Consider the following 114,543-nt stretch of genomic DNA (forward strand, 5'->3'; position numbering starts at 1 on the left):
AGCCGGTCTCCGCGCCGGTGAGCGACGTGCCGGTGTTCAACGATCCCCCGATACGTATGCGCCGCTTCGCATCCCGATCACCAGCGGACGTCAACGTCGCGACGGCATCGACCGCGGACGCGAAGCCCAGAGCCGCGAGCGTGTCGATCGGGCCTTGAGTGCGCTTATCCGCCTCCCCCGCGAGAGCGATACGGGCGGCGTCCACGAGGCGACCCAAGTGCTCCACGTCACGCAGCATCGTGATGAATTCCGACGCGGACAACCGTGCGGGGGCGAGCATGGCGACGGGCTCGGTGAGGAGCTCGATCGCGTCCCCGATCCGCTCCTGGAGAACCTCGCCCTGTGTGCTCATACGTCAAGTGAACACGTCACCACCGACATTCGGACGGTATCCGGAAAAGGAGTCAGTTTCTCCGCCGAAACCCGCCTGTGGACGACAAGTGGAGAGCACTGACACCGTTCTCGAGGGCGGCAGATGTGCCACGAGGGCGCCACCTCAAAGTGGCGCCCTCGCTCGGGAGTGGCCCCCTCGATCGAGACGGGTCCGGGTGAGGAGTTGCTAGGGAGCCTCGGGGTCGTCGCGGACGGCAGAGATCAGGTTCGTGAGGAAACGCGCGACGACGTCGATCTCGTCCTGGGTCATGTCGTCGGCCACACGCGCGATGCTCGCCTGGCCTCGGCCGAGGGCCTCGCGAACCTCCCGATCGCTGCGCACGGTCGGTACGATCACGGTGGACCGCCGGTCCGTCTCGTGCGGACGCCGCTCCACGAAGTCCGCGCTCGATAGCCGGTCGATGAGGGCGGTCGTCGACGCGGTCGAGATCCCGAGGGCCGTGGCGATCGCGCCGGGCGTGAGGAGTCGGCCGTCCGCCTTCGCGTCGACGAGGAGTCGCATCGCGAGCAGATCGGTCTCGCCCATCGCGGTCTCGCGACGCGCCTCGCGCCGGGATGTGGTCTCGGCCGCGCGGTACTCGCGCAGGAGAGTGAGGATGTCCCCGCTCGAGGCCCGGTCGGCGGCCTCCGCGCGATCCGGGTCCACGACGGGGTCGACGTCGGCGGCGAGCGCCTCCTCGCGCGTCATGGCCGGCCGGGATCCATCGGGCCGTGCACGGATGGAGGTCACCGTCGCAGAGATCGACGTGGAGCGGTGACGGGTCTCGCCCACCTGCATGTCTGATTCGTCCTCGACGTGACGCACGTAACGGACCGAGCGGTCTCCCGACGAGGCCGTGCCGTCCGCCTCCGTCATCGGGTAATCCCGGACGGAGAGTTCCGAATCGTGGCCTTCCACAGTCGTTCCACCTCACTTTTGCTAGTCCACCTAACGGCTTCCCTAGAACGTCTAGCGATCCTATCCCCAAGACGCACGAGAAATCACTGCTTTCCTTTTCGACCCAACTGTGAGTATGGTCGCCTAAGTAGCTAGACGAACTACATATTCATCGGGCGAGCAGAACTCGGTGACGACTCCGACCGCCCCACCATCCGACTATGGAGAACATCATGGCAACGCTGACCTACGGCCCCGACGCGACGACGATCACCATCGACGACCGGGCCCTCGCCCACCTGCAGTACGTGATCTTCCAGCGGTACCGCCGCCACGAGCCGTTCGTGATGACACTCGTCACGGGCACAGATGGCGACCGCCAGCGTCGCTCCACCTGGATGACGCCGGGCGCCCCCGTGTCCTTCTCGTACGACAACGAGGCCACCCCCCAGCTCGACCGCGTCTGGCTCGAGGACCTCATGAAGCAGTCGTACAGCGGAACCGGACTCGTCTACGCGGAGCCGCTCGAGGGAGAGCACGCTCTGGACGAGGCCGCCGCCTCCGAGGTCGTCGAGGCCGCCGGGGCCATCACCGGGGCCGCGGCCTCCGCACCCCGCGTCGGCCGCGCGCGCGCCGCGGTCCGCTCCGCCGCCTGACCGTCAGCAGGCCGAGCACCAGCACCAGCACCAGCACCACGAAGCCCCCCGGACTCCGATCCGAGGGGCTTCGTCGTTCGCGGACCAGCCGCGCCGGGCCGCGACCCGGGAAGACGAACGCCGTCAGCGCGCCGTGCCGTGCACCGCGAACTCGTCGATGCGCGCCAGCTCGTCCGCAGTGAGCGCCGGAGCCTCGAGGGCCGCGACGTTCTGTTCCAGCTGCGCGACGCTCGACGCTCCGATGAGGGCCGACGTCACCGTGTCGCGGCGCAAGACCCACGTGAGTGCCAGTTGCGCGAGCGTCTGACCGCGCTCCGCCGCGATGGCCGCGAGGCCCCGGGCGCGCTCGAGGTACGTGTCCGAGATCCGCTCCTCCGAGAGGAAGCGGCTCGTCGCCGCGCGGGAATCGCTCGGCACGTCTCCGCCGAGATAGCGGTCGGTGAGCAGCCCCTGCGACAGCGGCGAGAACACGATGCTCCCGATGCCGGTCTCGTCGATCGCGTCGAGCAGGCCCTCCTCGACCGTCCGGTTGAACATCGAGTACGACGGCTGGTGGATGAGGAGGGGGACGCCGAGCCCGTCGAGCACCTCGGCCGCGCGACGCGTCTGCGCGGGGTCGTAGTTGGAGACGCCCACGTACAGCGCCTTGCCCTGCCGCACCGCGGTCGCGAGCGCGCCCATCGTCTCCTCGAGCGGCGTCGAGGGATCGGGACGGTGGTGGTAGAAGATGTCGACGTAGTCGAGACCCATCCGGCCGAGGCTCTGGTCGAGGGACGAGAGCAGGTACTTCCTCGACCCCCCGTCGCCGTACGGGCCCGGCCACATGTCGTAGCCCGCCTTCGTCGAGACGACGAGCTCGTCGCGGAACGGAGCGAGATCCGAGGCGACGAGTCGCCCGAAGGTCTCCTCCGCCGCGCCGTACGGCGGGCCGTAGTTGTTGGCGAGGTCGATGTGAGTGATGCCGAGGTCGAACGCCCGGCGCACGATCGCGCGCTGCGAGTCGAGGCTGCGGCTCGAGCCGAAGTTGTGCCAGAGACCCAGCGAGAGAGCGGGGAGATCGAGGCCGGAACGCCCGGCCCTCCGGTAGCTCATCGTGTCGTAGCGGTGCGGATCGGGGCTGAACGTCGACGCGATGTCCACGGTTCTCCTGTCTCGTCGTCGGGGGGAGTGACTCCATCCTGTCGGCTCCGTCGATCCCGGGCCACCTCGATGCGCGGGCAGCCGTGCGGGGTCCGACAGACTGAGGGGATGCCGTGCCGCCAGACCCTCACCGTCCGTCCATGACCGCGCGTCGGCCACCCCGCGCGCGTTGGCGTGGGCGCTCCGTCCTCATCCGGCTCATCCGGCTCCACCGGACGCGACACCCGCAGACCTTCACCGAGAAGGTGCGGTACAAGATGCTGCGCGATCACCGCGCGCTCGTCGTGACCTTCGCGGACAAGGCCGCGGTGCGTGACCACGTCTCGGCGCACGGCTTCGCCCACCTCCTCCCCCGCGCGTTCGCGGTCCTCGACGACGCCGACGGCCTCCTCGGCCTCGAGCTGCCGTCGTCCTACGTCGTCAAACCCACGCACGGGAGCGGCGCGGCCATCGTCGTGTCGCCCGCGGCGGCTCCGGAGGCGACGCTCCCTCGCCCGGAGTGGGGCTGGGTCTACGCGCACGTTCGTCCCGCCGCCGCCGCCGATCGCCGAGAACTCCGCGACATCGCTGCCGGCTGGATGGGCAAGCTGTACGGCCGCGGCCCCAACGAGGAGTGGGCGTACAGCCGTATCCCCCCGCGCATCATCATCGAGGAAGCCCTCGCAGCCCCCGGGGGCGGCATCCCCGACGACTACAAGTTTTTCGTCTTCCACGGCACGTGCCGCTACATCCAGGTGGACTCCGGCCGCTTCGGCACACGCACCCAGGACTTCTTCGAACCGGACTGGACCCACCTGCCGTTGAGCGGAGGCCCGGCATGGGCGGATCCTCCCCACCCCGCTCCCGAGCGACTGGCCGAGATGGTCGGCATCGTCGAACGCCTGGCCGAGGGGACCGACTTCGTGCGCGTCGACCTGTATCTGCTGCCCGACCGCATCGTGTTCGGCGAGCTCACGAGCTACCCGGCCGGCGGTCACAGCCCCTTCCACCCGGACCGGTTCGATGCGGAGTTCGGGAGTCACTGGACGGTTCCGCGCCGCTACCGCCAGGACCGTCCGGCCGCGGCGTCCCTCCGTGCTCCCCGCCGTGCTCCCAGCGACCGCGATTAGGCTGATCGACGATGACGACACGCACCGCCCGGTCCCCCCGGAAGCTGATCGCCGCGGTGACCCTCGCGGCCGCCGCCGCCTCCCTGCTGAGCGGGTGTGCGACCGCCGTCTCGCTCGATCCCGGCGCCGCGGCGAACGACGCCGATTGCGCGTACATCACCGTCGCGCTCCCCCAGACGGTCGCCGGCCTGCCGAAGCGCGACACCGACGCCCAGGCCACCGGCGCATGGGGTTCGCCCGCCTCCATCCTCTTGCGGTGCGGCGTCGAGGTCCCCGGACCGACGACGCTCGAGTGCACGAACGTGAACGGTGTCGACTGGATCATCGACGACACCGACGCCCCCAACTACACCTTCACGACCTACGGGCGGGATCCAGCGGTGCAGGTCGTCGTCGACTCGGACGTGACCCTCGGCTCCACGGCGCTCGTCGACCTGGAGCCGGCCATCTCGAACGCGCCGGACGCACCGTTCACCGCGTGCGTCGGGGTGGACGAGGTCGAGATCCCCGACACGACCGAGTGACCCGGGCCCTGCCCGCGCCCCGGTGAAGCAGCGTCCGCCGCGTACCGTTGTGGCATGACCCTGCCGACCACCGACACGACCGTCCTCTACCCCGCCGGCGCACTCGGCTCGACGGGCGTGGTGCTGCATCGCGAGGAGCTCCCGGACGGACGAGCCGCGATCCTCCTCGACGTGACGGCCGCGCACCCCGTCGATGCCGCCTGGCCCGACCAGCCCGCAGACCGCGGCACGCTCACCTCCGGCGACGCACCCGATTCGCCGGTGGCGCTCCTCGACGCCGTCGTGGCGGCCTCCGACGGCTCCGCCCTCTTCCTCGGATCGGACTCGCCCGTGAAGAAGGGGACGGAGGGGTGGGCGTTCCTCGTCGCGCACGTCGTCGACGGGCAGTCCTCCCTCCGCGAGGGCGACACCGTGACGGTCGCGATCGACCCCGAGTACCGTCGCGCCCTGTCGGCCGGGCACACCGCCTGCCACCTCGCGTCTCTTGCGCTCAACCGCACGCTGGCGGACGCCTGGCGGAAGGAGGTGACGACGGACGCCGCCGGTGCACCGAACTTCGACGCGCTCGCGATCGAGTCCTCCACGATCATCCCCGACGGGTCGATCGACGTGTACCGGATCGGGAAGTCGCTGCGGAAGCGTGGATTCGACCCCGCATCCCTCGACGACCTCGAAGCGATCGCGGCGCGCGTCGACGGTACCCTCGAGGCGTGGGTCGCGACCGATGCCGCCGCGTCCGTCGAGTCGCCGCATCCGGTGCTGACCGGGCGTCGAGCGTGGGTCTGCGATCTTCCGGACGGGCGCGTGTCGATCCCGTGCGGAGGCACGCACATCGGCGCTCTCGACGCGTTCGACGCGATATCCGTGTCGTTCGAACGCGACGACGCGGACGGCGCGATCACCGTCACGATGCGGACCACATCCACTCCACGGTGACCCCCGCCACGACCCCGCTCGACGCTCACGGCGACCCTCCCGAACACGCCGGTAATCGAGTATCACTCACGTCTTCTTTTGTCAACTCGAGGGTTGACACCCCGCCCGGTCGAGCGTAACTTTCCGGTTACGACGGCTCTCGAGGGGAGAGCCGCGAGGGGACCGCTCGAGGGGAGAGTGGCGATGGAACGCATCGTTTCGCACGACGCCCTCCGTCTCGTGCGCCTCGTCCTCCTCGGCATCGCCACCGCCGCCGGACTCCTCGTCCTGTCGGCCATCCTCGCCACGAGTTCCGCCTCCGCCTCGTCCGGAGCCGAACGGTCCGGCTTGCTCGACGGCGTCGAGGACGCCGTGAGCGGGGCCGTCGACACCGCCGGTTCCACCGTGTCGGGCACCACGTCGGCCGTGGAGAAGACGGTCGAGAAAGTCGTCGCCCCGGTGACGCCGGTCGTGCAGGAGACCGTGGAGAAGACGGTCGAGAAAGTCGTCGAGACCACCGCCCCCGTCGTGCCGACGCCCGTCCAGCCGGTCGTCGAGGCCGTCACCCCCGTGATCACGGATACCACCGAGGCTGTCGCCGGGGCCGTGGGCGACACGACCGACGAGACGGTCGGTCTCGTCGAAGAGACCGTCGCCGACGCGGCGGAGGCCGCTCCCACGCCCGTCACCTCGATCGCGACCCCCGTCACCGAGACCACCGACGACCTCGTCGCCGCCCTCCCGGTCGTGGGCGATCTCGTCGATCGTGTGGTCGGCCCCGCTCCCGTCACGAACGTGACCGACGGCATCGTCGGTTCGGTCGACGACCTCGTCGTCGGGGGCCTGGGCGACGTGATCGGCACCATCGGGGTGATCGGCGATTCCGTCGTCGGCGTGGTCGTCGAAACGCCCGAATTCGTCATCCCCCTCCTGCCGTCGACCCCGGGCATCGATCTGCCGGGCGGCATCGTGATCCCCGGCGGCCTGCTCGAATCCCCCGCCCCGCTCGCGATGATCGCCGGCGCGGCGGTCGGCGGCGGGATGCTCGCCGGTGGCCAACGCTTCGCGACGGCGCTCGAACGCGCCGGCCTGCGCGCACCGATCGCCGTCGGTGCGGCCGGTTCCACCACCACCTCATCCACCGGCTCGACGGCGCCCACGAGCGGCTTCGACTCATTCCCGTCGCACCCGGCCGGTCCGCTCACCTCCGCGCCGTCCGACTCATCAACCACCGGTTCCGGCTCATCCGCCGGCGTCGCCGCGGGGGACACCGCTGCTCGGGTCGTCGCACCCGCGGCCTCCGTCCGGCTCTCCGCGCTTCCCTCCGACGAGGTCATCCCCTCGTCGCTCTCCGCCCGCACTCTTCCCTCCCCCGACTGATCGGGTTCGCACCGTCCTCGTCGACGGCACGGACCATCGCGCACTCTGCGCACCAACGATCGATCTCTTGGAGAAGGAAAAGTGAACATCACCGTGAAGCGGTGCCTCTACGGGGCACTCATGGCCGGCGGCCTCTGGTTCGCCGGAACGACAGCGGCGACCGCCGCCGAGACATCGGGGGACGACGCCGTGGCGTCGGGAACCCAGGCCGTCCTCGACATCGAGGTTCCCGTCACGATCGGCGGCAACGCCGTCTCCGTGCTGGGCGACTCGTCGTCCGACGACGCGACCACGACACCGGCACCGGCTCCTGCACCGGCTCCCGCACCCGCGCCGGCTCCCGCACCGGCTCCCGCACCCGCGCCGGCTCCCGCACCGGCACCTGAACCCGCTCCCGTCACGAGCGGCGATGACGGCATCGGCTCCGGCACGCAGGCACCCGTGACGATCTCGGTCCCGGTCACGATCGGCGGCAACGCCGTCTCGGTCGCCGGTGACTCCGAATCGACCGACGCGACGACCGAGGCTCCGGCCCCGGCCGCTCCGGCGACCGAGGAGCCCGCGACGAGCGGAGACGACGGTATCGGCTCCGGCACCCAGCTGCCGGTGGACGTGTCCGTTCCCGTGACGGTCGGCGGCAACGCCATCTCCGTCCTCGGCGACTCCTCGTCGACCGACTCGGACAACACGACGAGCGGATCGGAGGGGACCACCTCGACCGACGGCTCGACGACCTCGGGCGACAACGGCATCCTCGGCGGAACTCAGATCATCCCGGGGGTCGACATCCCCGTGACGGTCGGCGGCAACGCCGTGAGCGTCATCGGCGACTCGGAGTCGACCGACTCCGCGACGACCAGCGGAGGCACCACGGGTTCCGACGCGGGAACGGGTTCGGGCTCTTCCACCTCCGGTGACGACGGCATCGCCGGCGGCACCCAGATCGTGCCCGACATCACCCTCCCGATCACGATCGGCGGCAACGCCGTCTCCGTCATCGGAGACTCCGAGACCACGGGCTCCGACGTCACCGGCGGCACGAGGGACGGGTCCACGGATTCCGGCTCCTCCACCTCCGGTGACGACGGCATCGCCGGCGGCACCCAGATCGTGCCGGACATCACCCTCCCGATCACGATCGGTGGCAACGCCGTCTCCGTCATCGGAGACTCCGAGTCGACCGATCGCACCGTGGTCGTTCCGACGGACCCCACCACCCCTGTGGATCCGACCGACCCGGTCGACCCCACGGACCCGATCACCCCGGTCGACCCCACGGACCCGACGGACCCGACCAACCCGGTCGACCCGACGGACCCGACCACTCCGGTCGACCCCACGGACCCGACGACCCCCGGTGACGCCACCGACGGTTCGGACGGAACCGACGAGACCGTCGCCCTCGCGACGCCGTCGGGCGCCACGCAGACGGCCGGCGCCGACACCGAGGCTCTCGCCGTGACCGGTCCGTCCGGTCTGGCGATGCTGTTCGGCCTCATGAGCCTCCTGCTCGCCGCCGGTATCGCACTCCTCGCGCGGGGACGCCGCTCGCTCGTCATCGAGTAACGGTGTGAGGAATGTACCCCGGGGCCGATCGACCAGCGTCGACCGGCCCCGGGGCTCCTCCCTGCCCGAAGGGGTTACTCCCGAGCGAGGGCTACACATCCATCTGCCGCCCTCGGCACCGAACTGCGACCCTCGCTTCTCCCTGGGGCCGCCGAGAGCGCTGCTCTTAGACGAGGGCTCCATCCACGCGCCGAGGGCGCCCGGTAGAGGTGGCGCCCTCGTGCCGCACTAGCGCCCTCCCTGCGAGCGCAGTACCCATTCCACCTCGTCCGCGAGGAGAGCCCGACCGGTGCCCGCTGGCTCGTAGCCGGCGGCGATCGCCCTCGTCATATCGAGGACGATCGGGTTGCGGGAACGCCACGGATGGTGGCCGCGTTCCTCGTCGCCGTCGTCGACGATCGGACGCAACTCTCCGGTCCAACCGGCCACGTCGGCGATCGTCTCGAAGATCTCGAGCGCGGTCAGCGGATCGGGGTCGGCGCCGTTCACGACCCCGGGGAGCCCGCCCGCGGCGGCCGTCTCGACGAGCGCCGCCGCGTTCGCGGCCGCCGTAAGGTGGTCGATTGATCGGCCACCGTCCGCGATATCGATCACCGCTGCGCCGGAGGTCATCCGCTCGACGACCGATCGCGTGCGAGCGTTCCGCGCGAACGGGCCGTGGACCTTCGACGGGCGGATGATCGTGACCTCGAGTCCACTGGCGAGCGCTTCCCGCTCCACGGCGACCTTCCCAGGGGCATAGCCCTCACGAGTAAACGGGTCGATGTCGTCAGCGGCCGGATCGAGCGTCGGGTTGTCCTCCGGGATCGGCACTGGGAAGACGGGCGCCTCGTCGCTGTTGATGTGCCGGCCGAACGGGTCGGTGTAGACGGCCCGGCCCGACATCAGAACGGTGCGACCGACCGCGCCCATGACCGGGAGGAGGGCGCGCACATCCGGTCCGCTGAACGCGAGAAGGTCCACGAGCAGGTCGGTGTCGTCGGCGGCGAGCCCGCCGACGGCGCTCGCGTCGCTCCGATCGATGGGATGGAAGCGGCCTCCGACATTGACCAGCTCGGGCGGCATCGCGCTCGGATCGCGACCCGTCACGTCGACGGACCAGCCCGCGCCCAGAAGCCGCAGGGCGGTCGCGGCTCCGATGGCACCGGTACCTCCCAGGATCACAGCCTTCATCGTGCCCCCTCTGCTCACCTGCATCGGGTCCGCTCCGACACCGGCTGACGAGCCTAGCCGAGGGTCCGCCCGTGGGGAGCTCTCACACTCGTGGTCGCCCGTCGACCTTCCGGTGTCGGGCGGTCGAGCGACCGTAGCGGCGGGCCGAGGGCTACACATCGGCGCCGAGGGCGCCCGGTAGAGGTGGCGCCCTCGATCGGGAGTAGCCCTTTGGGGAGGGGCGGGGATCAGTGGACGTATTCGAGGAGGTCGGAGCCGATCACGCGCATCACCTCGATCACCGCGAGGCGGGTCTGCAGGTCGGTGTCCGTGTAGGACGCCGCGACCGCGTAGGCGACCCCGGCGCGCGGTCCGCGGAGGACGCCGGCCTCCGCTCGCAGGCCCGTGTCGGCGCCGGTCTTGTTGAAGAGGGTGAGGCCGTGGTCGGTCTCACGATGGGCGAGGGGGTCGAGGCCGAAGGCGGACGCGACGAGGGACAGGTCGGTGTTGAGGGACAACCACCCCACCACGCGTCGGCTCGTCTCCGCGTCCACGACCTCACCGCGCGCGAGCTCGGAGAAGAGCCACGTCAGCTCCTTCATCGAACCGACCGAGAGACCGGGCGCGTCGTCCGGTCCCCGGTGGTCGCGCACGAGATCGAGTAGCCCCGACCGCGAGAGCCCGAGCTCCTCGGCCCGCGCGCGCACCGCGTCGAGGCCCACCGAGTGGAGCAGCACGTTCGTGGCGAGGTTATCGCTCGTCGACCCGATGAGCGCCGCGATGTCGGAGATCGGGAGGGTGGGTACCTGCAGGTGCTGCCACGTCCCCGAATCACCGACCGGACCGGTGACCTCGCGCTCGAGCAGCGCGAGCGCCGACATCTCGGGGCCCCGCAACCTCGCCGCCACCTCGACCAGCAGGAGGACCTTCCCGATCGAGGCCGTCGGCATGACGACGTAGTCATCCACCGAGAAGAGCTCGCGCCCCGTCGCCAGATCGGCGGCCCGCGCCGACACCTGCACGCCGTTCCGCGCGAGGTAACCGAGGGCCTGGAAGCCGCGGGAGAACGACTCGCCCGGCTCGGACGCGCGGTGACGGGCCCGGCGCCGCGTGCGGTGTCGCACGCCGCCGTCCGAGTGCGGGGAGGAAGGGACCACGGGCGTCACTCCAGGTGCGAAGGGAACGGATACACTCGACGTCCACGCCGGCACCGGTGGACACGGCCTGATCGCCCGTGTTGCCTGGCCGCTCGGAACCGAGCGGCTCCGTACCGACGCGTCGTCGCGTGAGGTGTGGAGAGTCCGACGAGTCCGCTACCAGATGGTGACGCGCTCGCTCGGGTCGAGCCAGAGGGCATCCGTCTCGACCACGTCAAAAGTACCGTAGAAGACGTCGAGGTTCCTGACGATCTGGTTGCAGCGGAACTCGTTGGGCGAGTGCGGGTCGATCGAGAGGAGACGGATCACCTCGGCGTCGCGTCCCTTCTGCTGCCACGCCTGCGCCCACGACAGGAAGAACCGCTCGGCGCCGCTCAGCCCGTCCACGACCGGGGGCTCCTCGCCACCGAGCGACAGGAGATACGCCTTCCACGCGATCGAGAGGCCGCCGAGATCGCCGATGTTCTCGCCGATCGTGAGGGCACCATTCACGTGGTGATCCGGGACCTGCGCGGGAGAGAGCGCCTCGTACTGCGCGATGAGGGCACCCGTGCGCTCCTCGAACGCCGCCTTGTCCTCGGCCGTCCACCAGTCCGTGAGGCGCCCGTCACCGTCGAACTGCGAACCCTGGTCGTCGAAGCCGTGACCGATCTCGTGGCCGATGACGGCGCCGATCGCGCCGTAGTTGGCGGCCGCGTCGCGCGTCGGGTCGAAGAAGGGGAACTGCAGGATGGCCGCGGGGAAGACGATCTCGTTGAAGCCCGGGTTGTAGTAGGCGTTGATCGTCTGCGGGGTCATGAACCACTCGCCGCGGTCGAGCGGCTTGCCGATCTTGCCGAGTTCGCGCTGGAACTCGAACTCGTTCGTGGCGACGACGTTTCCGATGAGGTCGTCCGCCGAGAGGGGCAGCGACGAGTAGTCGCGCCAGGTCTCGGGGTAGCCGATCTTGGGGGTGAACTTGTCGAGCTTCTCGAGAGCGCGCACCTTGGTCTCCTCGCCCATCCAGTCGAGACCCTGGATCGACTGGCGGTAGGCCTCCACGAGATAGCCGACGAGCTCGTCCATCTGCGTCTTCGACTCGGCGGGGAAGTGACGCTCAACATAGACGCGACCGACGGCCTCGCCGAGGGCGCCCTCCACGAAGGAGACGCCGCGCTTCCAACGCTCCCGGATCTCGGGCGTCCCCGTGATCGTCGTGCCGTAGAACGCGAAGTTGGTGTTCACGACCTCCTCCGGGAGGTACGGGGCGAAGCTCCGCAGTACCTGGAACCGCATCCATGCGCGCCACGAGTCGAGCAGGTCGGACTCGAGGAGGGCGGCGACACCCGAGACGAAGCTCGGTTCGCGGACGACGATCTCCGCGAGGGCGCCGTCCGGTGCACCGAGAGCCTCGGCCCAGCCGGCGAGGTCGGCTCCGGCGGCGAGCTCGCGCGCCTCGTCCCACGTCATCGGGTTGTAGGTGGCGTTGCTGTCGCGCGTGCGCACGTTGTCCCAGTGCTGCGCGGCGATCGCGGTCTCGAGGTCGAGGATGCGGCGAGCGCTTTCGGCCGGATCGGAGGCACCGGCGATCGTGACCATCTTCTCGATGAACGCGGCGTAGGCCGCGCGGATCTCGGCGAATTTGTCCTCGCGGTAGTAGGACTCGTCGGGCAGTCCGATCCCGCCCTGCTCGAGGAACACGAGGTAGCGCTCGGGGTTGCCCGGGTCGTTGTCCACGAAGAGCTGGAAGAGGCCGCGCACGCCGAGCCGTTCGAGGCGAGCGAGGGTGGGCAGCACGTCGTCGATGGAGGAGATCGCGTCGACCTCGGCGAACAGCGGCGTGAGCGGCTCGAGTCCGAGGGCCTCGATGCGCTCGGTGTCCATGAAGCTCGCGTACACGTCGCCGATCTTGCGTGTCTCGGTGCCGGGCTCCGCGTCCTGCGACTCGATGATGATCTCGCGCACGGCGTTCTCGGCCTCCTCGGCGAGGACGTGGAACGATCCCCACCGCGCCTTGTCCGAGGGGATCTCCGTGCGGTCGATCCAGCGACCGTTGACGTGTCGGAAGAGGTCGTCCTGGGGACGGACGGTGGGGTCGAGTTCGTTCAGGTCGATGCCGGATGCGCTCATCCTCCCAGCCTATTCCGTGCCCCCGACGGGAACGCTGCGAGCGCGTGAACCTCCGCGATGTGCGGACTTTCGTCCCCTCGAACGCGATTCAGACGGCGTAAGTCCGCACTTCGCGGGAGAAGAAGGCGAAAGTCCGCACTTCGCCGCGAGAAGAAGGGGAAGGAGGGAAGGGGCGTCGGAGGTTCCCGCTAGCGTTGTCGGGTGGACGGATCGAGCGAGCGGGAGTCGCGTCGCGTCGCGCGCCGGGCCGTCGATCGCGACATCATGCGGCTCGCGGTGCCCGCGCTCGGCGCCCTCATCGCCGAGCCCCTCTTCCTCCTCACCGACTCGGCGCTCGTCGGACACCTCGGTCTCGCGCCGCTCGCGGGCCTCGGCATCGCGAGCGTCGTGCTGCAGACGATCATCGGCCTCATGGTGTTCCTCGCCTATGCCACGACCCCGGCGGTCGCGCGGCGCCTCGGGGCCGGTGACGAACGCGGGGGCGTCTCGGTGGGGATCGACGGGATGTGGCTCGCCCTCGGTCTCGGTGTCGTGCTCGCCGCCGCGGGGGCTGTGCTCACGCCGGCGCTCGTCTCGCTGTTCGGAGCCGAGCCGGCCGTCGTCGAACAGGCCACGACCTATCTCTCGATCTCGATGCTCGGGCTCCCGGCGATGCTCATCGTCTTCGCCGCAACGGGCGTGCTGCGCGGGCTGCAGGACACGCGCACCCCGCTCGTCGTCGCCGTCGGCGGCTTCGGCGCGAACGCCGCCCTCAACGCGGTACTCATCTACGGCGCCGGTTGGGGCATCGCCGGCGCCGCCTGGGGCACGGTCATCGCGCAGTGGGGCATGGTCGCCGCGTACGTCGCAGTGGTCCTGCATCACGCCCGGCGCACGGGCGCCACGATCCGTCCGCAGCGCGACGGCATCCGCGGGTCGGCGCTGTCCGGTGGGTGGCTGCTGCTGCGCACCGCGTCGCTGCGAGCGGCCCTCCTGATCGCGACCGTCGTCGCCACGGGGATCGGGACGGCGGAGCTCGCGGGCTTCCACGTCGTGCTGACGATCTTCTCCACGCTCGCCTTCGCCCTCGACGCCCTCGCGATCGCCGCTCAAGCGCTCGTCGGGAAGGGTCTCGGTGCCGCGGACGTCGACTTCGTGCGCGCGGTCCTCCGGCGGTGCCTCGTGTGGGGCGTCGGTGGGGGCGTCGCGCTCGGCGCCCTGCTCGCGGCGGCGAGTCCCGTCGCCGGGCTCGTCTTCACGGGATCGCCCGACGCGGCCGCCCTCATCGCTCCGAGCCTCGTCGTCCTCGCCGTCGGAACCCCCCTCGCCGGTTACGTCTTCGTGCTGGACGGCGTGCTCATCGGTGCCGGCGATGCGCGCTATCTCGCCCTGACCGGCCTCGTGAACCTCGCGGTGTTCGTGCCCCTCGCCCTCGCCACGGCCACCTGGGCCGGAGGGGGCGTCGCCGGGCTCGCATGGCTCACGGCGGCCTTCGCGATCGGCTACATGGCCGCGCGCGCCACCACCCTCGGCCTCCGCGCGCGCGGGAGCGCGTGGCAGCGCACCGGCGCCGCCTGACCCGCTCTCGCACCAGACGTCGCTCTCACCGGCTCCCTTCCGGGACGGGCGTGCGACGCTGGCTAGAATGTCAGCGGCGCTCAGCGCCTGACTTGCCCAGCGACCGAACCGTCGGTCATCACGGAAGCGGATCCGCGTGAAACTCGTTATGACGTTGATGGTGCGGGACGAAGCCGACATCATCGCGCCGATGCTCGAACACAGTCTGGCCCAGGGGATCGACCTGATCCTCGTCACGGACAACGGCTCCGTCGACGGCACGCGGGAGATCATCGAGAGCTACGTCGCCACCGGCCGGGTGCTCCTCACCGAGGACCCCCGCCACGAGAAGCAGCAGAGCTCTGTCGTGACCGCGATGGCCCGCACCGCCTACGAGACGCACGGCGCCGACTGGGTCATCAACGCGGACGCCGACGAGTTCTGGGTGGCCGTGGACCGCCGTCAGACCGTGAAGCAGGCATTCGAGGGGATCCCGAAGAGCGTCGTCACGTTCTTCGCCCCGGTCACCGACATGACGGGCCCGCCCGCGCGCACCGGCAGCGGTGTCCGCCGACTGCTCTGGCGCGATCACCGCAATCACCGCAACCTGTGGGAGCGCACCGGCCTGCACGCCCACGCGAGCCCGGACGCCGTTCACATCGGGTCGTCCACGGTGGAGGTCACGCAGGGCAACCACGCCGTCAACCTCGAGCCGGGCGGCGAGGTGCCCGTCGGTTCGTTCGTCGAGGTGCTCCACCTGCCGTGGCGCTCGTGGGAGCAGTACGGCGGGAAGGTCGAGCGCTCGGGCGCCGCCTACGCCGCGAACCCGATGCTGCGCCCCAGCCCGCGCCACCACGGCATGCGCGACTACCGTCGCTTCCGCGCCGACATGCTCGAGCACTTCTACGTGTTCCGCCACCCCATCGTCGACGACGAGATCGTGGAGGGGAACGACGACGAACTCGGCCGGGACGACGCGATCGTCACCTCGCTCGAGTCCCTCCTCGCTTCGGGCTCTGCCGTGCGCCCCGATCTCCTCGAGAAGGCCCTCGACGACGGTGCGGACGAGCCGTACCACCGCCCGGACTGGGACGCCGCCGCCGAAGTCGCCCGCATGGTGATCCCGCTCGAGAGCGCCTACACCGAGTCGCTCCAGTCCTTCCGGGTGGCGCTGCAGCAGGCCGCGCGCGATCTGCGCCGCGCCCGTGCGGCCAGTCGCGCACCGGCACCGGCCCCGACGTTCTACCGCCGCGCCCGCTCGTTCGCCGGCCGCGTCCTCCGCCGTCTGGGACTCCGGAAGTGACCAGGGCGAGCAAGGTGTCCTGGGCCGTCCCGGCCTTCCCGGCGGCCGACATCGATCCCGACGGGCCGTCGGAGGACGTCGTCCTCTCTCACCCCGTCGTGACACCCCACGCCATCGGGTTCGTCCAGACCCCCTCGCCGGCACCGAAGCGATTCGTCACCGGCGCGGTCTACACGGCCTCCGGCGAGCTCGTCACGGCCTCGCAACGGATCGGTGGGTTCTCGGGGGACCAGTACGTGGCGGCCGACGTCCCCCGGATCGCGCCCCGCCGCCGGCAGAGCTCCCTCGAGCGCTTCGGCCGCGGATCCGAGCGATCGGGCTCCACCCATCTCGACGGCCTCTGGGCATACGGCGGGCACTGGATGGACCACTTCGGACACTTCATCACCGAGACCCTCACGTCGCACCCGGTCGTCCGCGACGACCAGCCGTGGGAGGGCCTCATCGTCCACCCTTCGATGTTCCGCGGCGACACCGGCGAGTGGCGCGAGCGCCTCGCGGAACTCGCCGGGCTCCCGGAGCGGCGTCACGTCGTCGAGGGCGGGGACTGCTTCCCCGAGCGGCTCGTCGTCGCCCGCCGTCGACTCTCCCTGAACGCCTTCGCCCGTCCGGGCGCGACGTCGAGCTGGGATCGCATCAGGGACGCGATCGTCCCCGATCCGGAGCCCACAGAGCTCGTCTACTTCTCGCGCGCCCGCTTCGAGACGGAGCTCGCCTCGCGGCAGAAGGGCGCCGTCAACAATCGCGAATCGCTCGCGTGGGACGTCGCAGCCCTCGAGGGCTCGTTCGAGCGAGCCGGTTTCCGCGTCGTGCACCCGGAGACGATGAGTATCGATGAGCAGATCCGCACCGTCGCGGGCGCGCGGGTCATCGCCGGATCGAGCGGATCGGCCCTCCACCTCGCGGCCTTCGCAACGTCCGGCACCCGCGTCATCGAGTTGGGCGATCTCCGTAGCGGGGTCACGGCTCTTCCGAACCAACGTGTCGTCTGCGCCGCCCGTCAGCAGGAGATGGCCTATATCCCCGTGTCGCGCGACGACGGCGAGACCCAGGACGCCCGACTCGAGCGCATCCTCGGCTCGCTCGTCTGAGCTTCCACCGGAGGCTCAGACGGCGCCGTCGCCCCGAGCTCAGTGCCGGACGAGCAGCGCCTTGAGCCGATGCGGGACCTCGCGGGCGTCGAGCACCGCGGAGAGCAGCTGCACGGCACGCGTTCGGAACGAGTGCTCGTCCGCGATGACCTGCGCCAGGCGCCGCCGCTCCTCGGGGTCCGGCCACGCATCGTCGCCCTCGACGAGGATCTTCCGAAGCTGGTCCGCGCGCTTGTACGTCCGCGCCAGCCCGCCGAAGGTCTCTACGAGACCGCCGACGTGGTCGCTCAGGATCAGCGCGCCCGTCGCGGCCGCGTCGAAGAGGCGGTTCGAGAGGAAGCCGAGGGCCGCCATGTCGTCCCAGTGGTCGTTCAACACGATGCGCGCGCCTGCGTACATCGCGGGGAGTTCGCTGTTGTCGAGGTGCTCGGCGCGCACGTAGGACGGATCGATGAACTCCTCCCACCCGTCCCCGTAGATCTCCACGTCGGCACCCACCGCGAGTGCGTCACGCACGATCGGGCGGAAGATGCGCCTCGTACGTCCGACGAAGACGATTCCGTGCTTCTCCGCACCGTTCGCGACGTCCGGGTGGAACCGGTCGGAATTGGTCGCCTGGAGGAGCGGTTTCACCTCGCGGCCGATCCGCATCGTCGTGGCCTTCGCCCACGGTGCGCTCGCGGCGTAGACGACGTCGTACGGCGCGAGGAGCTCCTCGTCGGTCACGTCCTCCGGGTGGCTGATGATCCAGAGGAGGTTCGTGGCCCCGGGTTGCGGCGCCACGGGCATCTGTCCGCGCAGGTTGAGGACGACGTCGTCGATGTGATCGGATCCCGGTCGAGCATGGGCCCCGGAGCGGTCGATCACGACCTCTTGACCGAGGACGCGCAGGGCGGCGGCCAGATCATCCGCGAAGAACGTGTCGCCCCACAGGTCGCCCCGGGTGGTTCCGGTGGACGCGATCTTGATCGCCCACCGCAACGAGGGGAGCCCCGCTGCCGGTCCCGAGTCGACGAGCCGCGCGGGCCGACGCACGATGGGTCGGATCGGACGGATCAGGCCGCCCTTCTCCGGCGAGATGTTCTCGTGCCCGCTCATCTCGAAGCCCGCCCGCACATACGGCTCCTCGTCGGCCCCACGGATCTCCTCAGCCCAGCGGTCGAGGAAGATCTTCCGGTTGGCCCACGACCCGGTGAAGCGTCCGGGGCTCTGGCTCTCGTAGTGGTAGACCACGGACGAGGTGGCGACGCGGAAGGAACCCCCGAGATCGCGGGCGGCGCGCAGACACAGGTCGACGTCCTCCATCCCGTTCACATAGACCGGGTCGAATCCGCGGAGCGTCTGGACATCGTCGGCGCGCATGGCGATGCACGCCGCGGTGATGGCGCGGAACTCGACGCCCTCGGATGCGACGGCATCCTGCCGCGGGAACCCGGCGAGTACGTGGTACGGGAGGGTGTGCAGCCCGGAGAAGGCGGTGCCGGCCGCCTGGATGGCACCGCTCGGGTAGAGCAGGAGTGGCTGGACGCCGAGCACTCCGGGCTGCCGGAGCCGTGCGAGGAGCGGTTCGAGCCAGCCGGCCGTGGCTTCCGTGTCGTTGTTGAGGAACAGCGTCGTCGCCCCGGTCGAGAGCGCGAAACCGATGTTGCTCCCGTTCGCGAAGTTCGCGTTCGTGGGAACCCGGTAGAGGACGACCCGATCCTCGTCGTGGAACATCGCGGTCAGCAGGGAGGAGACGACGCGGTGGGATCCGTTGTCGACGACGATGATCTCGATGTCGTGGTCCGGCGTGAATGCGATGATCGATCGGATCGCGCGCGCCGTCATCGCCCAGTCCTCGTACGTCGGGATCACGATCGACACTCGGTCGTCGACGCGGGAGCGGCCCGCGATGGCATCCCAGTCGACGGACCAGGCCGGCGATTCGATGTCGTCGAGGAAGTCGACGTGGGACTGTTCGCCGCGGGCGCGGGCGATCAGCCGGTCGCGGAGCGATCCGAGAGTGGTCGGCTCGACCCCCTCGACCGGCACCGTCAGCGTGTCCGCGTCCGCCGTCGAGAGGTAGTGGACGAGGGGACCAGCCGGGTGGGTCATCGCCTCGGGGTGGGCCTCGACCCACACGACCGGGTCGAAGTGAGGACCAGGCGAGTGCAGCTTGTGCTTCACCCGGACGAGGTTCTCGAGTCCGCGCGGCTGGTGACCCTTGAGTCGGGCCTTCCGGATGAACCAGTCGGATTCGAAGAGCGGATGGGGCGACGGGGCCTCGTCGGCCGGCGTGATCATGTAGTGCCACAACGCCGCCTCGCGCGAGAGGAACACGCCGGGCAGAGAGGCCGCGTAGAACTCGAGGTCGAACAGACCGGCCGCGTCCAGTCGTTCGGCCCGGATCGCCGCCTCGTCGTAGAAGGCGGAGGGACGCTCCGAACCGGGCTCCTCGGTCCAGTCGGCGGTCCTGGCCTCGACGGCGGCACGTGCGCGGGCACTCGCCTCGCGGTCGGTCGCGACCTCGAGGTGGTCGACCGCGGGGTGCGGGGAGTAGCCGAGCTCCCACCCGGTGGCGAGGTAGTGCTTGAGCGCCGCGCGATCGGAGGATCGGGCGAGCCGCGCCTGCGGTCGGTAGTAGGCGGCGTCGAAGCCGCGATGTCCCGTCGAGGTGGTCACCCACACAATCTATCGGCTCCCATCCGCGCCGGAGCCCGGCCCCCTCGGCTTCCCCCTCGTGGTTCCGTCGGGCAGACTCGACCCGTGATCCGTTTCATCGCCAGAGGCGAACCCGGCGCCTACCCCGGCTCCGCCTTCGTCCGCACCGTCGCGCGCGCCGAGGCGTCGCGCTCCCTGCTCGGCGAGGAGGTCGTCTTCACGACTGTGGAGGACTGGCTGGCCGATCCCTCCGGCACCGAGGCCCTCCTCGTCGAGCGCGATGCCGTTCCGGCCGACCTCGTCGACGCCGTCGTCGAGGCCTGCACCCGCGACGGTGTCCGACTCGTCGTCGACCTCGACGACGATCTGCTCTCGCCCTCGTCGCGCCAGCGCCTCGTCGAGGGCGGGTACCTCGAGAGCGACCTCGACGGACTCGAGCGGATCGTCGCCGCTGCGGACGCGGTCGTCGTGAGCACGGACGAACTCGCGTCGCGGATCGGGGCGCTCGCCCGGTCCGTGCACGTCGTGCCCAATCGCCTCAGCCCGCTCGTCTGGACGGAACCGGTCGACACGGTCCCGACGCGCCGCCCCACGGGGAGCGTCCGCGTCCTCTACATGGGTTCGGCGACGCACGCCGATGACATCGCGATCGTGCGCGAGGCGTTCGATGGCCGGCAGACGCCGTTCGGCTCCCGCCTCGAGCTCGACGTCGTGGGCGTGCTCGACGACGACGAGACGTGGTTCACCCGGCTCGACGTTCCGCGCAACGCCCGCGCGTACGATCGCTTCAGCCACTGGCTCCGCAGCCACCGCCGCCGGTGGGACATCGGCATCGCGCCGCTCGCCGACACGGAGTTCAACCACGCGAAGAGCGACCTGAAATTCCTCGAGTACACGTCCCTCGGACTTCCGACCGTCGCGTCGGCCATCGGTCCGTACGCCGGAACGGACCGCCACGGGGCCGTGCTCGTCGACAACGACCCGGACGCCTGGTTCGCGGCGCTCGGCGAGCTCGCGGACTACCCCGATCGTCGTCGCTCCGCCGTCGACGAATCGCGCGGCTACGTCGCAGAAGAGAGGACCCTGGACACCGAGGCCTCCCTCGCGGACTGGTGGGCGGTGCTCCGACCCACCGGCTGAGACCGCCGGGTGCCGCTGGGCCTGCGAGGTCGGTGGCACGCGGGAGGATGGGGGGATGCATCTCGTCGCGCGTGATCTCCGCACCGGCGGGGTCGCCGTCACGCGCATCGACGACGGCGACCCCGCCGCGGCCACCGACGAACGCGTCATCGAGCGCGGCGACTGGCCGGCATTCGTTCGCGAGGTCGAGCGCACGGAGCCCGGCGTGCGCTGGGTGTGGGACGACACCACGGCCTGGTACCCGCCGCTCCTCGCCGCCGGGATCCGGGTGGCGCGATGCGTCGATCTCCGCCTCTGCCACGCGATCCTGCGATCGTCCGTCGACACCGCCGGCTCGGCGCTCGCGGCGGCGCCGCCCGGGGCATGGGACGCACCGATCGTCGTGCCCAGGGAGGCCGATGCGGGCGCGGCCCTCTTCGACCTCGACGCCGACGACACCGGCGACGCGGAACGCGACCCCGTGGTGGAGTTCGCGCGCCAGCGAGCCGCCACGTCCGAGGCGACCGCAGAGGCCCGCTCGCGCCTGTCACTGCTGCTCGCCGCCGAGTCCGTCGGGGCCCTCATCGCTGTGGAGATGACGTTCGCGGGCCTGCCGTGGGACGCGCGTCGCCACGACGAGCTACTCACCGAGCTGCTCGGGCCGCGACCGGCACCCGGGGTGCGGCCATCCCTCCTCCAAGCCGTCCTCGACGAGGTCTCGGCGGCCCTCGACGTGGGAGCGTTCTCCCCCGAGTCCCCGGGCGAGCTGCTCCGCGCACTGCAGAGCGCGGGTATCCCCGCCACCTCCACACGCTCGTGGGAGCTGAAGGAGTACGACCACCCCGCGATCGTGCCGCTGCTGCGCTACAAGAAGCTCGCGCGCCTGCACACGGCCAACGGCTGGAACTGGCTGGATCAGTGGATCCAGGACGGACGCTTCCGGCCCACCTACGTGCCCGGCGGCGTCGTCACCGGCCGGTGGGCATCCGACGGCGGTGGCGCACTGCAACTCCCTCACCAGGTTCGCAGCGCCGTCGTCGCCGACCCCGGGTGGCGCTTCGTGGTCGCGGACGCGGCGCAGCTCGAGCCGCGGATCCTCTCCGCGATCTCGGGAGACGCCGCGATGGCGACGGCCGCGCGCGGGGTGGATCTCTACGACGGAATGGTGCGCACGGGAGCCATCGACACCCGCGCTCATGCGAAGGTCGCGATGCTCGGTGCGATGTACGGTGCGACCACCGGTGAGAGCGGGCGTCTCCTCCCCCGGCTCGCGCGTGCCTATCCGCAGGCGATCGGCTTCGTCGAGGCCGCCGCGCGGGCGGGGGAACGCCGCGAGCGCGTCTCCACCCGGCTCGGGCGCAGCTCGCCCGTGCCCGGCCGTGCGTGGCGCGAGCTGCAGGACCAGGCCTCCGGCGACGCGTCGAGCGAGGCGATCGGCCGTCGGGCCCGCACGGAGGCGCGCAACTGGGGCCGCTTCACCCGCAATTTCGTGGTGCAGGGAACCGCCGCCGAGTGGGCGCTGTGCTGGATGGCCTCGCTCCGCACCCGGCTCACCGACCTCGCGAACGGTGCATCGCTCACGGGCTCCGCGCACCTCGTCTTCTTCCTGCACGACGAGATCGTCGTGCACTGCCGGGCGGAGCAGGCCGAGCGGGTCGTCGGACTCGTCCGCGACAGCGCGGCGGAGGCCGGCCGTCTCATCTTCGGTCGCGCTCCCGTCGACTTCCCCGTCACGACCGCCGTCGTCGAGAGCTACGACCAGGCCAAGTGAGCACGACCTCTCTCTTCGCCGAGCCCTCTATAAGCTGACGGCATGCGCATGCTCGTGGCCCATGGCTACCTCGCCGATCCCTCCCGCCACTGGTTCCCGTGGCTCGTCGAGCACTACGGCGTGGACACGGTCTCGATGATCGGACTCCCGAATCCGGAGCGGCCCGACCTCGAGACGTGGGTGCACGCCGCGAGCGCCGCGATCGGCGAGGTGGACGAGGAGACGATCCTCCTCGGGCACTCCCTCGGCTGCGTCACGCTGCTGCACGCACTCAACCGGCTCAGCGGCCCGTGGCGCCTCGGCGGCCTCGTGCTCGTCGCGGGATTCGTCGACCCGCTCCCGAACCTTCCGGCCCTCGACCCGTTCACGGCCGAGCCCCTCGACCTCGAGCGCATCCGTCGCCACACCGCGGTGCGGCACGTGCTCCGCTCGGATGACGACGACGTCGTGTCCTCCGACCTCACCGAGCGGATGGCGGGGCTCCTCGAGGCGCCCGTCAGCGTCGTGCCGGGTGCCGGCCACTTCGTCGATCGCCAGGGCGTGCGCGAGTTGCCGGCCCTCGAGCCGATCCTCGACCCGCTACTCGGTCGCTGAGCCGATCGCTGAGCCTGTCTCCGCTGAGCCTGTACCCATTGAGCCTGTCGACGTGTCGAAGCGCCTCCGGCCGACCACCGGACGCCACCCGACGCCGGGCTCAGGAGGCCGGCGGGCCCGTCGTCGCACCCGCCTGAAAGGTCACCGGGAAGCAGCGGCTCTCGGGGTGACCGCCGTCGAGCAGCTCGGTGACGGCGCGACCCGCTGCCGCCCCCTTGTCCTGCGCCGACTGGGCCACGGTCGTGAGCCGCATCGGTAGCTCGTCCACGCGGATGCCGTCGAAGCCGACGACGCTGAGGTCGTCGGGCACCGCGAGCCCGAGGTCGTGGGCGGCGAAGATGACACCGGCGGCGAGGAGGTCGCTCTGGGCGATGATCGCGGTGGGGCGATCGGACTCCGGCACGTCGAGGAGCAGTCGACCGGCGGCGCGTCCGTCGGCGATGGTGCTCCCGCTCGCGGATATCCCGGCGGCCCCCGGGAAGACGTCGCGCGCCCCGGCGATGCGCCGCACGGCGATCGTGGCGGTCGCCGAGGCGATCTCGTCCTCGGAGAGCGGACCGAGCCGGTCCTCGGTCGTGAGCGGCAGGGTCACGAGGGCGACGTCGCGGTGCCCGAGGTCGCGCAGGTGCTCCGCGAGCACGCGCGTGCCCCGGCGGTTGTCCACGTCGATGTTCGCGACCCCGGCACCCTCGTCGCCCTCGATCGTGACCACCGGGATACCGCGGCGCCGGAGCACGTCGAGCGCCGGCAGGGACGCGGTGCCGCACCCGAGGAGGACGAGGGCGTCGATCGGGGCGGCCTCGAGTGACAACCGGTCGGTCTCGCGCTCCCGCTCGGACAGCAGGAGCAGGCCGCTTCCCGAGCCGCCGAGTTCCTCGGCGAGTCCGTCGAGGGTCTGGATCACGACGGGGTCGCGGAACGAGGTGCCGATACGCCGCGGGATGAGCGCGCCGACGATACCGCTGCGACCCGTCCGGAGCGATCGCGCGAGCGGATCCGGACCGGTGTAGCCGAGCTCCACCGCGGCGGCGAGCACGCGCGCCTTGGTCGAATCGGACACGGGGCCCTGGCCGCTGAAGGCGATCGACGCGGTCGACGGGGAGACACCGGCGCGAGCGGCGACGTCGGACAGGGTGGCGCGCGCCTCACCGGCGTCGTGCTCACGCTGTCGGCCCATCGTCTTCCTCACGTCCGTCGCGGCGGGGCGTACTTGACCGGTTCCGTCCGCTCGGGATAGCTTAGGCGGATTCACCGATCGAATCGATTCGATCAGTGAAGTCGCCCCACTCCCGTCGGGCCCCGCCGCACCCTCACCGGAATCCCTCATGACCTCCTCCCTCCCCCAGGCCCGCTCGCTCGACCGACGCGAGATCGTCGCCTGGCGCAACGCCGTCTTCGTGATGTTCGCCCTGTCCGGCCTCAGCATCGCGACCTGGGTGGCCCGCCTGCCGGCCATCCGTGACGGCCTCGGCCTCACCACCGGCAACGTCGGCATCCTGATCTTCGGAATGTCCGCCGGCTCGATCATCGGCCTCGTGCTGTCCGCGTGGACGCTCAACCGGCTGGGCCCGCGGCGCGGCATGGCGATGTCGGTCGTGCTGATCGCCATCGGACTCGTCGTCATCGGGCTGGGCGCCGGCGTCTTCGTCTCCGCGCCCATCGTGTTCATCGGCCTCGCGATCTTCGGCTACGGCAACGGCAGCGTCGACGTGATGATGAACGTGGAGGGCGCGGCGGTCGAGAAGGAGCTCGGCAAGACCGTCCTCCCCCTCATGCACGCGCTCTTCAGCGGCGGAACCGTCGTCGGCGCCGGGATCGGCGCGGCGGCTTCCGCCCTGAAGATCTCGGTCACGGCGCACGCCATCGGCATGGCGGTGCTCATCGCGGTCGCCGTGATCGTCACCGTGCGGTTCATCCCCAGCCGGCCCGACCTCCACGTCGTCCCGGACGCCGAACAGCCCCCGCTGCGGGAGCGGCTCCGCGAGAGGATCAGCGTCTTCGCCGACCCGCGCCTCATCTTCATCGGCCTCATCATGCTCGGCATGGCCTTCGCCGAAGGTAGCGCGAACGACTGGCTGCCCATCGCCGTGGTCGACGGGCACGATCAGAGCAACACGGCCGGCGCGATCGTCTTCGGCGTGTTCGTCGGGGCGATGACCGTCGGTCGCGTCGCCGGCGGCCCCCTCATCGACCGCTTCGACCGGGTCTCCGTGCTGCGGATTTCCGCCGCGACGGGCATCGTCGGGCTCGCGCTCTTCATCTTCTCGCCCGTCTTCCCCGTCGCGATCGTGGGCGCGGTCCTGTGGGGTCTCGGCTGCTCCCTCGGCTTCCCCGTGGGCATGTCGGCCGCCGCCGACGACCCGCGTCACGCCGCCGCCCGAGTGAGCGCCGTCGCGATGATCGGCTACTGCGCCTTCCTCGTGGGCCCGCCGCTGATCGGCATCGTGGGCGACCACGTGGGCATCCTCAACGCACTCCTCATCGTCTTCGTGCTCATGATCGTCGCCGGTCTCAGCTCGGGGGCCGCGCGCGAGCGGACCGAGGCCGACCGCGCGGACGGCTAAACTCGCTCCGTGCGCCTCGTGATCGCGACCTGCTCGGTCGACTATGCCGGACGACTCACCGCCCATCTCCCCCTGGCGAAACGACTCCTCGTCGTGAAGGGGGACGGCAGTCTGCTCGTCCACTCCGACGGCGGCAGCTACAAGCCGCTCAACTGGATGAGCCCGCCGTGCACGCTCAGCATCATCGAGCCCGACGAGGACCAGCGTGCCGCGGGGGTGACCGAGGTGTGGAAGGTCACGCACACGAAGACCGCCGACATGCTCATCGTGTCGATCCGCGAGATCGAGCTCGACTCCACACACGACCTCGGCATCGACCCGGGCCTCCAGAAGGACGGCGTCGAGGCGCACCTGCAGAAGCTGCTCGCCGAGCAGATCCACCTCCTCGGTGACGGCCACACCCTCGTGCGCCGCGAGTACATGACGGCGATCGGCCCGGTCGACATCCTCGCGCGCGATGCGTCCGGTGCCTCTGTCGCGGTGGAACTCAAGCGCCGCGGCGACATCGACGGCGTCGAGCAGCTCACCCGCTACCTCGAGCTCATGAACCGCGACCCGCTCCTCGCCCCCGTCACGGGCGTGTTCGCGGCGCAGGAGATCAAGCCGCAGGCGCGCACGCTCGCCGAGGACCGCGGCATCCGCTGCCTCGTGCTCGACTACGACGCGATGCGTGGGATCGACGACGGCAAGGCCCGCCTCTTCTAGCGCCCGCCCGGAGTCCACCTCCGGGAGTCCCTCCCCCTCCCGGGTGGACGCAAACGGTCGCCTCAGCGCCCTCCACACGACAAGTCGCGTCCACCCGGGGGAAGCCTCTACCCCGATTTGACGCACATTGTCGCTTCGCGACCCACTCACCGACATTTCCCGTCCACCCGGGCGAGCCCGTGCGAGGAGAGCATCCGGGCCTCGGCCGGCGCGACACCGCGGTGGGCTACGATTCCGTGCGGGAACGACGATGGTGTCGCCCGATCCTGTATCCCACCCGAATGGACCTTCCCGTGACCATCCCCGACACCCTCGACGGCACCGACGCGCGCGGCCCCCTGGCCGGCACCTGGTCGTGCATCCTCTTCGACCTCGACGGCACGATCACCGACTCGGGCCCCGGCATCACCCACCGCCTCGCGCTCACCCTCGCCGAGATGGGGGCACCGGTGCCCTCGCAGAGCGACCTCATGCGCTGGGTCGGCCCGCCCATTCTCGACTCCTTCCGCGACTTCGCGGGCTTCACACCGGAACAGTCCCTCGACGCTCTCGTGATCTACCGGCGCCTCGTCGCCGAGGTGGGCGCCTACAGCGGATCGGCCGTCTACCCCGGCATGGCCGGTCTCATCTCCCGCCTGCACGCACGGGGCGTCCCCCTCGCCGTGTCGAGCAGCAAGCCCGAGTCCCAGGTGATCCCGATCCTCGAACACTTCGGTCTCGCGTCCGCCTTCACCGTGATCTGCGGAGCGAGCGACGACGAGTCGCGCAGCGCCAAGGCCGACGTCGTGGCCGAGGCGCTGCGCCGCCTCGGGGAGCTCGGCGTCGACACGAGCAGGACCGTACTCGTGGGCGACCGCATCCACGACGTCGAGGGGGCCGCTGCCCACGGCATCCCCGCGATCATCGTCGAGTGGGGATACGGCTCCCCGGCCGAGGCCGTCGACGCGATGGCCGTCGTGCACTCCACGGACCAGCTCGCGGTGCTCCTCGCCGGCTGACGCTCCCAGCCCGTCGAAAGCTTCCGCCCGCTGCCCGGCCGATAGACTGCGCGAGGATTTCCGCCTCTCGATCGAAAGCCACGGTCCCGCGACATGACGAACCTGAACCGCGAACTCGCGTCGATGACGAAGAAGGAACGCAAGGAGTTCCAGCGCGAGATCGCGAGGATCGAGCGCGAGCAGGAGCGGAAGCGCCGCAAGCAGCGCAAGATCACGACGATCATCCTCACGATCGTCGCGATCCTCGCCGTGCTCGCCCTCGTGGGCTGGGCCATCCTCACGGCCCTCCAGAACGCGAACCGCGGCCCCGCGAACATGCTGAGCGACGGGATCGTGCTCACGGGCGACGGCACCGCGATCACCGCCACCCCCACCGAGGCGCTCGAGTGGGGCGCCGAGCCCGTGCCGACCTCCGAGGGCATGGCCGAGAACCAGGTGAACCTCCGCCTCTACGTGGACTACTCCGACCCCGATGCCGCCGTCTTCACCGCGGCCAACCTCGAGCAGGTGCAGCAGTGGGTCACGGCCGGCTACGCGTCGCTCGAGGTGCACCCCGTCGCGCCCTCCGGTGACGGCTTCGCCCTGCGGGCCGCCAACGCCGCCGCCTGCGTCGCCTCCTACGCCCCCGACAGCTTCCTCACGGCGCACACCGCGCTGCTCGCCGAGCAGGAGAACGCGACCGCGGACAGCCCGAGCAACGAGGAGCTCGCGACCGTCGTCTCGACGGCCGGCGTGACGATCGAGGGCGTCGACGAGTGCATCACCGACGGTTCGTACGACGGCTGGGTCGAGGGCGCGACCGCCCGGGCCACCGCGGGAACGCTGCCCGGCTCCGACGCGACCCTCGCGGCCGGCTCGGTCCTGCTCGTCAACGGCGAGGAGTACACCGGAGCGCTCGACGACCCCGCGTCGGTCATCGCCTTCATCACGGAGGTCCTCGGGGAATCGAGCACCGAGAGCGAGGGGACAGAGGGAACCGAGGGTGAGGGAACCGAGACCCCGGCCCCGACCGAGTCGTCCACCCCCGCCCCCACGCCCACCCCGTGAGCGCACCGCGCGACGTCCGGACGGACGTGCCGGTCGCCCCTCCGCGGGGCGTCGCGCGCGTCGTCTTCGCCGTCGTCCGGCTCGTCGTGGCCGTCGCGATCGTCGCCGCGATCACCGGGCAGCTCACGCGGAGCCTCGGCTACTGGGACGCCCGAGGCGACGACGACATTCCCGGCGACCTCGTCAACTTCTTCAGCTACTTCACGATGCAGTCGAGCGCTGTGGCCGCGGTCACCCTCGGGATCGGCACCATCCTCCTCCTCCGCCGACGAGGTGCGGACCCCCGGTGGTTCGCGGTGCTGCACCTGCTCGTCGCCACCTACATGGTCACGACGGGGATCGTCTACAACCTGCTCCTGCGGTCGATGCCGCTCGACCCGGGACTCGCGCAGCCGTGGTCGAACGAGATCCTGCACCTCATCGTGCCGATCTACCTGCTCCTCGACCGCCTGTTCGCGCCGGGCAACCGCCGGTTGTCGTTCGCGACCGTCGGTGTCGTCGTGATCTACCCGATCGTCTGGGCGACCTACACGCTCGGGCGCGCGCCGTTCATCGTCGATCAGTCCACCGACGCCCTGGGCTGGTACCCGTACCCCTTCCTCGACCCCCGGCTCGCCGACGGCGGGTACCAGTCGGTCATGACCTGGGTCGTCGTGCTCCTCTCCATGATCGCGGTGATCGGCTTCGTGCTCCTCGTGGTCGCACGCGTGCGCAGCCGGATCGAGCAGCGGTCGGCAACCGTCCCCGTCTGAGGACACGGCTGCGCCGTTCGCGTGACGGACGTGCCGTTCGCTCCCGGGACGCGGACGGAGCCGAACCCCGCCCTATACTGACTGCGCGATTCGCGGTCGCGCTCGAGCCATCGCGAAGCCGCACCCCTCCCGCACCCCCTCGCAGAGGAAGGCGCCCTCGTGCCCATCCCGCAGTCACCCGAACCGATCGAGGCGACCGGTCCGCTGAGCGACGAGATCTACCGGCGGCTCGGCGAGGCCATCACCTCGGAGGTCCTCGCGCCCGGCGAGCGGATCCGCGACACCGAGGTGGCGAGCTGGCTCGGGGTGTCGCGCACGCCCGTGCGCGAGGCGCTCTGGCGGCTGCAGCAGATCGGTCTGGTCGAGACGTCGCCGAGTCGGTATACCCGGGTGACCGAGGTCGGCGACGACATCCAGGAGCAGACTCTCGAGTTCACCGCGTACCAGGCGGGTATCGCCATGCACATGGCCGTCCGCCGCATGGACGCGCACCAGCTGGCCTCCGCTCTCCAACTGGTCGACGACATGATCGAGGCATCGGAGGCGCGGGAGGACGAAGGCCTGGCCGCGGCGACGCGCGCCCTGTACGCGTACGTGGGTGCGTCCACCGGCAATCGCATCTACGAGCTCATGATGCGGGAGGCCGAGCTGGGCGTCGAGCGCAACCTCCGCGGCGTGCGTGCCGTGTTCGTGGCGGCGACGGACCGCCGCGCTCTGCTCGACGATCTGCGTGCCGCGATCCGGGATCGCGAGGCGACGCGCGCCGAGCTCCTCGTCCGTCGCCTGCACGACTTGCCCTGACCCGGACCTGCGGCCGCGCTGTCCCCGGAGCGAAATGTCCCGGTCGGGGGGTGTGCCGACCGGCTAGGCTCTGTCACACTCGCTTGTGTATTCCGGAATACATCCTGGAGGGGACAAGCGGGATCGTCGACGGTGACGCGTGTGGAAGCGCGGAACCGGGTCGGACGCTCCCGCGCATCGGTGCGGTGAGCTCCCTCCTTCCGCCGCCCGTCGAACCCGAAACGACCTCATGACGACTCTGCTTGCACTCCCTGTCCCGAGCCTGACGTCGGAGCCGCTCGAGCGCGGGCTCAGCCTGGACATGCTCGCCCAGTCCGGGGCCGACAACCTCCTGCCGCTCGTCGCGTTCGGGATCGCGACGGTGCTCCTCGGCGGCCTCGCCGTCCTCATCGCGGCGCGGCATCGACGCGGCCGCTGACCGCGCAGCGGCGGGCAGCGCGGAGGCCGATCGTGGCGCCTTCCCCGGCGGCTGCGATCAGGACTCCGCCCGGGCGCCGGCCGATCGGTGACGTCAGGCGCGATGCTCGGAGACGAGGACCGCGGCCGTTCCCGGCTCGATCGCCTCGAACACGTGCGGGACGTCGCCGGGATACGCGACGTAGTCGCCGGCAGTGACCTCGACCGGATCACTCGTCGGACCGACGAGCGCTCGACCGGCGCTCAGCACCACGTGCTCGACCGTGCCGGGCAGGTGCGGATCCGATCGACGCGGCTCGCCGGGCTGCGCGGAGATCGCGTAGATGTCCCGACGCGTCGCCGCGGGTGACGCCGAGAGGAGCGTCGCGACGTAGTCGGCGCTCTCGCTCGACAGAGCAGGGCCGTCGCCCGCTCGGATCACCTGGACGACAGGTCGAGGCGGGTCGACGAGGAGGGAGAACGGCACCTCGAGGGCGGAGCTGAGGGCCCAGAGCGTCTCGAGGCTCGGATTACCGGTCCCGGCCTCGAGCCCGGACAGGGTGGATTTCGCGATGCCGGCGCGTCGCGCGACCTCCGCGAGGGAGAGCCCGATCCGGCGGCGCTCCTGTTGCAGCGCGGCGGCGATGGCGGCGATCGGCGGGCCGCTGGGCTCGGTCATGGGCTGATCCTTGCGTTCGGGGCGGTCTCGGGCCCCCAGAGGGAGACCCGCATTCGGTCGAGCGCCCACGTTCGGTGAAGAAGCTCGATCGTTCGACTTGACGAACACTCTACCGCGCGACACGATTGCGTCATGCGTTCACTCTGGAGAACGATCGATCGATCTACCGTCCGGTCGGTCCTCGTCGTGTGCCTCGCCGACGGCCTCGTCGGGCTGGCCTTCGGTGCCATCGCCGTGGGCGCCGGGCTCCCCCTCTGGCTGCCGGTGCTCCTGTCTGTCGTGGTCTTCGCAGGCTCGGCGCAGTTCCTCCTCGTGGGAGTCCTCGCGGCCGGCGGATCCGTGGTGGCAGCCGTCGCCGCCGGGCTGCTCGTGAACGCGCGCCTCCTGCCGCTCGGACTCGCCGTCGGCGACGCGATCGGCGGAGGGCGCCGGCGCACGGTGCTCGGCAGCCACCTCCTCACGGACGAGAGCGCGGCCTTCGCGCTGCTCCACCCGAGCGGCGAGCGACGACGGGCCGTCTTCTGGCTGTGCGGAGTCGCGCTCTTCGTGTGCTGGAACCTCGGTGTCGCCGTGGGCGCCGTCGTCGGCACTCTCATCCCCGACACCGAGTCGCTCGGGCTCGACGCAGCCTTCCCCGCGATCCTCCTCGCGCTCGCCCTCCCCGCCCTGCGCTCGGCGGATGCGAGGCGCGCATCCGCGGTCGGCGTCGTCGTCGCTCTCGCGTCCGCACCGTTCTTGCCCGCCGGACTCCCCGTGCTCCTGGCCCTCGCCGGCGTCCTCGTCGCCCTCCCCCGCCGCGCCGCGCCGATCACGGCGCACTCCCCTTCTGCGTCCGCTTCCGCCTCCGCTCCTGCCCTCTCGCCCCCGCCGACGTGCGGACTCTCGTCCCCTGATTCGGCGATCGGACAACGAAAGTCCGCACGTCGCGGGGATGGGGAGGGGACGTCGTGAGCGGCGCGACCCTCGGACTCCTGGCCGCGGCCGCCGTGCTGGCCGTGGGTACGCTCGCCCTCCGCCTCGCGGGCGTCCTTCTGCGCGCCCGACTGACGCCATCCGAACGCGTGCAGGAGATCCTCGACACGGGCGTCACGGTGCTGTTCTGCGCGCTCGTCGCGACGGCGGCGCTCGTCGAGGCGCAGGAGTTCGCGGGCTGGGCACGGCCGATCGGCGTCGCCGTCGGTGGAGTGCTCGCCTGGCGACGCGCCCCCTTCGTCCTGGTCGTCGTCGCCGCAGCCGCCGCCGCCGCCCTCCTCCGCCTCCTCGGCCTCCCCTGACTCACCCACATCACCCAGAAGTCGCTCACCGCGACCCTGCGCCGGCTCGAACGGAACGGCATCGTCGAACGCGTCGTCCTGAGTTCGCGGCCCGTCGCGATCGAATACCGAATCACACCGCTCGGGAAGACCTTCCGCGAGCCGGTCGACGTGATCCTCCGCTGGGCCGCGACGAACCTGCCGGCGATCGAGCGCGCCCGGGCCGCCTTCGACGACCACCCCGAAGACCCGTGAGGTGTCGCATTCCGTCGCCTCACGGCGTGGAATGACAACAGAAAGCGACAACTCACGGGAGGTGGGGTGAGGTCAGGCGCTCAGGATCGGAAGAGGCCACTGTAGGCGTTGAGCGCGAGCTGACCGCCGAGGTGCGCGTAGAGAACCGTGCTCGTCGCCGGGATGTCGCGCGACTGCACGAGGTCGATGAGGCCGGCGAGCGACTTCCCCTCGTAGACCGGGTCCGTGATCATGGCCTCGAGCTCGCCGCCGAGACGGATCGCGTCGAGTGTCGACTGCACCGGGATGCCGTAGAGGTCACCTGCCCAGCCCTCGAGCACGGTGATCTCGTCCTCGCGCAACTCGCGGCCGAGTCCGATGAGCTCCGCCGTGTTCCGGGCGATGCGCTCCACCTGCGCGTGGGTCTTCTCGAGCGTCGCCGACGCATCGATGCCGATCACCCGGCGCGGACGCTCCTGCCCGGCGAAGCCCGCGATCATGCCGGCGTGCGTGGAGCCGGTCACGGTGCAGACGACGATCGTGTCGAAGAACACGCCGAGCTCCCGCTCCTGCTGCTCCACCTCCATCGCCCAGTTCGCGAAGCCGAGTCCGCCGAGGCGGTGGTCGGAGGCACCCGCCGGGATCGCGTACGGCTTGCCGCCCTCGGCGACGACCTCGTCGATGGCCTGCTGCCAGCTCGACCGGATGCCGATGTCGAACCCGGCCGAGTCGAGCGTGACCTTCGCACCCATGATGCGGGAGAGCTGGATGTTGCCCACGCGGTCGCTCAGCGGGTCGGGCCACTCCACCCAGTTCTCCTGCACGAGGCGCGCCTTGAGTCCGAGCTTCGCCGCGACCGCCGCCACCTGGCGCGTGTGGTTCGACTGGTAACCGCCGATCGAGACGAGCGTGTCCGCCCCCTCGGCGAGCGCCTCGGGCACGAGGTATTCGAGCTTGCGGGTCTTGTTGCCACCGAACGCGAGGCCCGAGTTCACGTCCTCGCGCTTCGCCCACACCTGCGCTCCCCCGAGGTGCTGGCTGAGCCGCGGCAGGTGGTGCACGGGGCTCGGCCCGAAGGTGAGCGGGTACCGGGGGAAGTCGGAGAGCGGCATGGTGGTCCTTCACAGTCAGAGGGCTCGAGTGGTCGTCCGTTCAGTATGCAATATATTGGACGACCGCAACCAGGCACGACCGGATCCGGTCCCCTCGCCCCGGCGTCCCGACATGAGCGCCGGCCCGAGTAGCTGCGCGACACCCGGAGCCCTCAGAAGACGGAGGCCGGAAACGACGAAGGCACCGATCGGATCCGATCGGTGCCTTGTTCGTTCTCTGAGTTCCTGATGAACTCTGTGCGCGAGGGGGGACTTGAACCCCCACGCCCTTGCGGGCACTGGCACCTGAAGCCAGCGCGTCTGCCAATTCCGCCACTCGCGCGAGTACGTGACGCGCCAGGCGCATCACCGCAGTGAGATTAGCACGGAGCGGCCTGGCAGGGCGATTCCCGTCCCCTCTTCCTCTGTCCTCGTCTCAGACGTCCTCCTCACGCGGGTCCCGCGAAGTCGTGCGTTTGTGCCGATCTGCGGCGCTCTACCGTGGCGAATCGGCGCAAACGCTCTACGAGGGAGGGTATGCGGAGCGGGACGCGGAGGAGGCGGAGCAGCGGACTCGCGGGGCGCTGTCCGCAACCGGGCGGGGGTCGGGTGGGGTTTCCAGGCCCTCCCACTAACATGTGGGTAGCCACCACACCACTTCGGGAGCATCGTGGGCATTCTGGACAACTTCGAAAAGGGCTTGGACCGCGCCGTCAACGGCGCGTTCGCCAAGGCCTTCCGTTCGGGGCTGCAACCGGTGGAGATCACGAGCGCGCTGAAGCGCGAGATCGACACGAAGGCCGCCGTCGTCAGCCGCGAACGCATCCTCGCTCCCAACTCGTTCCGCGTCCTCATGTCCATGACGGACCACCGACGCATGACGGCGATCGGACCGGCGCTCATCGACGAGCTCACCGCGCTCGTGCAGAAGCACGCGTCGTCGCAGGGCTACCAGTTCGCCGGCGGCATCAGCATCGTGCTCGAAGCCGAGCCCTCCCTGAGCGACGGCATGCTCCGCGTGGATTCCCAGAACACGAAGAGCCGGGTAGCGTGGACGCCCGTGCTCGACATCGGCGGCAAGAGATACCCCATCACGCAGGCCCGGACCGTGATCGGTCGCGGTCGCGACGCCGACATCACCGTCGAGGACACGGGCACGAGCCGCCGCCACGTCGAGATCCTGTGGGACGGACAGCGCGCCCAGGCCCGCGATCTCGGTTCCACGAACGGCTCCACGATGGCCGGCGAACGCTTCAGCCAGGTGGCGCTGCCGCCGGATTCCGCGATCCAGATCGGCCGCACGGCGATCGTCTTCCGCGTGCTGGCGCAGGCCGAGCCCACCGCGCCGCTCCGACGCATGGACGATGCCACCGCCCGCCACGACGCGTCGCGTTCCGACGGTTTCTGGGGGCCCACCGCGTGAGTGAACTCACCCTCCTCGTCCTCCGGTTCGGATTCCTGATCCTGCTGTGGCTGTTCGTCCTCGGCGTCGTCTACGCCCTCCGCGCAGACCTCTTCGGCCGAGGCAACCGCAAGCCGGCCCCCGCGAACGCCGCTGCGAGCGCGCCGGCACCCGCCGCCCCTGCTCCATCGCGACCCACCCCGGCCCGCCCCACCGCGAATCCCACGGCCGCGACCGTGACCGTGAACCGCTCGCGCACCGGAAACGCCACCGCGTCGAACGCGAATCGCCTCGTGATCGTCCAGGGCCCGCGCGAGGGCCAGGAGATCCCGCTCGGCACCGGCCCCCTCACCATCGGCCGCTCGGCCGACTCGAGCCTCGTCCTCCGCGACGACTACACCTCCACTCACCACGCCCGCCTCCTGCAGTGGAACGAGGAGTGGATGATCCAGGACCTCGGCTCCACGAACGGGACCTTCCTCGACGGCAAGCGCATCGGCTCCCCCACCCAGGTCCCCCTGCACACCCCGATCAAGGTCGGCCAGACGGTCTTCGAGCTGCGAGGCTGATCCCCATGGAGTACACGGCCGACAGTGCCGCGGTTTCCCACGTGGGGAAGGTGCGCTCGAACAACCAGGATTCCGGCTACATCGGGCGCCGCCTCTTCGTCGTCGCCGACGGCATGGGTGGGCACGCGGGCGGAGACGTCGCGAGCGCGATCGCCCTTCAGCGCATCCTGAAGGCCGACACCGACTACGACACGATCGAGGACGCGCAGGAAGCGCTCCGCAGCGCGATCGCCGCCGCGAACGGTGAGCTCGCCGAAACGGTCTTCGAGCACCCCGAGCTCACGGGGATGGGCACGACGGTCGACGCCGTGTGCATCGTGGGCGACCAGCTCGTCATCGCCCACATCGGCGACTCCCGCATCTACCTGTACCGCGACGGCGAGCTCAGCCAGATCACCACGGACCACACGTTCGTGCAGCGGCTCGTCGACTCCGGCCGCATCACGCCGGACGAGGCGCGCGTGCACCCGCGACGTTCCGTGCTCATGCGGGTCCTCGGTGATGTCGACTCGGCCCCCGAGGTCGACACGTTCGCGATGACCTCGAAGCCCGGCGACCGATGGCTGCTGTGCTCCGACGGCCTCTCGGACTTCGTCGACGACGAGGACATCGAGAAGATCCTCGCGGAGGGAGCGTCGGCGAAGGCCACGGGCGACCGCCTCGTGAAGATCACCCTCGACCACGGCGCCCCCGACAACGTCACGGCCGTCATCCTCGACATCGGTGACACGACGGAGCCCGACCGCAAGCCCGTCATCGTGGGTTCCGCGTCGAAGCCGTTGTCCTTCAGCGAGGTCGCGCCGAAGCAGCGCACGGGCCTCATCCCCGCGATGCTGCACTCGGTCCGTCCGTCGCCCGCGAACCCCTCCCACTTCGAGTCCGATGCCGAGGACTACTTCGAGGAGCTCATCGAGGAGGACGCCCGTCGCGCCCGTCGGCGCCGCCTCAGTTGGGCCGCCGGCATCGTGCTCATCGCCCTCGCGCTCGCCCTGACGCTCGTGGGTGCCTACGCCTGGACGCAGACGCGCTACTACCTGGGGTCCGACGAGGACACGGTCGTGATCTTCCAGGGTGTGCAACAGAGCGTCGGTCCGATCTCCCTCTCCACCGAGTACCAGGACACCGGCATCCCCCTCTCGCTCCTCAACGTCTACGACCGCCAGCGCATCGAGCAGACCGTCGGTCCGGAGAGCCTCGACGAGATCCAGGAGACGGTCGAACGCATCAAGGCCCGATCCGGTCTGGAGAGCACACCGTGAGCGCGCCGTCGATCGTCGCGGACACGAGCGTCATCAAGACGATGCGCAAGCTCCGCATCCCGCAGACGGAACGTAACCGCGAACTCGCCCTCCTCGTGGTGGCGTTCGCCGTCAACGTCGCGATGGTGCTGCTCGTGCAGCTCGGGGCCACGGGTGAGATCGAGACGACGCTCGTCTCCCTCACGGCGACTCTCGCCGCTCTCGTCTTCGGCCTCCACATCTGCCTGCGTTATGTGGCGCCGAAGGCCGATCCGCTGCTCCTACCGATCGTGACGGTGCTCAACGGGATGGGCGTCGCGATGATCTACCGTCTCGACATCGCGGAGGGTTACACGGGCTGGTCGGCCTTCTCCACGCGTCAGATCGTGTGGAGCGCGATCGCGATCATCGGTGCGATCACGGTCATCCTCGTGATCCGGAACCACCGAGTCCTGTTCCGGTACACCTACATCTTCGGCTTCGCCGCGTTCGTCCTCCTGCTCCTGCCGCTCGTCCCGGGGCTCGGCCGGCGCGTCAACGGCGCCCAGGTGTGGATCGGCATCGGCGATTTCCTGACCTTCCAGCCCGGTGAGGTCGCGAAGATCGCCCTCGCGATCTTCTTCGCCGGCTACCTCGTACGCACGCGGGACAGCCTCTCGCTCGTGGGCCGCCGGTTCCTCGGCGTGCAGCTCCCGCGCTTGCGCGACCTCGGCCCGATCGTGGTCGTCTGGGCGCTCTCGATGGGCGTCATCGTGTTCCAGCGCGACCTCGGAACGGCCCTGCTCTACTTCGGGATGTTCACGGTCATGATCTACGTCGCGACCGGTCGCCTCAGCTGGGTGCTCATCGGCCTCGGACTCTTCGGCGGTGGTGCGGCGATCGCGAGCCAGTCACTCACCTACGTCAACGGGCGCTTCAATAACTGGCTCGATGCGTTCAGCCAGGAGATCTACGACGCCCAGGGCGGCAGCTTCCAGCTCCTGCAAGGCATCTTCGGCCTCGCCCACGGCGGTCTCGTCGGCACGGGCCTCGGTCAGGGACGGCCGGCCATCACACCGCTCGCCGAGAGCGACTACATCATCGCGAGCCTCGGGGAGGAACTCGGCCTGGCCGGCATCTTCGCGATCCTGTGCCTCTACCTCGTCTTCGTCGGACGCGGCATCCGCATCGGCTTCCTCGACGGCGACGACTTCGGCAAGCTCCTCGCGCTCGGACTCGCGTTCACCGTGGCCCTCCAGGTCTTCATCATGGTGGGCGGCGTCACGCGCGTCATCCCCCTCACGGGTCTGACGACGCCGTTCCTCGCGGCGGGCGGTTCCTCGCTCGTGGCCAACTGGATCATCGTGGCGCTCCTGCTCCGCGTGAGCGACAGCGCGCGACCCGCGCGGAGCGGGGAGGCGAGCTCGTGAAGAAGGAAATGAAGAGAGTGAGCGTGGTGGTGCTCGCGATGTTCGTCGCGCTGTTCATCTCCACGAGCGTCATCCAGGTGTTCCAGGCGGACACCCTCGCCGCCGACCCCCGCAACTCCCGCACGCTGTACGACAGCTACCGCACGGAGCGCGGACCGATCCTCGCGGGCCAGACCGTCATCGCCGATTCCGTCGCGACGGGCGACCGCTACGCGTTCCAGCGCCAGTATCCCGAGGGCGAGCTGTACTCCGCGGTCACCGGTTACTTCAACCCGACCCAGGGGTCCTCCGGCGTCGAGCGGTCCATGAACGACCTCCTGAGCGGAACGAGCAACCTGCAGTTCCTCGACGAGATCAACCGCATCATCTCCGGCCAGCCGCCGAAGGGCGCGGCCGTGCAGGTGACGGTGGATCCTGCCGTGCAGAAGGCCGCATTCGACGCCCTCGGCGACCTCACGGGATCGGTCGTGGCGATCGAGCCGTCGACGGGCCGCATCCTCGCGATGGTCTCGAAGCCGACCTACGACCCGAACCAGCTCGCGGGCACCGACTCCGGTCAGGTCATCGACAACTACAACGCGCTGCTCTCCGCGGAGGGCGATCCGCTCATCAACCGCACGATCTCCGGCGACCTGAACCCCCCGGGATCCACCTTCAAGCTCGTCGTCGCGACGGCCGCGTTCGAGTCGGGCGACTACGCCCCGGAGACCCAGCTGCCGAATCCCGCGTCGTACACGCTGCCCGGCACGAACACGACCGTCTTCAACTCGAGCCGCGGCCCCTGCGGCGGAAGCGGCGACACGGTGTCGATCTCGGACGCCATCCGCTACAGCTGCAACATCCCGATGGCGGAGCTCGGCATCGCCCTCGGCGACGACGTGATCCGCGAGACCGCCGAACGCTACGGCTTCAACGAGGACCTCTCCATCCCGATGTCCGTCGAGCGGAGCGTGTACCCGCAGGTGCTCGACAGCCCGCAGACCGGCCTGAGCGCCTTCGGCCAGTCCGACGTGCGGTCCACGCCCCTCGAGATGGCCATGGTGTCCGCCGGCATCGCCAACGACGGCGAGATGATGACCCCCGGCCTCATCGACGAGGTCACCGGGCGCAATCTCGAGGTCCTGCAGAGCTTCGAACCGAGCGTGATGCAGACGACGTCGTCGTCCGAGACGGCCGACGCGATCACCGACGCGATGGTCGCGAGCGTCACGAGCGGCGCGGCGACGAATGCGACAATAGACGGGGTCAGCGTCGCCGGGAAGACGGGTACGGCCGAGAACGGCTCCGGCGACCCGTACACGCTGTGGTTCACAGGTTTCGCGCCGGCAGACGACCCACAGGTCGCCGTCGCGGTCGTCATCGAGGATGGTGGCGGACGAGGTCAAGACGGAAGCGGAAACGCATTGGCGGCTCCGGTCGCGAAGCAAGTTCTAGAGGCGGTGCTTAACGGATGAGACCCATGTCAGGGGTGACCTTCGGAGGTCGGTACGAGCTCGAGTCTCGTATCGCGATCGGCGGGATGGGCGAGGTCTGGAAGGCGACGGACCAGGTCATCGGCCGCACGGTCGCGATCAAGATCCTCAAGGACGAGTACATGGGGGACCCCGGGTTCCTCGAGCGGTTCCGCGCGGAGGCGCGCCACGCCGCACTCGTCAACCACGAGGGCATCGCCAACGTCTACGACTACGGCGAGGAGAACGGCTCCGCCTACCTCGTCATGGAGCTCGTGCCCGGCGAGGCGCTCTCCACCATCATCGAACGCGAGCAGGTGCTCTCGACCGACCGCGTCCTCGACATCACGGCGCAGACGGCTCTCGCCCTGCAGGCCGCGCACGCCGCCGGTCTCGTGCACCGCGACATCAAGCCGGGCAACCTTCTCATCACGCCCGACGGCCGTGTGAAGATCACCGACTTCGGGATCGCGCGCATCGCCGATCAGGTGCCCCTCACGGCCACCGGTCAGGTCATGGGAACGGTCCAGTACCTGTCGCCGGAACAGGCGTCCGGCCACCCCGCGTCGCCCACGACCGACATCTACTCGCTCGGCATCGTCGCGTACGAGAGTCTCGCGGGGAAGCGCCCGTTCACGGGCGAGTCGCAGGTGGCGATCGCGATGGCGCAGATCAACGAGGCGCCGCCCGAACTGCCGGTGACCGTGCCGGAGCCCGTGCGCAACCTCGTCTTCAGCATGATCGCGAAGAGTCCGGCCGAACGTCCCTCGACGGCCGCCCACGTCGCGCGTGCCGCACAGGCGCTCCGTCGCGGCGACATCGCGACGGCCACCGTCGCCGTCCCGGCCATCGCCGAGGGCGTCGACATCACCGCGTCGACGCGCCTCATGGGGGCGGCCGCCGCGCAGGACGACGCCACGATGCTGCTGTCGGCGGGCGGCCCGTCGAACACCGCGCCCGTCCCGCTGGCCGACGACGTGGAGGGCGAGGAGAAGCGGAAGCGCTCACGACTGACGTGGCCGCTCGTGGTCCTCATCATCCTCCTGCTCATCGGACTCGTGGGTGGTCTCTGGGCGTTGCTGTCGCCGACCGGCTCGCCGGAACCGGCTCCCACGACCCCTGTGGCGACGGAGGAGGAACCCACCCCGTCGGAGGAGCCGACTCCAGAGGACACCGGACCCGAGACCGTCACCGTCAACGCGAACGACTTCATCGGACTCACGTACGACGCGGCGGCCGCCGAGGCCGCCTCGCTCGGGCTCGTCCCCGAGCGGATCGTCGGTGCCGCCGCGGCGACGCAGGAGCAGGTCAACACCGTCTCCGGCGTCACGCCCCGTGGCAACGTCGACGTCGGTGAGACCCTCGAGATCACCGTCTACGGCGACCTCCCGACGGTGCCGGCCCCCGGCGGATCGCCCTCGATCGAGGGCTGCGGCGCCGGCGCGTGCACCGTCGAGCCCGGCGGGCAGTATGCCGTGACGTGGCAGGCGTTCTCCGAGTGCCCGGCCGGGACCTCGGTGACGGGCTACACCCTGAACGTCCAGGGCGGTACCGTCAGTTCCGCACCCGGAACGCAGACGAACGCCACGATCACCGTCGATGGTGACGCGACGAGCGTGATCGTCAGCTACACGGTCACGTGCGGCGAGTCGACATCGCCCTCCTCGTCGTCGACCTCAGCGTCCGTGACTCCCGCCGACGACGGCACCGGCGACGGCGGCGAGAACGGCAACGGCGGCGAGAACGGCAACGGGAACGGCAACGGGAACGGCAACGAGGGCGAGGGCGGCGGCGCAGAGGGATGAATGCCCCTCGGTTAGGATGGACGAGGCGCTGTCGGCGCCTCGGGGAGACGGAGACGAGTGGTGACTGACGGACAACGCCTGCTCGCCGGGCGCTACGTCGTCGGTGAGGTCATCGGCCGAGGGGGCATGGCCGATGTGCACCGCGGCGAGGACACCAAGCTCGGTCGCACCGTCGCGATCAAGATCCTGAAGGCCCAGCTCGCGCTCGATCCCGCATTCCGCACCCGCTTCCGCCAGGAGGCGCAGGCCGCCTCCCGCATGGCCCACCCCACCATCGTCCGCGTGTTCGACGCGGGCGAGGAGACGGTGACCCGCGACGACGGCGAGGTCGTGCGCGAACCGTTCATCGTCATGGAGTACGTCGAGGGACGCCTCCTCAAGGACATGATCGCCGAGGGCCCGCTCGGCTCGAAGGTCGCGACCGACATCGTGATCGGCATCCTGACCGCTCTCGAGTACTCCCACCGCGCCGGCGTGGTCCACCGCGACATCAAGCCGGGCAACGTGATGATAACGCCAGACGACACCGTGAAGGTCATGGACTTCGGCATCGCCCGCGCGGTGAGCGACTCGTCCTCGACGGTCGCCCAGACCACGGCCATCCTCGGCACGGCGTCCTACTTCTCGCCCGAGCAGGCCAAGGGCGAGACGGTCGACGCTCGCACCGACCTCTACTCCACCGGCGTCGTGCTCTTCGAGATGCTCACCGGGCGCGCTCCGTTCCAGGGCGAGACCGCCGTCTCGGTCGCCTACCAGCACGTGAGCGAGACGCCCGTGCGGCCGTCTTCGGTCAACCCCGACGTCTCCCCTGCCCTCGACGAGGTCGTCCTGCGCGCCCTCGGCAAGGGGCGCTTCGACCGCTACCAGACCGCTCCCGAGTTCATGGAGGAGGTCGAGCTCGCCGCCGCGGGGCATCTCCCGAAGCGTCGTGTCGTCGACGACTCCGCGACCGCCATCTTCGGCACGGCCCCCACGGCCGGCGAGCAGACGGCGCACGCCCTCCGGCAGCTCACGAGCGACGACACCGTCACGCGCACGCAGCGTCGGCCGCCCGTCGTCTGGATCTGGGCCGGCGTCAGCGTGATCGCCGTCGTCATGGTCGCCGTCCTCATCTGGGTGCTCAACCTCGCACCGAACACCGAGATCCCCACCACCTCCCGCATCATCCCCGAGCTCTCCGACACCACGTGGGAGGAAGCCCAGTCCGAACTCACGGGCCTCGATCTCGTGCCGACGCGGCTCGACGAGGCGTCGAGCACGATCGACGAGGGCGACGTGATCCGCACGGATCCACCCGCCACCACGAGCGTCGAACCCGGGCAGACCGTCCAGGTCTTCGTGTCGACGGGTGCCGAACAGGTCACGGTGCCCGATCTGTCGAACCTCGACCAGGCCGCGGCCACCGCGAAACTCGAGGAGTCCGGTCTCGAACTGGGGTCGATAACGGATCAGAACTCACCGACGATCGCGGCCGGGATCGTCATGGGCGCCTCCCCCGCCTCCGGGACCGAGACCGACGCGGGAGCGAGCGTCGATCTGGTGCTCTCGAACGGCAAGGTCACGATCACGGACGTCACCGGCCAGACGATGAGCATCGCCCGACAGCTCCTCGAGGACCCCGACATCGGACTCACGGTCGAACCCGTCGCCGACGCCGCGTGCGTCGCCGAGACGGGCGAGATCGTGACGGCCCAGTCGCTCGCTCCCGGCGAGGTCGATCAGGGATCGACGATCCAGCTCACGTACTGCACCGGCGCCCCCGAGGGAGACCCGGACGACGGCACCGAGCCCCCCGCCGATCCCGAGGGCTGATCACGAGGCCACGGCGACCGGACCGGTAGCGGAGCGCACCCGTGCGCGCCGGGCCGGTCGATGTCCGAGGCGGACGGAACGGGTCAGGTGCGCAGCAGGGGACTCAGGTTCTTCGCGGCGTCCTTCGCCGCGGGCAGACCGGCCGACGCGAGCCAATTGCCGATCATGAGGTAGCCGCCCTCGGTGAGCACGCTCTCCGGGTGGAACTGAACGCCCACGATGGGTGACGCGGCATGCCGCAGGCCCATGATGACGCCGCCCGTGGTGCGGCTCGTGACGACGAGCTCGTCCGGCACGGTCGTGTCGACGACCGCGAGCGAGTGATACCGCGTGGCGGTGAACGGCTGGGGCACGCCGTCGTAGAACGGGTCGTCCTCGTGCGTCACCTGGGAGGTCTTCCCGTGCATGAGCTCGTCGGCGTTCGTCACCGTCGCTCCGAACGCCTCGGCGATCGCCTGGTGCCCGAGGCAGACGCCCAGCAGCGGAGTCCCCGAGGTGAAGGCCGCGTTCACGACGGGGATGGAGACGCCGGCGTCGGCGGGCTTCCCGGGGCCGGGAGACACCAGGACGGCGTCGTACTCCGCGATCCGGTCCGCCACGTCAGCCACGGCGAAGGAATCGTTGCGCACGACGTCCGTCTCGGCACCGAGCTGTCGGAGATACCCGTTCAGCGTGTAGACGAAGCTGTCGTAGTTGTCGACCACGAGGACTCGCGTCATGTCGGTGCTCCTTGTCGAGAGTGCGGCTATTCCTCCACGGTCACATCGGGGACCGGGACGAGTTCCTGAACGAGCGGGAAGACCCACGTGAAGAGGGCGAACACCACGGCGGCCACGAGGACGAGGACGAGGAGGAGTCGAACCCACACGGGGCCGGGCAGAGCCCGCCAGAGTGCTCCATACATTATCCGTCACCCTCCGGGAGTTCGAGCGACGCCGGTGCCGGGTCGGTGATGGGCGTGAACGACTCGAACACCCCGTACGCGATGATCCGCTCCGCGGCCGAGTACATGGGGCTGCAGCTCGTGAGAGTGATGAGGCGGTCGGTGGCCTCGACGCCGTCGGCCTGCGGAACGGGGTTCAGCACGTCGGCCGCCGACGGGGTGACGTACTCGAGCGTACGGAAGCGGTAGGTGTACCACCCCTCCGCCGTCTGCACGACGATGGCGTCGCCCACGCGCAGGTTCGCGATCTGGTTGAGCGGCTTGCCGTAGGTGGTGCGGTGTCCGGCGACGGCGAAGTTGCCGACCTCGCCGGGGGCCTGCGTGGTGAGGTAGTGGCCGATGCCGATGGTGTTGAGCGTGCGGGCCCGGGTGATGCCCCCGGCGATCTCCGCCTGATAGTCGTCGCCGAAACGCGGGATGGTCAGGACGCCGAACCGCTCGGCATCACCGGCCGTCTGTCCGATCGGGGGAGCCGCGGGATCGGCCGGTTCGGTCGGTTCCGTCGCCGGACCCTCCTGAGCGGCCTCGATGAAGCTCTCCGAGAGGGATTCGGCCGCCGAGTTCTGCTCGGCCCGCACGACGATGTCGTTGAACCAGAGCTGCCAGAACAGGAAGAGGAAGATGAGCGCACCGGCGGTGATGGAGAGCTCGCCGAAGACGCCGAGGAACGTGATGCGACGCCTCTTCTTCGTGCGATCGCGCCGCGCCGATCGCCGCTCCCCCGTGGTGGCCATGCCCGCAGTCTAACCACGTCCGATGACGAGTCGGCCGGGAGAACGGGCACACACCGGAGCGCCCCGCTAGAATGTGTGGCATGGCACGCGTGAACAACACCCCGACGCCCGCAGACCGCGAGGCACAGCGTACCTCCGGCGACGCTCCCAACCCCGTCTGGTTCAAGCCGATCATGTTCGGCTTCATGCTCCTCGGGCTGCTCTGGATCATCGTCTTCTACGTCTCCAACGGAGTGCTGCCCATCCCGGCCGCCGGGTCGTGGAACATCCTCATCGGTTTCGGGATCGCCTTCATCGGCTTCCTCATGACCACCCGCTGGCGCTGACCCCGCCGCTGTCGGACGCGTCGGCCACCGGCGCCGATCCGCTCCGCATCGCCCTCGTCAGCCTGCACACCTCCCCGGCGGACGACCCGGGCACCGGCGACGCCGGCGGCATGAACGTGGTCGTCCTGCACCAGGCGCGCGCACTCGCCCGCCTCGGCCACTCGGTGGAGATCATCACGCGTCGTTCCTCCCCGGACGCGCCGGCCTCGATCGACCTCGCCGAGCGCCTCGTCCTCCGTTTCTTCGACGCAGGCCCCGCTCATCCACTGCCCAAGGGCGAGCACGAGTCCGTGGTCGCCGACTTCTCGGCGCGACTGGACGAGATCGGTCCCGTCGACGTCCTGCACTCCCACCATTGGTTCTCGGGTATGGCAGCGCTGCCCGTGGCACGCCGTCGCGGGATCCCGCACCTGCAGAGCTTCCACAGCATCGCGGCGGACCCGACGACCCCGTTGTCCGATGGCGAACGTCCCGAGTCGCCTGGTCGATTGGCCGGCGAGGCGCTCCTCGCGCGGGAGTCCGATGCCGTCGTCGCCATCAGCGAGGCGGAGGCGCGCACCGTCGTCGATCGCCTCGGCGGTGGCCGGGAACGCGTCACAGTGGTCCCTCCCGGCGTCGATGCGGATCTGTTCCACCCGTGGACGGGCGGCCACCGCGGCCGCGGTTACGTCGTCGCGGCGGCGCGATTGCAGCCCCTGAAGGGGCTCGACCTCGCGATCGAGGCCGTGGCCCACGTGCCCGGGGACGTGCGCCCGACGCTCGTCGTGGCGGGAGAGGCCTCCGCGGACTTCGACGGGTACGTCGACGAGCTCCGCGCCTTGGCCGCCGACAGCGGAGTCACCGACGACGTCCGCTTCATCGGGCCGCAGAGTCGCGCGGACCTCGCCGCCCTCCTGCGGGAGTCACGGCTCGTCCTCGTGCCGTCGCACTCCGAGACCTACGGTCTCGTGGCCCTCGAGGCGTCGGCGAGCGGCGTGCCCGTGGTCGCGTCCGCATCGGGGGGCCTCACGGAAGCGGTCCTCGACGGTCGGACGGGCCTCGTCCTCGCGTCGCGCGATCCGCGTGACTGGGGGGCGGCGATCGCCGCCCTGCTCCGAGACGGCGAGCGCCTCGCCGACCTGGGACGAGCGGGCCGTGCGCACGCCGAGTCGCTGTCCTGGGACCACTCGGCCGCCGCACTGGTCCGGTGCTACCGCGCACTCTCCGCGACGGCGGCACCGTGAGCCTGCTCGACGACATCGGCACGGCTCTCGTCGTCCACGCCCACCCGGACGACGAGACGATCGCGTCGGGCGGCCTCCTCGCCGAACTGCGCGCGCGCGGCGTACGCGTCGTCCTCGTGACGGCGACGCGCGGCGAGCGCGGCGAGATCGTGCCGGGCACCCTCGACCCCGCGCTCGACGAGACCGAACTCGCCGCTGCCCGCGAAGCCGAGCTCCACGGCGCCCTCTCCGCGATCGGAGTCGACGAACACGCGTGGCTCGGAACGGCGCCCGCCCGGGCCGCCGGGCTGCGCGATCGCCGGTACCGGGACTCCGGCATGGAGTGGGTGCGACCGGGGCTCGCGGGTCCGGCCGCCGACGCCGGTCCCGACGCGTTCGCGGAGACGTCGGTCGACGAGCAGGTCGCGGATCTCCTGGCCCTCGCGGAGAACGTATGCCCGGACGCCGTCATCGGGTACGGCCCGGACGGCGGCTACGGGCATCCGGACCATGTCCGAGCTCACGTGATCGCGGCCGCCGTCGCACGATCCGTCGGCGTCCCGTTCCTGGAACTCGCTCACGATCGCGATCCCGGGGTCGAGTGGTTCGACCTCGAGCACCGTCGCACCGCGATGACCGATGCGCTCCGGCATCACCGCAGCCAGGTGACCGTCGACGGCTCGGAGCTCGTGCACTCGGGCGGTCAGCGCCAGGCGATCGAACCGAGTGTGGGGCTCCGGCCGAGCGGACGCTGACGCTCCCGGGGGTGACAGCTCGGCGATCAGTCGTCGTCGATCGTCGCGAACCACTCCGCGTAGCGCGTGTTGCGCGCCATCCGCCGCGTCTCGTCGGGGGCGTCGTCGTCCCACCACACGGGCCCGCGTTCGCCGAGGGCCGTCTTCGCTGTGTCGACGCGCGCACGGGCCGCCTCGATCGCGGCCGCGTCGTCGGTCGCCTTGCCGTCGCGCTTCGCTCGGCGAGCGCTCATCAGTTCCTGCACGAGTTCCGTCCGTCGCTCCTCCGGCAGCGACGGATCCGTCCGTCTCCAGAGGCGGCCGCGCACCACGATGTAGCGCCCGTCCGGGGTCTGGAGCGGTCCGTCGGCATGGCCGTCCGCGGTTCCGTCGGTGTCCTCGTCGCTCATCGCGCCACTCCTCCACCGGTGGAATCGGCCCGCCCCGACGGTCCATGCGATCGGTCGCGCAGAGCCTTCGTCGAGGGAGAGTTACACCGGTGTAATTATCCCCACTGTGCACAACCTGTGGATAAGTATGCCGGGGCGGGAGGGTGGCACGTGCGCGCCGCCGCCGGTGGCCACCTCAGCGAACGTCGAGGGCGCCAGATACGCGCCGAGGGCGCCACGTAGATGTGGCGCCCTCGGGCCGCAGTAGCGCCCTCGCGGGGGTCAGGGGATGAACGCGACCAGGGCGGTGAGCGCGATCAGGGCGGCGGCGAGGCCGATGAGGAGGGCCGTCTGGAGGCCCTGGCGGCGGATCTGGCGGGTGTTCACGAAGATCAGGCCGGCGACCGCGCCCACCACGAGACCGCCGAGGTGCGCCTGCCACGCCACGTTGATACCCGGGATGAACCCGATCACGAGGTTGATTCCGACGAGGACGAGCAGTCCCGTCATGTTGCCGCCGAGGCGGCGCTGGATCACGATGAACGCGCCCATGAGGCCGAAGATCGCTCCCGACGCACCGACGACCGGGGAGAGCGGATCCGAGAGCGCGAGCACTCCGAGGGATCCGCCGAAGCCGGCGATCAGATAGAGCGCGAGGAACCGACCGCGCCCGAGCATGGACTCGAGCGCCTGACCGAAGATCCACAACGTGTACATGTTGAGTGCCACGTGGAAGATGAATCCGGTGGAGTGCACGAGCATCGTCGTGAGCATGCGCCACGGCTGGAAGCCGTTCACGACCGCGTAGTCGGGGATGATGTACGCGCCGGCGAACCACAGCTGCTGGGTGAGCCAGCCGCCCGTCACGAGCTGGAGCACGAAGACGAGTGCCGTGGCGGCGATGATCCCGAGTGTCACGACCGGGCGGTCGCCCGATCGTGACAGGATCCGACGCCGCGTGCGGGGCGCCGTCGCGCGCTGCTCCTTCATGCATTCAGGGCAGATGACGCCGACGGCACCCTGCGTCTGGCATTCGCCGCAGATGGTGCGTCCGCACCGCTGGCACAGCACGAAGCTCTGCCTATCGGGGTGTCGGTAACAGACGTTGCTCGAGGACCCGGGTGGGACGCTGCTCATCGACGGGGGTGTCAGACCTGCTCGACGGTGATGCTCTGGATGACGACCTCGTCGAGAGGACGGTCACGTGCATCGGTGGGCACGGCGGCGAGCTTGTCGACGAGCTTCTTGCCCTCGTCGTCGATGACGGCACCGAAGATGGTGTGCTTGCCCTGCAACCACGTGGTCGGAGCGACCGTGATGAAGAACTGCGACCCGTTGGTGCCGCGGCCCGCGACCTTGCCGGCGTTCGCCATGGCGAGGATGTAGGGCTCGGTGAACGTGAGCTCCGGGTGGATCTCGTCGTCGAACTGGTAGCCGGGGCCCCCGATGCCCTGACCGAGCGGGTCTCCGCCCTGGATCATGAAGCCGGGGATGATGCGGTGGAACGGAACGCCGTTGTAGAGCGGTTCGGTGGAGGTGGCGCCCGTCTGCGGGTGCGTCCACTCCTTGGTGCCGGTGGCGAGTCCGACGAAGTTGGCGACGGTCTGGGGAGCGTGGTCGCCGTAGAGGGCGACGGAGAGGTCGCCGTAGTTGGTGTGGATGGTGGCGACGGCTGTGTGCAATGACATGTGCTTATTGTTCCATAGCACGCTGGGGCAACCCTTAGTGCTCGCGGTCTGCGAGGTGGCAAGATAGGGGGACCGTGTTCAACGAAAACCTCTAGGAGGTCGGCCGTGGGTCTGTCACGTAAGCGTAAGAAGGAACTGAAGAAGCTGAAGCGCGAGGCGAACAAGTTGTGGGGTGCTCAGCAGGAGCTGCTGAACCACGCGAACGTCGTCGCGAGGGACGCGAGCCGTCAGATCGGTAACTTCGGTCGCGAGACGGTCGTCCCGGCCGCGCGTGGTGCGTACTCCGACACGCTCGCTCCGGTCGTCGACCGCGGCGTGTCCGTGGGTCGCGGCGCCGCCGGTGCCGTCAAGAAGGGCGTCGACAGCAAGGTCGTGCCCGCCCTCGGCGGTGTGGTGGGCTCCGTCCTCTCGATCGGTGACGTTGCGAAGGACAAGCGTGTCCAGGCCGCCGTCAAGCGACTGCACCTCGAGAAGTACGCACCGAAGAAGTCCGGCCCGGGTGCCGGAACGGTCATCGCGATCGGACTCGGCGTGCTCGCCGCTGCCGGTGTCGCGTACGCCGCCTGGCAGACGTTCCGCGCCGACGACGAGCTCTGGGTCGCCGACGACGAGCCGATCCTCCCCAACGCGTAACAGGATCGCCGACTCCTGACGACAGGCTCGGGCACCCACGGGTGCCCGAGCCTGTCCGCATGTCCGGACGCGGTGCCCGCCATGCGCACCGCTCCCCGTGGCGCACACCCCCGACGCCTCGGCCCGGATGTGGGCGCCAGACGCTTCGGCGTGCCCGACGCCGCGCGATCCGAGCGCGCTCGGAACCGAGTGACCGCCGCACGGCCGGAATCGGATGCAGCGCCCTCGCCGCCCTCTGAATCCAGGCCACCGAGTCGGACTCGCGCGCGCACCGGCCTCTCGCCAGTACCGTTTCGGCCACCTCGCGGAGGTGCGTAGGCGAAGCGCCGCGCCGGTCGACCCGACGTTCGGCGGATTGCCGGGTTACAGGTAGGCGAGTCCGACGTCGACGAGGGACACCCGGTCGAGCGACGGCACCTGCTCGAGCGCGATCCAGTCGGCGTAGTCCGTCGAGCCGTTCTGCTCGTACGTAAGCGTCCCGCCCGTGACGTGGGCCCGGTAGACGATGCGGATCGCGTGCAGCGGCCCCGAGGCATCGTCGCTCAAGCGGCGGTCGGCCGGGATGACGAAGCTGTCGACGCCGAGGATGCCGTCGATCTCCGCGTCGAAGCCCGTCTCCTCGCGGATCTCGCGAACGGCCGCGGCAGCGGGATCCTCGCCCGGGTCGATGCCCCCACCCGGCAACGTCCAGCCGCTGCGGCCGTGCTCGTTCCAGTGGGCCAGCAGGATCTGCGCGCCCTCGATGATCACGCCGTACGCGGCGACACGAATGTCCATGCCGTCACGATACTTCGCCTAGCCTGGACGCACCCACCCCGTCCGGATCCGAAAGGCACTCCCATAGAAGAGATCACGGTTTCCCAGTTGCACGACCTCGAGGGCGTCACCGTCATCGACGTGCGCGAGCCCGACGAGTTCACCGGCGGACACATCCCGGGTGCGGTCAACATCCCGCTGCAGACGGTGCCGGACAACCTCGACGCGATCGACGCCGACAAGCCGGTCTACGTCGTCTGCCAGCACGGCATGCGATCGGAGCGCGCGGCCACCTTCCTCGACACCCGCGGCTTCGACACCGTCAACGTCCTCGGCGGCACGTCGGCCTGGATGGCCGCCGACCTCCCCGTCGAGCACTGACCCGCCCCACCTCCACTCTCCCCCTCCCCCCCTCCCAGATGAGGCGTTTGAGCGTGATTGCGCCGGTATAGCGGTGCGATCACGCTCAAACGCCGCATGTGGCGGGGTCGGGGGTAGGAGCGGGGGGTTACGGGTGGAGGGTGAGGGTGCCCGCGCCGTCGACGATGTCGCCGGCGAGGCCGAGGCGGGCTCGGAACGGGCGGTCCGAGGAGCTCGTGATCGTGACCGAACCGTCGTCCGCGCGATCGACCGTGAAGGTCGCCGTGGCGCCGTCGGGCGACACCACGCGCGCCTCAGACACCCGGGTGCCCGGGAAGACCGTCACGAGCGGGGAGTCGAGCACGTCGTAGTCGGGACGGTCGTCGACCGAACCGGTCACGAGCACACTGCCCTCGCGCACCCACAGGGGCACGCTGTCGAAGGCATGCGTCTCGGTGCGCCACGCGCCACCGTCGGCGACCTCACCCGTGAGGTAGTTCGTCCACGTGCCGGCCGGCAGGTAGTACGTGACCTCGCCGGCCGCGGAGAAGACCGGGGCCACGAGCAGGCTGTCGCCGATCATGTACTGGCGGTCGAGGTGGTCGACGGCCGGGTCGCCCGCGAACACGAGCTGCATCGGGCGCATGAACGGGACACCGCGCTCGTGCGCCTCGAGTCCGGTCGCCGTGAGGTATGGGATGAGCGACAGCTTGAGCTTCACGAACTTCCGCGTCACCGCGACGGCGCTCTGCTCGTCCTCGGTCTCACCGGCGGCGAGCTCGGGGTCGAACGCCCACGGCACGCGGTAGCTCGTCGACCCGTGCAGTCGCGTGTGGCTCGACATCAATCCGAAGACGACCCAGCGCTTGAAGACGGCCGGATCGGGCTTGCCCTCGAAGCCGCCGATGTCGTGGCTCCAGTAGCCGAAGCCGCTCATCGCGAGCGACAGGCCTCCACGCAGCGTCTCCGCCATGGATTCGAACGACGACGAGTTGTCCCCGCCCCAGTGCACGGGCATCTGCTGCCCGCCGGCCGTGGCCGACCGGGCGAAGAGCACGGCCTCCCCCTCACCCAGTGTGTCCTCGAGCGCGTCGAAGACCGCACGGTTGTACAGCTGCGTGTACCAGTTGTGCATGCCCTCGGATGCCGAACCGTCGAACCACACGACGTCCGTGGGGATCCGCTCGCCGAAGTCCGTCTTGATCGCATCGACCCCCTGGCCCACGAGCGTGCGGATCTTGCCCTGGAACCAGGCCGTCGCGTCGGGGTTCGTGAAGTCGACGAGCCCCATGCCGCCCTGCCACATGTCCCACTGCCAGATCGTGCCGTCGGCGCGGTGCACGAGGTACCCCGCCTCGGCTGCCTCGGCGAAGAGGGAGGAGCGCTGCGCGATGTACGGGTTGATCCACGCGCTGATGTGCAGCTTCTTGTCGTGCAGGCGCGAGAGCATGCCCTCGGGGTCGGGGAACGTACGGGAGTCCCACTCGAAGTCGGTCCAGTTGAACTCGCGCATCCAGAAGCAGTCGAAATGGAAGACGCTCAGGGGGATGTCACGCTCCGCCATGCCGTCGACGAAACGATTGACCGTCTCCTCGTCGTAGTCGGTCGTGAAGCTCGTGGAGAGCCACAGGCCGTACGACCACGCTGGTACCTTCGCGGGGCGGCCGGTGAGGGCCGTGTACCGCTCGAGCACGCGCTCGGGCGTGGGGCCGTCGAAGACGAGGAACTCGAGGGCCTCGCCGGCGGCGGAGAACTGGACGCGCTCGACCGATTCCGTACCCACCTCGAAGGAGACGTGACCGCGGTGGTTGACGAGCACGCCGTAGCCGCGGTTGGTGAGGTAGAACGGGATGTTCTTGTATGACTGCTCGCTCGACGTACCGCCGTCGGCGTTCCAGATGTCGACGGTCTGGCCGTTCTTGATGAACGGCCCGAACCGCTCGCCGAGGCCGTAGACGAGCTCGCCGACACCGAGCGACAGCTGCGCGTGGATGTAGCGCTCCGCCTCCGCGAGTCCCGTCGAGGTCACGCCGGTGATGCCGGCCGGTTCGGCCGTGACGGGCGCCTCGGACCCGAGGGTCATCATTCCGAGCGACTTGTGACCGAGCGAGGTGAGCACCCGGTCGCCGGAGGTGAAGCTCAGCGCCCACGGCGCCCCGGGAGCGACGCGGGCCGTGAGGCCGCCCGTCGTGAGCACGCCGTGGCCGTCGTCGAGCGATGCGGTTCCCGCGCCGTCCTCCGCGCCCACGAGCTCGAAGCCCGGGTCGGCGTCGACACCCACGTGGTGCTCGACGCGCACGCGGACGACCCCCTCGAGCGGGCTCGAAAGCGTGACGGTGAGCAGGGAGCGGTTGAGGGTGTCTCCGCGGCGCTCGATGACCTTGGTCGGTGCGGTGACGACGAGGTGGTCGCCCCGCGCCTCGACGTCGTACGCCTCCTGGGCGTAGAGGGCGTCGACCCCGGGTCGTGCGTGCCAGAATCCATCGGTGAACTTCATGACTACTTGACTGCTCCTGCGGTGATGCCCCGGGTGAGGGTGCGTTGGAAGATGAGGAAGAACACGAGGGTGGGGATGAGGCCGAGGAGCGCCGACGCGCTCGTCGTCGTCACGTCCATGAGGCGGTCGCCCTGCAGCGACGCGATCGCCACCGGCACGGTCTGGTTCGCGTTCGAGACGAGGAACGTCAGGGGGATGAGGAACTCGTTCCACGTCCAGATGAAGAAGAAGATGAGCAGCACGCTCAGCGTCGGTCGCGAGATCGGGAACACCACGCTCGTGAGGATGCGCCACTTGCCGGCGCCGTCGAGGGCGGCCGCCTCGAGCACCTCCTTCGGGAAGGTGCCGTAGACCGACGCGAGGAGGTAGGTGCCGAACGCGCTCTGGATCACGATGAAGATGATGATGACGCTCCACGTGTTGTCGTAGAGGCCCACCTCCTTGAACATGAAGTAGAGCGGGTAGAGGAGCACCTCCTGCGGCAGCATGTTCGCGAGCAGGATGAGGACGACGATCCAGGTGCGGCCCTTCACGCGACCGATACCGAGCGCGAAGGCGTTGAGCACCGAGATGGCGACGGCACCGATCGCGACGACACCGCTGATGAAGATGCTGTTCCACAGCTTCACCGGGAAGTCGACGCGGTCCCAGAACGCCACGATGCCGTCGGTGTAGATCGCCTGCGGGATCGAGAGCGGCCCGTTCGACGCGTAGTCGGACGGCGACTTGAACGAGTTGATGAGGATGAGCAGGATCGGGGCCGCGATGAGCAGCCCGACGAGGATCGCGAAGCCGAGGGCCACCCAGTCGGCCGCCTTCTTCTTGGCACCCGGTCGGCGGTTGCGCACGGGCCGGCGTGCGGCCCGGCTCCCGGGCTCTGCGCCCGTGACGACGGCGGTGGTGTCGAGGGTCGGGGCGCTCATCGCTCCTCCTCCTGCTTCTCGAGGCGACGCTGCGCGGCGATGAAGATCACCGAGACGATCGCGATGACGATGGTGAGGGCCGTGGCGATCGTGGCGCCGTAGCCCACCTGCTGCGACTGGAAGAACTCGCTGTACGCGTAGTAGGCGGGCACGATCGTGGAGTCGCCGGGGCCGCCGCGCGTCAGCGTGTAGACGGGTCCGAAGACCTTGAGGGCGGCGATCGTTCCCGTCAGGACCACCACGAAGATCTCGGGGCGGATGATCGAGACGGTGATCGCCTGGAAGCGCTGGAACCAGTTCGCTCCGTCGAGCTCCGCCGCTTCGTAGAGCTCGGGGTCGACGCGCTGGAGGGCCGCCATGAAGATGACCACCGGGTAGCCGATCTGCACCCACACGAGGATCACCATGAGGCTGATGAGCGCGGTGTCCGGGCTCCCGAGCCAGTTGTGGGCGAGGCCGCCGAGACCGACGGACTCGAGGATCGTGTTGAGGGCGCCGTCCTGCGGGCGCAGGATCCAGCCGATCACGATCGCCGCGATGACGGCGGGCAGGATCTGCGGCAGGTAGAAGGTGGCGCGGAAGAAGCTCGCGAGCTTCCCGCCGAACTTGCGACCGATGAGGTCGAAGAGGAGAGCGGCGAGGAGGAGGCCGAGGAGCGTCGGGACGACGACCATCGCGAGGATCATCGCGATCGAGTTGGCGAACGAGGTCCAGAAGGTGCCGTCGCCGGCGAGCTTCTCCCAGTTCTCGAGGCCGATCCACTCCGGCGGGCGGATGCCGCGGTACGAGGTGAAGGTGAGGTACACGTTCCAGAGCAGCGGAACGATGATCACGAGGGTCAGGAGGGCGAGTCCCGGGATGAGGTAGACCCAGAACGTGCGACTGCGCGTTCCCGGGATCAGGCTCGCGGAGCCGGGTCGGCGCACGGGGGGCGCCGGGGTCTGGGTGGTCATGTCGTTTCCTTCGTCTTCTCCTGGTGCGGTGGGCCGTGGATCGCGTCCACGGCCCACCGCTTCGTCTCAGAGGGGTCAGCCGACGATGTCGTCGACGCCGCTCTGGTAGTTCTCACCGAGCTGCTGCTGCACCTCGGCCGGGGAGAGGGTGCCGTTGAGCAGCTCCTGCAGACCGGCGTTGAGCTCGTCGTAGAACGTCGCCGTGGGCCAGTCCGGGTAGAACGCGAGGCCGTCGCGCTCGGTCAGGGTGTTGAAGTTCGCGATGAGTTCCGCGCTCTTCTCGTCCGTGATGTCGGCGGGGTCCGCCGCGACGGGCACGCCGCCGTTGTTGCCGATGAGGGCCTGGATCTCGGGGCGCATCGTGATGTCGATGAACTGCTCGGCGAGCTCCTTGTTCGCCGCGCGCTCAGGGATGACCCACATGTTGCCGGCCGAGCCGGGAGCCATCTCGGACTCGGGGAAGAGGAACGTCCCGAACTCGAAGTCGGTGACCTCCGTGGTGAAGCGGTTGTGCCACCAGCTGCCCGAGAAGAAGATCGGGTAGGTGCCGTTGATGAACGACGTTCCGGCGTCCTCGGCCTTGAGGCCGGTGGAGTCGGCGCTGATGTAGCCCTTGTCCGTCCAGTCCTTCACGGTCTCGGTGGCGTAGCTGATCTCCGGTCCCTCGAAGTCGACCGTGTCGGTGTACAGCTGGTAGCTGTCCACCCAGTCGCGGTCGGCCTGGGACAGCGCGAGCTGGTACCAGAGCTGGCCGAGGGGGTATTCGGCCGCGGACTCGGCGAGCGGCGTGACGCCCTCGTCGGCGAACGCCTGCATGACGGTCTCGAACTCGGCCATCGTGGTGGGGATCTCGAGGCCGGCCTCGGTGAACATGTCGACGTTGTAGTACACCTCGACGAACTCACCGTAGTTCGGGACGCCGTAGAAGCTTCCCGAACCCATGATGCCGCTCTCGTCGTACTGCGCCGTGGTCTGCAGCGACGGTGCGAGCTTGTCGGCCCAACCGTACTCGTCATAGGCGTCGTCGAGGGGGGCGAGCAGGCCCTGGCTGGCGAGGAGGCCGGCCGTGGCGTTGCCCTTGTTGTACTCGAGGATGTCGGGGGCCTCGTCGGAGTTGAGCACCTGGCTCGCGGTCGAGCGGATCTGCTCGAAGGCCTTGGCCTCGAACTCGACCGTCGCGCCCGTCTCCTCCTCGAAGACCTTGATGGCTTCGTCCCACGCGATTCCCATCGCGCTGGTCTCGCTCTCGAAGTGCCACAACGTGAGGACGTTGTCGTCCGCCGCGTCGCCGCCGCTGCCGGAGCAGCCGGACAGGACGAGGGCGCTGGCTGCGAGCAGCGCGGCCCCCGTGATCTTCTTGCTGTGCTTCATTTTCCTACCTCTCTGGAGAAAATGCGGTGGAGTGGGCGCACCGCGCGCCGTGGGTGAGTCGAAGCGTTTCGACGGTTTAGAAGAACCGTCGAAGCCGTTTCCGGTCTCTGGTCGGGATGGTCGGGTGGTCAGGGGGGCGGAGCGACCGAGTCGAACGATCGATACTCCGGCGCGACGTACTGCACGCGGGGGGTCGGAGGGAATGGAAGGGAGTCGATGAGGAGATCGACCGCGACGTCGCACGTGGCCGTCGCGACGAGCGGGATGACGTCGAGCGCCGGCTCGAACCGGCTCGTGTCGAACGTGGATCCGACGGAGATGACCGAGAGGTCCCTCGGGACGCTGATGCCACGCTCCGCCAGATACCCGAGGACGCCCGCCTGCACCGACTCCTGCGCGTGCAGGAGGAGGGCTGTGGGCGGTTCGTCGGCGTCGAGGAGCGCCTTCACCGTGGCACGGACCGAGGCGCCGTCCGTCTCGGAGGTGACGAAGACGGCCTCGAGACCGAGGCCACCCGTGTACGAACCGAACTCGGTCCGCACGCGGAGGGGGAAGTTCGAGCCGCGGTCGTAGATCTCCTGAGGGTGGCCGATGTGCGCGATGCGGCGATGCCCCAGCGCTGTGAGCCGGTCGACGGCCAGGCGGACGGCGGCCTCGAAGTCGAGGTCGACGCACGCGAGGTCCGTCGTGTCGTCGGGGATTCCCACGAGCACGGTCGGCAGGCCGAGCGAGCGGACGAGATCCACCCGCTCGTCGTGGGCGGAGACGTCGAGCACGATGACGCCGTCGACGAGGCGGCTCGAGGCGACGCGGGAGAGGCCCTTCGTCGCCTCGTCCTCCGTGAGGAGCAGGATGTCGTAGTCGTGGCGGCGCGCGGCCGTCGCCACGGCGAGCACGAAGGCCATGTGCGCCGGGGCGTAGGTGTCGTGGCGCAGCGGGGCCGTGACGGCGAAGATCTGGGTGCGCGTCCCCGCCATCATCCGGGCGCCGGCGTGGGGCTGGTAGCCGAGTCGGCTGGCCGCGTCGGTGACCCGGCGGCGCGTGGTCTCGGCGATCGAGCGCTTGCCGCTCAGGGCGTAGGAGACCGTGCTGATGGACACACCGGCGGCACGAGCGACGTCGTGGATGGTGGTCATGGCGACTCCGTTGTCTGGCACCTGGTGGGTTCGGGAACCGATCGTTGAAACGCTTCGACGATCGATGACGGCCACGTTACGTGACGCGTCCGTCGAGCGCAACACATATGTGGCTCACGGCAACATAAACGTTATGAACACGGCCGGGACCAGTGCGTGGCACACCGAGGCGCGGACTGGCACGATGGCAGGGAGTCGACGCGCCGTGTCGCGGCCCGGCCGAGAGGATGGCTGCGGTGGGAGTTCGACGAGATCGAGCACGGATTCTCCCCGTCGTTGCGGCGATCGTGGCATGTCTCCTGACGGCGTGCACGACGCCCGCCGCCGATCCCGAACCGACCGCCTCGGCGGCACGGAGCGGAACGGGTGAGGTACGGCACGACCTCGAGCCGCTCACGGATCGCTTCATCCGCCTCGACACCGCGACCGCCGCGACCTGGATGTCGGGCACGCTCGGCGACGACCGGGTGCCCGGGCCGAGCACCTATTGGATCGACGCCATCGTCACCCTCGACGAAGCCGACTATGCGGCGCTCCAGTCGGAGACCGACGCCCAGGACACCACCGATTCTCCAGCCGTCGACGCGGGCATCGAGGGCGAGCTCCCCGACGGACCGTTCCTCCGCTCGGACGAGCTCGATGCGCTGTTCTCGCCCGACGGCTACTGGAGCGTGGTGTTCCTCCATGACGCCACACGAACCGTCATCCTCTCGTCCCGCTTCGAGTAACCCCCGTCGTTCCCTGAGCCTGTCGACGGGTGCCGACGACGTTCGGACATGAGACGAACCGTGTCAGAGCTCGGCGCGGGCGACGATTCCGTCGAAGACGAGTTCGGCCGCCCCGATGAGAAGGAGATCGCTGCCGAGTTCGGCACGCACGACCGTGACACTCTGCCACGGCGGCTGCAGGGTGTTCGACGCGAGCAGGTCGAGGAAGTAGTCGGACTCGAAGTCGAACAGGACGCCGAGGAACCCGCCGAGCACGACCTTCTCCGGGTTCAGGATGTTGATCATGTTGCGCACGCCGACGCTCAGGATGCCGAGCTGCCGGTGCACCTCCGCGCGCACCTCGGGGCGCTCGTCGGCGACGAGGGCCGCCTCGAGCTCGTCGAGGCTCGCACTGCGGAGACCGAGCACGCCGAGGAGCCGCTGCTGGTTGACGCTCTCCTCGAGCTCGCCCTCCGTGGCCGAGGCGTCCGGAGGCGCCGCGACGCGGTTGTGGCCGAACTCGCCCGCGTAGCCCTCTGCACCGTTCACGAGCTCGCCGTTCACGATGATGCCGCCACCGATACCGCTGGGGCCACCGTTCATGTAGAGCATGTGGGTCGCGTCGACCGCCGCCCCGAAGAGGTTCTCGGCACGCGCACCGAGGTTGGCGTCGTTCGCCGCGAGCACGGGGAACCCCGTCGCTTCCTCGAGGAGCGAACCGAGCGGCTCGTCGTGCCAATCGAGGTGCGGCGCCCAGCGTACGCATCCGTCGGCGGCGCGCACGAGACCCGGCACCGCGACACCGATCCCGGCGATGCGGTGCCCGGGTGTGAGCTCATGGCGCAGCTCCTCGAGCAGGCTCCGCGACACCTCGACGGCCCGGGCGACCGTCGGGATCGTCTCCGTCTCGAACCGCCGCCGCGCGAGCACCTGCCGGTCGAACGTGACGAGCGCCATCGTGATGGCGTCGATCTCGGGCACGATCGCGATCGCGACGACGTCGGGCGACGCCTGCACGACGGGGCTCGGCCGCCCCACCTGCTTCGTCGACCGCGGCTCGACCTCCACGACGAGGCCGCGGTCGACGAGTTCCGCGACGAGGCCGGAGATCGTCGAGCGGTTGAGCCCCGTCTCGCGCGTGAGTTCGGCCCGGGACGCGGGGCCGGAGCGGTGTACGCGCCGCAGGATCGTCGAGAGGTTCACCGACGATCCCCGCTCCGGCCCTGTCGCCCGCTGGTTCTCGTCACGGGGGGAAGTGGACATCGGGGTTCTCCTTGCACGTACCGGGACGCCGCGGGGCGTGACTCCCGCTACATCCGTGGTCCTCTCCGCTTGCTGACCACATCGAACGCGACGGCCAGGAGGAGGACTAGCCCCTTGATGACCTGCTGCCACGCCGAGTCCACCGAGAGGATCGACAGTCCCATGTTGAGGACACCCATGATCATCGCACCGATCACGGCGCCGATCACCGTGCCCACTCCGCCCGTGACCGCTGCGCCGCCGATGAATGCGGCGGCGATGGCGTCGAGCTCGTAGGAGTTACCGGCCGAGGCGACCGCCCCGCCCGCTCGGGCCGCGGTCACGATTCCGGCGAGCGCCGCGAGCACACCCATGTTCACGAAGATGAAGAAGTTCACCCAGCGCGTCTTCACACCGCTCATCTGCGCCGCGAAGAGGTTGCCGCCCATCGCGTACACGTGCCGGCCGAAGACCGTGCGCTTGAGCACGAACGTGTAGAGCAGGATGAGCGCCGCGAGGATGATGAGGATGATCGGCAGCCCGCGGTGCGCCGAGAGCAACCAGGCGAAGAACAGCACGGCCACGGTCGTCACGACGATCTTCGCGACGAGGAGCATCCCCGGTTCGACCGGGAGGTCGAGCGCGAGCTGCTTGCGCCGCGATCGGAATTGCGAGAGCGCGAACGCGATGACGACCACGATCGCCGCGATCAGGGTGACGACGTCATGCCCGCCGAGCATCGTGCCGAACGACTGCGGCAGCGTCCCCTTGCCGATGGCCACGAAACCCGCCGGGAGGGCGTTGATCGTGCCGCCGGTGAGGAGCACGAGCGTGAGCCCGCGGAACAGCAGCATGCCGGCGAGCGTCACGATGAACGCCGGTATCCCGACGAAGGCGATCCAGAACCCCTGCCAGACGCCCACCAGAGCTCCGACGGCGAGGCCGACGACCACCGCACCCCACCAGGGCAGCTCCCACTGCACCATCGCGATCGCCGTGACGGCTCCCACGAGGGCGACGACCGACCCGACCGACAGGTCGATGTGGCCGGCGATGATCACGATGACCATGCCGACCGCGAGGATCAGCACGTATGCGTTCTGCTGGATGAGGTTGTTGATGTTGGCGGGGAGGAGGAGCTTGCCGCCCGTGAGCACCTGGAAGAGGATCACGATGATCGCGAGCGCCCCCAGGATCCCGAACTGTCGGAGGTCCACGTTGAGGCGCAGTCGGCGCCCGTCGGAACCGGGCTTCTGCGCCGAGATGGTGCTCATCGGTCGTCGTCCTTTCCTGCGGTCATGTAGTGCATGAGCGTCTCCTGATCGGCGTCCGCCCTGGACACCTCGCCGGTGATCCGGCCCTCGGAGATCGCGTAGATCCGGTCGGACAGCCCGAGGAGTTCGGGCAGTTCGGAGGAGATCACGATCACGGCCTTGCCTTGCGCCGCGAGCTCGTTGATGAGCCCGTAGATCTCGTACTTCGCCCCCACGTCGATGCCGCGGGTGGGCTCGTCGAGGATGAGGACGTCGGGGTGCGTGTGCAGCCACTTGCTGAGCACGACCTTCTGCTGGTTGCCTCCGGAGAGGCGACCGGTGAGCGTCGCGACGGACCCCGTCTTGATGTTCATCGAGGTGCGGTAGCTCTCGGCCACCTGGTACTCGCGCAGACCGTTGACGATGCCCCACTTCGCGAGGCGACCGACGGCGGCCGCGGAGATGTTGACGCGGATGTCGCCGATGAGGTTGAGCCCGTACCGCTTGCGATCCTCGGTCGTGTACGCGATTCCGTTGCGGATGGCCTCGTCGATCGTGCGTGTGGAGATCTTCTTGCCGTCCTTGAAGACGGTGCCGGAGATCCCGGTGCCATAGCTGCGGCCGAAGATGCTCATCGCGAGCTCCGTGCGGCCGGCACCCATGAGCCCGGCGAAGCCGACGATCTCACCGGCGCGTACCGAGAAGCTCACGTCGTCCGACACGAGGCGGGACGAGTCCATCGGGTGATGCACCGTCCAGTGCTCCACCCGGAACTTCTCCTCGCCGATGTCGGGGGTGCGGGGCGGGAACATGCTGCTGAGCTCTCGGCCGACCATCGCCTTGATGATGCGACCCTCGTTCGCCGTGGGCTCCGACATGTCGATCGTCTCGATGGTGCTGCCGTCGCGGATCACCGTGACGCGGTCGGCGATCCGCCGGATCTCCTTGAGCTTGTGGCTGATGATGATGCTCGTGATGCCCTGATCGCGCAGGTTGTTGATGAGGTCGAGCAGGTGCGCGGAGTCCTCGTCGTTGAGGGCGGCCGTCGGCTCGTCGAGGATGAGGAGCTTGACCTCCTTCGCGAGGGCCTTCGCGATCTCGACGAGCTGCTGCTTACCCACGCCGATGTCCTGGATGCGCGTCGCCGGGTTCTCGTTGAGACCGACGCGCGCGAGCAGGATCGCCGCCTCCTTGTTGGTGCGGTCCCAGTCGATGACGCCGCGGGACTGCAGCTCGTTGCCGAGGAAGATGTTCTCCGCGATCGACAGGTAGGGGCTGAGCGCGAGCTCCTGGTGGATGATCACGATGCCGTCGCGCTCGCTGTCGTTGATGGAGCGGTAGCGCGCCTCGTGCCCGTCGAACTCGATGGTTCCAGTGAAGCTGCCGTAGGGGTAGACCCCGCTCAGCACCTTCATGAGCGTGGACTTGCCGGCGCCGTTCTCGCCGCAGATGCCGTGCACCTCGCCGCGCTTCAAGTCGACGCTCACCCCGGAGAGGGCCGGGATCCCGTTGAACTCCTTCACGATGTCACGCATCGTGAGGATGGTGGAGTCGTCCGCTGACGTCATCCGAAGTGCCTTTCGTTTCCGGGGTCGACCGGACCGGGGTGGCGCGCACGCCACCCCGGTCCACTCGATGGATCAGAGTCCGACGTCGCCTGCGGTGAGGAAGCCCGAGTCGATGAGCTTCGTCTGGACGTCGTCCTTCACGACGACCTCCGGCTGCAGGAGGTACGACGGCACGACCTTCTCGCCGTTGTCGTAGGTCTCCTCGTCGTTCACCTCGGGCTCGTCGCCGGCCTTGAGGGACTCGATCATGGTGAAGACCTGCTCGCCGAGCTTGCGGGTGTCCTTCCACACGGTCATGGACTGCTTGTCCGCGAGGATGTTGATGACACTGGCCTTGTCGGCGTCCTGTCCGGTGAGGATCGGCCAGTCGCTGCCGGGCGTGTATCCGTTGGACACGAGCGCCTCGGAGATGCCCTGGGCGAGGCTGTCGTTCGGGGACAGGACGACGTCGACCTTGTCGTCGGTGTAGAACGAGGCGAGACGGTTCTCCATCTCGTCCTGAGCTCCGGCGCTCTCCCAGCCCTGGATGCCGACGGACGCCCAGTCGTCGTTGGAGGTGGGCTCGTTGCCCGACTTCACGACGAGCTTGCCCTCGTCGATGTACGGCTTCAGCACGTCCCACGCACCCGAGAAGAAGAACTTCGCGTTGTTGTCGTCCGGGCTGCCGGCGAAGGGCTCGAGGTTGAACGGGCCCTCCTGGTTGTCGAGGTCGAGCTGCTCGACGATGTACTGGCCCTGGAGCTGTCCGACGAGGTAGTTGTCGAACGTGGCGTAGTAGTCGACGTTCGGGGTGCCGTTGATGAGGCGGTCGTAGGCGATGACCGTGATGCCCTCGTCGGCCGCGTCCTGGAGGACGGGCGAGAGGACGGATCCGTCGATCGCGGCGATGACGAGGACGTCGGCGCCGGATGCGATCTGGTTCTGGATCTGGCTGATCTGGGTGTCGGTGTCGTTCTCCGCGTACTGGAGATCGGTGGTGTAGCCGGCGTCGTCGAGGTTGGCCTTCAACTGCTCGCCGTCGTTGATCCAGCGCTCGAGTTCACGCGTGGGCATCGAGATGCCGACGCTCTCGATGTCGCCTCCTGCGGCCTCGCCTGCGGGGGTGTCGGCCGGGGCGTCGCATGCGGCGAGCCCCATGATGAGTCCTCCGGCCAGGGTCAGGCCGAGCAACTTCTTCGTTACGGACATCGGTGCATTTCCTCTCTGAAATGTGATCGGGCAACGACGCGATGGCTCAGGGTGCGCATCCTGCGTAAGTTGCTTGCGTCAACATATACACCCATTCCGCCGCCTGTGTGAACGTTTCGTTTCGGATCGATACCGGGGCGTGATCTGGGATCGGGCCGAGCTCACCCCGCGGGACCGATCGCCGGTTTCCTTTGACACTCCGAGTCACTCGGGATATGTTGTGAGCCGATACTTATCACCGACGTCGTTGAGAACGGAAAGCACCATGTCCCTCACCCCCACGCCCGCCGACCGTTTCTCCTTCGGTCTCTGGACCATCGGCTACAACGGAGCCGACCCCTTCGGCGGCCCCACGCGCGAACCCCTCGACGTCGTCCGCGGTGTCGAGAAGCTCGCTGAGCTCGGCGCCTACGGCCTCACGTTCCACGACGACGACCTCTTCGCGTTCGGCTCGACCGACGCCGAGCGTCAGACGCAGATCGACCGCCTCAAGGGCGCGCTGTCCGACACCGGCATCGTCGTGCCGATGGTCACGACCAACCTCTTCTCGGCCCCCGTCTTCAAGGACGGCGGTTTCACGTCCAACGACCGCGCCGTGCGTCGCTTCGCCCTCCGCAAGGTCCTCCGCAACATCGACCTCGCCGCCGAGCTCGGCGCGAAGACGTTCGTCATGTGGGGCGGCCGCGAGGGCGCCGAGTACGACGCGGCCAAGGACATCCAGGCCGCCCTCGAGCGCTACCGCGAGGCCGTCAACCTGCTCGGCGACTACGTCACCGACAAGGGCTACGACATCCGCTTCGCGATCGAGCCGAAGCCCAACGAGCCCCGCGGCGACATCCTGCTCCCGACACTCGGCCACGCGATCGCGTTCATCGAGACGCTCGAGCGTCCCGAGCTCGTGGGTGTGAACCCCGAGGTCGGCCACGAGCAGATGGCCGGACTCAACTTCACGGCCGGCATCGCCCAGGCGCTCTACCAGGGCAAGCTCTTCCACATCGACCTCAACGGTCAGCGCGGCATCAAGTACGACCAGGACCTCGTCTTCGGTCACGGCGACCTGCAGAACGCGTTCTCGCTCGTCGACCTGCTCGAGCACGGCGGAGTGCACGGCGGACCGGCCTACGACGGCCCCCGCCACTTCGACTACAAGCCGAGCCGCACCGAGGACGACAACGGCGTGTGGGAGTCGGCCGCGGCCAACATGCGCATGTACCTGCTCCTCAAGGAGCGCGCCCAGGCCTTCCGCGCCGACCCCGAGGTGCAGGCCGCTCTCGAGGCCGCCCGCGTCGCCGAGCTGTCGACGCCCACGCTCGGTGAGGGCGAGACCTACGACGCCCTCCTCGCCGACCGCTCCGCCTACGAGGACTTCGACGCCGCTGAGTACTTCCACGGCAAGGGCTTCGGCTTCGTTCGCCTGCAGCAGCTGGCCGTCGAGCACCTCATGGGCGCCCGCGGTTAGTCGCCACCCACGTGTGGCCCGCCTGTTGCGGGCGGGCCACACCCCGTCGCGCTACAGATTCTGGTGAGCGCTGCAGAGATCACTGCAGCGCTCACCGATTTCTGCAGCGCGTCGAGCAGGATCTGTAGCGCGTCCACGGAAGGACAACATCATGCTGGTAGCCGGGATCGACTCGAGCACACAGAGCTGCAAGGTCGTCGTGCGCGACGCCGAGACCGGGGCGCTCGTGCGCTCGGGGCGGGCGTCCCACCCCGACGGCACCGAGGTCGCGCCGTCCGCGTGGTGGTCGGCGCTCGGTGAGGCCATCGCCTCGGCCGGTGGTCTCGACGACGTCGCCGCTGTGGCGGTCGGCGGTCAGCAGCACGGCATGGTGGCGCTCGACGCCGAGGGGCGTGTCGTCCGTGACGCCCTTCTCTGGAACGACACCCGGAGCGCCGGAGCCGCCCGCGACCTCATCGCCGAGTTCGGTGCCGAGCAGCTCGCGGAACGCACGGGCCTCGTCCCCGTCGCGTCGTTCACGATCACGAAGCTCCGCTGGCTCCGCGACGCCGAGCCGGAGAACGCCGCGCGCGTCGCCGCCGTGGCCCTTCCCCACGACTGGCTCAGCTGGCGCCTCCGCGGCTACGGCCCCGCGGATGAGAGCGAGCTCGGCCCCGTGCTCGAGGAGCTCGCGACCGATCGGTCCGACGCGTCCGGTACCGGCTACTGGTCGCCGTTCACCGGGGAGTACGACCGCGAACTCCTCGCGGCGGCCCTCGGTCACGACGCCATCCTCCCGCGCGTCCTCGGGCCGGACGAGTCCGCCGGCCGAACGCCCGCCGGAGCGCTCGTCGGGTCCGGGGCCGGCGACAACGCCGGTGCGGCCCTCGGTCTCTCGGCCGGACCGGGCGACGTCGTCGTCTCGATCGGCACCTCCGGCACCGTCTTCTCCGTCTCGGACACCCCCGTCACCGACCCGAGCGGCACCGTCGCGGGGTTCGCGGACGCGGCCGGTCGTTTCCTGCCGCTCTCCGCGACGCTCAACGCGGCGCGTGTGGTCGACACGGTCGCGAGCGTGCTGGGAGTGGACTTCGACGAACTCGCACGGCTCGCGCTCGGCGCCGAGCCGGGGTCCGGCGGTCTCGTGCTGCAGCCCTACTTCGATGGTGAGCGCACCCCCGACCTCCCCGACGCCACGGCGACGCTCTTCGGCATGACGCGCGTGAGCTTCACGCGTGCCGGTCTCGCCCGGGCGGCGATCGAGGGCATGCTGTGCGGTCTCGCCGACGGCCTCGACGCGCACCGCGCTCTCGGTGTGGATGCGACGCGTGTGCTCCTCATCGGTGGTGCGGCGCTCAACCCGGCGGTGCGGGAGATCGCCTCGACGATCTTCGACGTGCCGATCGTGGTGCCGGAGCCGGGAGAGTACGTCGCCGACGGCGCCGCCCGCCAGGCCGCGTGGGTCGCGCTCGGCACGGCGCCCGACTGGACCGTATCGACGGTCGCGGAACTCGCCCCGCGCCCCGTGGCCGTCGTACGCGAGCAGTACGCCGCCCGCCGCTGACGCACCGGCGATTCAGCCGACCGCTGCACGAATCGTGTAGCGGTCGGCTGAATCGGTAGCGGTCGGTGTCAGGAGCGGTGGGCCGGGGCGCGCGCGGCGACCGCCGTGGCGTCGAGGTGGTCGTCCGTCTGGATCCGAGCGTCGAAGCCGCTATCCGCGAACAGGGCGCGCGTGCGTTCCGCCTGAACAGAGCTCGTCTCGATGAAGAGGAGCCCGCCCGGCGTGAGCCAGTCGACGACCTCCGCGGCCACACGACGATGCATGTCGAGGCCGTCGCCGCCCCCGTCGAGGGCCACGCGCGCCTCGAAGTCGCGCGCCTCGGGTGGCATGTGACGGATCTCGTCCGTCGGCACGTAGGGCGCGTTCACGGCGATCACGTCGATGCGGCCCCGGAGATGAACCGGCAGCGCCCCGAAGAGGTCGCCCTCGAACACGCGCTCGTCTCGAGAGACGTTCCGGCGAGCGCAGCGCACCGCCGCGGGGTCGATGTCCGCCGCGAAAACGTCGACCCCGTGGTCGACTTCCCCTTCGATGGCGGCGGCGAGCGCGCCGACGCCGCAGCAGAGATCGAGGACCACGGACCCGGGACGCACGGCACCGAGTGCGAGATCGACGAGCAGACCGGAGCGCCGCCGCGGAACGAAGACGCCGGGTTCGACCGAGAGCCGGAGCCCGCGGAACTCGGCCCACCCGAGGATCTGCTCGAGTGGAGAGCCGCCGACCCGGCGCTCCACGAGACGGTCGAGATCCACCCCGGACCCCGCGGCCTCGACGAGCAATCGCGCCTCATCCTCGGCGAAGACGCAGCCCGCCGCCCGCAATCGCGCGACGACCCCGTCGATGTCCGCCTCCCCAGCCCGCATCCCGCCAGGCTAGCGTTGTCTCTCTCGATCGAGGATGGTCACCACCCTTCGGCACTCTCGGGGGACGAAACCTGACGAACACGGACGTCTCACCACCCGCTCGCTGAGCCTGTCGAAGCGTGCCCCGGAAGACCACGGGTCGTGACGCGCTCAGGGACCGTCGTCGCGGGTGACGTCGGAGGGAGACTTGTCGGGGCGGAGGCCGCGCCAGACGGGGTGGCGGAGGCGCCCGCTCGGCGTCCACTCCGCGAAGGTCACTTCGCCGACGAGGTCCGCGCGCGCCCACTCCGCGTCGTTGGCGTCGGGGCGCGGCACGTCGACCGGTGGTGTTTTCCGCGACCGACCATCGAGGTCCGCGCGGAGCCGTCGCCGGGCGGAATCGGTGAATCCCGTCCCCACGCGGCCCGCGTAGACGAGCTCGCCATCGTCGCCCGGTACGGCGACGAGGAGGGACCCGAGCGACGCCGCGAGCGCGTTGTTCCCCGGGCGCCAGCCCACGATGACGACCTCCTGCGTGCGCTCGTGCACGAGCTTGATCCAATCGCGCGAGCGGCGGCCCGCCCGGTACGGGGAGTCGATGCGCTTCGCGACGACACCCTCCAGTCCGAGTCGCTTCGACGTGGACACTGCGTCGTCCGCGTCACCCTCGAACGCCGGCGGGATCTGCACCACCGCCGTTCCGCCCGCCGTTCCTGTCCGGGACGCGACGAGCACGTCGAGCGCCTCTCGCCTCTCCGTGTACGGCTGCTTCGACAGATCCTCACCGTCCCGCTCGATCACGTCGAACACCATGACCGTCGCGGGGATGCGAGCGACCGCTCGCGCGACGTCGGCCTCCTTCGTGAGTCCGAGCCGGTTCTGCAGGAGCGAGAACGAGGGCCGCCCCTGCTCGAGCGCCACGATCTCCGCGTCGAGCACGACATCGGACGGGAACGCTCCGGCGAGCGCGGTCGCGACGTCGGGGAACGCGGACGTGAGGTCCTGGCCGTTCCGCGATCCGAGGGACACCGTCCCGCCGTCCACGCGCGCGAGGCAGCGGATGCCGTCCCACTTCATCTCGAACGCCCACGCGCCGTCCGTGAGGTCGTCGCTCGTGCCGCGCGTGGCGAGCATGGGTGCAGGGAGACGCCCGGACGAGCGGGTCGACCCGCCGACGCGACGCCGGCTCGGCGCCGCATCCCCGGCCGGATCACGGGCCGGTTTCCGTCCGTCCGTCTCCGGTTCTGTGGCCGTCGGCTCTCCGGGCCCGGAATCGGACCCGGAATCGGCCGCGGACCCGGACTCGACCGGGGCCGTGTACGTGCCCTCGAGTTCCATCCGGTGCATGAGCCAGTTCTTGGGGTCGCCGCCCGCGGAGGTCCGGATGAGTGCGAGCTTCGCGCGCACCCCGAGGCCGCCGTCCGTCCGACCGGTGAGGGTGACGATGATCTCGTCGTCCCGCCACTTCTCCGTCACGTACGTGCCGGCGTCCCAGATCGTGACGGTCCCGGCGCCGTATTCGCCCTTCGGGATGCGTCCCTCGAAGCTCGCGTAGTCGAGCGGGTGGTCCTCCGTCTGCACGGCGAGCCGGTTCCGCTCGCCGAGCGCCGGCACCCCCTTCGGCACGGCCCACGACACGAGTACCCCGTCGCGCTCGAGCCGAAAGTCGTGGTGGTGCCGCCGCGCGTGGTGGTCCTGTACGACGAAGGTGTCGTCGTTCCCCGCCGCCGGACTCTCCTCGGGCACGGGTTCCGGCGTCTTCGTACCGTCCCTCTTCGACCGGTACACCGTGAGCCGATCCGGAGACGCAGGGGCGGCGTCCGCGTCTCCTAGGATGGCTCGCAGCGGGTCGAGGGTGTCGGCCATGCGCTCGAGGACCTCGGTGTAGTCGAGCTGACGCAGATCGGGATCGCCGAGCTCCTCCCACGTGCGCGGCACCGCGACGGTGGGCCGCGACCGGCCCCGGAGCGAGTACGGAGCGATAGTCGTCTTCGCGCCGCTGTTCTGGCTCCAGTCGACGAGGACCTTGCCCGCGCGCTTGGACTTCTTCATGTCGCTCACGACGAGGTCGGGGTGGTCCGCCTCGAGGACCCGCGCGAGCTCGTGAGCCACCTCGGATACGACGTCGCTGCTCTGGGCACCGTCGAGGGCCGCGTACAGATGGATGCCCTTGCTGCCGCTCGTCACGGGCATCGGGTCGAGACCCATGCCCTGCAGGAAGGCGCGCGCACTCGAAGCCACGGCGACGCACTCCTCCAATCCCGTGCCCGGCCCTGGATCGAGGTCGAGCACGAGCCGGTCCGGATTCCGACGCCCCCCGTGGGCGTCCACGCGCCACTGGGGCACGTGGATCTCGAGGCTCGCGATCTGCGCGAACCACACGAGGGTCGCCGCATCGTTCACGAGCGGATAGGCGTTGTGGTGGTCGCTGTGCTCGATGTCCACGCGCGCGACCCAGTCCGGCGTCGATGCGTCGAGGTTCTTCTGGAAAAAGACCTCGCCGGGGTTGTCCGCCGACCCGACGCCATGGACCCACCGCTTCCGGGTGGCCGGCCGATCCCGGACGTAGGGGAGGAGGTGCCGCGCGATCTCCGCGTAATACCGGATGACGTCGGCCTTCGTCGTCCCCGTCTCCGGGTAGAGCACCTTGTCGAGGTTGGTGAGTCGAAGCCGCCGCCCCTCGATGTCGACGAGCTGCGGGCCACCCGCCCCGGAAGTTCCACTCGACGCCATGCCTCACGATAGGCCTGCGGGTCGCAATACCGTCAAGCCCTCGGTTCTCGGCCCCCATCGGTGTTTACTGTGTTCATGAGGTCCATCTGGAAGGGCTCGATCACGTTCGGTCTCGTGAACGTGCCCGTGAAGCTGTATTCCGCCACGGAGGACCATGACGTCTCCCTCCACCAGGTGCACGACGCCGACGGCGGCCGCATCCGGTACGAGCGGCACTGCGAGATCTGCGGCAAGAAGGTCGCGTACGAGCACATCGACAAGGCCTACGACGACGGCGAGAACACCGTGATCCTGTCGAAGGACGACATCGGGAGCCTGCCGGAGGAGCGGAGCAAGGAGATCGACGTCGTGGAGTTCGTGCCGACGGACCAGATCGATCCGATCATGCTCGATCGCAGCTACTACCTCGAGCCGGATTCGAAGTCGATCAAGTCCTACGTGCTCCTGCGGCGGACGCTCGAGTCCACCGAACGTACCGCGATCGTGCAGTTCGCGCTCCGGAGCAAGACGCGCCTCGCCGCCCTCCGCGTGCGCGACGACGTGCTCGTGCTTCAGACCCTGCTCTGGGACGACGAGGTGCGCGAGGCCGCGTTCCCGTCGCTCGACGACGAGGTCAAGATCGCCAAGCGCGAGCTCGACATGGCGGGGCAGCTCGTGTCGAGCTTCGAGTCCGACTTCGAACCGTCGAAGTTCACGGACGAGTACCAGCAGCAGCTGCGCACGCTCATCCAGGCGAAGATCGAGCAGGGCGACACGATCGACACCGAGGCCACCTTCGGGAAGACCGAGGACGAGGAGGGCGACGGCGAGGTCATCGACCTCATGGAGGCCCTCAAGCGCAGCGTCGAGTCCACACGGAAGAAGACCGGCAGCAAGAAAGGCGCGTAACCGGTTCGCCAGGTTACGCGTGCAGGCTCACTCGTCGGGGGAGTCGGCCGGGACGGCCTCGTGGTGGCGACGGCCGTGCGTGCGGCGGTCCTCCTTCATCTCGGCCTCGAAGAGGTGCCGCTTGCCGCTCGCGAGCTGTTCGCGCGCGTCGCGCTCCGTCGCCTTGAAGGCGGCGTAGTAGCCGTCGTCGTAGTCCTCCACGATCTGGAAGGTCCACCGGCCCTCGATCACGTTCCGGCCGACGAGCTCGCGATCGATGCGGTCGGCAAGGTCGGTGTGACCCGCCTCGCGGAACGCGTCCGCCGCCTCGCCGAGGGTGAGGTCGGCCATGCCCGTCAGGCGATGGAAGCCGTACAACAGCCCGCGCGCGTGCTCGGCCACCTCGAGCGCTTCGGAGAGCTTGCCGAGTGCCGTCACCGTGGCATCGTCGACCCCCTCGGGTCGGAGGTGCGCGGCATCGGGTCCATCGTGATCGGGAGAGGTCATGGTTCCATCCTGCGAGCGATCCCGCCGCCGATGAAGGGGTCGACGTCCGCCCTCGACTGTGGCAGACACTCCGCGGTCCGCGTCACAACTCGGTGTCGACCGGCGCAACCAGGTTCCCCCGGACGGAAGGTCCCGACATGATGGGTGCATGCGTGTCGTCATCGCCCCCGATTCCTTCAAAGGCACCGCGACAGCCGACCGCGTCGCCTCCTCCCTGGCCTCCGGGTGGCGTTCGGTCCGACCGGACGACGAACTCGTGCTCGTGCCCATGGCCGACGGGGGCGAGGGCACCGTCGATGGTTTCGCGACGGCTTGGCCAGACGCCCGACGCCACGATGTCGAGGTCGAGGGGCCTGAGGGACCGGCGACGAGCACCTGGCTCGAGCTCCCCGACGGCACCGCCGTCGTCGAACTGGCCTCCTCCTGCGGTATCGAGCTCTGGAGCACCGGCGCTCCGTTCGAGGCGGGCACGTTCGCGCTCGGCGAGGTGATCGCCGCCGCCCTCGACGGGGGAGCGCGACGCATCCTCGTCGGCATCGGCAGCAGTGCATCGACGGACGGAGGGGCCGGGATGCTCGCCGCCCTCGGTGCCCGCATCGTGGATGCCGAGGGCGACGCGATCGGTCCGGGGAACGCCGGGCTCGCGGAGGTCGCGGCCCTCGACCTGACGGACGCCCGCCCGATTCCCGACGGCGGGGTCGTCGTCCTGAGCGACGTCTCGAATCCCCTCCTCGGTCCGGCCGGCGCGGCCGCCGTCTTCGGCCCGCAGAAGGGTGCGGACGCGGACGACATCCCCGTGCTCGAGCAGAACCTGGCGCGCTTCGCCGCACTCGGCACGGTCGACCCGGCGACACCCGGTTCCGGCGCCGCCGGTGGCACAGGGTGGGCGCTCCTGCAATGGGGGGCTTCGATGGAGGCGGGTTCGCGTGCCGTGGCCCTGGAGCTCGGGCTGGACGCGGCCGCGGCGGACGCCGACATCGTCATCACCGGAGAGGGCCGCTTCGACGGCCAGACGGCGGGCGGCAAGGTCGCGGCGCACGTCGCGTCCCTCGCACCGGGCCGTGTCCTGCTCGTCGCGGGTTCCATCGATGCCGACACGTCGGCGTTCCTCGACGCCGTCGACCTCGTCGGTCTGGTCGGTCGTGACCGGGCCTTCGACGACACGGTCGAGTCCCTGGAGGAGGCGGGCGCAGCCCTCGCCCGCCGCGTCGGCGCCCGGACCGTCACCCGCTGACCTCGATCCGGTTCAGCCCGCGCTCACGGTCGCCTCGGGTGACGAGGCGCCTTGTCCTGCATCCGGTGTCGCCGACCGGGCCTCGCTCACGAGAACCGCGGCGACCCCCGCCCCGCAGAGCGCGAACCCGGCGAGGGTGATGACCGTCATCGGCTCTCCGAGCAGCGCCCAGCCGGCGATCGCCGTGGCCGGGGCGATGAGGAACAGGAGCGCGTTGAGCGCGGTGATCCCGATGCGACGCAGCAGCCACCAGTAGAGACCGTAGGCCGCCAGCGTGGGGAAGACGGCTGCAAGGAGCGCCGACAACCAGAAGCTCGCGGTCGTCGGGGGAACGAGCGTTCCCGTCACGACGGCGAGGACGAGGCAGACGATCGCGGTGACAGTCACATGGATGGTGAGGACGACGATGACCGGGGTCGTGCTCTCGGATCGCCGTTGCAGGAACGTGCCGGCCACGAGGCAGGCCATCGCGAGAGCGGGTAGTCCGTAGGCGGCGAGCGGGGCCGTCGACGATCCGAGGTGCGTGCTCACGACGAGGGCGACGCCCCCCGCCCCGACGATCAACCCGGCCCACTGGGCGCCACGGACCCGCAGCCCGAGGAGCGGCCCGACCAGGGTGGCGACGAGGAGCGGCTGGATGGCGTCGACGAGAGCGGTGGTGCCGACCGCGACGCCCGAGCCGATCGCCGCGTAGACGAACACGCAGTACCCGGTCTGGGCGAAGAGACCGATGAGCGCCTGACCGCGCACCTCGTTTCGGGTGACGCCGCGCGCCCGCCCCGTGGCGATCGCGATGGCCACGAGGAGCACGGCGAGCGGGACGAAGCGCCAGACGAGGAGCGTGATCCAGTGCACCTCCGTCGGCATCATCGCGGGGATCACGAAACCGGAGCTCCACGCCAAGATGAAGCCGGCGCCCGCCGTGGCCGTGAGGAGAACGCGATGTATACCGATCTGTTTACTCATACCGCTCACTATACAGAACGGTATACTTTTGTCATGCCCTCGCCGACTCCCGTTCTCCCCGATCTCACTCCGGCCGCGCGACGCGTCCTCGACGCCGCATCGGCGCTGTTCTACGAGCGCGGCATCCACGCCGTCGGTGTCGACACCATCGCCGAGGCCGCGGGCGTCACGAAGAAGACCCTCTACGACCGGTTCGGCTCGAAGGAGCAACTCGTCGTGTCGTACCTGCAGCACCGCGACGCCCGGTGGCGGGAGAACCTCGCCACGCACCTCACCGCTCACCCGGAGCCCGGCGTGGATCGGGTGCTCGCCGTCTTCGATGCGGCGATCGCGTGGTCGTTCGAGAACAGTTCGAAAGGATGCAGCGCCATCAACGCGCGCGCCGAGATCGGGGACGGGCACGACGGCCACCCGGTGTTCCCTGAGGTGGCACGTCAGAAGACCTGGCTGCTCGAGACGTTCGCCGACCTCTGCCTCGAGGCGGGCGCGCCGGATCCCGAGAGCCTGGCGCGTCTGCTGATGCTGCTCTACGAGGGCGCAATCGTGACCGTCGGCATGGAGACGTTCTCACGCCCGTTCGAGCTCGCGCGCGACACCGCGCGCTCGCTGCTCACCGCCACGCCGGCACCATAATCCTTCGAGAGCACCCACGTCCGCCGTGCTATCGAAAGGATTGTGGTACTCAGGCGCCGACGGTGAAGTGGGTCACGATCCACTCGCGGTCCACGAGGTACTGTTCCTCCTCGGGTTCGAAGCGCGCGCGATCGATCTCGTCGCCGGCGAAGGCGCGGATCGCGTCGAACGACTCCCAGTAGGACACGGTGACGATCGTCGAGCGCCCGTCCTCGTGGTCGCGCGACATGATGTACGCGCCGAGATTGCCGGGCGTCTCGCGGTAGCCGGACATGCCGGCGCGGTCCATGTACTCGATGTACTCGGACCGGTGCACGGTCTCGACCCAGCCGTGCCATAGGCGTACGACACTGCCGACGGGGGGTGCGCTTCGTTCAGGTGGTGCGGTCGGTTCACTCATGGAATCAGGCCTCCGCATTCAGTCGACCACGGAAGCCACGCGCAGACAACCGCCTTGAGGAGGAGATCCACCGATGTATCGTCCCAGTGAATGCTGAGGAGAACGACGTGCGCCAATCGCGCCGCGGCAACTGGTCGGCTAACAGAGTGGAGCCTGGGAGAATCGAACTCCCGACATCCTGCTTGCAAAGCAGGCGCTCTACCAACTGAGCTAAGGCCCCGCGTTCCGAAAACAGAACCGCCGCGAATCAGTTGACCGCAGTGGTTTTGACTCTCATGAACGGAGTGGGGATACGAGGACTTGAACCTCGGACCTCTTCGTTATCAGCGAAGCGCTCTAACCGCCTGAGCTATATCCCCGTGGGTGGACCGAAGTAGAGATTACCTGAATTGTTCGGCTAATCCCAATCGGCCCACGAACCGACGTCGAGTGTCAGTTGTTGGTGAAGCCGACGAGCACGCCGCCGGTGATCTTCACGCTCAGGTTGTAGAGCGCCGCGCTCAGGGCGCCGAGCGCCGTCACGACGATCAGGTTGAGCACAGCGGCCACGAGAGCGAAGCCCATGATGCGGTTGAGCCCGAAGAGGGCGGTGAGGTCGTCTCCCTCGCCGGCGACGGCCTGGTAGAGACCGTTGATGCTATCGAGCACACCCGTGCGGTCGATGACCGTGTAGATGAGGAACGCGGCCACGATCGTGATGATCGCGACGGCGATGGCGAGGAGGAAGGAGAGCTTCACGGCCGACCAGAAGTCGACGTAGACGAGCTTCAGTCGGACCTGCTTGCTCGACGGCTTCTTAGCCGACTTCTTCGCGAGTTTGTCTGCGACGGTACTCATTCCTGCTCTTCCTTGTCGGCGACGGTGGTCTCGGCGCTCTCGGTGATCACGGCCTCTTCCGAGTCCGCGGCCACCTCGACGGCGAGATTGCGGTCGCTGTTCTTTGCAAGCGCGATGATGCGGTCGTCGTCCGCGAAACGGGCGAACACCACGCCCATCGTGTCACGTCCCTTGAGAGGGACTTCGGCCACCGCAGAGCGTACCACCTTGCCACTGGCAAGAACCACGAGCACCTCATCGTCGTCACCGGCGATGAGCGCGCCCGCGAGGTTTCCGCGATCCTCGCTCAGCTTCGCGACCTTGATGCCGATTCCGCCGCGACCCTGGAGCCGGTACTGGTCGACCGCGGTGCGCTTCGCGAAACCACCCTCGGTCACCACGAACACCGAGGCGGCCGTGCCCTCGGGCGGGAGGACCGACGCCGAGAGCAGCTCGTCATCGCCGCGGAAGTGCATCCCGATGACGCCGGACGTCGAACGGCCCATGGGTCGCAGCGTGTCGTCGTTCGCGGTGAAACGGATCGACATGCCGTGGCGGGAGACGAGCAGCATGTCGCTGTCCTCCTCCACGAGCAGCGCCGAGACGAGCTCGTCGCCCTCGCGCAGGTTGATCGCGATGATGCCTCCGGAACGGTTCGTGTCGTACTCCGTGAGCATCGTCTTCTTCGTGAGACCGTTGCGCGTGGCGAGCACGAGGTAGCGCGACGTCTCGTAGTCGCGGATGTCGAGGATCTGCGCGATCTGCTCGTCCGGCTGCAGCGCGAGCAGGTTCGCGACGTGCTGACCCTTCGCGTCGCGGCCGGCCTCCTGCACCTCGTAGGCCTTCGCGCGGTACACGCGGCCCTTGTCGGTGAAGAAGAGCAACCAGTGGTGCGTGGTCGTCACGAAGAAGTGGTCGACGACGTCGTCGGCGCGCAGCTGCGCACCCTTGACGCCCTTGCCGCCGCGGTGCTGCTGGCGGTAGTTGTCGCTGCGCGTGCGCTTGATGTATCCACCGCGGGTGACGGTGACGACCATCTCCTCCTCGGGGATCAGGTCCTCCATCGACATGTCACCGTCGAAGCCGAACATGATCTCCGTGCGGCGGTCGTCGCCGAACCGGTCGACGATCTCGGTGAGCTCGTCGGACACGATCGTGCGCTGCATCTCGGGGCTCGCGAGGATCGCCTTGAATCCGGCGATCTCGATCTCGAGCTCGGCGAGACGATCGATGATCTTCTGGCGCTCGAGTGCGGCGAGGCGGCGCAACTGCATCGCGAGGATGGCGTCGGCCTGGAGCTGGTCGACACCGAGCAGCTCCATGAGGCCGGTGCGGGCCTCCTCCACGTCGGGGGAGCGCCGGATGAGTGCGATGACCTCGTCGAGGGCGTCGAGCGCGAGCACGTAGCCGCGCTGGATGTGCGCGTCCGCTTCCGCCTTCTTGAGGCGGAACTCCGTGCGCCGGACGATGACCTCGATCTGGTGCGCGACCCACGCCGAGATGAAACCGTCGAGCGCGAGCGTGCGCGGAACGCCGTCGACGATCGCGAGCATGTTCGCGCCGAAGTTCTCCTGCAGCTGCGTGTGCTTGTAGAGGTTGTTGAGCACGACCTTCGCGACCGCGTCGCGCTTGAGCGTGATGACGAGGCGCTGACCCGTACGACCCGACGTCTCGTCGTTGATGTCGGCGATGCCGCCGATCTTGCCGTCCTTGACGAGGTCGGCGATCTTGATGGCGAGGTTGTCGGGGTTGACCTGGTACGGCAGCTCCGTGATGACGAGCGACGTGCGGCCCTGGATCTCCTCGACGCTCACGACGGCACGCATCGTGATCGAGCCACGGCCGGTCAGGTAGGCGTCCTGGATGCCCTTGGTGCCGAGGATCTGCGCACCGGTGGGGAAGTCCGGGCCCTTGATGCGCTGCATGAGCGCCTCGAGGAGCTCCTCGCGAGACGCCTCGGGGTGGGCGAGGTGCCACAGGGCACCCTCCGATACCTCGCGCAGGTTGTGGGGCGGGATGTTCGTGGCCATTCCCACGGCGATGCCGACGGAACCGTTGACGAGGAGGTTCGGGAACCGCGCGGGGAGGACGAGCGGCTCTTGCGTTCGACCGTCGTAGTTGTCGCCGAAGTCGACGGTGTCCTCGTCGATGTCGCGCACCATCTCGAGCGCGAGGGGGGCCATCTTCGTCTCGGTGTAACGGGGGGCGGCCGCGCCGTCGTTGCCGGGCGAGCCGAAGTTGCCCTGGCCGAGCGCGAGCGGGTAACGCAGGCTCCACGGCTGCACGAGTCGGACGAGCGCGTCGTAGATGGCCGTGTCGCCGTGGGGGTGGAACTGACCCATCACGTCGCCGACCACACGCGCGCACTTCGAGAACGCCTTGTCCGGACGGTAGCCGCCGTCGTACATCGCGTAGATCACACGGCGGTGCACGGGCTTCAATCCGTCGCGCACCTCGGGGAGGGCGCGACCGACGATGACGCTCATGGCGTAGTCGAGGTACGAGCGCTGCATCTCCAGCTGGAGGTCGACCTGGTCGATCTTGCCGTGCGGCCCGACCGCCTCGGTCGAGGTCTCGTCCGGGGTGATGTCTTCGTCTGCCATGTGCCTTTGTTCCTGCCGTCGTCGTCACTTCGCGGGGCTCAGTGACCGTGGATCGTCGTCGTACGGTGCCTCGCTAGATGTCGAGGAAGCGGACGTCCTTCGCGTTCTTCTGGATGAAGGAGCGACGGCTCTCGACGTCCTCTCCCATGAGGGTCGAGAAGATCTCGTCGGCCGCGGCCGCGTCGTCGAGCGTCACCTGGAGGAGCGTGCGCGTGTCCGGGTTCATCGTGGTCTCCCACAGCTCCTTGTAGTCCATCTCGCCGAGACCCTTGTAGCGCTGGATCCCGTTGTCCTTCGGGATGCGACGACCGTTCTTGAGACCGTCGGCCATCACGGCGTCGCGCTCGATGTCGCTGAACACGTAGTCGTGGGGAGCATTCGACCACTTGATGCGGTAGAGCGGCGGCTGCGCGAGGTACACGTAGCCGAGGTCGATGAGCGGCCGCATGTACCGGAAGATGAGCGTGAGGAGCAGCGTCGTGATGTGCTGCCCGTCCACGTCGGCATCGGCCATGAGCACGATCTTGTGGTACCGCGCCTTGTCGGTGTTGAAGTCCTCGCCGATGCCGGCGCCGAACGCCGTGATCATGGCCTGGACCTCGGCGTTGCCCATGGCGCGGTCGAGTCGAGCCTTCTCCACGTTGAGGATCTTGCCGCGCAGCGGCAGGATCGCCTGGGTCATCGGGTTGCGGCCCTGGGTGGCGGAACCGCCGGCCGAGTCGCCCTCCACGATGAAGATCTCGGAGATCGAGGGATCCTTCGACTGGCAGTCCTTGAGCTTGCCGGGCATGCCCCCGCCCTCGAGGAGTCCCTTGCGACGGGCCGTCTCGCGCGCCTTGCGCGCAGCCATGCGCACGGTCGCCGCCTGGATCGACTTCCGGATGATCTCCTTGGCCTGCACCGGATTGCGCTCGAACCAGTCACCGAGCTGATCGCCGACGACCTTCTGCACAAACGACTTCGCCTCGGTGTTGCCGAGCTTGGTCTTCGTCTGGCCCTCGAACTGCGGTTCGCCGAGCTTGATGGAGACGACGGCCGTGAGGCCCTCGCGGACATCCTCCCCGGAGAGGTTGTCGTCCTTCTCCTTGAGGATGTTGTTCGCCTTCGCGTACTTGTTCACGAGCAGGGTGAGCGCCGCTCGGAACCCCTCCTCGTGCGTTCCGCCCTCGTGGGTGTTGATGGTGTTCGCGTAGGTGTGCACGCTCTCGGTGTACGCCGTGGTCCACTGCATCGCGACCTCGAGCGCGATCTTGCGCTCGGTGTCCTCCGACTCGAACGAGATGATCTCGCCGCCGACGATGTCGGCGCGCTTGGCCGTGTTGAGGTACTCGACGTAGTCGACGAGCCCGCGCTCGTAGAGGAAGACGTCTTCTCGGCCCTTCTCGTGCGCCGCCTCGTCGATCTCGCCGGCGACGTCCTGGATCTCGCCCCGCGAGGTGCGCTCGTCGGTGAGCTCGATGCGCAGTCCCTTGTTGAGGAAGGCCATCTGCTGGAAGCGCGTGCGGAGCGTCTCGTAGTCGAATTCGACCGACTCGAAGATCTCGTTGTTCGGCCAGAAGGTGATCGTGGTCCCGGTCACGTCCGATTCGCCGCCCTTTGCCAGTGGGGCCTCGGGAACGCCGTTGTGGTACCGCTGCGTGTACACCGCACCCTGGCGACGCACCTCGACCTCGAGCTTGCTCGAGAGCGCGTTCACGACGGACGAACCGACGCCGTGCAGACCTCCGGAGACCGCGTATCCGCCGCCGCCGAACTTTCCACCGGCGTGGAGGATGGTGAGGACGACCTCGACGGTCGACTTCTTCTCCACCGGGTGGATGTCGACGGGGATCCCGCGACCGTTGTCGACGACGCGGACGCCGCCCGACTCGAGGATGGTCACCGAGATCTTGTCGCAGTAACCGGCGAGCGCCTCATCGACGGAGTTGTCCACGATCTCGTATACGAGGTGGTGGAGACCGCGCGGTCCGGTGGACCCGATGTACATACCGGGTCGCTTGCGGACTGCTTCGAGGCCCTCGAGAACCTGGATCTGACTTGCGCCGTAGTCGTTGCCGTCAGTGGTGTTGCTCGGTTCCGATGACATATGGAATTGGACTCCAAACCGTGGGGTGGATTGCGCCACCATTCTACCAAGAGACGGCCCTCTCGCGAGCGCCATTCGCCCGTCTGCGCGGTTTTTTCTGCTCTGTTGACCGTATTTGTCCGGCTAACCGTAGGTATCGCGCACGCCCCGCCCCTGAACCGATCTGGGACCCCTTTTCCAGGAAGGGACGTCTGGCCCCAGAAACCGGATGTTCGAGATGCCCGCGTCGGGAAACCTCGTCGCGATGTGCGACATGATCTCCGTGCGCATGAGCCGCAACTGGGTGGCCCACGCCGTCGACGCGCACTGGACCGTGAGCAATCCGTCCTCGATGCCCACGGGGGACGAGTGTTTCGCGGTCTCCTCCCCGGCGAGCTCCGCCCAGCGGTCCATGAGCTCCGACTGGGCGAGCGGGGAGTCCCACCCGAGGCTCGCGGTGAGTGCGCCCACCACGTCGCCGAGTCCCTTGGGGTCGCGACCGAAGCCGAAGGGCACGCTCTCGTCGGCGTCGCGCGACCGGCGCGAGCCGGGCGGTCTCGACCGGGTTCCCGTGAAGATCTCCCGGAACCGGAGGTAGACGCGGGAGGCCTCCGACAGCTCGGCGTCCTCGTCCGCGCCGGATCCCGCCACCTGGTCAGCCATCGACGACCTCGCCGGCGTGGATGTGCACGGTGTGCGCCGTGAGGGTCTCGGGGACGTCGTCGAGCACGGCGGCCGTGATGAGCACCTGCTCGAATCCGGCGATCGCCTCGGCGAGACGACGACGCCGTCCCTGGTCGAGCTCGGCGAAGACGTCGTCGAGGATGAGGACCGGATCGCCGAGCGAGGACTCCGCGCGCAGCAGTTCCGCCGCGCCGAGCTTGAGCGCGAGGGCGAAGGACCACGACTCGCCGTGGCTCGCGTAGCCCTTCACGGGCAGTCCGTTCAGGCCGAAGGCCACGTCGTCGCGGTGAGGGCCGACGAGCGTGATCCCGCGGTCCAGCTCCGCGCGGCGGCGTGCGGCGAGCGCGGTGCGGAACGCGTCGGCGGCCTGGGCGGCGGTCGTCGGCACGACGGCGTCCGCCCGGGCCTCCTGTTCGCCACGCACTCCCGACTCGGGCTCCTCGGCGTCGGATCCGGACACCGAGAGGACAGGAGAGAGGGTCGGGCGGTGGTCGTCGCCGACCACTGCCGAGTAGGCCGCGGCCACGGGGGCCCCGAGGGCGGCCACGAGTGCGCCGCGGACGACGATGATCTCGCTCCCGAGCGTCACGAGCTTGTCGTCCCAGATCTCGAGCGTCGTGAGCTGCGATTCCTTCAGACCCGTCGATCGCGCCGATTTGAGGAGCGTGTTCCGCTGCCGCAAGACTCGGTCGTAGTCCGCGAGCACCCCGGACATCCGCGGTGATCGCAGGACGATGAGTTGATCGATGAACCGCCGACGGGCCGACGGGTCCCCCCGCACGATGCCGAGGTCCTCGGGAGCGAAGAGCACGCTCGAGAAGTACCGCGGCAATTCGCGCGGTTTGATCTGCGACCGGTTGATCTGCGCACGATTCGCCGACGACCGGTTGATCTGAACCTCCGCGAGGAGCTCGCGACCGTCGTGCTCCAGTCGCGCCCGGATCACCGCGGAATCGGCGCCCGCGCGGATGAGCGCCTGATCGCTCGAGACCCGGTGGGACCCGAGCGTCGAGAGATACCCGAGCGATTCGACGAGGTTCGTCTTGCCCTGACCGTTGCGCCCCACGAAGAGGTTGGCACCCGGCTGCATCGGCACGTCGGCTGCCGCGTAATTGCGGTAGTCCCCGAGGCTCAGATGCTTAACGATCACCGTGCCACGATAGCCGCCGGGGGCGACATCACCCGAGTTCCCGGGTACCGCCGAGGCTCGACCTTCAGCGACCCTGACGCTTCTCGAACGGTCCCGGATACATCTTTCGCCCTTCACCGGCTCGCGAGACGGTCGAGTCGGTCAGCGACCCTGACGCTTCTCGAAGGGTCCCGAATACATGTTTCGCCCTTCACCGGCTCGCGAGACGGTCGAGTCGGTCAGCGACCCTGACGCTTCTTGAAGGGTTTCGGTTCGCCCTTCACCACGGGAGCGCGGCCCTTGCCCTTGGAGGCCTTGGCCTTCCCGCCACGGTTGACGGGCTCCGCCGGTGCGTTCGAGACGCGCGCGGCGGCCTCCTCGAGGAAGATCTGTCCCTCCTCCGTCACGGACACGCCGTCCTCGTGCTCCTCGACGATCGCCCGCCCGATCTCGGCCTCGAGCGAGGCGATCGACGCCTCGATCGTGGCGCGGGAGACGTGTTCGCGATTGGCGGCTCGCGAATAGTGGCCTTCGGCCGCGACGGCCAGGAAATGTCGGAGTGCGCTGATGTCCACGATTCCGCCAGGCTACGCCCTCGGCGCGTGGATCAGGCGGAGGCCGCCCACGCCGCTCGTACCCGCACGGCGAAGTCCGCGGTACCGGCGGTCGAGCCCTCGGGTACGTCGATGACGATGTCGTCGGCCACCGTGAAGTTCTGGGCGTACTGGGCGCCGTCGACGTCGTCGCCGCGGATCGAGAAGACGCTCCCGTCGTCGAGCACGGGCCGGATCGCGGAGAAGAGGGACGTGAGCGATTCCACCGAGGTGTCGTCGACCTCGATGCGGACGCCGGACGGGTCGGAACCGAGCAGAGTGATCGTCGGCTCATCGCCAGCGGCGTCGGCGAGCTCGCCGAGCGCGGCGACTCCGTCGGGGCCGGTCGTCATCGACACTCGGCGATCGGAGTAGGGCGACGTCCTGATCGTGATGTCCTCGAGGGCGGACACCTCCGGCTCCCCGCTCAGGATCCCGACAGCGGAGGGCACGGTCGCCATCTCCTCCACGACGACCTCGATCGATGATCGCGATACGAACACCGACGTGACACCGGCGGCGCCGTCGAGCGCGCCGGCCACGGCGATCGCGGCGGAGTCCGCGGTGCCGTCGTCGGTCACGATCCCGCCGGCCACCTCGAGACCGATGCCCACGCCCACCGCCTGCCGCTCGAACGTGGCGCGCACCGCGTCGACGTCGGCGGCACGAGACAGCCGCACGCTCAACGAGTCGGACGTGGCCACGACGGACATCACGTCGGAGGCTGCCGCTATCGCGGCCGCGAAGCCGAGGCTCGCCGTCGGCGGCGCGGATCGCGATGTCCCCCCGGCGGTTCCCTCGGAGTCGGTCACGGCCGATCGCCCGTCGACGTGTTGCGCGACGACGGCCAGGTCGTCGAGTTCCGGTGCCTGCACCGCCGCCGTCCGTGCGAACGAGAACGCCTCGTCGAGGGGGACGTCGTTCGCGACCAGGATGCGCAGACTGCGCTCCGCGCCCTCCGCGGGGAGCGACACGGCGGCATCGTCGGTGGCGACGGAATCGTCGTCGACCCGAGCGAGGGTCTCGTCCGCGGAGACGACGAAACCGCCCTCCACACGCTCGTCCGAACGCACCGCATCCAGGAGGTCGAGGCGACCTGATCGCCGATCGCCGTCGGTCGAGACGCCCATCCGGAATTCACCGATCTGGAGATCGAGGAACATCCATCTGGCCGTGCCGCCCTCGGAGTCGTCGAGGAAGTCCGCGAGTTCACCAGCCATCTCGGCGACCCGTGCGGGCTCGGTGTCCTCCTCGACGATGACCGTCGCTTCGGCCGTCCCCGCCCAGGGGAGGTCGTTGTGGCCGGCCGAATCGACGCCGACGGTCTCGTCCCACCGTCCGACAACGGCCTCGAGCTTCTCGATCGCGCCGGTACCCGCGTTCACGTCGCCGCACCCCGCGAGACCCATCGCGAGTACCGCGGCGATGGACGCCGCCGCGAGTCGCCTGAGCGTTGGACGAGGCCGCATGATCAACGGATCAGTCGTCGGCCTTCTTGACGGCATGTCCACCGAACTGGTTGCGCAGGGCGGCGACGGCCTTCATGGCCGGCGAGTCCTCCTGGCGAGAGACGAAGCGGGCGAAGATGGAAGCGGAGATCGTGGGCACCGGAACCGCGTTGTCGATCGCTTCCTCGATGGTCCAACGACCCTCACCCGAGTCCTCGACGTAGCCGTCGATGTCGCCGAGCTCCGGGTCCTGCTCGAGCGCACGGACGAGGAGTTCGAGGAGCCAGGACCGGACGACCGTGCCGCGCTGCCAGGCCTTGAAGGTGCCGGGCACGTCCTTGATCAGGTCGTCGCGCTTCTCGAGCAGTTCGTAGCCCTCGGCGTAGGCCTGCATGAGCGCGTACTCGATGCCGTTGTGCACCATCTTGGCGTAGTGGCCGGCACCGACGGGACCGACGTGGACGAAGCCCTCTTCGCGGGGACCCTCGGGACGCAGCGCGTCGAAGACCGGCATCACGCGAGCGACCTGCTCGTCCGGACCGCCGACCATGAGGCCGTAGCCGTTGTCGACGCCCCACACGCCGCCGGAGACACCGACGTCCATGTAGTCGATACCGGAGGCGGCGAGGGACGTGGCCCGACGGACGTCGTCCGAGAAGCGGGTGTTGCCACCGTCGATGATGAGGTCGCCGGCGTCGAGCAACCCGCCGAGCTCCGTGACGACGGAATCGGTGATGGGGCCGGCGGGGACCATGACCCACACGGTCCGCGGAGCGGGAAGCGCGGCGACGAGTTCCTCGACGGAGGCGACGTCGGTGACGTCGGGGTCACGGTCGTATCCGGTGACCTCGATGCCGGCGGCGCGCAGTCGTGTGCGCATGTTGCCGCCCATCCGGCCGAGACCGATGAGTCCGATGTGCAGATCGCTCATGACGAATGTGTTCCTCTCAGCGCAGCAACAGGTTCGGCTGCAGCAGGTACTTGAAGCTGTCGGCCCCCGGCTGATCCTTCGAGGACTGGCTCGTGATCAGCATGGGACCGGGCTTGTTGGTGTTCTCCGATTTGGTGAAGGAGAAGCGGACGAATTCGCTGCGCACGGCGTTGAGGCCGTCGATCAGGAAGGACGGCTTGAGCGAGAGCACGATGTCCTCGCCGGTGAGGAGCGCATCGATGGCTTCGGACGCCTGTGCGTGCTCCGAACCGATCGCCTCCATCGTGAGACCGTCGATCGAGAAGCTGAATCGCAAGGCGGCCTCGCGCTCGAGCACGAGAGAGACGCGACGGACCGATTCGATGAGCTCGGCCGTGTTGATCACCGCGTGGTTGTCGACCTGCTCGGGGAACAAGCGCCGCACGGGCGGGAAGGACCCCTTGATGAGCAACGACGTGACGGTCTTGTTGTCGGCCGAGAACGCGATGATCTCGCGGTCGTCCTTGCTCGTGAACGACACGCGGATGGTTCCGCTGTGGCCGAAGGTCTTGCCGACCTCCTGCAGGGTGCGGGCGGGAACGAGTGCGCTGAGTGTGGGGGCCGCGTCGTCGCCGCCGTCCCACTCGATCTCGCGGACCGCGACGCGGTAGCGGTCGGTCGCTACGAGGCTGATCTTCGTGCCGGTGACCTCGAGCTGCACGCCGGTGATCACGGGGGTCACATCGTCACGCGATGCGGCGAGCGCGACCTGGGCGATCGCGGTGGCGAACTCCTCGGCGGGGACGAGACCCTGCTCGCCGCTCACCTGCGGGATGGTCGGGTACTCCTCGACCGGCATCGAGAGAAGCGTGAAGTTCGCGGAACCGCAGGAGACCGAGATGCGGTTGTCCTCGGTGCTGAACTCCACCGGAGCGTTGGGGAGGCGGGACGCGATGTCTGCGAGCAGCCGCCCGGAGACGAGGATCGACCCCTCTTCAGCGATCTCGGCGGCGATCGTGGTCTGGGCGGAGACCTCGTAGTCGAAGCTCGAGAGGGTGAGGCCGTCGGCGGAGGACTCGACGAGGACACCGCTGAGGATCGGAAGTGTGGTCCTCTGAGGGAGGAGCTTGACTGCAAAGGACACAGCTTCGCTGAACACATCTCGATTGACGCTGAACCGCACTTGTCACCTCTGTCCTGAAGGGCACTGAACAGGACCATGCTATCCGCAGAGGGACCGCGGGCCACGACCACGTCGTGCCGACCCCCGAGGCGTCGGGTCCGAGCCGATCAGAAGGTTGGCGGATCGAGGATGAGATTAATTAACTCTTAACGGTCTTAACGCCTGTGGAGACTGTGGATAACTCGGTTGAGCCCAATCCGCCGTAGGGAACTACAACCGTGTGAGTTGTGCGGTCGATGTGGGATTCAGCGGCGAGACATCGGCGGGATCCCGAGGAGGAAAACCTGTTGTTCACAAGCTGGGCTCGAGTTTCAACATTAAGCCCGACCTTTAACGGGTGAGTTTCCACAGGTTATCCACACTGTGCAGAGTCGTATTGTGGCCATCCGACCCACCGCTGTCAACACGCGCACCAGGGGGCGCACATCGTCGGCCGATCCCGGGCGATTCGTCGTCGAGGCGATGTCGATCGAATTCGAGTGTCGACGCGGCTCGAGACGTCGTGAGACGGCGCGTCGAGGGGCGCACGGGCTCGGATCGACATCCCCTAACGGTTGCGAAGTCCGTCGGCTGAGCCGGTCCCGCGAGCTGGAGCGACTCGCGAAGGCCTTCGATCGGTCCCCGAGCGTGTCGAAAGGTCCCGACCATGGTCTACCGCGACAGGCGTCGACTCGCTCGGCGACCGTGTGGTCTGGAGGACGACGTCGACGAGCGCGTCGTATGGAAGAACGGCGGCCTCGTCACCCTGCGCGAGCGGCTGGCCGATCGGACAGGGCGCCTAGCGGTTGCCCTGCTTGATGCGGCTCGTGAGCTCGGTGACCTGGTTGTAGATGGAGCGTCGTTCCTGCATGAGGTCGGAGATCTTCTTGTTGGCGTACATGACGGTCGTGTGATCACGATTGCCGAAGAGCTGACCGATCTTCGGGAGGGAGAGGTTGGTGAGCTCGCGACAGAGGTACATGGCGATCTGCCGCGCGATGGCCACGGCCTGCGACCGGCTCGATCCGTAGAGGTCCTCGACGGAGAGCTTGAAGTAGGCGGCCGTGGTGTTGATGATGTCGACGGGCGAGATGACGTTGTCGTCGTCGAGGGTGATGAGGTCCTTCAGCACCGTCTGGACGAGAGCCATGTCGACGGGGGTGCGGTTGAGGCTCGCGAACGCCGTCACGCGGATGAGCGTGCCTTCGAGTTCCCGAATGTTCGAGGAGACCTTCGACGCGATGAACTCGAGCACTTCGTCGGGGATCTGGAGGCGTTCGCTCTGCGTCTTCTTCCGGAGGATCGCGATGCGCGTCTCGAGGTCGGGGGTCTGCACATCGGTGATGAGGCCCCACTCGAAGCGCGACCGCATGCGGTCCTCGAAGCCCGTGAGGTGCTTCGGCGGCAGGTCGCTCGTGATGACCACCTGCTTGTTGTGGTCGTGGAGCGTGTTGAACGTGTGGAAGAACGCCTCCTGCGTCTCCGCCTTGTTCTGCAGGAACTGGATGTCGTCGATGAGGAGGATATCGATGTCGCGGTACCGGGCCTGGAACGCGGCGCCGCGGTTGTTGGCGATCGAGTTGATGAAGTCGTTGGTGAACTCCTCGCTCGAGACGTACCGCACCCGGATGCCGGGGTAGAGCGACATCGCGTAGTGGCCGATCGCGTGGAGGAGGTGGGTCTTTCCGAGGCCGGACTCGCCGTAGACGAAAAGCGGGTTGTAGGCCTTGGCCGGCGCCTCGGCGACCGCGACGGCCGCGGCGTGGGCGAACCGGTTGGACTGGCCGATGACGAAACTGTCGAACGAGTACTTGGCGTTGAGGCGGGTGTCGTTCTGTCGGGCGGGCAGCACCTGGTCGGTGATCGGCGTGATGGTCGCGGTCTGTTCCGTGTACGCCCCGGGTACGGCCGTCGGTTGCTCATTCGCGGCCGGCGCTGGTGCGGGGGTCGACGGCTCGAACGGCGGCTCGAGCTCGCTGTCGATGATCTCCGGGTTCACGACCACGGCGAAGGTGTGGGCGCCGTGCTCGTGCTCCGTCGCAGAGAGGGCCGCGAGGATCGCCGCCCTCATGCGCTGGTTGAGCTGACCGGCCGTGAAGTCGTTCGGGACCTCGAGATAGAAGGTGCCGCCCATGACGCCCTTGGGAACGACGAGCCCCAAGAATCCGTGGAGCGGTGCGGTGATGCGATCGTCCGTCGACAGGATGTCGAGGACCCGCTGCCAGCGCTGTGCGATGTCGTGCTGGTCGTCCGCCATGTGATGCCCCCGAGGGTCGTCGGCACGTTCTGGATATGCCGGTCGTATAGAAGATGAGTCGTTCAGGCGTCGAACACCCGCCGAGAATGGAATCGTCATCGTCGCGAGGGTCCCCGCGCCGGCGTCGAGGCCTGTGGATAACTGCCTGAACACGGTAACCAGAACCGGGGAATGAGGCAAAACACACCCTACGTGGCGTGACCACGGTCGAGCCAGGGGCTGTCGAAGTCCTGTGCATACCGCGCCGGCGACCGACCCGGTTTGACCGACGCGCCGAGAAGCCGTAGTTTTAATCAGTTGACGCCTGCCCTCGGGCACCGAGCTTTCCCTGCCGCACGTACCCGCGGCATGCGGATCATCCACCAGGAGAGAAGCCATGAGCAAGAGAACGTTCCAGCCGAACAACCGCCGCCGCGCCAAGGTGCACGGCTTCCGTCTGCGTATGCGCACCCGTGCGGGCCGCTCGATCCTCGCGGCGCGTCGTCGCAAGGGTCGCACCGAACTCTCCGCGTAATCGCGTTCCGGTTCCCGGTCTTCGGCGCTCGACGATGCTTGCGAAAGTGAATCGCATCGTGACGGGTGCTGATTATCGTGCGGTCGTCCGACGAGGTCGGCGCGTCGTCGCTGGGAACACGGTGAGCTACATCTCGATGAACCCGAATGGTGGTCAGCCACGATTCGGGTTCATCGTCGCGAAGACGGTCGGAAACGCCGTCGTGCGCAACACGGTGAGGCGTCGACTCAAGGCGGCCTCATTCTCCGCTCTGACCGGGACCAACGAGGGGACGAACATCGTGATTCGTGCACTTCCCCGAGCCGCCACCGCGACGTACGCGGAGTTGGCCGCCGAGGTCGACCGGGCCATCGCCACGCCGGTGAGGTCGCGATGACCGCCACGGTGCACGTGCAGTCCCGACCGTCATGGGCGATGGTCGGCCACGTTCTCCGCATCATCGTCGACGCGCTGCTCCTCCTGCCGCGCAATCTGGCGATCGCGCTCCTCATCGTCTACCGACGTGTGGTGTCTCCTCTGTACGGGGACGTCTGCCGGTACTACCCGTCGTGCTCCTCATACACCCTGCAGTCCATCCAGATGCACGGGCTCACGATCGGCACCTTCTTCGGCGCCCGCCGTCTGCTGCGGTGCCATCCGTGGGCCGAGGGCGGATTCGATGAGATCCGCGTCAAGCGCTCCTTCCGGTACGTCGTGACGCAACCCGGTTTCGTTCTTCCCTCCAGCCACCGAAAGGGCTGATCAAAACATGGATCCGTTGTCTATCATTCTCTGGCCCCTCAAATGGGTGGTCGAGCTCCTGCTCACCGGGTGGCACTCGCTGCTCTCGCTTGCGGGCCTCGACCCGGAGGCCGGTCTCACCTGGGTGCTGTCCATCGTGGGCCTCGTCCTCGTGGTGCGCGCTCTCCTGATCCCGCTCTTCGTGAAGCAGATCAAGAACCAGCGGAAGATGCTGGAGGTGGCTCCCCAGCTGAAGAAGATCCAGGACAAGTACCGGGGCAAGCGCGACCAGCTGTCTCGCGAGGCGATGAGCCGCGAGACCATGGCGGTCTACAAGAACGCCGGCACGAACCCCCTGGGGTCCTGCCTCCCGTTGCTCGTGCAGATGCCGATCTTCTTCGCGCTCTTCTCGGTACTCAACGACGCTCAGCACTCCAAGACCGGTGTGGGTCCGCTCAACGAGGAGCTCGCCCAGCAGTTCGGCAGCGCGAGCCTCTTCGGGGCCCCTCTCCACATGAGCTTCTCCACCGCGATGGGTGAGGGTGAAGTCGGTGTCATGGTGATCGCCGCAGTCATGGTCGTTCTCATGACGTCGTCGCAGTTCATCACGCAGCTACAGATCGTTTCGAAGAACATCTCGGAGGAGACCAAGGCCTCCCCCATGTTCCGTCAGCAGCGCATCCTGCTGTACTTGCTCCCCTTCGTCTTCCTGTTCTCCGGCTTCGCATTCCCGCTGGGTGTCATGTTCTACTGGCTCACCAGCAACATCTGGACGATGATCCAGCAGTTCATCATCATCCGGAACATGCCGATGCCTGGCACCGAAGCGGCCAAGGAGCGCGAGGCGCGCCTCGCTCGAAAGGGCAAGCTCGAGGTGAAGGACACCACGGACGGTGCCGGCACGGTCGTCATTCAGGAGAAGAAGCCGACGCAGCGCCAGCAGCCCGTGGGCAAGAACCGCGCCAAGAAGAGCGGCCAGGCCAAGCGACCCGGGGCCCCGGAATCCGGCCCCGCAACGAGCGGAAAGTAGAACGATGTCGGACGTTTTGGATCGAGACGCCACGGATCAGCCCCGGCGGGACAACCCCACGGTGGAGCAGCTCGAAGAAGAGGGCGAGATCGCCGCGGACTACATCGAGGAGTTCCTCGACATCTGCGATCTCGACGGAGATCTCGAGATCGATGTACGCAACGGTCGGGCGTATATCTCCGTGACATCGGACGAGCAGGATGACCTGAGTGTCCTCGCGAAGCCCGAGGTCGTCGGCGCCCTGCAGGAGCTCGTCCGTCTTGTCGTGCAGAACAACAACGGTTCCTTCTCACGCCTGATCCTCGACATCGGAGGATCGCGTGATGCCCGTCAGGCCGAACTCGCCCAGCTCGTCGACGCGGCGGTTGCGCGGATCGAAGAGGGCGCGGCGGATGCCGCTCTCCCCCCGATGTCGAGCTATGAGCGGAAGCTCGTCCATGACCTCGTGTCCGAGCGCGGCTTCACATCCGAATCGCAGGGTGAGGGACGTGATCGTCACACGGTGATCACCCGCTCGTGAGCACCGTTTCACGTGAAACATTCCGGCGGCGTCGTAGCCGGGAGATCGTCTGATGGCCGACGTCATCATTGAGGACGAGCCGGCCGTCGCTGCGGATCTGGCGGGAGACCGGATCGACGTGCTGCGCGCATTCTCCGCGAACCTGGGCGCGCATGGTGAGGAACGAGGCCTCATCGGACCGCTCGAGCCGCCGAGGCTGTGGACGAGGCACATCCTGAACAGCGCCATCATGGCGCCGCTTCTCCGTCCCGGCCGTGTCGGTGACATCGGCACGGGCGCCGGTCTACCGGGACTGGTGCTCGCCATCATTCGTCCGGACGTCGACTTCATCCTCATCGAGCCGATGGAGCGACGCGTGGCCTGGTTGTCCGAGCAGGCCGAGGAGTTGGCGCTGGGGAACGTGACCGTGCTTCGGTCGCGCGCGGAGGATGTAGTGCTCGACACTCCCCTGGATCAGGTGACGGCACGTGCCGTGAGTGCGCTGCGAACGCTGCTGCCTTTGACAGCCCCACTGCTGCGTGATGGCGGCGAGCTGGTTCTCATGAAGGGAATCTCCGCCGAGAAGGAGATCGCGGCGGCTGAGAAGCAGTTGAAGAAGTATCGCGTCACGGACGTCGCCGTCGAGATTCTCGGCGAGGGTGTCCTGGAAGACGTGACGCGAGTCGTGCGCGGTACCGTTCGCGCGGCCCGCCAGTCTTCGGGTAGCTGAACACGAGGGCGATCTCGGTGTCTGTCGATGTTTCACGTGAAACATCGCTGGGTTGAAAGACGTGTGGGGCACGACCGACGGGGTGGTCGACGCTCCTGCGCGCCGGCTCGACGAATCGCAGTGGATGGTTGCCGGTGTGTCAACGACCAGCAGCTATGGCGACAGGGAGTCCGTCTGACTCGCCGTTGCGGGTGTGGGTGCAACCGTCTATGGAGAACGGGATGCGAGACCGATGCGCGTGGGGGTCGAACAGGCCCACAACGGATGCTGTGAGAGCGATTCTGCGGTGGGCAAGGTTCGTCCGTCGGCCGTTCAGATTGGCCGCAACCCCGCAGGATGCTTCTCAGCGAACGAGATCGGGGTCGAGCTCGCGCACGCGGGGCGGATCCGAGCCCTCTATCGCCATCATGTGCATCCAACGTCGGTCGTCTTGCCGGAGCGATCGGTCGCCGCGCAGCCAGGGGAGAGCACCAGCGCGAGATGTTTCACGTGAAACGCGGTACGTCACGCCTCAGAGTCGGTGCCGGCATGTGGTCCTAGTGTGGTGAGGGTGACGGCACATGTGATCGTCTTGTATGCGCAGGCTGCTGGAGTCCGGGATCGACCCACCCGGTGGTCGCGGGTCGTTCCTCATTGGTCGCCCCCCCGATGGTGTTGCGGTCCAATCACCATGTCGGGCGATCCTGACTCGTACTCGTCCGGGGCGAGCGAAGAGATGCAGGTATCGAGGGTCAGCACCGACTCGGTGGACGGATTGGCGGCAGAGTGCGCACGCGATCCGCTCGTTACGAGAGTGCTGGGCAACGCAGCGCTGCGATGGATCGCCGTGCGGCATGCCGCGTCGGCGTGACGAGGGTCCATCCGACGTGGTTCGCGCTATCGATCCTCCGATTCGCCGTGTGAGGGTTGGAGCCAGGAGGTCCTGTTCTGGAGATGGCGCCTGATCTCCGCACCCGCGGATCCGACGAACGTGGTGCGTCGCCTACTTCGTCGCGTATCCCAGTCGGGAATCCGACGGCAAGAGAGGAGAGTCGGGGGAGAGGGAGGAGTCCGGTCGGCAGCGATCTGCCGACGAGCACCCGCTGCCGGTGAGGATCCGTCGTCGAACGGGCGCGTCTGGGGCGTCGGTGGTGGATCATGCCCGAGGGGCTACATCGTCACTGCCCACCCTCGCCCCGTGTGACTATCCGCCCCCGGGCGGGCGATGTTTCACGTGAAACGGTCGCTCCGACATGGCGCGAGACCGGCACCGAAAGCGTCGACGTCCGACCACCTGTCGGTGGATAACTCAAGATATCCACAATTCCATTAACACTGTGGAGGACGGCCATAATCCGCGTGTTTGCAGGGATGTGTAGCCGATCTAGCGATCGTCGCGGCGGAGTTGTCCACCGTTATCCACAGGTTCTGTGGATAACCCCCCGCCCGTGAAACTCGACTTTGACCGAGGACGGGCAACGCCTAGACTGACAATCTCACCCGCAATGCGGCCACGATCATCATGGGCATCTTCGACATGACGGCGCGTGCGCTTCACGCCAGTCCGACCTTCCGAAGTCGGTGGCAACGTGATTGTGAGTCGAGAGCGGGAACGGCCAGCTCGATGTTTCACGTGAAACATCGGCTAGAAGAGGGAGTGACATGGAGACGGACCGGTTCGACGTCTCGACCCCCCTCGCACGGGAGATCGCCAACCTCACCTCTCGCCGTCGGGCGCTCCAAACGATGAATTCTCCACTTCCTGATCGCACACGTATCTTCACCGTCTCGAACCAAAAGGGTGGCGTGGGAAAGACCACGACCACCGTGAATATGGCGGCCGCGTTCGCGAAGGCAGGGGCTCGCGTCCTGGTCATCGACCTCGATCCTCAGGGGAACGCGTCGACGGCTCTCGGTGTGGAGCACACCGCTGATATTCCGAGCGTCTACGACGTTCTCATCGACGATTTCCCGCTCGCGGATGTCGTGCAGAGCAGTCCTGAACACGAATCGCTCTTCTGCGCGCCGTCGACGATCCATCTCGCCGGCGCCGAGATCGAATTGGTGTCGCAGGTCGCGCGGGAGCACCGGCTCCGCACCGCTCTGGACGACTTCCTCTCCTCCTCCGAGGAGACCTGGCACTACGTCCTCATCGACTGCCCACCGTCGCTCGGACTGCTCACCATCAACGCCTTCGTCGCTGCGCGCGAGGTGTTCATTCCGATCCAATGCGAGTACTACGCTCTCGAAGGCTTGAGCCAGCTCCTCGGCAGCATCGAGCTCATCCAGAAGCATCTGAACCCCACGTTGGCCCTCACCACGATCCTCCTGACGATGTTCGACGGCCGTACGAACCTCGCCAATCAGGTGGCCGATGACGTGCGCTCCCACTTCACGGACCGGGTTCTGACGACGGTGATCCCCCGGTCGGTCCGTATATCCGAGGCACCGAGCTTCGGTCAGACGGTCATCAGCTACGACCCCACCGGTGTCGGCGCCATCTCCTACCTGGAGGCCGCGGCGGAGATCGCGCGGCGCGCTGCGACGAACGAGCACGACAAGGAAGCACAGGCGTAATGGCAACGAAGCGGACAGGCCTCGGCCGGGGCATCGGCGCCCTCATTCCCACCCAGACGGACCAGGCCGAGCGACCCGTGGATGTCTTCTTCCCCGGCGCATCCGCAGCGAAGCGCGGTGCGGAGGCAGCTCAGGCGGCCGCAGACGCCTCGGCCCCCTCTACGGATGCGGCGCCCGAGGCCGACGGCGATGATCTCGTGGCCGTTCCCGGAGCGCGCCTCGCGTCGCTCGACCCGCACAGCATCGTGCCGAACGCGGCTCAGCCGCGAACCGTCTTCGACGAGGACGCCCTCGCCGAGCTGGTCCACTCGATCCGCGAGTTCGGAGTACTGCAGCCCATCGTCGTGCGTGCGATCGCCGACTCGGACACCTACGAACTCATCATGGGGGAGCGACGACTTCGCGCGTCGAAGGAAGCCGGGCTCACAACGATTCCGGCGATCGTCCGCGAAACGGCCGATGAGGACATGCTGCGCGACGCGCTCCTCGAGAACCTCCACCGCGCGCAGTTGAATCCTCTCGAGGAGGCGTCGGCGTACCAGCAGCTGCTCGCGGACTTCGGGATCACGCAAGAGGAGCTCGCCACGCGCATCGGCCGATCCCGGCCGCAGATCTCAAACACCCTGCGTCTGCTGAAGCTGCCGGGAGCGGTGCAGTTGCGCGTCGCGGCCGGTGTTCTGTCGGCCGGCCACGCTCGAGCGATCCTGTCGACCGGTGACCCCGAGTCGATGAAGCGCCTCGCCGACAAGATCGTCAACGAGGACCTCTCCGTGCGTGCCGCCGAGGCGGCCGCAGCGCAACTGTCCGCCCCGGCGAAGCGTGCCACGCCATTGCCCGGTGGTCGACGCGGACACCTCGACGAGGTCGGGGAGCACCTGGGAGACCGGCTCAACACCCGCGTGAAGATCATCCTCGGCGCGAAGAAGGGCCAGATCAGCATCGAGTTCGCAACGATCGCCGACCTGAACCGCATCCTGGGCGAACTCGGTGAGCCCGGTTACGGTGGCTGATCAGCCCGGCTGAGCACCTCTGATCCCTCGATCGAGGGAGACCACCGAGGCTCAGCGACGCCCCCCGCGAGCCCCGAGGGAGCCGGTTCGCGGGTGGGAGGCGTCGCCCCTCGGGAGCGCCACAGGACCGGTCGCGGTCCGGAGGCGGTCGGCGTGCTTCGACAGGCTCAGCGGGCGTGCGGGTTCGGTCCGGAGGCGGTCGGCGCGCTTCGACAGGCACAGCGAGTACGTGGGTACGAGCCGCATGTGTCGTCGCGCGGTGGCGGGCTCCCGCATCGGGGTTGAGCGCAGTCACTGCGCGTCGCGGTCGGGTAGACCTGTTCTCCAGACGACCCCACCGCGCGTTCAGCCGAGCTGCGACCCGGGTCGACGAGATCTGAGACCGCTCGCGTTCGTCAGCTCGGATCGATGGCGGTGGCAGCGAGCTGCGCGTAGAGGTCGGAGAGCTCGAGCCCGGCGGCCTCGATCGCGAGCGGCGCGAGGGACGTCTCCGTGAGGCCGGGAAGCATGTTGGCCTCGAGGAACCAGGCGACACCCTCCGCGTCGACGATGAGGTCGATGCGCGAGATGTGCCGGAGTCCGAGCAGCTCGTGCACGGCCACGGCCGTGCGCCCGGCCGCTTCCGCGATCTCGTCCGAGACCCGAGCGGGGGCGTAGAACGTCGTCTCGCCGGCGTTGTAGCGGGCCTCGAAGCTGTAGACGCCCGACAGGGGCTGGATCTCGACGGCCGGCAGCGCCCGGGGTCCGTCTCCCGTGTCGACGACCGTGACCGCGAGCTCGGTACCCTCGACCTTGCGCTCGATGAGGGCGACGTCGGAATAGGTGTAGGCGTCGACCATGGCACGCGGGAGCTGCGAGGCGTCGTCGATGATCGAGACGCCCTGCGCGGAACCTCCCTGCGAGGGCTTCACGACGGCGGGCATGCCGATCGTCCGCGCGACCTCGCCGAGCACCGCACCGGCACCGAGTTCCGTGAAGGTCTCACGCGGAAGGGCGAGCCATTCCGGCGTCGCGATACCTTCACGCGCCACGAGCGCCTTCGCGGTGGGCTTCGACCACGCGAGGATCGCCGCCTCGGGGTGCGAACCGACGTAGGCGATACCCCGCCCTCGCAGGAGGGCCTGGAGGGCACCGTCTTCGCCGCTGGCTCCGTGCAGCGCCGGCCACACGACGTCCGGAGCCGTCTCCACGATCCAGTCGAGGATGCCGGCGCCGGGATCACGAAGAACGGCCGTGTGCCCCGCCTCGGTCAGTTCGTCCGCGACACGACGCCCCGAGCGCAACGACACGTCGCGTTCGTGGGAGATTCCGCCCGCGAGGACGGCGATGGTGAGCTTCCGACTGTCGGTCATGTACGTGATCTCTCTCGGTCGGCGGGGCTGGTCAGGAGATGTTCGGGGGCGGTGAGGACACGTGGATCTCGCGCGAGGCGATCTGCAGCGGCCCGGTCCCGGCGAAGGTGTCGAGAAGGTCGAGCTCGCCGTTGATGACGGTGGCGAGGCGACGGATCCCCACGCGGATACTCTCGGGCGTGGGATAGCAGAACGACAACCGCATCGCGTGGCGCCCTCGGCCGTCCGCGAAGAACGCGGTGCCCGGCGTGTAGGCGACGAGCTCCTTCACGGCCCGCGGCAGCATCTGCTTCGAATCGAGCCGGTCCGGCAAGGTCAGCCATACGTAGAAGCCGCCGTTGGGGTCCGTCCACGACAGATCCGGCAGGTACTCCTCGAGGGCCGCGACCATGGCCTCCTTGCGCTGCTTGTAGACGCCGCGGAACGTGTCGATCTGCGCCTTCCAGTCCGTGGACCGGAGGTACTCCGACACTGTCAGCTGGCTGAACGCGCTCGGGGAGAGGATCGCGGACTCCGCGGCGAGGATGAGCTTCTCGCGGATCGCGTGCGGTGCGAGCGCCCAACCCACGCGGAACCCGGGCGCGAGCGTCTTCGAGAACGATCCGAGGTAGATCACGCCGTCCTCGTCGATCGAACGCAGAGCGTCGGGAGCCTTCTCCTCGAAGTGCAGCAGACCGTACGGGTTGTCCTCGAGCACGAGGATCTCGTTCCGCCGGCAGATCTCGAGGATCTCGGGGCGGCGCGCGGCGGACATGGTGACACCGGCCGGATTGTGGAAGTTGGGGATCGTGTAGAGGAACTTGATCCGTCGACCCTGGCCGCGCAGGTGGGCGATCGTCTCGCGCAGCGCGTCGGGGTTGAGTCCGTCGTCGTCCATCGCGACGTGCACGACGTTCGCCTGGTAGGAGCGGAAGACGCCGATCGCGCCGACGTAGCTGGGCGCCTCGGCGAGGATCACGTCGCCCGGATCGATGAAGAGCTTCGTGACGAGATCGAGGGCCTGCTGCGACCCGGTCGTCGTCACGACGTTGTCGACGGTGCCCCGGATTCCCTCGAGCGCCATGACCTCGAGGATCTGCTCGCGGAGGGCCGGCTGGCCGGCGCCCGAGCCGTACTGGAGGGCCATTCCGCCCTGCTCGCGCATGACCTTCTCGAGCGATCCCGTGATGAGTTCGGCCGGGAGAGCGGACACGAACGGCATACCGCCCGCGAGGGAGACCACCTCGGGCCGGCTCGCGACGGCGAAGAGGGCGCGGACCTCGCTGGCCGACAGGCCGGAGGTGCGTTCGGCGTAGTTCGCATACCAGGGGTCGAGATTGTTGCCCGGTGAGCGGGAGATGCTCTGGTCTGACACGTTGCGTTTCCGTTCTCGTCTGTACGAATGCTATCGGGGGAGTCCGAGAGGGGTCGAAACGCCGGGTACGCGAAAGGCCCGCCCGGCGTAACCGGACGGGCCTCTCGAGGTGTCGGTTACGCCAGGACGGCGGCCAGGTCGGCCTCGAGGGCGGCCTTCGGCTTCGCGCCGATGACCGTCTGGATGACCTCACCGTTCTGGAACACCTTCATCGCGGGGATGGAGACGATCTGGTACTCCATCGCGAGCTGCGGGTTCTCGTCGACGTTCACCTTGACGATGTCGAGCTTGTCGGCGTTCTCCGCGGCGATCTGGTCGAGGATCGGGGAGACCATGCGGCACGGGCCGCACCATTCCGCCCAGAAGTCGACGAGGACGGGCTTGTCGCTCTTCAGGACCTCTGCCTCGAATGAGGCCTGGTCCACTGCACGTGCTGACATGTGTACTCCTTATTGATGCTCGGGAAGCGGAAGGGTGGATCGGGTGGGCTGCTAGGCGGAGGCGATGAGGGCGTCGGCTTCCGCTGTTTCGCCCTCCTCGTCGAGCTTCGCCGCGTCGTCGAGGGCCGACAGGTAGTGCTCGGCGTCGAGCGCCGCGACCGTTCCCGAACCGGCGGCCGTGATGGCCTGGCGGTAGTGGGGGTCGATGACGTCGCCCGCGGCGAACACGCCCGGCAGGTTGGTGCGCGACGAGCGGCCGTCCACCGCGATCGTGCCCTCGTCCGTGAGATCGAGCTGACCGTGGATGAGGTGGGTGCGCGGGTCGTTCCCGATGGCCACGAAGAGGCCGCCGATCGCGAGCTGACGCTCGGTACCGTCGACCGTGTCGCGGAGGACGACGCCTTCGACGGCGTTGTCCCCGACGATGCCGGCGACCTCGGAGTTCCAGACGAACTCGATCTTCTCGTTCGTGAACGCGCGGTCCTGCATGATCTTCGACGCCTTGAGCGAGTCACGGCGGTGGATCACGTAGACCTTGGACGCGAAGCGCGTGAGGAAGGTGGCCTCCTCCATGGCGGAGTCGCCGCCGCCCACGACCGCGATCTCCTTGCCCTTGAAGAAGAAGCCGTCGCACGTGGCGCACCAGGAGACGCCGCGACCGGAGAGCCGGTCCTCGTCGCCTATACCGAGCTTGCGGTAGGCCGAACCCGTGGCGAAGATGACCGTGCGGCCCTCGAAGTCGCCGGAATAACCGGTCTTGATGGTTTTGGTCTCACCGCGCAGGTCGAGCTCGGTGACGTCATCGAGGATGACCTCCGTGCCGAACTTCTCGGCCTGCTCCTGGAACTTGGCCATGAGCTCCGGGCCCATGACGGCGTCGGGGAAGCCGGGGAAGTTCTCGATCTCGGTGGTGTTCATGAGATCGCCGCCCGCCTCGACCGAGCTCGCGAGCAGGACAGGCTCGAGCCCGGCGCGTGCCGCGTAGATGGCCGCGGTGTAACCCGCTGGGCCGGAACCGATGATGATGACGTTGCGCACTCGAAACTCCTCGTTTGACGTGTCGCCTGGTGGAACCCATTGTAGGTCCGGGCTATTCCCGCCGTCTGGGTGTCTCGGACGGTGTTGAGGCCGGTGCGTTCAGGGGCTATCGGCCCTGGCCGGCCGGCGTGTTCGTGAGGCCCGTGGGTCCGAGCTCAGATCGCGGAGGCGAGGGGCCGGAGGTCGAGGAGGGCGGCGCCGAGGGCGGCCGCCGGCGACTCCGGTGGGAGCAGGCGCACGCGCGAGCTCAGGTCGAGCGAGTCGAGGAAGGGGGACGTGCGCCCCCACCGCTCGAACGTCTCCCGCAGGGGGCGCATGAGGCGCTCTCCGAGATTGCTGAGTCCCCCGCCGATGATGACGGTCTCCACGTCCGTGGACAGCAGGAGCACGCGCACGGCCGACGCGACCCCGGTCACGACCGTCTCGCGGACCGCGACGGCGTTCTGCTGTCCGGCCTCTGCGCGCTCGAAGAGATCCACGGCGGGGAGGGCCGCATCCGTCGGCCAGAGCCGTGCAAGCGCGGAACCGGACGCCATGGTCTCGAGGCAGCCGCGCTGACCGCACGGGCACAGCGCCCCGGAGGGATCCACGGGGATGTGTCCGATCTCTCCGGCTCCGCCTCGCGCACCGCGCCAGACCCGGCCATCGACGACGAGTCCGGCCGCGAGTCCGGTGCCGAGGTTGAGGAAGGCGGTGGGGACGTGGAGGTCGAGCAGGTGGGAGGCACCGAGGGCCGCGGCGTTGACGTCGTTCCCGACCACGACGGGGATCGACAGGCGAGCGCCCAGGATCGCGGCGAGTTCGAGCTCCGCGACACCGATGTTCACCGCGTGGCGCACGCGCCCGGTGAGCTCGTCGACGACACCGGGGATGCCCACGCCGATCTGCTCGACCTCACCCGTCGTGGCGCCCACACCGTCGAGCAGATCGCGCACGATCCGTTCGGCGCCGTCGACGACCGCGACGTTGCCCCGGCCGGTCGGACGCCGCAGGTGCTGGCGGACGACCAAGGAGTCGTCGACGATGACGGCGTCGGTCTTCGTGCCGCCGATGTCGATACCGATCCTCACGGGCCAGCTCCTTCTTCGTCGTCGTGATGGAGCCCAAGGGTCCCATCGCCTAGCGGTCGGACGCTCGAAGGAGCTCGACCATATAGTTAGTAAACCTTATAAACACACTAAACGGTGCCGTGCCGACTCAGGAGATCCCGAGTTCGGCCGTGAGGACGAGGGCCGTTGCACCCTGCAGGACCAGGTCGTCGCTGTCGACTGCTGCGCTCATGCGGAGGTCCCTCGTGACCGATTCCAGCGTGCGCCTCTCGATGGTGCTCCGTGCCTCGGTGAGCATCGGTCCGGCGACGTAGTCCTCCGGTCCCGCCAGGATCACCGTGTTGACACCCAGAACCGCGATGATCGGCGCGAGCGCGCCGCCGAGAGCGTGTCCGGCCTCGCGGAGGATCGCCTCGCGGCGATCCGGACCGGCGTCGGCGACGCGGGGTGCGAGGTGAGACACCGAGATCGCCACCTCGAGACAGCCGCGCTGACCGCACGTGCAGAGCTCGCCGTCCTCGTCGATGACGACGTGACCGATCTCTCCGGCGGTGAACTGGTCGCCCTCGACGAGGGAGCCGCCGATGATGAGGCCGGCTCCTACTCCGTCACCGAACATCACGAGCATGAGATTCGTGCCGGCGCCCTCGTGGAACGTGTGGACGGCGAGGGCCGCCGCGTTGGCGTCGTTCGAGACGTGCACGGGGACGTCGAAGTGCTCCCCGAAGGACGCGCGGAGGTCGAGGTCGACCCACCCGAGGTTCGGCGCCTCGCGCACGACACCGTCCCGGTCGACGACACCCGGGGTGCCGACGCCGATGCCGAGGACCCGCACGTCGGACGCGGCGATGAGCTCGCCCACGAGGCCGACGGCCTTCGAGATGGCGTCCTCTCCCACCGAACCGGCGAGCGCCACCGAGCGACGCTCGAGGATCTCGCCGCGCATGTTCGTGATGGCACCGGTCAGCACGTCCTCGCCAGACAGGTTGAGGCTCACGATGTGGTGCGAGTTCTCATCGAGGTTGATGAGCGTGGCCGGCTTGCCGATGCGCGCGTCGACGCGACGGCCGAGATCGAGGAGGAGCCCCTCCGAGCGCAGCTCGCTCACGAGATCGGACACCGTCACCGGGGTGAGTCCGGTGGCTCGTGCCAGGTCCGCCCGACTCATCTCGCCGTCGTGGAAGAGGTGCTGAAGGATCAGCGAACGGTTGTTCTGCCGGTTGTGCGTCGGCAGCGCCTTGCCCGTCACGCGAAGCTGCGCCATGCGGACCCTCCTGTCTCTGTCTGTGACGTTATCCGAAGAACGTGGAATCGGACCGGGCGTCTCCGGCCGCCGGAGAACACTACGGCCCCAGTCATCCCTGGGCTGACGGATCAGCCCTTGACCGCCCCGGCGGACATGCCGGAGACGAGGTTGCGCTGGATGATCATGAAGAACACGACGACGGGGATGGAGAAGAGGGTCGCCCCGGCCATCTGTCCGCCGTAGTCGGTGCCGATCTGGCCGCCGGACGCCGTGCTGAACGAGGCCAGCCAGACGGGCAGCGTGTAGTGGGCCTGATCCTTCATGAACGTGTACGCGATGATGTAGTCGTTCCAGCTCGCGATGAACGCGAACACGCTGCTCGCGATGATCCCGGGCATCACGAGCGGGAAGAGGATCTTCGTGAGGACCTGCCAGGTGGATGCTCCGTCGATGCGGGCGGCCTCGTCGAGCTCCACGGGGATCGCCAGGAAGAATCCGCGCATGACCCAGATGGAGAAAGGCAGCACTCCCGCGACGTACGCGAACATGAGCCCCCAGTAGGTGTCGAGCAGATTAAGCGAGTTGAAGATGAGGAACTGCGGGATGAGCAAGGCCGTGCCCGGGAGCATCTGCACGATGAGGAGGAACACCATGATGGTGCGCCGCCCGCGGAACCGGAAGCGCGAGAGTGCGGCGGCGGCGAAGAGACCGAGCACGATCGAGAAGATCACGGCCCCCGCCACGACGATGACCGAGTTCTGCAGGTACACGAGGAAGTTGCCCTGACCGACCGCCCGGAAGAAGTTGTCGAGCGTGGGGTTCTGCGGCAGGAAGTGCGGAGTGGAGCTGAGCATCTCCGACTGCGGTTTGAACGCCGTGTTGACCATCCAGTAGACGGGGAACGCCCACAGCACGCAGAACACCGCGGCGATCGCGCAGCTGATCCACGGGATCCGGCGCAGGCGCCGCGAGACGTGTGATCGGGAGCGGCTCGCTCCGGCGGCGCGATCGGCCGGGCGCGCCGCGGCCGATCGCGTGGTGGAGGGGGTCGAGGTCGTCATGGTCACAGCTCCTCCCCGGAGCGAACGAGGTTGCGGATGTAGAGCACGCTCAGCACGAGCAGGATCGCGGTAGAGGCGACGGCGATCGCCGAGCCCGCACCGATCTGCACGTTGCCGGAGAACGCCGTGGTGTAGGTGAACACGCCGAGGGTCGACGTCGCTCGGTCGGGTCCTCCGGCGGAGACGAGCCAGATCTGGTTGAAGACGTTGAAGTCCCAGATGATCGAGAGCATCGTGACGAGGAGCATCGTGGGCTTGAGCGCGGGGAGGACCACGACGCGGTAGACGGAGAACTCGGAGGCGCCGTCGAGGCGGGCCGCCTCCTTGCGTTCGAGCGGCACCTGCGTCTCCGCCGCGTAGAGCGTGAGGGCGATGAAGGGCACGGCCTGCCAGACGACGAGCAGCCAGATGCAGACCCAGGCCAGTTGCGGGTCCGCGGCCCAGTTGACGCTCGTGATGTCGCCGACGACGCCCGTCTGCGTCACGAGCCAGTTCACCACTCCGTACTGCGGCTGGAACAACCACTTCCAGATGAGCGACGACGCGACGTTGGGCATGGCCCAGGCGAGGATGAGGACGACGGTGACGACGTAGCGCATCACCGTGGGCAGCCGCGTCATGAGGTGGGACATGCCGGCGCCGATGAGCACGCTGCCTCCGACGAGCGTCGCCGTGAAGACCACGGTGCGCAGGAGCGAGAGCCAGAACTCGGAGTCCGACAGGATCGCCGCGTACTGGTCGACTCCGACCACCGAGTACTCGCCCGTGAAGAGCGTGCGCTGGTCGTAGTCGGTGAACGAGATGTAGACGAGGAAGACGATGGGCGCGATCGTCACGCACAGGAGCACGAGGCCGGCCGGCGACAGGAGCCACAGCGGCGCGAGGGACGGGCGCGTCGATCGGGGGAGCCGACCGCGGGGCGATCCCGCGGGACGACGAGGCGGTGCGGGCGCGAGCGAGGTGACCATGGGTTCGCCTTTCGAGCGTCGGAGGGGGGCATCGGTACCGCGCGCTGTGCGCGGCACCGATGCCCGGCGGGCGCTACTCGCCGTTGAGGGTCTGGTCCGCTGCCGTGTCGAAGGACTCGGCGGCGTCCTCGACGCTCTGGGAGCCGGATGCGATCGAGGAGAAGAGGCCCTCGACGTCCTTGTTGCTCTCGATGGTCGTCCAGTTGGGGTTCGGCGGGGTGGCCTTGGAGTTGAGGGCGGCGTCGAAGAAGCCCTTCTTCACGTCGCTCAGGGTGGCCTGGGCGGCCTCGATGCCCTCGGAGCTGTTCGGGATCCAGCCGTCGACGCCGTAGACGTAGTCCTCCTGGATCTCGGGGCTCGCCGCGATCTTCACCCATTCGAGCGCGAGCTCGGAGTTCTGCGACTTGGCCGGGATGGCCCAGTTCGAGCCGCCGAGCATGACCGGCTGCGTGTCACCGGAGAGGCCCGGCATCGGGAAGGTACCGAGGTCGTCCTCGGTCATCTCCGGGTTGGCCGTGAGGATGCCGGAGACGTTCGTGTTGAGGATCGCCGAGGTCTTGCCGTCCGCGAAGATCTGGTTCTGGTTGGGCTCCAGGGTGTTGAGGGTCGCCGAGGCGGCCGACGAGTAGCTCGTCTGGAACTCCTTGAACGCCTCGAGTCCCTCGATCGCTTCGGGGCTTCCGAAGCCGGAGGTCCACTCGTCGCCGTCCTGCTCCGCGATCTCTCCGCCGGCGTCCCATACGAACTGCAGCCCGCCGAACCAGTACTGGCCGGGCAGATAGAAGGCCGAGAAGTCGGAGGTGTCGGCGTTCGCCGCCTTCACCTTGTCGAGGGCGGCCGTGAGCTCCTCGTACGTGGTGGGCACGGCGGTCACGCCAGCGTCGGCCCACATCTGCTTGTTGTAGATGACGGCGCGCGCACCGGCGAATCCGGGGACGGCGTAGAGCTGGCCGTCGATCGTCGCGGGATCGACGAGGCCGTCGAGCCAGGTATGACCCTGCGCGAGGTCATCCGCCTGATCGGTCAGGTCGAGGAGACCGCCGTTGGCCGCGTAGCTCGCGACCTGGGTGTTGCCGACGTCGAGGATATCGGGTGGCGTGTTGGTGGCGAGGGCCGTCGAGATCTTCGTCGTGATGCCGTCCCAGGTCTGCACCTGCACGTCGACCTCGGCGCCCGTGGCCTCGGTGAACTCGGCGTTGATGGCGTCGAGCGTCTCCGGGGTGTAGTCCCCGTCCATCGCCCAGACGGTGATGGTCTCGTCACCGCCGCCCGACGCTCCGTCGGAGCCTCCGCCGCTCGAGCAGGCGGACAGGACGAGCAGGCTCGCGACGCTGAAGGCGCCGACGACCGCGATTTTCTTGATGGCCACTGTGTTCTCCTCTGTGATGGAACAGACGGTGATGTTCGGGGTGGATCGACTGCGTTCCCGATCCGGGCGGCGAGATGACACACTGCGGTTGTGGCCGCGACCTCGCGCCGTTGCTCGGTGGTTGGTTTAGTAAAGAAGGCTTGCGAACAAATGTCAAGACCGGTTCACTGGGTGTAACAACAACGAAACAACGGCGTCATCCTGCACTCGCGAACCCGACCTCCCGTCGGCCGAAAGGAACACCATGATCGCTCTCGTCCCCCGCCCCACGCGTCTCGAATCCCGTTCCGGTGTCTTCGAGGTGACGGGCGATACACGCATCGCAGCCGACGGCGAGCTGCGGGGACCCGCGGCATTCCTGCGTAGCGTCCTCACGACCTCGACGGGTCTCGCGCTCGACGCGGCGACGGACGACGAAGCGCCCACGATCCGTTTCGCCGTGGACCCCTCCCTCGCGGAGGAGGGCTACCGGCTCGAGGTGGAGCCGACGGGTGTGGTCATCTCGGCCGCTGGCGACCGGGGCGGCTACTGGGGGGCGCAGTCGTTCCTTCAGCTGCTCCCGGACGCCGTCTACCGCGCGGCCACCGTGTCCGGCGTCGCGTGGACGGCCCCCGCGGTGCTCGTCGAGGACGCCCCGGCATTCGGCTGGCGCGGCGCGATGCTCGACGTGGCCCGGCACTTCGTGCCGACGCGCGAGGTGCTGCGCTTCATCGACCTGCTCGCCATGCACCGTCTCAACACGCTCCACCTCCACCTGACCGATGACCAGGGCTGGCGGATCGAGATCCGCCGGTACCCGCTGCTCACGGAGGTCGGCGGGTGGCGACCGGAGTCTCAGGTCGGCGCCGGACCCACCGCGACGATGGACGGACGCCCCCACGGTGGCTTCTACACGCAGGACGACATCCGGGAGATCGTCGCCTATGCGACGGCGCGCGGAGTGACGGTCGTGCCGGAGATCGAGCTGCCCGGCCACGCGCAGGCCGCCATCGCCGCCTACCCGGAGCTGGGTGTCACCACGGAACGGCTCCAGCCGTGGACGGAGTGGGGCATCAATACGAACGTCTTCAACGTGGAGGAGAGCACGATCGAGTTCTTCCGCAACGTGTTCGACGAGGTCGTCGAACTGTTCCCCTCCCCCTTCATCCACGTGGGCGGCGACGAGTGCCCGAAGGACCAGTGGCGGGCCGACCCGCGCACGCAGGAGCTCATGCGCGAGCGCGGCCTCGCCGACGAGCACGCACTGCAGAGCTGGTTCATCGGCCGCATCGACGAGCACCTCACCTCCCGCGGCCGCCGACTGTTCGGGTGGGACGAGATCCTCGAGGGCGGGCTCGCCCCCGGTGCCACCGTGCTGTCGTGGCGCGGCCGGGCCGGAGCGGTCGCGGCGGCTCGGGCCGGGCACGACGTGATCATGTGCCCGGAGGACACGGTGTACCTCGACTACCGCCAGGCCGACGGTCCCGACGAGCCCATCCCCGTGGCGACGGTCACGACCGTCGCCGACGTGTACGCCTTCGATCCGATCCCCGCGGAGCTGACCGCGGAGCAGGCGGCGCACGTGCTCGGCGGCCAGGGCAATCTGTGGAGCGAACACGCCGACTCCCCGCGCACCCTCGACTACCTGGCCTTCCCGCGGCTGTGTGCGCTCGCCGAGGCGCTCTGGACCGGCGGCGAGCGCGACTTCGAGGAGTTCGAGCCGCGCCTCACGGCCCACCTCGGCCGCCTGAACGCGCGCGGTGTCGAGTACCGCCGCGCCGACGGGCCGCGGCCGTGGCAGCGTCGCCCGGGCATTCCCGGTCGCCCGGCGGATCGAGAAGAGACCGCAGCGCATGTCGCGTCCCTCACGGCCGACATCGCCTGAGGGCGGGAGGTCGAGCCGGGGCGACCGGCCGGTGTGGGCGATCACGACCTATGACACGGAGACGGCCGCCCTGTCGATGCCGACCGGCGGGTGATCAGAATCACCGACGGCTGATCCGGCGGTGACTGTTCGCCTGCTGTTCGGACACCTCGGCGGGCGAGCGCGGTCCGCGCGGAGTACCTTCGAGGCAGATGAGGACGGCAGGCTCTGTCAGGAGGCGATCCGATGCCGAAGACGCTCACGGAACGAACGGATCTCGCGCCGGCGGGTGGGGGTCCCGGCCGCCCTCCGGTCGCGAAGCGCGTCGGGCCGGCGGTCGTGGTCCTCGCGATCGTGGGATGCCTGGCGGGCGTCGTCGTGCTGTTCGGGTGGATGGTCGACGAGACGCACTTCGATCGTCCGTGTCAGCAGTTCGACGCCTTCGAGGCGGAGGTGGAGGATCTCCCCGGCGTCGTGAGCGTCGACAACGAGCGGTGGGTCGAGGCACCCGCGTTCTCGAACCCGACGTCGTGGATGTCCGTCGCGGTCGACCAGACCGGACTCCCCGGCGTGCTCGAGGCGGCCTGTGCGACCGACTATCCCGACCCCATGACGTGGTCGATCACCGTGAGGACGGCCGCGGCGACCGAGGTGTCGGTGCACACCGACCCGGAGGAACGGACCACGGTCGTCGACGGTGCGCGGTGCCCCGAATTCGGCTTCGACGTGGCGCGTATGGTCGACGAGCTCGACCGGGTCGCTCCGGGCCTCGCGATTCAGCCGGCGATCTGGGAGGACGACCGATTCGCGCTCGTCGAGGTCGAGGAGGTCACCGCCGGGTTCACCCACCTCCTGCCGGTCGTCGAGCACGCCGACGACCTGCTCGCCGCAGCCGGTCTCGGATCGGACGACGTCGTGGAGATCAATTCGGCGAGCCTCATCATCGCCGTCCAGCCCGGTGAGAGCGACCGGTACCTCGCGCTGCTCACCGAACTCGACGATGTCTACGCGGTACGGAGTTTCTGGGCCGACGGCGGCGGCGCGGCGAGTGACGGAACCGAGGAGGTGCAGGTCGTCGCACCGCTCGAGCACCACGCGGCGATCGAGGACATCATCCGATCGTCCGGGCTGCACATCGCCGACACCCCGATCCGGTTCATCGAGTAAGGGGGGCAGTGGCCGGTCGCTCTGGAGGGGCGGTGAAGCGGCGAGAGCCGGCTCGGCCCGTTCGATGAATGCATCACCGGCGTCGTCGCGCGATGAATTCATCGGCCTGACCACGGGAAGCCCTCCTCGTTCCGGAGTCGGGCCGTCGAGGCGTACCTCACGAGGGAATGGCCGCGCGCGGACTGACCGCAGTCGGCTGGTCAGTCCCCGCTCAGCGGCGGCGGAAGCGGCGGATGATCGGGGCGAGGGCCGCGCGGAGGTCGGGCGAGCGCATCACGATGAGGAGCGCGAAGTACACGGCGGCCATCACGGAGCCGATGACGATCATCGAGACGAGGGCGCCGAACACGGTCGTGGTCGCGAAGCCGCCGTCGACCCACGCGCCGAGCAGCCACGCCGTGCCGAGGCCCGCGGCGAGGGACGGGATCGCCGCGACCACGTAGACGACGATCGCGCGGATGACCGGGGCCACGTCGAGCCCGCCGAGCTTCCGACGTAGCAGCACGAACGCGAGCAGCATCTGCACGGTACCCGCGAGCGAGATGGATGCGGCGACGCCGATGCCGATGAGGTCGTCCGGCAGGAGGAAACCGCACGCGAGCGCGAGGCCGGAGAAGACGATGACCTGCGCGACCGTGAAGAAGAAGGGCGTGCGGGTGTCGCCGAGCGCGTAGAAGGTGCGCTGCAGCACGAAGAGGATCGTGAACGGCACGAGCCCGGCGACGTAGGCGACGAGGGGGCCCGCGAGAGCGCCGGCGTCGGAGGAGGTGCCGGTGAAGAGGCTCGCGAACGGCATCGCGCACGCGCCGATGACGGCCGCGGCGAGCACGATGAGGAGGCTGATCTGACGCGTCGCCGACGACACGTCCGCCTTCAGCTCCGCGGTCCGGTTCGCGTGGGCGTGCTCCGCCATCCGTGTGAAGTAGGCGGTCGCCACCGAGACGGCGATGACGCTGTGGGGCAGCATGAAGATGAGCCACGCGTACTGCAGGGCGGCCGTGGCCGCCTCGCCACCCGACGCGAGCATCGTCACGTTGGTCTGCACGATGCCGGCGACGAGCGTCGCGCCGATCATCGCGAGCGTCCAACCGGCCATCTTCCCGGTCTGCGCGAGACCGATCCCTCGCCAGCCGAAGTCCGGGCGGAAGCGCAGTCCCACCTTCTTCCAGAAGAAGAACAGCACGACGGCCTGCACGGCGATGCCGAGCGTCGCCGAGCCCGCGAGCACCGCGACCATCGGGGCGCTCCACGACGTGACGGAGCGCTCGCCCGTGGGGTCGGCACCGAAGAGCGCACCGAAGGCGAGGAGACCCGAGATCGCGACGATGTTGTTGAAGACGGGCGCCCACGTGAACGGGCCGAAGAGCTTGTGAGCGTTGAGCACCTCGCCGAGGAGGGCGTACAGGCCGTAGAAGAACACCTGGGGGAGGCACCAGTAGGCGAACGTCACGGCGAGGTCGAACTGGTCCTGCGGCATCGTCTGGCCGTAGAGCCGCACGAGGACGGGCGCCGCCGCGACGGCGATGATCGTGGCCGCGAGCAGGATGACCATGCCGAGCGTGAGGAGCTTGTTCACGTACGCGCGACCGCGGTCCTCGCCCACGATGGCTCGCACGATCGACGGGACGAGGATGGCGCTCACGACGCCTCCGGCGACGAGGGCGTAGAGGTTGTTCGGCAGACGGTTCGCGAGGGCGAAGGCGTCACCGCTGAACCCGATCGCTCCGACGGTCTGCGCGAGCAGGATCGCCATGACGAACCCGAGGATGCGCGACACCATGGTGCCGGAGGCGAGGAACGCGCTCGCGCGCCCGATGGACGGGCCGTCTCCGGTGGTCACGAACGCTCCTCGATGTTGCCGTTGCTGTCGGTGTTGTCGCTGTCGGGTGCGTCGGACGACGCCTTCTTCTCCGCGGCTTCCGCCAGACGCGCGCGGCGTCGGAGGATCGTCCGGACGACACCCGCGACGAGCATCCCGACCACGAGCAGTACGGCGATGACCGCCCCGATGCCCTCCCAGTCGGCCCGCACGGCGACGGTCGCGGTCACGGGCTCGCCGACGCGGACCCCGGAGACGGACGACAGGGTCACAGTCAGCCCGACGTCGCCGTTGCCGAGCTGCGCCGTGACGGGCACGCGCACCGTCTGCCGGGACCCCGCGGCGACTTCCACGACCTGCGGGTCGCCCACGTCGAGCCGGATGTTCGAGGGGGTGGCGTCGATCAAGACCTGGACGTCGTACGGGGAGTCGTTGCGGACCCCGAACGGGATCGCGCTCTCGTTACCGACGAGGAGCACGTCGCTGGAGTTCAGGATCGACACGGATCCCAGCAGCTCGCTCGTCTGCTCGCTGTGCGCCACGAGCGCCTCGGTCCATTCCTCGCCCGTGTCCATCCAGTCCACCGAGAGCAGCGTCAGGATCTGCACGCGCTCGCGACCGGTGAGCAGTTCCGGCGTCGTGAGGACGGCCGAGAACTCCCGGAGCCGCGCCTCGCGGTCCATGAGCAGGGAGACGGCGCTCGTGCGCGAGGAGTCGGGTTCGATGTCGGCGAGCGTCACGTCGATACGCTCCTCCGCCCGGACGTCCGAGAGGTCCACCGGGTTCACGGTGGGCAGGTTCGAGACGGCTTGGAGGGCGTCGCCGAGTCGAGACGCGGTCGGGGGCCAGCCACGGTCGAGGGTCGCGAGCACGGTGCGGCCGGTGGCGCCCTGCTCGCGGGCCGTCACCGCGAGCTCGGCGGAGATGTCGGCGATCGCGTCGGCCCCGTCGCCAGCCGTGACGGCCGTCGCGGCGATGCGAAGGGCCGAGGAGATGTCGTCGTCCGCGACGAGGGCGCCGCGCTCCCCGACCGTCGAGGCCGCCGGGTAGGCGGTCGCGTCGGCGACGTTGCTGGAGCCGAGGATCGTATCCGTCACGCCGCTGGCGGCGAACATGTCGAGATCCGACGCCGTGACGGTGCCCTCGGCAGGCCAGAGGAGGTCGTCCATCGTCCACTCGAACGCCGTCAGCTCGTCGACGGTCGGGATCGTGTCGTCCTCGGTCGGGGCGGGCGTCGGTGTCCCGGAGGGGTCGGGCGTCGGTGTCTCGGTGGGCACGGCCGGGGTGTAGTCGGCGGGGAGGGCGAATTGCACGGACGACGGCTCGAGCAGCGCGTCGAGCCCGGACGCCGCTTGGACGGCGCCGTCCGCGTCGGCGAACTGGAGCGGGAACGTCTCGTTCGGCACGTCAGCCAGCCGATCGAGCCACGCCGTGGCGCTCGCGGGTGCCGCCGCCCCGAGCACGCGGATCGACGCGATGATCATCGGATCGACCCCGAGGGCGACGTCGCGGCCCGCCGCGCCGTCGAGCTGACGCGTGAGCACACCACTCGGTGCCGTGTAGGTGGCGAGGGACTCGGAGCTGATGAGGCCGTTCTGCCCCGTCGGAGCCGTCACGGGTATCGCGATCGCGAGCTCGATCGAGTTCGTCGGCGCCGCGGCCGCCGCGATGTACGTGTCGTGGGCCGCGATCGTCGTCGCGCCCGATTCGAACGCGGCGGTGAGCGGGACGGCACCGTAGTCCGGCGGCATCGAGAGCCGGTCGTTCGGCACGAGGACGGCGTTCGAGGTGTAGTTCGACCCGGCGGTGATCGGGGGGACGGCGACGTCGACGAGATCGACGGGGGTCGGCAGGGGATCGCTGCCGTCGAGGTGGGCGTGCAGGGTGGCGCGGGAGCCGATCGTCGTCGATCCGCCCGTGAGCACGATCCGACCCGCATCGAGATCGGTGTCCGTCGTGTTGTCGATCGTGACGACGAGCGACAGCGGCTCGTCGCCCTCGACGGACGCCGATTCGCTGTCGATCTGGATGGAGACCGTCGGTTCGTCGGTCGTGGCGGTGTCGGCTTCGTCGTCCGTCGCGGTCCGCACGACGCCGCCGGTCACCGACACCTCGGTCGCCGACGCCTCGGTCGCCGATACCTCGAGAGCGAGCGCGGGCGCCGCGACGAACGGCATCGCCAGGACGAGAGCCGTCGCGGGGAGGGAGCGCAGGAGGCTCTTCAGAAGGCGTGAGTTCATGTGAGTGATGCAGCGCCGTTCTCTGCGGCCTGATCCAGTGATTCTACGGGCAGGGCCGTCCGGGACCTGGGAGGGACGCGAGCGGAGTGCGCGGCCGGGGTCAGGGTGCCGGCTGGTCGGGGCCGTCCCCGAGATCGAATCGGCCGAGCATCATCCAGGCGGTGCGGGTGAGGGCGGGGTAGGCGATGCCGATCGAGCGGATGATGTCGGCGTCGATTCGCTCGAGCGCCCGACGGTGCTCCTCTGCGTCCGACCGCGTGGACCGGGCCGCGAGCCGCGTGAGGACGTACTCGGCCGTGAGGCCGCGATCGTCGAGGGCGTCGTCGCGCAGCGACAGGACGACGAGTTCGTCGACGGTCGGCATGTCGGGGAGGAAGTCCCAGGGGTCCTCGCCCTGACGGCTGCGGTGTTCGATGAGCACGTCGAGTTCGTCGCGCGCGAACTCGCGCAGTCGCGCGATGTCCTGCTCGACCATCATGTCCCCGTTCCGTGCGCGTGTCGCCGTTCGAGTCATCCACGATACCCCCGCCATCCGCGAGAGGGTCCGGATGCGACGCACGCTGTGGACCTCGTCAACGGAGCCTGTGAAGCTCCCGTTCCTGCGCGGCCTCCGCGCGCGTCGCAGCGGATGCCACGGTCCCGACCGGAGCGCCTCGACCGCGCCGCCCGATGAACGTCGTCAGGAGGATGATCGCGCCCATGAGCACGCCGCCGGCGGCGCCCGCCGAGTTCGCGAGCACATCGTTCACATCGCACCTCCGGCCGAGTTCCGGGAGTACGTCCTGTGCGAACTCGATCGCCACGGACACCGCTGGCCCCGCGAGGAGCATGGTGAGGGGCCGACGCGTGGCCACGACCGCGAAGAGCACGGGGACGAAGAACAGCAGGACGTTCGGCACGTCGTCGAGCGGGGAACTCGCGTCGGTGGCGCAGCCGTCGCCCTCGAGCCCACCGACGGGGCTGAGAGTGAGGCCGAGCACGACGATCAGTCCGAGTACGGCTGCACCGCCGGCGACGACGCGGCCCCCACGCCCGGCGTGCGCGAGGAGGGCGGCGACGACGACGCTCGCGACGGCGAGCACCGCGACGAGTTGTCGCACGAGCTCAGCGTCCGAGGCGAAGACGATCGAGATCATGGGCACGTCCTTTCCGTCGTCTCGTTCCATCCTGCGTCCCAGCGCGTGGCCGGTCTTCACCCGTGCGATTGAATGAGGGGGTGAAAGACGCCCTCATCGACCTGCTGCGCTCCGACCTCGACGCGGGCGGGTACTCGACCGACGCGGTCGCCGTGCGCCTCGGTCCGGCCGCAGAGGAGGCCCTCGGTCGTGAGCACACGGTGCCGGCGGCGCGCGTCCTCGACGAGCGCCGGGATCGCGGTGACCGCGACGCCCTCGACGTGCTCATCGACCTCTTCCTGCTCGCACGGGTCGTCGGCCGGACCGACGTCGACCGGGCGTTCCCGTCGCTCGGAGCGGACGGCGCGCGCGAGCTCCGGTTGCTGTCCGTCTCCGACACCGACACCGACTCCGACACCGGCCGACCGGCCGGGACCGCGCCGCAGTCGTGGACCGCGGCCCTCGACGTGCACCCGTACGCGTTCACCGACGACGCCGGGGACGGTCACTGGTGGATCCTGTCCGATCTCGGGGAGCGCGCCGTGGGCGGTGCCCTGCCCGAGGACCACGTGCTCGGGGTGGGCGGCGCGTCCCTCACGCTCGCCGGCATCACCGTGCCGACGCGGGTCGGATCGGTGCTCGACCTCGGGACGGGTTGCGGGATCCAGGCCCTGCACGCCTCGCGGACGGCCGACCGGGTCGTCGCGACCGACATCTCGGAGCGGGCCGTC

Annotated in this window: 105 protein-coding genes and 3 tRNA genes (1 of these 108 only partly in view); 51 read left to right on the forward strand and 57 right to left on the reverse strand. The window is 68.9% G+C overall.

All coding sequences use genetic code 11. The features are described from left to right. Both ELQ94_RS13305 and ELQ94_RS13310 read right to left on the reverse strand, forming a co-directional pair. The coding region (locus tag ELQ94_RS13305) for a hypothetical protein (RefSeq protein WP_208007709.1) at positions 1–352 on the reverse strand (352 nt) is incomplete at its 3' end. A 207-nt stretch (positions 353–559) separates the two neighbouring features. Further along, positions 560–1,249 carry a MarR family winged helix-turn-helix transcriptional regulator gene (locus ELQ94_RS13310; RefSeq protein ID WP_127050865.1) on the reverse strand — a complete coding sequence of 230 codons (690 nt, stop codon included), beginning with the start codon at positions 1,247–1,249 and terminating at the stop codon, positions 560–562. A 254-nt stretch (positions 1,250–1,503) separates the two neighbouring features. Here ELQ94_RS13310 and ELQ94_RS13315 point away from each other — a divergent pair, with 254 nt between their 5' ends. Then, complete coding sequence (locus tag ELQ94_RS13315; protein WP_127050866.1) at positions 1,504–1,926, forward strand: DUF7882 family protein; 423 nt, start codon at positions 1,504–1,506, stop codon at positions 1,924–1,926. A 123-nt stretch (positions 1,927–2,049) separates the two neighbouring features. Here ELQ94_RS13315 and mgrA read toward each other — a convergent pair whose 3' ends face one another. Further along, positions 2,050–3,066, reverse strand: a complete 1,017-nt coding sequence (mgrA, locus tag ELQ94_RS13320; RefSeq protein ID WP_279432494.1) for an L-glyceraldehyde 3-phosphate reductase — start codon at positions 3,064–3,066, stop codon at positions 2,050–2,052. Between the two features lie 140 nt (positions 3,067–3,206). Here mgrA and ELQ94_RS13325 point away from each other — a divergent pair, with 140 nt between their 5' ends. From ELQ94_RS13325 to ELQ94_RS17610, 5 genes are all read left to right on the forward strand, one after another. Then, complete coding sequence (locus ELQ94_RS13325; protein WP_127050867.1) at positions 3,207–4,175, forward strand: ATP-grasp fold amidoligase family protein; 969 nt, start codon at positions 3,207–3,209, stop codon at positions 4,173–4,175. Between the two features lie 11 nt (positions 4,176–4,186). Further along, positions 4,187–4,699 carry a DUF3515 domain-containing protein gene (locus ELQ94_RS13330; protein ID WP_127050868.1) on the forward strand — a complete coding sequence of 171 codons (513 nt, stop codon included), beginning with the start codon at positions 4,187–4,189 and terminating at the stop codon, positions 4,697–4,699. Between the two features lie 54 nt (positions 4,700–4,753). Continuing rightward, positions 4,754–5,635, forward strand: coding sequence for an alanyl-tRNA editing protein (locus ELQ94_RS13335; protein WP_127050869.1), 882 nt, complete (start codon positions 4,754–4,756; stop codon positions 5,633–5,635). Positions 5,636–5,818: 183 nt separating this feature from the next. Next, positions 5,819–6,994: a hypothetical protein gene (locus ELQ94_RS13340; RefSeq protein ID WP_127050870.1), complete on the forward strand. Its 1,176-nt coding sequence runs from the start codon at positions 5,819–5,821 to the stop codon at positions 6,992–6,994. Between the two features lie 81 nt (positions 6,995–7,075). Next, positions 7,076–8,560, forward strand: coding sequence for a hypothetical protein (locus ELQ94_RS17610; protein ID WP_243697031.1), 1,485 nt, complete (start codon positions 7,076–7,078; stop codon positions 8,558–8,560). Between the two features lie 228 nt (positions 8,561–8,788). On the opposite strand, the gene ELQ94_RS13355 is transcribed toward ELQ94_RS17610, so the two are convergent. From ELQ94_RS13355 to ELQ94_RS13365, 3 genes are all read right to left on the reverse strand, one after another. Then, positions 8,789–9,733, reverse strand: a complete 945-nt coding sequence (locus tag ELQ94_RS13355; RefSeq protein ID WP_243697032.1) for an NAD-dependent epimerase/dehydratase family protein — start codon at positions 9,731–9,733, stop codon at positions 8,789–8,791. 227 nt (positions 9,734–9,960) lie between these two features. Next, positions 9,961–10,869, reverse strand: a complete 909-nt coding sequence (locus tag ELQ94_RS13360) for a serine hydrolase (RefSeq protein WP_127050874.1) — start codon at positions 10,867–10,869, stop codon at positions 9,961–9,963. Between the two features lie 156 nt (positions 10,870–11,025). Then, positions 11,026–12,978: a M13 family metallopeptidase gene (locus tag ELQ94_RS13365; protein WP_127050875.1), complete on the reverse strand. Its 1,953-nt coding sequence runs from the start codon at positions 12,976–12,978 to the stop codon at positions 11,026–11,028. Between the two features lie 264 nt (positions 12,979–13,242). Between ELQ94_RS13365 and ELQ94_RS13370 the strand changes: the two genes are divergently transcribed. The 3 genes from ELQ94_RS13370 to ELQ94_RS13380 all read left to right on the forward strand — a co-directional run bounded on the left by ELQ94_RS13370 (position 13,243) and on the right by ELQ94_RS13380 (position 16,908). Continuing rightward, on the forward strand, positions 13,243–14,535 hold the full coding sequence (locus tag ELQ94_RS13370) for an MATE family efflux transporter (RefSeq protein ID WP_127051177.1): 1,293 nt from the start codon (positions 13,243–13,245) through the stop codon (positions 14,533–14,535). A gap of 157 nt (positions 14,536–14,692) precedes the next feature. Further along, on the forward strand, positions 14,693–15,817 hold the full coding sequence (locus ELQ94_RS13375; protein ID WP_279432498.1) for a glycosyltransferase family 2 protein: 1,125 nt from the start codon (positions 14,693–14,695) through the stop codon (positions 15,815–15,817). Continuing rightward, entirely contained in the window at positions 15,814–16,908 is a 1,095-nt protein-coding gene (locus tag ELQ94_RS13380) for a glycosyltransferase family 61 protein (RefSeq protein ID WP_127050877.1), read from the forward strand. The genes ELQ94_RS13375 and ELQ94_RS13380 overlap by 4 nt, the downstream gene beginning before the upstream one ends. A 39-nt stretch (positions 16,909–16,947) precedes the next feature. Here the strand turns inward: ELQ94_RS13380 and ELQ94_RS13385 are convergent, their stop codons facing one another. Continuing rightward, on the reverse strand, positions 16,948–19,569 hold the full coding sequence (locus ELQ94_RS13385) for a glycosyltransferase (protein ID WP_127050878.1): 2,622 nt from the start codon (positions 19,567–19,569) through the stop codon (positions 16,948–16,950). 84 nt (positions 19,570–19,653) lie between these two features. Here ELQ94_RS13385 and ELQ94_RS13390 point away from each other — a divergent pair, with 84 nt between their 5' ends. The 3 genes from ELQ94_RS13390 to ELQ94_RS13400 are packed head-to-tail and all read left to right on the forward strand — an operon-like array spanning position 19,654 to position 23,032. Continuing rightward, positions 19,654–20,688, forward strand: a complete 1,035-nt coding sequence (locus tag ELQ94_RS13390) for a glycosyltransferase (RefSeq protein WP_127050879.1) — start codon at positions 19,654–19,656, stop codon at positions 20,686–20,688. Between the two features lie 55 nt (positions 20,689–20,743). Next, the gene (locus ELQ94_RS13395; RefSeq protein ID WP_127050880.1) at positions 20,744–22,438 is read left to right on the forward strand and encodes a bifunctional 3'-5' exonuclease/DNA polymerase; all 1,695 of its coding nucleotides are present in this window, start codon (positions 20,744–20,746) and stop codon (positions 22,436–22,438) included. Positions 22,439–22,480: 42 nt separating this feature from the next. Next, positions 22,481–23,032: an RBBP9/YdeN family alpha/beta hydrolase gene (locus ELQ94_RS13400; protein WP_127050881.1), complete on the forward strand. Its 552-nt coding sequence runs from the start codon at positions 22,481–22,483 to the stop codon at positions 23,030–23,032. A gap of 100 nt (positions 23,033–23,132) precedes the next feature. Here the strand turns inward: ELQ94_RS13400 and ELQ94_RS13405 are convergent, their stop codons facing one another. Beyond that, positions 23,133–24,209 carry a LacI family DNA-binding transcriptional regulator gene (locus tag ELQ94_RS13405; protein WP_127050882.1) on the reverse strand — a complete coding sequence of 359 codons (1,077 nt, stop codon included), beginning with the start codon at positions 24,207–24,209 and terminating at the stop codon, positions 23,133–23,135. A gap of 148 nt (positions 24,210–24,357) precedes the next feature. Here ELQ94_RS13405 and ELQ94_RS13410 point away from each other — a divergent pair, with 148 nt between their 5' ends. The 7 genes from ELQ94_RS13410 to ELQ94_RS13440 all read left to right on the forward strand — a co-directional run bounded on the left by ELQ94_RS13410 (position 24,358) and on the right by ELQ94_RS13440 (position 30,317). Then, positions 24,358–25,596, forward strand: a complete 1,239-nt coding sequence (locus ELQ94_RS13410; RefSeq protein WP_127050883.1) for an MFS transporter — start codon at positions 24,358–24,360, stop codon at positions 25,594–25,596. 9 nt (positions 25,597–25,605) lie between these two features. After that, complete coding sequence (nucS, locus tag ELQ94_RS13415) at positions 25,606–26,301, forward strand: endonuclease NucS (protein ID WP_127050884.1); 696 nt, start codon at positions 25,606–25,608, stop codon at positions 26,299–26,301. A gap of 293 nt (positions 26,302–26,594) precedes the next feature. After that, a complete protein-coding gene (locus tag ELQ94_RS13420) occupies positions 26,595–27,299 on the forward strand; it encodes an HAD hydrolase-like protein (protein ID WP_243697033.1) in 705 nt (234 codons plus the stop codon). A gap of 93 nt (positions 27,300–27,392) precedes the next feature. Continuing rightward, positions 27,393–28,346, forward strand: coding sequence for a thioredoxin domain-containing protein (locus ELQ94_RS13425; RefSeq protein WP_127050886.1), 954 nt, complete (start codon positions 27,393–27,395; stop codon positions 28,344–28,346). Further along, entirely contained in the window at positions 28,343–29,098 is a 756-nt protein-coding gene (locus ELQ94_RS13430; RefSeq protein ID WP_127050887.1) for a Pr6Pr family membrane protein, read from the forward strand. The genes ELQ94_RS13425 and ELQ94_RS13430 overlap by 4 nt, the downstream gene beginning before the upstream one ends. 159 nt (positions 29,099–29,257) lie before the next feature. After that, on the forward strand, positions 29,258–29,899 hold the full coding sequence (locus ELQ94_RS13435; protein WP_208007711.1) for a GntR family transcriptional regulator: 642 nt from the start codon (positions 29,258–29,260) through the stop codon (positions 29,897–29,899). 229 nt (positions 29,900–30,128) lie between these two features. Beyond that, positions 30,129–30,317 (forward strand): hypothetical protein, encoded by a 189-nt coding sequence (locus ELQ94_RS13440; protein ID WP_127050888.1) that lies wholly within the window; start codon positions 30,129–30,131, stop codon positions 30,315–30,317. 93 nt (positions 30,318–30,410) lie between these two features. Here the strand turns inward: ELQ94_RS13440 and ELQ94_RS13445 are convergent, their stop codons facing one another. Then, entirely contained in the window at positions 30,411–30,974 is a 564-nt protein-coding gene (locus ELQ94_RS13445) for a helix-turn-helix domain-containing protein (RefSeq protein WP_127050889.1), read from the reverse strand. Positions 30,975–31,106: 132 nt separating this feature from the next. Here ELQ94_RS13445 and ELQ94_RS13450 point away from each other — a divergent pair, with 132 nt between their 5' ends. Genes ELQ94_RS13450 through ELQ94_RS13460 form a run of 3 tightly spaced genes read left to right on the forward strand, consistent with a single transcriptional unit; the run spans position 31,107 to position 32,482 of the window. Beyond that, positions 31,107–31,925 (forward strand): AzlC family ABC transporter permease, encoded by an 819-nt coding sequence (locus ELQ94_RS13450; RefSeq protein WP_127050890.1) that lies wholly within the window; start codon positions 31,107–31,109, stop codon positions 31,923–31,925. Continuing rightward, complete coding sequence (locus ELQ94_RS13455; protein ID WP_127050891.1) at positions 31,922–32,248, forward strand: AzlD domain-containing protein; 327 nt, start codon at positions 31,922–31,924, stop codon at positions 32,246–32,248. Before ELQ94_RS13450 ends, ELQ94_RS13455 begins: the two co-directional genes overlap by 4 nt. A 9-nt stretch (positions 32,249–32,257) precedes the next feature. Then, a complete protein-coding gene (locus ELQ94_RS13460) occupies positions 32,258–32,482 on the forward strand; it encodes a winged helix-turn-helix transcriptional regulator (RefSeq protein WP_127051179.1) in 225 nt (74 codons plus the stop codon). An 80-nt stretch (positions 32,483–32,562) separates the two neighbouring features. On the opposite strand, the gene ELQ94_RS13465 is transcribed toward ELQ94_RS13460, so the two are convergent. Together ELQ94_RS13465 and ELQ94_RS13470 are read right to left on the reverse strand one after the other, a co-directional pair. After that, positions 32,563–33,573 carry a 1-aminocyclopropane-1-carboxylate deaminase gene (locus ELQ94_RS13465; RefSeq protein WP_127050892.1) on the reverse strand — a complete coding sequence of 337 codons (1,011 nt, stop codon included), beginning with the start codon at positions 33,571–33,573 and terminating at the stop codon, positions 32,563–32,565. A gap of 238 nt (positions 33,574–33,811) precedes the next feature. Next, positions 33,812–33,895 (reverse strand) — tRNA-Leu (locus tag ELQ94_RS13470). A gap of 327 nt (positions 33,896–34,222) precedes the next feature. Here ELQ94_RS13470 and ELQ94_RS13475 point away from each other — a divergent pair. Genes ELQ94_RS13475 through pknB form a run of 7 tightly spaced genes read left to right on the forward strand, consistent with a single transcriptional unit; the run spans position 34,223 to position 43,238 of the window. Next, entirely contained in the window at positions 34,223–34,975 is a 753-nt protein-coding gene (locus ELQ94_RS13475) for an FhaA domain-containing protein (protein ID WP_127050893.1), read from the forward strand. Beyond that, positions 34,972–35,523: an FHA domain-containing protein FhaB/FipA gene (locus tag ELQ94_RS13480; protein WP_127050894.1), complete on the forward strand. Its 552-nt coding sequence runs from the start codon at positions 34,972–34,974 to the stop codon at positions 35,521–35,523. The genes ELQ94_RS13475 and ELQ94_RS13480 overlap by 4 nt, the downstream gene beginning before the upstream one ends. 5 nt (positions 35,524–35,528) lie before the next feature. Continuing rightward, complete coding sequence (locus ELQ94_RS13485; protein ID WP_127050895.1) at positions 35,529–36,782, forward strand: Stp1/IreP family PP2C-type Ser/Thr phosphatase; 1,254 nt, start codon at positions 35,529–35,531, stop codon at positions 36,780–36,782. A 41-nt stretch (positions 36,783–36,823) separates the two neighbouring features. Beyond that, complete coding sequence (locus ELQ94_RS13490) at positions 36,824–38,170, forward strand: FtsW/RodA/SpoVE family cell cycle protein (protein ID WP_127051180.1); 1,347 nt, start codon at positions 36,824–36,826, stop codon at positions 38,168–38,170. Then, a complete protein-coding gene (locus tag ELQ94_RS13495) occupies positions 38,167–39,624 on the forward strand; it encodes a peptidoglycan D,D-transpeptidase FtsI family protein (RefSeq protein WP_127050896.1) in 1,458 nt (485 codons plus the stop codon). Before ELQ94_RS13490 ends, ELQ94_RS13495 begins: the two co-directional genes overlap by 4 nt. Continuing rightward, the gene (locus tag ELQ94_RS13500; protein WP_127050897.1) at positions 39,621–41,426 is read left to right on the forward strand and encodes a serine/threonine-protein kinase; all 1,806 of its coding nucleotides are present in this window, start codon (positions 39,621–39,623) and stop codon (positions 41,424–41,426) included. The genes ELQ94_RS13495 and ELQ94_RS13500 overlap by 4 nt, the downstream gene beginning before the upstream one ends. Positions 41,427–41,486: 60 nt before the next feature. After that, positions 41,487–43,238, forward strand: a complete 1,752-nt coding sequence (gene pknB / locus ELQ94_RS13505) for a Stk1 family PASTA domain-containing Ser/Thr kinase (RefSeq protein WP_127050898.1) — start codon at positions 41,487–41,489, stop codon at positions 43,236–43,238. Positions 43,239–43,321: 83 nt separating this feature from the next. On the opposite strand, the gene ELQ94_RS13510 is transcribed toward pknB, so the two are convergent. From ELQ94_RS13510 to ELQ94_RS13515, 3 genes are read right to left on the reverse strand one after another with little or no spacing between them, the layout of a single operon-like run. Further along, positions 43,322–43,957 carry an anthranilate synthase component II gene (locus tag ELQ94_RS13510; RefSeq protein WP_127050899.1) on the reverse strand — a complete coding sequence of 212 codons (636 nt, stop codon included), beginning with the start codon at positions 43,955–43,957 and terminating at the stop codon, positions 43,322–43,324. Positions 43,958–43,983: 26 nt separating this feature from the next. After that, the gene (locus ELQ94_RS17340; RefSeq protein ID WP_166404800.1) at positions 43,984–44,142 is read right to left on the reverse strand and encodes a hypothetical protein; all 159 of its coding nucleotides are present in this window, start codon (positions 44,140–44,142) and stop codon (positions 43,984–43,986) included. After that, positions 44,142–44,915 (reverse strand): class E sortase, encoded by a 774-nt coding sequence (locus tag ELQ94_RS13515; protein WP_127050900.1) that lies wholly within the window; start codon positions 44,913–44,915, stop codon positions 44,142–44,144. Before ELQ94_RS13515 ends, ELQ94_RS17340 begins: the two co-directional genes overlap by 1 nt. 80 nt (positions 44,916–44,995) lie before the next feature. On the opposite strand from ELQ94_RS13515, the gene ELQ94_RS13520 reads away from it, so the two are divergent. From ELQ94_RS13520 to ELQ94_RS13530, 3 genes are all read left to right on the forward strand, one after another. Beyond that, a complete protein-coding gene (locus ELQ94_RS13520; RefSeq protein ID WP_127050901.1) occupies positions 44,996–45,241 on the forward strand; it encodes a cell division protein CrgA in 246 nt (81 codons plus the stop codon). 110 nt (positions 45,242–45,351) lie between these two features. Then, positions 45,352–46,464 carry a glycosyltransferase gene (locus tag ELQ94_RS13525; RefSeq protein ID WP_127050902.1) on the forward strand — a complete coding sequence of 371 codons (1,113 nt, stop codon included), beginning with the start codon at positions 45,352–45,354 and terminating at the stop codon, positions 46,462–46,464. After that, positions 46,461–47,198: a PIG-L family deacetylase gene (locus ELQ94_RS13530; protein ID WP_166404802.1), complete on the forward strand. Its 738-nt coding sequence runs from the start codon at positions 46,461–46,463 to the stop codon at positions 47,196–47,198. The genes ELQ94_RS13525 and ELQ94_RS13530 overlap by 4 nt, the downstream gene beginning before the upstream one ends. 26 nt (positions 47,199–47,224) lie before the next feature. On the opposite strand, the gene ELQ94_RS13535 is transcribed toward ELQ94_RS13530, so the two are convergent. The 3 genes from ELQ94_RS13535 to ELQ94_RS13545 all read right to left on the reverse strand — a co-directional run bounded on the left by ELQ94_RS13535 (position 47,225) and on the right by ELQ94_RS13545 (position 49,254). After that, on the reverse strand, positions 47,225–47,587 hold the full coding sequence (locus ELQ94_RS13535) for a hypothetical protein (RefSeq protein WP_127050904.1): 363 nt from the start codon (positions 47,585–47,587) through the stop codon (positions 47,225–47,227). Positions 47,588–47,848: 261 nt separating this feature from the next. After that, complete coding sequence (locus tag ELQ94_RS13540; protein ID WP_341807739.1) at positions 47,849–48,556, reverse strand: rhomboid family intramembrane serine protease; 708 nt, start codon at positions 48,554–48,556, stop codon at positions 47,849–47,851. Positions 48,557–48,714: 158 nt separating this feature from the next. Then, positions 48,715–49,254 carry a peptidylprolyl isomerase gene (locus ELQ94_RS13545; RefSeq protein ID WP_127050906.1) on the reverse strand — a complete coding sequence of 180 codons (540 nt, stop codon included), beginning with the start codon at positions 49,252–49,254 and terminating at the stop codon, positions 48,715–48,717. A 105-nt stretch (positions 49,255–49,359) separates the two neighbouring features. Between ELQ94_RS13545 and ELQ94_RS13550 the strand changes: the two genes are divergently transcribed. Continuing rightward, positions 49,360–49,887 carry a DNA helicase gene (locus ELQ94_RS13550; RefSeq protein WP_127050907.1) on the forward strand — a complete coding sequence of 176 codons (528 nt, stop codon included), beginning with the start codon at positions 49,360–49,362 and terminating at the stop codon, positions 49,885–49,887. Between the two features lie 363 nt (positions 49,888–50,250). Here ELQ94_RS13550 and ELQ94_RS13555 read toward each other — a convergent pair whose 3' ends face one another. Then, positions 50,251–50,664: an NUDIX hydrolase gene (locus ELQ94_RS13555; RefSeq protein WP_127050908.1), complete on the reverse strand. Its 414-nt coding sequence runs from the start codon at positions 50,662–50,664 to the stop codon at positions 50,251–50,253. 87 nt (positions 50,665–50,751) lie between these two features. Here ELQ94_RS13555 and ELQ94_RS13560 point away from each other — a divergent pair, with 87 nt between their 5' ends. Then, positions 50,752–51,024 (forward strand): rhodanese-like domain-containing protein, encoded by a 273-nt coding sequence (locus tag ELQ94_RS13560; protein ID WP_243697034.1) that lies wholly within the window; start codon positions 50,752–50,754, stop codon positions 51,022–51,024. A 127-nt stretch (positions 51,025–51,151) separates the two neighbouring features. On the opposite strand, the gene yicI is transcribed toward ELQ94_RS13560, so the two are convergent. The 5 genes from yicI to ELQ94_RS13585 form a co-directional block, all read right to left on the reverse strand. Further along, positions 51,152–53,500: an alpha-xylosidase gene (gene yicI, locus ELQ94_RS13565; RefSeq protein ID WP_127050909.1), complete on the reverse strand. Its 2,349-nt coding sequence runs from the start codon at positions 53,498–53,500 to the stop codon at positions 51,152–51,154. A gap of 2 nt (positions 53,501–53,502) precedes the next feature. Beyond that, positions 53,503–54,423: a carbohydrate ABC transporter permease gene (locus tag ELQ94_RS13570; RefSeq protein WP_127050910.1), complete on the reverse strand. Its 921-nt coding sequence runs from the start codon at positions 54,421–54,423 to the stop codon at positions 53,503–53,505. Further along, positions 54,420–55,376 (reverse strand): carbohydrate ABC transporter permease, encoded by a 957-nt coding sequence (locus ELQ94_RS13575; RefSeq protein ID WP_127050911.1) that lies wholly within the window; start codon positions 55,374–55,376, stop codon positions 54,420–54,422. The genes ELQ94_RS13570 and ELQ94_RS13575 overlap by 4 nt, the downstream gene beginning before the upstream one ends. A gap of 75 nt (positions 55,377–55,451) precedes the next feature. Then, complete coding sequence (locus tag ELQ94_RS13580) at positions 55,452–56,747, reverse strand: ABC transporter substrate-binding protein (protein ID WP_127050912.1); 1,296 nt, start codon at positions 56,745–56,747, stop codon at positions 55,452–55,454. Between the two features lie 128 nt (positions 56,748–56,875). After that, positions 56,876–57,883 carry a LacI family DNA-binding transcriptional regulator gene (locus ELQ94_RS13585; protein ID WP_127050913.1) on the reverse strand — a complete coding sequence of 336 codons (1,008 nt, stop codon included), beginning with the start codon at positions 57,881–57,883 and terminating at the stop codon, positions 56,876–56,878. Between the two features lie 236 nt (positions 57,884–58,119). On the opposite strand from ELQ94_RS13585, the gene ELQ94_RS13590 reads away from it, so the two are divergent. Then, complete coding sequence (locus ELQ94_RS13590; RefSeq protein ID WP_127050914.1) at positions 58,120–58,611, forward strand: hypothetical protein; 492 nt, start codon at positions 58,120–58,122, stop codon at positions 58,609–58,611. Positions 58,612–58,674: 63 nt separating this feature from the next. On the opposite strand, the gene ELQ94_RS13595 is transcribed toward ELQ94_RS13590, so the two are convergent. The 4 genes from ELQ94_RS13595 to chvE all read right to left on the reverse strand — a co-directional run bounded on the left by ELQ94_RS13595 (position 58,675) and on the right by chvE (position 63,841). Continuing rightward, a complete protein-coding gene (locus ELQ94_RS13595) occupies positions 58,675–59,853 on the reverse strand; it encodes an ROK family transcriptional regulator (protein WP_127050915.1) in 1,179 nt (392 codons plus the stop codon). 47 nt (positions 59,854–59,900) lie between these two features. Beyond that, positions 59,901–61,106 carry a multiple monosaccharide ABC transporter permease gene (gene mmsB, locus ELQ94_RS13600; protein WP_127050916.1) on the reverse strand — a complete coding sequence of 402 codons (1,206 nt, stop codon included), beginning with the start codon at positions 61,104–61,106 and terminating at the stop codon, positions 59,901–59,903. Further along, positions 61,103–62,653: a multiple monosaccharide ABC transporter ATP-binding protein gene (gene mmsA, locus ELQ94_RS13605; RefSeq protein WP_127050917.1), complete on the reverse strand. Its 1,551-nt coding sequence runs from the start codon at positions 62,651–62,653 to the stop codon at positions 61,103–61,105. Before mmsA ends, mmsB begins: the two co-directional genes overlap by 4 nt. A 72-nt stretch (positions 62,654–62,725) precedes the next feature. After that, positions 62,726–63,841, reverse strand: coding sequence for a multiple monosaccharide ABC transporter substrate-binding protein (chvE, locus tag ELQ94_RS13610; protein WP_127050918.1), 1,116 nt, complete (start codon positions 63,839–63,841; stop codon positions 62,726–62,728). 265 nt (positions 63,842–64,106) lie between these two features. Between chvE and xylA the strand changes: the two genes are divergently transcribed. Both xylA and xylB read left to right on the forward strand, forming a co-directional pair. Beyond that, positions 64,107–65,300, forward strand: a complete 1,194-nt coding sequence (gene xylA, locus ELQ94_RS13615; protein WP_127050919.1) for a xylose isomerase — start codon at positions 64,107–64,109, stop codon at positions 65,298–65,300. Between the two features lie 151 nt (positions 65,301–65,451). Further along, positions 65,452–66,843 (forward strand): xylulokinase, encoded by a 1,392-nt coding sequence (xylB, locus tag ELQ94_RS13620; protein ID WP_127050920.1) that lies wholly within the window; start codon positions 65,452–65,454, stop codon positions 66,841–66,843. Between the two features lie 68 nt (positions 66,844–66,911). Here xylB and ELQ94_RS13625 read toward each other — a convergent pair whose 3' ends face one another. Together ELQ94_RS13625 and ELQ94_RS13630 are read right to left on the reverse strand one after the other, a co-directional pair. Next, complete coding sequence (locus tag ELQ94_RS13625; RefSeq protein ID WP_127050921.1) at positions 66,912–67,706, reverse strand: putative protein N(5)-glutamine methyltransferase; 795 nt, start codon at positions 67,704–67,706, stop codon at positions 66,912–66,914. A 150-nt stretch (positions 67,707–67,856) separates the two neighbouring features. Beyond that, positions 67,857–70,418 (reverse strand): ATP-dependent DNA ligase, encoded by a 2,562-nt coding sequence (locus tag ELQ94_RS13630; protein ID WP_127050922.1) that lies wholly within the window; start codon positions 70,416–70,418, stop codon positions 67,857–67,859. Positions 70,419–70,493: 75 nt separating this feature from the next. Here ELQ94_RS13630 and ku point away from each other — a divergent pair, with 75 nt between their 5' ends. Beyond that, positions 70,494–71,306 carry a non-homologous end joining protein Ku gene (gene ku, locus ELQ94_RS13635; protein WP_127050923.1) on the forward strand — a complete coding sequence of 271 codons (813 nt, stop codon included), beginning with the start codon at positions 70,494–70,496 and terminating at the stop codon, positions 71,304–71,306. A gap of 27 nt (positions 71,307–71,333) precedes the next feature. Here ku and ELQ94_RS13640 read toward each other — a convergent pair whose 3' ends face one another. After that, positions 71,334–71,792 carry a hypothetical protein gene (locus tag ELQ94_RS13640; RefSeq protein WP_127050924.1) on the reverse strand — a complete coding sequence of 153 codons (459 nt, stop codon included), beginning with the start codon at positions 71,790–71,792 and terminating at the stop codon, positions 71,334–71,336. A 148-nt stretch (positions 71,793–71,940) separates the two neighbouring features. On the opposite strand from ELQ94_RS13640, the gene ELQ94_RS13645 reads away from it, so the two are divergent. Further along, the gene (locus ELQ94_RS13645; protein WP_127050925.1) at positions 71,941–73,026 is read left to right on the forward strand and encodes a glycerate kinase; all 1,086 of its coding nucleotides are present in this window, start codon (positions 71,941–71,943) and stop codon (positions 73,024–73,026) included. A gap of 12 nt (positions 73,027–73,038) precedes the next feature. Here ELQ94_RS13645 and ELQ94_RS13650 read toward each other — a convergent pair whose 3' ends face one another. Next, positions 73,039–73,992: a DMT family transporter gene (locus ELQ94_RS13650; RefSeq protein ID WP_127050926.1), complete on the reverse strand. Its 954-nt coding sequence runs from the start codon at positions 73,990–73,992 to the stop codon at positions 73,039–73,041. Positions 73,993–74,025: 33 nt separating this feature from the next. On the opposite strand from ELQ94_RS13650, the gene ELQ94_RS13655 reads away from it, so the two are divergent. After that, positions 74,026–74,625: a TetR/AcrR family transcriptional regulator gene (locus ELQ94_RS13655; protein WP_127050927.1), complete on the forward strand. Its 600-nt coding sequence runs from the start codon at positions 74,026–74,028 to the stop codon at positions 74,623–74,625. A gap of 49 nt (positions 74,626–74,674) precedes the next feature. Here ELQ94_RS13655 and ELQ94_RS13660 read toward each other — a convergent pair whose 3' ends face one another. The 13 genes from ELQ94_RS13660 to dnaA form a co-directional block, all read right to left on the reverse strand. Then, positions 74,675–75,025, reverse strand: coding sequence for a DUF4188 domain-containing protein (locus ELQ94_RS13660; RefSeq protein WP_243697035.1), 351 nt, complete (start codon positions 75,023–75,025; stop codon positions 74,675–74,677). Between the two features lie 147 nt (positions 75,026–75,172). Next, positions 75,173–75,245, reverse strand: a tRNA-Ala gene (locus ELQ94_RS13665). A gap of 65 nt (positions 75,246–75,310) precedes the next feature. Next, positions 75,311–75,384: transfer RNA gene (locus tag ELQ94_RS13670), tRNA-Ile, on the reverse strand. 73 nt (positions 75,385–75,457) lie between these two features. Next, positions 75,458–75,862 carry a DUF3566 domain-containing protein gene (locus ELQ94_RS13675; RefSeq protein WP_127050928.1) on the reverse strand — a complete coding sequence of 135 codons (405 nt, stop codon included), beginning with the start codon at positions 75,860–75,862 and terminating at the stop codon, positions 75,458–75,460. Beyond that, positions 75,859–78,444 carry a DNA gyrase subunit A gene (gene gyrA / locus ELQ94_RS13680; RefSeq protein ID WP_127050929.1) on the reverse strand — a complete coding sequence of 862 codons (2,586 nt, stop codon included), beginning with the start codon at positions 78,442–78,444 and terminating at the stop codon, positions 75,859–75,861. The genes ELQ94_RS13675 and gyrA overlap by 4 nt, the downstream gene beginning before the upstream one ends. Before the next feature lie 73 nt (positions 78,445–78,517). Beyond that, on the reverse strand, positions 78,518–80,530 hold the full coding sequence (gene gyrB / locus ELQ94_RS13685) for a DNA topoisomerase (ATP-hydrolyzing) subunit B (protein ID WP_127050930.1): 2,013 nt from the start codon (positions 80,528–80,530) through the stop codon (positions 78,518–78,520). A 123-nt stretch (positions 80,531–80,653) separates the two neighbouring features. Then, complete coding sequence (locus ELQ94_RS13690; RefSeq protein ID WP_127050931.1) at positions 80,654–81,172, reverse strand: DciA family protein; 519 nt, start codon at positions 81,170–81,172, stop codon at positions 80,654–80,656. Beyond that, complete coding sequence (gene recF, locus ELQ94_RS13695) at positions 81,165–82,343, reverse strand: DNA replication/repair protein RecF (protein WP_127050932.1); 1,179 nt, start codon at positions 82,341–82,343, stop codon at positions 81,165–81,167. The genes ELQ94_RS13690 and recF overlap by 8 nt, the downstream gene beginning before the upstream one ends. Before the next feature lie 218 nt (positions 82,344–82,561). Beyond that, entirely contained in the window at positions 82,562–82,897 is a 336-nt protein-coding gene (locus ELQ94_RS13700) for a LysR family transcriptional regulator (RefSeq protein ID WP_127050933.1), read from the reverse strand. A 32-nt stretch (positions 82,898–82,929) separates the two neighbouring features. Then, positions 82,930–84,384 carry a hypothetical protein gene (locus ELQ94_RS13705; protein ID WP_127050934.1) on the reverse strand — a complete coding sequence of 485 codons (1,455 nt, stop codon included), beginning with the start codon at positions 84,382–84,384 and terminating at the stop codon, positions 82,930–82,932. 10 nt (positions 84,385–84,394) lie between these two features. Then, a complete protein-coding gene (gnd, locus tag ELQ94_RS13710; protein WP_127051183.1) occupies positions 84,395–85,285 on the reverse strand; it encodes a phosphogluconate dehydrogenase (NAD(+)-dependent, decarboxylating) in 891 nt (296 codons plus the stop codon). Positions 85,286–85,310: 25 nt separating this feature from the next. Next, the gene (gene dnaN, locus ELQ94_RS13715; protein ID WP_127050935.1) at positions 85,311–86,456 is read right to left on the reverse strand and encodes a DNA polymerase III subunit beta; all 1,146 of its coding nucleotides are present in this window, start codon (positions 86,454–86,456) and stop codon (positions 85,311–85,313) included. Positions 86,457–87,234: 778 nt separating this feature from the next. Next, positions 87,235–88,692, reverse strand: coding sequence for a chromosomal replication initiator protein DnaA (gene dnaA / locus ELQ94_RS13720; RefSeq protein WP_127050936.1), 1,458 nt, complete (start codon positions 88,690–88,692; stop codon positions 87,235–87,237). Between the two features lie 376 nt (positions 88,693–89,068). Here dnaA and rpmH point away from each other — a divergent pair, with 376 nt between their 5' ends. The 8 genes from rpmH (at position 89,069) to ELQ94_RS13760 (ending at position 95,751) form a co-directional block, all read left to right on the forward strand. Then, the gene (gene rpmH, locus ELQ94_RS13725) at positions 89,069–89,206 is read left to right on the forward strand and encodes a 50S ribosomal protein L34 (protein WP_055823896.1); all 138 of its coding nucleotides are present in this window, start codon (positions 89,069–89,071) and stop codon (positions 89,204–89,206) included. 34 nt (positions 89,207–89,240) lie between these two features. Further along, positions 89,241–89,582: a ribonuclease P protein component gene (gene rnpA, locus ELQ94_RS13730; RefSeq protein ID WP_127050937.1), complete on the forward strand. Its 342-nt coding sequence runs from the start codon at positions 89,241–89,243 to the stop codon at positions 89,580–89,582. Next, complete coding sequence (yidD, locus tag ELQ94_RS13735; RefSeq protein WP_243697037.1) at positions 89,579–89,947, forward strand: membrane protein insertion efficiency factor YidD; 369 nt, start codon at positions 89,579–89,581, stop codon at positions 89,945–89,947. The genes rnpA and yidD overlap by 4 nt, the downstream gene beginning before the upstream one ends. A gap of 7 nt (positions 89,948–89,954) precedes the next feature. After that, positions 89,955–90,956: a membrane protein insertase YidC gene (yidC, locus tag ELQ94_RS13740; protein WP_127050938.1), complete on the forward strand. Its 1,002-nt coding sequence runs from the start codon at positions 89,955–89,957 to the stop codon at positions 90,954–90,956. A gap of 4 nt (positions 90,957–90,960) precedes the next feature. Beyond that, complete coding sequence (locus ELQ94_RS13745; protein WP_127050939.1) at positions 90,961–91,476, forward strand: Jag family protein; 516 nt, start codon at positions 90,961–90,963, stop codon at positions 91,474–91,476. Positions 91,477–91,528: 52 nt separating this feature from the next. After that, the gene (gene rsmG, locus ELQ94_RS13750; protein ID WP_127050940.1) at positions 91,529–92,185 is read left to right on the forward strand and encodes a 16S rRNA (guanine(527)-N(7))-methyltransferase RsmG; all 657 of its coding nucleotides are present in this window, start codon (positions 91,529–91,531) and stop codon (positions 92,183–92,185) included. A gap of 1,641 nt (positions 92,186–93,826) precedes the next feature. Next, positions 93,827–94,741, forward strand: a complete 915-nt coding sequence (locus tag ELQ94_RS13755; protein ID WP_127050941.1) for a ParA family protein — start codon at positions 93,827–93,829, stop codon at positions 94,739–94,741. Next, on the forward strand, positions 94,741–95,751 hold the full coding sequence (locus tag ELQ94_RS13760) for a ParB/RepB/Spo0J family partition protein (protein ID WP_127050942.1): 1,011 nt from the start codon (positions 94,741–94,743) through the stop codon (positions 95,749–95,751). Before ELQ94_RS13755 ends, ELQ94_RS13760 begins: the two co-directional genes overlap by 1 nt. A gap of 395 nt (positions 95,752–96,146) precedes the next feature. Here the strand turns inward: ELQ94_RS13760 and ELQ94_RS13765 are convergent, their stop codons facing one another. From ELQ94_RS13765 to ELQ94_RS13805, 9 genes are all read right to left on the reverse strand, one after another. Beyond that, positions 96,147–97,103 carry a D-alanine--D-alanine ligase family protein gene (locus tag ELQ94_RS13765; RefSeq protein WP_127050943.1) on the reverse strand — a complete coding sequence of 319 codons (957 nt, stop codon included), beginning with the start codon at positions 97,101–97,103 and terminating at the stop codon, positions 96,147–96,149. Positions 97,104–97,134: 31 nt separating this feature from the next. Beyond that, positions 97,135–98,457, reverse strand: coding sequence for an aminotransferase-like domain-containing protein (locus ELQ94_RS13770; RefSeq protein WP_127050944.1), 1,323 nt, complete (start codon positions 98,455–98,457; stop codon positions 97,135–97,137). 116 nt (positions 98,458–98,573) lie between these two features. Next, entirely contained in the window at positions 98,574–98,897 is a 324-nt protein-coding gene (gene trxA, locus ELQ94_RS13775) for a thioredoxin (protein WP_106563032.1), read from the reverse strand. Positions 98,898–98,948: 51 nt separating this feature from the next. After that, positions 98,949–99,935 carry a thioredoxin-disulfide reductase gene (trxB, locus tag ELQ94_RS13780; RefSeq protein WP_127050945.1) on the reverse strand — a complete coding sequence of 329 codons (987 nt, stop codon included), beginning with the start codon at positions 99,933–99,935 and terminating at the stop codon, positions 98,949–98,951. A gap of 155 nt (positions 99,936–100,090) precedes the next feature. Next, complete coding sequence (locus tag ELQ94_RS13785) at positions 100,091–101,005, reverse strand: ROK family protein (RefSeq protein ID WP_127050946.1); 915 nt, start codon at positions 101,003–101,005, stop codon at positions 100,091–100,093. Between the two features lie 127 nt (positions 101,006–101,132). Then, positions 101,133–102,248, reverse strand: a complete 1,116-nt coding sequence (locus ELQ94_RS13790) for an ROK family transcriptional regulator (protein ID WP_127050947.1) — start codon at positions 102,246–102,248, stop codon at positions 101,133–101,135. A gap of 110 nt (positions 102,249–102,358) precedes the next feature. Further along, on the reverse strand, positions 102,359–103,291 hold the full coding sequence (locus ELQ94_RS13795; RefSeq protein WP_127050948.1) for a carbohydrate ABC transporter permease: 933 nt from the start codon (positions 103,289–103,291) through the stop codon (positions 102,359–102,361). Between the two features lie 2 nt (positions 103,292–103,293). Continuing rightward, a complete protein-coding gene (locus ELQ94_RS13800; RefSeq protein ID WP_127050949.1) occupies positions 103,294–104,259 on the reverse strand; it encodes a carbohydrate ABC transporter permease in 966 nt (321 codons plus the stop codon). 73 nt (positions 104,260–104,332) lie between these two features. Continuing rightward, positions 104,333–105,628, reverse strand: a complete 1,296-nt coding sequence (locus tag ELQ94_RS13805) for a sugar ABC transporter substrate-binding protein (RefSeq protein WP_208007714.1) — start codon at positions 105,626–105,628, stop codon at positions 104,333–104,335. A 244-nt stretch (positions 105,629–105,872) separates the two neighbouring features. Here ELQ94_RS13805 and ELQ94_RS13810 point away from each other — a divergent pair, with 244 nt between their 5' ends. Both ELQ94_RS13810 and ELQ94_RS13815 read left to right on the forward strand, forming a co-directional pair. After that, positions 105,873–107,492 carry a beta-N-acetylhexosaminidase gene (locus ELQ94_RS13810; protein WP_127050950.1) on the forward strand — a complete coding sequence of 540 codons (1,620 nt, stop codon included), beginning with the start codon at positions 105,873–105,875 and terminating at the stop codon, positions 107,490–107,492. Positions 107,493–107,717: 225 nt separating this feature from the next. After that, positions 107,718–108,638 carry a hypothetical protein gene (locus ELQ94_RS13815; RefSeq protein WP_127050951.1) on the forward strand — a complete coding sequence of 307 codons (921 nt, stop codon included), beginning with the start codon at positions 107,718–107,720 and terminating at the stop codon, positions 108,636–108,638. A gap of 211 nt (positions 108,639–108,849) precedes the next feature. Here the strand turns inward: ELQ94_RS13815 and murJ are convergent, their stop codons facing one another. From murJ to ELQ94_RS13835, 4 genes are all read right to left on the reverse strand, one after another. Continuing rightward, the gene (gene murJ / locus ELQ94_RS13820; RefSeq protein ID WP_279432495.1) at positions 108,850–110,478 is read right to left on the reverse strand and encodes a murein biosynthesis integral membrane protein MurJ; all 1,629 of its coding nucleotides are present in this window, start codon (positions 110,476–110,478) and stop codon (positions 108,850–108,852) included. Beyond that, positions 110,475–112,697, reverse strand: coding sequence for a DUF6049 family protein (locus ELQ94_RS13825; RefSeq protein WP_127050952.1), 2,223 nt, complete (start codon positions 112,695–112,697; stop codon positions 110,475–110,477). The genes murJ and ELQ94_RS13825 overlap by 4 nt, the downstream gene beginning before the upstream one ends. Before the next feature lie 100 nt (positions 112,698–112,797). Continuing rightward, positions 112,798–113,175 (reverse strand): hypothetical protein, encoded by a 378-nt coding sequence (locus ELQ94_RS13830; protein WP_127050953.1) that lies wholly within the window; start codon positions 113,173–113,175, stop codon positions 112,798–112,800. 94 nt (positions 113,176–113,269) lie between these two features. Beyond that, on the reverse strand, positions 113,270–113,833 hold the full coding sequence (locus tag ELQ94_RS13835) for a VanZ family protein (RefSeq protein WP_166404804.1): 564 nt from the start codon (positions 113,831–113,833) through the stop codon (positions 113,270–113,272). Between the two features lie 80 nt (positions 113,834–113,913). Between ELQ94_RS13835 and ELQ94_RS13840 the strand changes: the two genes are divergently transcribed. Further along, positions 113,914–114,543, forward strand: partial view of a DUF7059 domain-containing protein gene (locus ELQ94_RS13840; RefSeq protein ID WP_243697038.1) — the 5' portion only. The gene runs 933 nt beyond the window's last position; 630 of the gene's 1,563 nt are visible here — the first part of the coding sequence; it begins with the start codon at positions 113,914–113,916; its stop codon lies beyond the right edge, outside the window.

Origin of the sequence: Labedella endophytica (genome assembly GCF_003990045.1) — a bacterium.
Lineage (GTDB): Bacteria > Actinomycetota > Actinomycetes > Actinomycetales > Microbacteriaceae > Labedella > Labedella endophytica.

Bases quoted from the DNA above. Each gene is read 5' to 3' on its own strand.
- ELQ94_RS13310 (WP_127050865.1), bottom strand. From the start codon at position 1,249: ATGACGGAGGCGGACGGCACGGCCTCGTCGGGAGACCGCTCGGTCCGT.
- ELQ94_RS13315 (WP_127050866.1), top strand. From the start codon at position 1,504: ATGGCAACGCTGACCTACGGCCCCGACGCGACGACGATCACCATCGAC.
- ELQ94_RS13325 (WP_127050867.1), top strand. From the start codon at position 3,207: ATGACCGCGCGTCGGCCACCCCGCGCGCGTTGGCGTGGGCGCTCCGTC.
- ELQ94_RS13330 (WP_127050868.1), top strand. From the start codon at position 4,187: ATGACGACACGCACCGCCCGGTCCCCCCGGAAGCTGATCGCCGCGGTG.
- ELQ94_RS13335 (WP_127050869.1), top strand. From the start codon at position 4,754: ATGACCCTGCCGACCACCGACACGACCGTCCTCTACCCCGCCGGCGCA.
- ELQ94_RS13340 (WP_127050870.1), top strand. From the start codon at position 5,819: ATGGAACGCATCGTTTCGCACGACGCCCTCCGTCTCGTGCGCCTCGTC.
- ELQ94_RS13355 (WP_243697032.1), bottom strand. From the start codon at position 9,733: ATGAAGGCTGTGATCCTGGGAGGTACCGGTGCCATCGGAGCCGCGACC.
- ELQ94_RS13365 (WP_127050875.1), bottom strand. From the start codon at position 12,978: ATGAGCGCATCCGGCATCGACCTGAACGAACTCGACCCCACCGTCCGT.
- ELQ94_RS13370 (WP_127051177.1), top strand. From the start codon at position 13,243: ATGCGGCTCGCGGTGCCCGCGCTCGGCGCCCTCATCGCCGAGCCCCTC.
- ELQ94_RS13375 (WP_279432498.1), top strand. From the start codon at position 14,693: ATGGTGCGGGACGAAGCCGACATCATCGCGCCGATGCTCGAACACAGT.
- ELQ94_RS13395 (WP_127050880.1), top strand. From the start codon at position 20,744: ATGCATCTCGTCGCGCGTGATCTCCGCACCGGCGGGGTCGCCGTCACG.
- ELQ94_RS13400 (WP_127050881.1), top strand. From the start codon at position 22,481: ATGCGCATGCTCGTGGCCCATGGCTACCTCGCCGATCCCTCCCGCCAC.
- ELQ94_RS13405 (WP_127050882.1), bottom strand. From the start codon at position 24,209: ATGGGCCGACAGCGTGAGCACGACGCCGGTGAGGCGCGCGCCACCCTG.
- ELQ94_RS13410 (WP_127050883.1), top strand. From the start codon at position 24,358: ATGACCTCCTCCCTCCCCCAGGCCCGCTCGCTCGACCGACGCGAGATC.
- ELQ94_RS13425 (WP_127050886.1), top strand. From the start codon at position 27,393: ATGACGAACCTGAACCGCGAACTCGCGTCGATGACGAAGAAGGAACGC.
- ELQ94_RS13440 (WP_127050888.1), top strand. From the start codon at position 30,129: ATGACGACTCTGCTTGCACTCCCTGTCCCGAGCCTGACGTCGGAGCCG.
- ELQ94_RS13445 (WP_127050889.1), bottom strand. From the start codon at position 30,974: ATGACCGAGCCCAGCGGCCCGCCGATCGCCGCCATCGCCGCCGCGCTG.
- ELQ94_RS13450 (WP_127050890.1), top strand. From the start codon at position 31,107: ATGCGTTCACTCTGGAGAACGATCGATCGATCTACCGTCCGGTCGGTC.
- ELQ94_RS13465 (WP_127050892.1), bottom strand. From the start codon at position 33,573: ATGCCGCTCTCCGACTTCCCCCGGTACCCGCTCACCTTCGGGCCGAGC.
- ELQ94_RS13485 (WP_127050895.1), top strand. From the start codon at position 35,529: ATGGAGTACACGGCCGACAGTGCCGCGGTTTCCCACGTGGGGAAGGTG.
- ELQ94_RS13490 (WP_127051180.1), top strand. From the start codon at position 36,824: ATGCGCAAGCTCCGCATCCCGCAGACGGAACGTAACCGCGAACTCGCC.
- ELQ94_RS13500 (WP_127050897.1), top strand. From the start codon at position 39,621: ATGAGACCCATGTCAGGGGTGACCTTCGGAGGTCGGTACGAGCTCGAG.
- ELQ94_RS13510 (WP_127050899.1), bottom strand. From the start codon at position 43,957: ATGACGCGAGTCCTCGTGGTCGACAACTACGACAGCTTCGTCTACACG.
- ELQ94_RS17340 (WP_166404800.1), bottom strand. From the start codon at position 44,142: ATGTATGGAGCACTCTGGCGGGCTCTGCCCGGCCCCGTGTGGGTTCGA.
- ELQ94_RS13515 (WP_127050900.1), bottom strand. From the start codon at position 44,915: ATGGCCACCACGGGGGAGCGGCGATCGGCGCGGCGCGATCGCACGAAG.
- ELQ94_RS13520 (WP_127050901.1), top strand. From the start codon at position 44,996: ATGGCACGCGTGAACAACACCCCGACGCCCGCAGACCGCGAGGCACAG.
- ELQ94_RS13525 (WP_127050902.1), top strand. From the start codon at position 45,352: ATGAACGTGGTCGTCCTGCACCAGGCGCGCGCACTCGCCCGCCTCGGC.
- ELQ94_RS13535 (WP_127050904.1), bottom strand. From the start codon at position 47,587: ATGAGCGACGAGGACACCGACGGAACCGCGGACGGCCATGCCGACGGA.
- ELQ94_RS13540 (WP_341807739.1), bottom strand. From the start codon at position 48,556: ATGAAGGAGCAGCGCGCGACGGCGCCCCGCACGCGGCGTCGGATCCTG.
- ELQ94_RS13545 (WP_127050906.1), bottom strand. From the start codon at position 49,254: ATGTCATTGCACACAGCCGTCGCCACCATCCACACCAACTACGGCGAC.
- ELQ94_RS13555 (WP_127050908.1), bottom strand. From the start codon at position 50,664: ATGGACATTCGTGTCGCCGCGTACGGCGTGATCATCGAGGGCGCGCAG.
- yicI (WP_127050909.1), bottom strand. From the start codon at position 53,500: ATGAAGTTCACCGATGGATTCTGGCACGCACGACCCGGGGTCGACGCC.
- ELQ94_RS13570 (WP_127050910.1), bottom strand. From the start codon at position 54,423: ATGAGCGCCCCGACCCTCGACACCACCGCCGTCGTCACGGGCGCAGAG.
- ELQ94_RS13575 (WP_127050911.1), bottom strand. From the start codon at position 55,376: ATGACCACCCAGACCCCGGCGCCCCCCGTGCGCCGACCCGGCTCCGCG.
- ELQ94_RS13580 (WP_127050912.1), bottom strand. From the start codon at position 56,747: ATGAAGCACAGCAAGAAGATCACGGGGGCCGCGCTGCTCGCAGCCAGC.
- ELQ94_RS13585 (WP_127050913.1), bottom strand. From the start codon at position 57,883: ATGACCACCATCCACGACGTCGCTCGTGCCGCCGGTGTGTCCATCAGC.
- ELQ94_RS13595 (WP_127050915.1), bottom strand. From the start codon at position 59,853: ATGTCCACTTCCCCCCGTGACGAGAACCAGCGGGCGACAGGGCCGGAG.
- mmsB (WP_127050916.1), bottom strand. From the start codon at position 61,106: ATGAGCACCATCTCGGCGCAGAAGCCCGGTTCCGACGGGCGCCGACTG.
- mmsA (WP_127050917.1), bottom strand. From the start codon at position 62,653: ATGACGTCAGCGGACGACTCCACCATCCTCACGATGCGTGACATCGTG.
- chvE (WP_127050918.1), bottom strand. From the start codon at position 63,841: ATGTCCGTAACGAAGAAGTTGCTCGGCCTGACCCTGGCCGGAGGACTC.
- xylA (WP_127050919.1), top strand. From the start codon at position 64,107: ATGTCCCTCACCCCCACGCCCGCCGACCGTTTCTCCTTCGGTCTCTGG.
- xylB (WP_127050920.1), top strand. From the start codon at position 65,452: ATGCTGGTAGCCGGGATCGACTCGAGCACACAGAGCTGCAAGGTCGTC.
- ELQ94_RS13625 (WP_127050921.1), bottom strand. From the start codon at position 67,706: ATGCGGGCTGGGGAGGCGGACATCGACGGGGTCGTCGCGCGATTGCGG.
- ELQ94_RS13630 (WP_127050922.1), bottom strand. From the start codon at position 70,418: ATGGCGTCGAGTGGAACTTCCGGGGCGGGTGGCCCGCAGCTCGTCGAC.
- ku (WP_127050923.1), top strand. From the start codon at position 70,494: ATGAGGTCCATCTGGAAGGGCTCGATCACGTTCGGTCTCGTGAACGTG.
- ELQ94_RS13640 (WP_127050924.1), bottom strand. From the start codon at position 71,792: ATGACCTCTCCCGATCACGATGGACCCGATGCCGCGCACCTCCGACCC.
- ELQ94_RS13645 (WP_127050925.1), top strand. From the start codon at position 71,941: ATGCGTGTCGTCATCGCCCCCGATTCCTTCAAAGGCACCGCGACAGCC.
- ELQ94_RS13650 (WP_127050926.1), bottom strand. From the start codon at position 73,992: ATGAGTAAACAGATCGGTATACATCGCGTTCTCCTCACGGCCACGGCG.
- ELQ94_RS13655 (WP_127050927.1), top strand. From the start codon at position 74,026: ATGCCCTCGCCGACTCCCGTTCTCCCCGATCTCACTCCGGCCGCGCGA.
- ELQ94_RS13660 (WP_243697035.1), bottom strand. From the start codon at position 75,025: ATGAGTGAACCGACCGCACCACCTGAACGAAGCGCACCCCCCGTCGGC.
- ELQ94_RS13675 (WP_127050928.1), bottom strand. From the start codon at position 75,862: ATGAGTACCGTCGCAGACAAACTCGCGAAGAAGTCGGCTAAGAAGCCG.
- gyrA (WP_127050929.1), bottom strand. From the start codon at position 78,444: ATGGCAGACGAAGACATCACCCCGGACGAGACCTCGACCGAGGCGGTC.
- gyrB (WP_127050930.1), bottom strand. From the start codon at position 80,530: ATGTCATCGGAACCGAGCAACACCACTGACGGCAACGACTACGGCGCA.
- ELQ94_RS13690 (WP_127050931.1), bottom strand. From the start codon at position 81,172: ATGGCTGACCAGGTGGCGGGATCCGGCGCGGACGAGGACGCCGAGCTG.
- ELQ94_RS13705 (WP_127050934.1), bottom strand. From the start codon at position 84,384: ATGCGGCCTCGTCCAACGCTCAGGCGACTCGCGGCGGCGTCCATCGCC.
- dnaA (WP_127050936.1), bottom strand. From the start codon at position 88,692: ATGGCGGACGACCAGCACGACATCGCACAGCGCTGGCAGCGGGTCCTC.
- rpmH (WP_055823896.1), top strand. From the start codon at position 89,069: ATGAGCAAGAGAACGTTCCAGCCGAACAACCGCCGCCGCGCCAAGGTG.
- rnpA (WP_127050937.1), top strand. From the start codon at position 89,241: ATGCTTGCGAAAGTGAATCGCATCGTGACGGGTGCTGATTATCGTGCG.
- yidD (WP_243697037.1), top strand. From the start codon at position 89,579: ATGACCGCCACGGTGCACGTGCAGTCCCGACCGTCATGGGCGATGGTC.
- yidC (WP_127050938.1), top strand. From the start codon at position 89,955: ATGGATCCGTTGTCTATCATTCTCTGGCCCCTCAAATGGGTGGTCGAG.
- ELQ94_RS13745 (WP_127050939.1), top strand. From the start codon at position 90,961: ATGTCGGACGTTTTGGATCGAGACGCCACGGATCAGCCCCGGCGGGAC.
- rsmG (WP_127050940.1), top strand. From the start codon at position 91,529: ATGGCCGACGTCATCATTGAGGACGAGCCGGCCGTCGCTGCGGATCTG.
- ELQ94_RS13755 (WP_127050941.1), top strand. From the start codon at position 93,827: ATGGAGACGGACCGGTTCGACGTCTCGACCCCCCTCGCACGGGAGATC.
- ELQ94_RS13760 (WP_127050942.1), top strand. From the start codon at position 94,741: ATGGCAACGAAGCGGACAGGCCTCGGCCGGGGCATCGGCGCCCTCATT.
- ELQ94_RS13765 (WP_127050943.1), bottom strand. From the start codon at position 97,103: ATGACCGACAGTCGGAAGCTCACCATCGCCGTCCTCGCGGGCGGAATC.
- trxA (WP_106563032.1), bottom strand. From the start codon at position 98,897: ATGTCAGCACGTGCAGTGGACCAGGCCTCATTCGAGGCAGAGGTCCTG.
- ELQ94_RS13790 (WP_127050947.1), bottom strand. From the start codon at position 102,248: ATGGCGCAGCTTCGCGTGACGGGCAAGGCGCTGCCGACGCACAACCGG.
- ELQ94_RS13795 (WP_127050948.1), bottom strand. From the start codon at position 103,291: ATGACGACCTCGACCCCCTCCACCACGCGATCGGCCGCGGCGCGCCCG.
- ELQ94_RS13800 (WP_127050949.1), bottom strand. From the start codon at position 104,259: ATGGTCACCTCGCTCGCGCCCGCACCGCCTCGTCGTCCCGCGGGATCG.
- ELQ94_RS13810 (WP_127050950.1), top strand. From the start codon at position 105,873: ATGATCGCTCTCGTCCCCCGCCCCACGCGTCTCGAATCCCGTTCCGGT.
- ELQ94_RS13815 (WP_127050951.1), top strand. From the start codon at position 107,718: ATGCCGAAGACGCTCACGGAACGAACGGATCTCGCGCCGGCGGGTGGG.
- ELQ94_RS13825 (WP_127050952.1), bottom strand. From the start codon at position 112,697: ATGAACTCACGCCTTCTGAAGAGCCTCCTGCGCTCCCTCCCCGCGACG.
- ELQ94_RS13830 (WP_127050953.1), bottom strand. From the start codon at position 113,175: ATGATGGTCGAGCAGGACATCGCGCGACTGCGCGAGTTCGCGCGCGAC.
- ELQ94_RS13835 (WP_166404804.1), bottom strand. From the start codon at position 113,833: ATGATCTCGATCGTCTTCGCCTCGGACGCTGAGCTCGTGCGACAACTC.